Annotated in this window: 97 protein-coding genes, 2 tRNA genes and 4 pseudogenes (2 of these 103 running past the window's edge); 60 read left to right on the top strand and 43 right to left on the bottom strand. The window is 66.0% G+C overall.

Annotated elements, in window-relative coordinates; translation table 11 throughout:
• Positions 1–157: the 5' portion of a hypothetical protein gene (locus ACXAD2_RS15700; RefSeq protein ID WP_475171761.1), read on the bottom strand. Its footprint begins 104 nt before the window's first position; 157 of the gene's 261 nt are visible here — the first part of the coding sequence; it begins with the start codon at positions 155–157; its stop codon lies beyond the left edge, outside the window.
• Positions 154–2,931, bottom strand: coding sequence for a [protein-PII] uridylyltransferase family protein (locus tag ACXAD2_RS15695; RefSeq protein WP_475171759.1), 2,778 nt, complete (start codon positions 2,929–2,931; stop codon positions 154–156). The genes ACXAD2_RS15700 and ACXAD2_RS15695 overlap by 4 nt, the downstream gene beginning before the upstream one ends.
• Positions 2,932–3,043: 112 nt before the next feature.
• Here ACXAD2_RS15695 and ACXAD2_RS15690 point away from each other — a divergent pair, with 112 nt between their 5' ends.
• The 10 genes from ACXAD2_RS15690 (at position 3,044) to ACXAD2_RS15645 (ending at position 13,675) form a co-directional block, all read left to right on the top strand.
• A complete protein-coding gene (locus ACXAD2_RS15690) occupies positions 3,044–3,511 on the top strand; it encodes a YbaK/EbsC family protein (RefSeq protein WP_224899465.1) in 468 nt (155 codons plus the stop codon).
• Positions 3,512–3,519: 8 nt separating this feature from the next.
• Entirely contained in the window at positions 3,520–4,152 is a 633-nt protein-coding gene (locus tag ACXAD2_RS15685) for an alpha/beta family hydrolase (protein ID WP_475171757.1), read from the top strand.
• A 168-nt stretch (positions 4,153–4,320) separates the two neighbouring features.
• Positions 4,321–4,767: a DUF2852 domain-containing protein gene (locus ACXAD2_RS15680; protein WP_066105570.1), complete on the top strand. Its 447-nt coding sequence runs from the start codon at positions 4,321–4,323 to the stop codon at positions 4,765–4,767.
• Positions 4,768–4,922: 155 nt separating this feature from the next.
• Entirely contained in the window at positions 4,923–5,375 is a 453-nt protein-coding gene (locus ACXAD2_RS15675; RefSeq protein ID WP_066105567.1) for an RDD family protein, read from the top strand.
• A 315-nt stretch (positions 5,376–5,690) separates the two neighbouring features.
• Positions 5,691–6,125: a peptidoglycan-binding protein LysM gene (gene lysM, locus ACXAD2_RS15670; RefSeq protein WP_066105563.1), complete on the top strand. Its 435-nt coding sequence runs from the start codon at positions 5,691–5,693 to the stop codon at positions 6,123–6,125.
• Positions 6,126–6,338: 213 nt separating this feature from the next.
• A complete protein-coding gene (locus ACXAD2_RS15665) occupies positions 6,339–7,151 on the top strand; it encodes an arginyltransferase (protein WP_066105560.1) in 813 nt (270 codons plus the stop codon).
• Positions 7,152–7,426: 275 nt separating this feature from the next.
• Positions 7,427–8,029 carry an ImuA family protein gene (locus ACXAD2_RS15660; protein ID WP_066107045.1) on the top strand — a complete coding sequence of 201 codons (603 nt, stop codon included), beginning with the start codon at positions 7,427–7,429 and terminating at the stop codon, positions 8,027–8,029.
• Complete coding sequence (locus ACXAD2_RS15655) at positions 7,956–9,494, top strand: Y-family DNA polymerase (RefSeq protein WP_475171753.1); 1,539 nt, start codon at positions 7,956–7,958, stop codon at positions 9,492–9,494. The genes ACXAD2_RS15660 and ACXAD2_RS15655 overlap by 74 nt, the downstream gene beginning before the upstream one ends.
• Before the next feature lie 10 nt (positions 9,495–9,504).
• Positions 9,505–12,867, top strand: coding sequence for an error-prone DNA polymerase (locus tag ACXAD2_RS15650; protein ID WP_475171751.1), 3,363 nt, complete (start codon positions 9,505–9,507; stop codon positions 12,865–12,867).
• Positions 12,868–13,030: 163 nt separating this feature from the next.
• Positions 13,031–13,675: a PAS domain-containing protein gene (locus ACXAD2_RS15645; RefSeq protein ID WP_475171749.1), complete on the top strand. Its 645-nt coding sequence runs from the start codon at positions 13,031–13,033 to the stop codon at positions 13,673–13,675.
• Between the two features lie 83 nt (positions 13,676–13,758).
• Here ACXAD2_RS15645 and ACXAD2_RS15640 read toward each other — a convergent pair whose 3' ends face one another.
• Both ACXAD2_RS15640 and ACXAD2_RS15635 read right to left on the bottom strand, forming a co-directional pair.
• A complete protein-coding gene (locus ACXAD2_RS15640) occupies positions 13,759–16,323 on the bottom strand; it encodes an HWE histidine kinase domain-containing protein (protein ID WP_475171746.1) in 2,565 nt (854 codons plus the stop codon).
• Positions 16,320–16,889, bottom strand: coding sequence for a heme oxygenase-like domain-containing protein (locus ACXAD2_RS15635; RefSeq protein ID WP_475171743.1), 570 nt, complete (start codon positions 16,887–16,889; stop codon positions 16,320–16,322). The genes ACXAD2_RS15640 and ACXAD2_RS15635 overlap by 4 nt, the downstream gene beginning before the upstream one ends.
• 274 nt (positions 16,890–17,163) lie before the next feature.
• On the opposite strand from ACXAD2_RS15635, the gene ACXAD2_RS15630 reads away from it, so the two are divergent.
• Both ACXAD2_RS15630 and ACXAD2_RS15625 read left to right on the top strand, forming a co-directional pair.
• A complete protein-coding gene (locus ACXAD2_RS15630; RefSeq protein ID WP_475171741.1) occupies positions 17,164–19,554 on the top strand; it encodes a mechanosensitive ion channel domain-containing protein in 2,391 nt (796 codons plus the stop codon).
• A gap of 740 nt (positions 19,555–20,294) precedes the next feature.
• On the top strand, positions 20,295–21,773 hold the full coding sequence (locus ACXAD2_RS15625; RefSeq protein WP_475171740.1) for a hypothetical protein: 1,479 nt from the start codon (positions 20,295–20,297) through the stop codon (positions 21,771–21,773).
• A gap of 89 nt (positions 21,774–21,862) precedes the next feature.
• Here the strand turns inward: ACXAD2_RS15625 and ACXAD2_RS15620 are convergent.
• Positions 21,863–22,021, bottom strand: a pseudogene (locus ACXAD2_RS15620) (IS5/IS1182 family transposase); the annotation flags it as partial.
• A 182-nt stretch (positions 22,022–22,203) separates the two neighbouring features.
• A pseudogene (locus ACXAD2_RS15615) lies at positions 22,204–22,417 on the bottom strand (hypothetical protein); the annotation flags it as partial.
• A gap of 137 nt (positions 22,418–22,554) precedes the next feature.
• Between ACXAD2_RS15615 and ACXAD2_RS15610 the strand changes: the two are divergent.
• The gene (locus ACXAD2_RS15610) at positions 22,555–23,574 is read left to right on the top strand and encodes an acyltransferase family protein (protein WP_475174901.1); all 1,020 of its coding nucleotides are present in this window, start codon (positions 22,555–22,557) and stop codon (positions 23,572–23,574) included.
• Between the two features lie 41 nt (positions 23,575–23,615).
• On the opposite strand, the pseudogene ACXAD2_RS15605 reads toward ACXAD2_RS15610, so the two are convergent.
• A pseudogene (locus tag ACXAD2_RS15605) lies at positions 23,616–23,732 on the bottom strand (integrase core domain-containing protein); the annotation flags it as partial.
• A 64-nt stretch (positions 23,733–23,796) separates the two neighbouring features.
• Between ACXAD2_RS15605 and ACXAD2_RS15600 the strand changes: the two are divergent.
• Positions 23,797–24,590: pseudogene (locus tag ACXAD2_RS15600) on the top strand (IS5 family transposase).
• A 50-nt stretch (positions 24,591–24,640) separates the two neighbouring features.
• Here ACXAD2_RS15600 and ACXAD2_RS15595 read toward each other — a convergent pair.
• The 9 genes from ACXAD2_RS15595 to ACXAD2_RS15555 all read right to left on the bottom strand — a co-directional run bounded on the left by ACXAD2_RS15595 (position 24,641) and on the right by ACXAD2_RS15555 (position 34,319).
• Positions 24,641–24,717, bottom strand: a tRNA-Arg gene (locus ACXAD2_RS15595).
• Positions 24,718–24,971: 254 nt separating this feature from the next.
• Positions 24,972–26,135: a M20 aminoacylase family protein gene (locus ACXAD2_RS15590; protein ID WP_475171738.1), complete on the bottom strand. Its 1,164-nt coding sequence runs from the start codon at positions 26,133–26,135 to the stop codon at positions 24,972–24,974.
• A gap of 156 nt (positions 26,136–26,291) precedes the next feature.
• A complete protein-coding gene (locus ACXAD2_RS15585; protein ID WP_475171735.1) occupies positions 26,292–27,641 on the bottom strand; it encodes an NAD(P)/FAD-dependent oxidoreductase in 1,350 nt (449 codons plus the stop codon).
• Positions 27,638–28,804, bottom strand: a complete 1,167-nt coding sequence (argE, locus tag ACXAD2_RS15580; RefSeq protein ID WP_475171733.1) for an acetylornithine deacetylase — start codon at positions 28,802–28,804, stop codon at positions 27,638–27,640. The genes ACXAD2_RS15585 and argE overlap by 4 nt, the downstream gene beginning before the upstream one ends.
• A gap of 128 nt (positions 28,805–28,932) precedes the next feature.
• Entirely contained in the window at positions 28,933–30,204 is a 1,272-nt protein-coding gene (locus ACXAD2_RS15575; protein WP_475171731.1) for an Hsp70 family protein, read from the bottom strand.
• 193 nt (positions 30,205–30,397) lie between these two features.
• Complete coding sequence (gene minE, locus ACXAD2_RS15570; protein WP_066105526.1) at positions 30,398–30,676, bottom strand: cell division topological specificity factor MinE; 279 nt, start codon at positions 30,674–30,676, stop codon at positions 30,398–30,400.
• Positions 30,673–31,491: a septum site-determining protein MinD gene (gene minD, locus ACXAD2_RS15565; protein ID WP_066105524.1), complete on the bottom strand. Its 819-nt coding sequence runs from the start codon at positions 31,489–31,491 to the stop codon at positions 30,673–30,675. Before minD ends, minE begins: the two co-directional genes overlap by 4 nt.
• 26 nt (positions 31,492–31,517) lie before the next feature.
• On the bottom strand, positions 31,518–32,345 hold the full coding sequence (minC, locus tag ACXAD2_RS15560) for a septum site-determining protein MinC (protein WP_066105521.1): 828 nt from the start codon (positions 32,343–32,345) through the stop codon (positions 31,518–31,520).
• A 153-nt stretch (positions 32,346–32,498) separates the two neighbouring features.
• A complete protein-coding gene (locus tag ACXAD2_RS15555) occupies positions 32,499–34,319 on the bottom strand; it encodes an ABC transporter ATP-binding protein (RefSeq protein ID WP_164182496.1) in 1,821 nt (606 codons plus the stop codon).
• Positions 34,320–34,576: 257 nt separating this feature from the next.
• Here ACXAD2_RS15555 and ACXAD2_RS15550 point away from each other — a divergent pair, with 257 nt between their 5' ends.
• From ACXAD2_RS15550 to ACXAD2_RS15540, 3 genes are all read left to right on the top strand, one after another.
• Complete coding sequence (locus tag ACXAD2_RS15550) at positions 34,577–36,283, top strand: peptide ABC transporter substrate-binding protein (protein ID WP_475171728.1); 1,707 nt, start codon at positions 34,577–34,579, stop codon at positions 36,281–36,283.
• Between the two features lie 279 nt (positions 36,284–36,562).
• Positions 36,563–37,600 (top strand): ABC transporter permease, encoded by a 1,038-nt coding sequence (locus tag ACXAD2_RS15545; RefSeq protein ID WP_066105514.1) that lies wholly within the window; start codon positions 36,563–36,565, stop codon positions 37,598–37,600.
• Entirely contained in the window at positions 37,593–38,573 is a 981-nt protein-coding gene (locus tag ACXAD2_RS15540) for an ABC transporter permease (RefSeq protein ID WP_066105510.1), read from the top strand. Before ACXAD2_RS15545 ends, ACXAD2_RS15540 begins: the two co-directional genes overlap by 8 nt.
• A gap of 311 nt (positions 38,574–38,884) precedes the next feature.
• Here ACXAD2_RS15540 and ACXAD2_RS15535 read toward each other — a convergent pair whose 3' ends face one another.
• The 3 genes from ACXAD2_RS15535 to ACXAD2_RS15525 form a co-directional block, all read right to left on the bottom strand.
• Positions 38,885–41,422: a penicillin-binding protein 1A gene (locus ACXAD2_RS15535; RefSeq protein ID WP_475171725.1), complete on the bottom strand. Its 2,538-nt coding sequence runs from the start codon at positions 41,420–41,422 to the stop codon at positions 38,885–38,887.
• Between the two features lie 158 nt (positions 41,423–41,580).
• The gene (locus tag ACXAD2_RS15530; RefSeq protein WP_475171723.1) at positions 41,581–42,819 is read right to left on the bottom strand and encodes an N-acetylmuramoyl-L-alanine amidase; all 1,239 of its coding nucleotides are present in this window, start codon (positions 42,817–42,819) and stop codon (positions 41,581–41,583) included.
• A gap of 114 nt (positions 42,820–42,933) precedes the next feature.
• The gene (locus ACXAD2_RS15525) at positions 42,934–44,079 is read right to left on the bottom strand and encodes a pyridoxal phosphate-dependent aminotransferase (RefSeq protein WP_475171721.1); all 1,146 of its coding nucleotides are present in this window, start codon (positions 44,077–44,079) and stop codon (positions 42,934–42,936) included.
• Positions 44,080–44,146: 67 nt separating this feature from the next.
• Between ACXAD2_RS15525 and ACXAD2_RS15520 the strand changes: the two genes are divergently transcribed.
• On the top strand, positions 44,147–45,481 hold the full coding sequence (locus ACXAD2_RS15520; protein ID WP_475171719.1) for a M48 family metalloprotease: 1,335 nt from the start codon (positions 44,147–44,149) through the stop codon (positions 45,479–45,481).
• Between the two features lie 39 nt (positions 45,482–45,520).
• Positions 45,521–46,309 carry a DsbA family protein gene (locus ACXAD2_RS15515; protein ID WP_164182506.1) on the top strand — a complete coding sequence of 263 codons (789 nt, stop codon included), beginning with the start codon at positions 45,521–45,523 and terminating at the stop codon, positions 46,307–46,309.
• Positions 46,310–46,312: 3 nt separating this feature from the next.
• Here the strand turns inward: ACXAD2_RS15515 and ACXAD2_RS15510 are convergent, their stop codons facing one another.
• From ACXAD2_RS15510 to hemA, 4 genes are all read right to left on the bottom strand, one after another.
• Positions 46,313–47,689, bottom strand: a complete 1,377-nt coding sequence (locus ACXAD2_RS15510; protein ID WP_475171715.1) for a sensor histidine kinase — start codon at positions 47,687–47,689, stop codon at positions 46,313–46,315.
• Between the two features lie 4 nt (positions 47,690–47,693).
• Positions 47,694–48,827: a flavodoxin-dependent (E)-4-hydroxy-3-methylbut-2-enyl-diphosphate synthase gene (ispG, locus tag ACXAD2_RS15505; protein ID WP_066105492.1), complete on the bottom strand. Its 1,134-nt coding sequence runs from the start codon at positions 48,825–48,827 to the stop codon at positions 47,694–47,696.
• Between the two features lie 139 nt (positions 48,828–48,966).
• Positions 48,967–50,625, bottom strand: a complete 1,659-nt coding sequence (locus ACXAD2_RS15500) for a helix-turn-helix domain-containing protein (RefSeq protein ID WP_475171713.1) — start codon at positions 50,623–50,625, stop codon at positions 48,967–48,969.
• Positions 50,626–50,910: 285 nt separating this feature from the next.
• Positions 50,911–52,134 (bottom strand): 5-aminolevulinate synthase, encoded by a 1,224-nt coding sequence (gene hemA / locus ACXAD2_RS15495; RefSeq protein ID WP_066105487.1) that lies wholly within the window; start codon positions 52,132–52,134, stop codon positions 50,911–50,913.
• Between the two features lie 399 nt (positions 52,135–52,533).
• On the opposite strand from hemA, the gene ACXAD2_RS15490 reads away from it, so the two are divergent.
• Positions 52,534–53,928 (top strand): M20/M25/M40 family metallo-hydrolase, encoded by a 1,395-nt coding sequence (locus ACXAD2_RS15490; protein WP_475171710.1) that lies wholly within the window; start codon positions 52,534–52,536, stop codon positions 53,926–53,928.
• 320 nt (positions 53,929–54,248) lie between these two features.
• Positions 54,249–54,791: a hypothetical protein gene (locus ACXAD2_RS15485; protein ID WP_475171709.1), complete on the top strand. Its 543-nt coding sequence runs from the start codon at positions 54,249–54,251 to the stop codon at positions 54,789–54,791.
• Between the two features lie 103 nt (positions 54,792–54,894).
• Here ACXAD2_RS15485 and ACXAD2_RS15480 read toward each other — a convergent pair whose 3' ends face one another.
• Positions 54,895–55,767, bottom strand: a complete 873-nt coding sequence (locus ACXAD2_RS15480; RefSeq protein WP_164182516.1) for a glycosyltransferase family 2 protein — start codon at positions 55,765–55,767, stop codon at positions 54,895–54,897.
• A gap of 125 nt (positions 55,768–55,892) precedes the next feature.
• On the opposite strand from ACXAD2_RS15480, the gene ACXAD2_RS15475 reads away from it, so the two are divergent.
• From ACXAD2_RS15475 to ACXAD2_RS15385, 19 genes are all read left to right on the top strand, one after another.
• Positions 55,893–56,678 carry a hypothetical protein gene (locus ACXAD2_RS15475; RefSeq protein WP_475171708.1) on the top strand — a complete coding sequence of 262 codons (786 nt, stop codon included), beginning with the start codon at positions 55,893–55,895 and terminating at the stop codon, positions 56,676–56,678.
• A gap of 120 nt (positions 56,679–56,798) precedes the next feature.
• Positions 56,799–57,989, top strand: a complete 1,191-nt coding sequence (locus ACXAD2_RS15470; protein ID WP_475171706.1) for a cytochrome b/b6 domain-containing protein — start codon at positions 56,799–56,801, stop codon at positions 57,987–57,989.
• Between the two features lie 288 nt (positions 57,990–58,277).
• On the top strand, positions 58,278–59,315 hold the full coding sequence (pyrC, locus tag ACXAD2_RS15465) for a dihydroorotase (protein WP_475171705.1): 1,038 nt from the start codon (positions 58,278–58,280) through the stop codon (positions 59,313–59,315).
• Positions 59,316–59,547: 232 nt separating this feature from the next.
• Positions 59,548–60,225: an orotate phosphoribosyltransferase gene (locus ACXAD2_RS15460; RefSeq protein ID WP_475171703.1), complete on the top strand. Its 678-nt coding sequence runs from the start codon at positions 59,548–59,550 to the stop codon at positions 60,223–60,225.
• 274 nt (positions 60,226–60,499) lie between these two features.
• Positions 60,500–61,987, top strand: coding sequence for a replicative DNA helicase (locus ACXAD2_RS15455; protein WP_066107040.1), 1,488 nt, complete (start codon positions 60,500–60,502; stop codon positions 61,985–61,987).
• 233 nt (positions 61,988–62,220) lie between these two features.
• Positions 62,221–63,258 carry an alanine racemase gene (gene alr, locus ACXAD2_RS15450; protein ID WP_475171700.1) on the top strand — a complete coding sequence of 346 codons (1,038 nt, stop codon included), beginning with the start codon at positions 62,221–62,223 and terminating at the stop codon, positions 63,256–63,258.
• The gene (locus tag ACXAD2_RS15445) at positions 63,255–64,061 is read left to right on the top strand and encodes an MlaE family ABC transporter permease (RefSeq protein ID WP_475171698.1); all 807 of its coding nucleotides are present in this window, start codon (positions 63,255–63,257) and stop codon (positions 64,059–64,061) included. Before alr ends, ACXAD2_RS15445 begins: the two co-directional genes overlap by 4 nt.
• A complete protein-coding gene (locus ACXAD2_RS15440) occupies positions 64,058–64,813 on the top strand; it encodes an ABC transporter ATP-binding protein (protein ID WP_475171695.1) in 756 nt (251 codons plus the stop codon). The genes ACXAD2_RS15445 and ACXAD2_RS15440 overlap by 4 nt, the downstream gene beginning before the upstream one ends.
• Positions 64,810–65,199 carry a hypothetical protein gene (locus ACXAD2_RS15435; protein ID WP_475171691.1) on the top strand — a complete coding sequence of 130 codons (390 nt, stop codon included), beginning with the start codon at positions 64,810–64,812 and terminating at the stop codon, positions 65,197–65,199. Before ACXAD2_RS15440 ends, ACXAD2_RS15435 begins: the two co-directional genes overlap by 4 nt.
• A 112-nt stretch (positions 65,200–65,311) precedes the next feature.
• A complete protein-coding gene (locus ACXAD2_RS15430; protein WP_475171688.1) occupies positions 65,312–65,770 on the top strand; it encodes a paraquat-inducible protein A in 459 nt (152 codons plus the stop codon).
• 256 nt (positions 65,771–66,026) lie between these two features.
• Positions 66,027–66,824, top strand: coding sequence for a DNA repair protein (locus ACXAD2_RS15425; RefSeq protein ID WP_475171686.1), 798 nt, complete (start codon positions 66,027–66,029; stop codon positions 66,822–66,824).
• A 212-nt stretch (positions 66,825–67,036) separates the two neighbouring features.
• Positions 67,037–68,404 carry a DNA repair protein RadA gene (gene radA / locus ACXAD2_RS15420; protein ID WP_066107038.1) on the top strand — a complete coding sequence of 456 codons (1,368 nt, stop codon included), beginning with the start codon at positions 67,037–67,039 and terminating at the stop codon, positions 68,402–68,404.
• Positions 68,405–68,449: 45 nt separating this feature from the next.
• The gene (locus ACXAD2_RS15415) at positions 68,450–69,022 is read left to right on the top strand and encodes a CvpA family protein (RefSeq protein WP_475171684.1); all 573 of its coding nucleotides are present in this window, start codon (positions 68,450–68,452) and stop codon (positions 69,020–69,022) included.
• Positions 69,023–69,356: 334 nt separating this feature from the next.
• The gene (gene purF, locus ACXAD2_RS15410) at positions 69,357–70,832 is read left to right on the top strand and encodes an amidophosphoribosyltransferase (RefSeq protein ID WP_475174899.1); all 1,476 of its coding nucleotides are present in this window, start codon (positions 69,357–69,359) and stop codon (positions 70,830–70,832) included.
• A gap of 162 nt (positions 70,833–70,994) precedes the next feature.
• Positions 70,995–71,243: a hypothetical protein gene (locus ACXAD2_RS15405; RefSeq protein ID WP_066105441.1), complete on the top strand. Its 249-nt coding sequence runs from the start codon at positions 70,995–70,997 to the stop codon at positions 71,241–71,243.
• 77 nt (positions 71,244–71,320) lie between these two features.
• Positions 71,321–71,968 carry an SDR family NAD(P)-dependent oxidoreductase gene (locus ACXAD2_RS15400; protein ID WP_475171682.1) on the top strand — a complete coding sequence of 216 codons (648 nt, stop codon included), beginning with the start codon at positions 71,321–71,323 and terminating at the stop codon, positions 71,966–71,968.
• Positions 71,969–72,173: 205 nt separating this feature from the next.
• Positions 72,174–72,959: a 5'/3'-nucleotidase SurE gene (gene surE, locus ACXAD2_RS15395; RefSeq protein ID WP_224899312.1), complete on the top strand. Its 786-nt coding sequence runs from the start codon at positions 72,174–72,176 to the stop codon at positions 72,957–72,959.
• A complete protein-coding gene (locus tag ACXAD2_RS15390; RefSeq protein WP_066105432.1) occupies positions 72,956–73,600 on the top strand; it encodes a protein-L-isoaspartate(D-aspartate) O-methyltransferase in 645 nt (214 codons plus the stop codon). Before surE ends, ACXAD2_RS15390 begins: the two co-directional genes overlap by 4 nt.
• Before the next feature lie 64 nt (positions 73,601–73,664).
• Complete coding sequence (locus ACXAD2_RS15385; RefSeq protein ID WP_224899309.1) at positions 73,665–74,858, top strand: LysM peptidoglycan-binding domain-containing M23 family metallopeptidase; 1,194 nt, start codon at positions 73,665–73,667, stop codon at positions 74,856–74,858.
• A gap of 86 nt (positions 74,859–74,944) precedes the next feature.
• Here the strand turns inward: ACXAD2_RS15385 and ACXAD2_RS15380 are convergent, their stop codons facing one another.
• Positions 74,945–75,688, bottom strand: a complete 744-nt coding sequence (locus ACXAD2_RS15380) for a hydratase (RefSeq protein WP_475171681.1) — start codon at positions 75,686–75,688, stop codon at positions 74,945–74,947.
• Positions 75,689–76,255: 567 nt separating this feature from the next.
• Between ACXAD2_RS15380 and cyoA the strand changes: the two genes are divergently transcribed.
• From cyoA to ACXAD2_RS15355, 5 genes are read left to right on the top strand one after another with little or no spacing between them, the layout of a single operon-like run.
• The gene (gene cyoA / locus ACXAD2_RS15375) at positions 76,256–77,338 is read left to right on the top strand and encodes a ubiquinol oxidase subunit II (protein WP_475171679.1); all 1,083 of its coding nucleotides are present in this window, start codon (positions 76,256–76,258) and stop codon (positions 77,336–77,338) included.
• Positions 77,328–79,325 (top strand): cytochrome o ubiquinol oxidase subunit I, encoded by a 1,998-nt coding sequence (gene cyoB, locus ACXAD2_RS15370; RefSeq protein WP_475171678.1) that lies wholly within the window; start codon positions 77,328–77,330, stop codon positions 79,323–79,325. Before cyoA ends, cyoB begins: the two co-directional genes overlap by 11 nt.
• Positions 79,322–79,951 carry a cytochrome o ubiquinol oxidase subunit III gene (gene cyoC, locus ACXAD2_RS15365; RefSeq protein WP_412094002.1) on the top strand — a complete coding sequence of 210 codons (630 nt, stop codon included), beginning with the start codon at positions 79,322–79,324 and terminating at the stop codon, positions 79,949–79,951. Before cyoB ends, cyoC begins: the two co-directional genes overlap by 4 nt.
• The gene (cyoD, locus tag ACXAD2_RS15360; protein WP_475171676.1) at positions 79,951–80,349 is read left to right on the top strand and encodes a cytochrome o ubiquinol oxidase subunit IV; all 399 of its coding nucleotides are present in this window, start codon (positions 79,951–79,953) and stop codon (positions 80,347–80,349) included. Before cyoC ends, cyoD begins: the two co-directional genes overlap by 1 nt.
• Complete coding sequence (locus tag ACXAD2_RS15355) at positions 80,349–81,098, top strand: SURF1 family protein (RefSeq protein ID WP_475171675.1); 750 nt, start codon at positions 80,349–80,351, stop codon at positions 81,096–81,098. Before cyoD ends, ACXAD2_RS15355 begins: the two co-directional genes overlap by 1 nt.
• An 84-nt stretch (positions 81,099–81,182) precedes the next feature.
• Here the strand turns inward: ACXAD2_RS15355 and ACXAD2_RS15350 are convergent, their stop codons facing one another.
• A complete protein-coding gene (locus ACXAD2_RS15350; RefSeq protein ID WP_475171673.1) occupies positions 81,183–81,872 on the bottom strand; it encodes a fumarylacetoacetate hydrolase family protein in 690 nt (229 codons plus the stop codon).
• A 191-nt stretch (positions 81,873–82,063) separates the two neighbouring features.
• On the opposite strand from ACXAD2_RS15350, the gene ACXAD2_RS15345 reads away from it, so the two are divergent.
• Positions 82,064–83,365, top strand: coding sequence for a replication-associated recombination protein A (locus ACXAD2_RS15345; protein ID WP_164182558.1), 1,302 nt, complete (start codon positions 82,064–82,066; stop codon positions 83,363–83,365).
• A 171-nt stretch (positions 83,366–83,536) separates the two neighbouring features.
• On the opposite strand, the gene ACXAD2_RS15340 is transcribed toward ACXAD2_RS15345, so the two are convergent.
• The 3 genes from ACXAD2_RS15340 to ACXAD2_RS15330 are packed head-to-tail and all read right to left on the bottom strand — an operon-like array spanning position 83,537 to position 87,386.
• Positions 83,537–84,847, bottom strand: a complete 1,311-nt coding sequence (locus ACXAD2_RS15340) for a c-type cytochrome (protein ID WP_475171672.1) — start codon at positions 84,845–84,847, stop codon at positions 83,537–83,539.
• Positions 84,848–84,850: 3 nt separating this feature from the next.
• On the bottom strand, positions 84,851–86,635 hold the full coding sequence (locus tag ACXAD2_RS15335; protein ID WP_224899289.1) for a GMC family oxidoreductase: 1,785 nt from the start codon (positions 86,633–86,635) through the stop codon (positions 84,851–84,853).
• A 19-nt stretch (positions 86,636–86,654) separates the two neighbouring features.
• A complete protein-coding gene (locus ACXAD2_RS15330) occupies positions 86,655–87,386 on the bottom strand; it encodes a gluconate 2-dehydrogenase subunit 3 family protein (protein WP_066105398.1) in 732 nt (243 codons plus the stop codon).
• A 481-nt stretch (positions 87,387–87,867) separates the two neighbouring features.
• Between ACXAD2_RS15330 and ACXAD2_RS15325 the strand changes: the two genes are divergently transcribed.
• Positions 87,868–88,890 carry a LacI family DNA-binding transcriptional regulator gene (locus ACXAD2_RS15325; RefSeq protein ID WP_475171670.1) on the top strand — a complete coding sequence of 341 codons (1,023 nt, stop codon included), beginning with the start codon at positions 87,868–87,870 and terminating at the stop codon, positions 88,888–88,890.
• Positions 88,891–89,029: 139 nt separating this feature from the next.
• Here ACXAD2_RS15325 and ACXAD2_RS15320 read toward each other — a convergent pair whose 3' ends face one another.
• The 4 genes from ACXAD2_RS15320 to ACXAD2_RS15305 are packed head-to-tail and all read right to left on the bottom strand — an operon-like array spanning position 89,030 to position 92,307.
• Entirely contained in the window at positions 89,030–89,977 is a 948-nt protein-coding gene (locus tag ACXAD2_RS15320) for an aldo/keto reductase (RefSeq protein WP_475171669.1), read from the bottom strand.
• Between the two features lie 20 nt (positions 89,978–89,997).
• The gene (locus tag ACXAD2_RS15315) at positions 89,998–90,708 is read right to left on the bottom strand and encodes an SDR family oxidoreductase (protein ID WP_475171666.1); all 711 of its coding nucleotides are present in this window, start codon (positions 90,706–90,708) and stop codon (positions 89,998–90,000) included.
• 1 nt (position 90,709) lies between these two features.
• Positions 90,710–91,261 carry a VOC family protein gene (locus tag ACXAD2_RS15310; protein WP_475171664.1) on the bottom strand — a complete coding sequence of 184 codons (552 nt, stop codon included), beginning with the start codon at positions 91,259–91,261 and terminating at the stop codon, positions 90,710–90,712.
• Positions 91,258–92,307: an SDR family oxidoreductase gene (locus tag ACXAD2_RS15305; protein WP_475171661.1), complete on the bottom strand. Its 1,050-nt coding sequence runs from the start codon at positions 92,305–92,307 to the stop codon at positions 91,258–91,260. Before ACXAD2_RS15305 ends, ACXAD2_RS15310 begins: the two co-directional genes overlap by 4 nt.
• Before the next feature lie 117 nt (positions 92,308–92,424).
• Here ACXAD2_RS15305 and ACXAD2_RS15300 point away from each other — a divergent pair, with 117 nt between their 5' ends.
• Positions 92,425–93,309, top strand: a complete 885-nt coding sequence (locus tag ACXAD2_RS15300) for a LysR family transcriptional regulator (RefSeq protein WP_475171660.1) — start codon at positions 92,425–92,427, stop codon at positions 93,307–93,309.
• A gap of 6 nt (positions 93,310–93,315) precedes the next feature.
• Here ACXAD2_RS15300 and ACXAD2_RS15295 read toward each other — a convergent pair whose 3' ends face one another.
• From ACXAD2_RS15295 to ACXAD2_RS15270, 6 genes are read right to left on the bottom strand one after another with little or no spacing between them, the layout of a single operon-like run.
• Positions 93,316–94,638, bottom strand: coding sequence for an MFS transporter (locus ACXAD2_RS15295; protein ID WP_475171657.1), 1,323 nt, complete (start codon positions 94,636–94,638; stop codon positions 93,316–93,318).
• A gap of 25 nt (positions 94,639–94,663) precedes the next feature.
• The gene (arsH, locus tag ACXAD2_RS15290) at positions 94,664–95,383 is read right to left on the bottom strand and encodes an arsenical resistance protein ArsH (protein ID WP_475171655.1); all 720 of its coding nucleotides are present in this window, start codon (positions 95,381–95,383) and stop codon (positions 94,664–94,666) included.
• Positions 95,384–95,403: 20 nt separating this feature from the next.
• Positions 95,404–96,453 carry an ACR3 family arsenite efflux transporter gene (gene arsB / locus ACXAD2_RS15285; protein ID WP_475171652.1) on the bottom strand — a complete coding sequence of 350 codons (1,050 nt, stop codon included), beginning with the start codon at positions 96,451–96,453 and terminating at the stop codon, positions 95,404–95,406.
• A gap of 3 nt (positions 96,454–96,456) precedes the next feature.
• Positions 96,457–97,644, bottom strand: a complete 1,188-nt coding sequence (locus ACXAD2_RS15280; RefSeq protein WP_475171649.1) for a MalY/PatB family protein — start codon at positions 97,642–97,644, stop codon at positions 96,457–96,459.
• A complete protein-coding gene (locus ACXAD2_RS15275; RefSeq protein ID WP_475171647.1) occupies positions 97,637–98,617 on the bottom strand; it encodes a threonine ammonia-lyase in 981 nt (326 codons plus the stop codon). The genes ACXAD2_RS15280 and ACXAD2_RS15275 overlap by 8 nt, the downstream gene beginning before the upstream one ends.
• Complete coding sequence (locus ACXAD2_RS15270; protein WP_475171646.1) at positions 98,614–99,621, bottom strand: succinylglutamate desuccinylase/aspartoacylase family protein; 1,008 nt, start codon at positions 99,619–99,621, stop codon at positions 98,614–98,616. The genes ACXAD2_RS15275 and ACXAD2_RS15270 overlap by 4 nt, the downstream gene beginning before the upstream one ends.
• A gap of 94 nt (positions 99,622–99,715) precedes the next feature.
• Here ACXAD2_RS15270 and ACXAD2_RS15265 point away from each other — a divergent pair, with 94 nt between their 5' ends.
• The gene (locus ACXAD2_RS15265; protein WP_475171644.1) at positions 99,716–100,051 is read left to right on the top strand and encodes an ArsR/SmtB family transcription factor; all 336 of its coding nucleotides are present in this window, start codon (positions 99,716–99,718) and stop codon (positions 100,049–100,051) included.
• A gap of 90 nt (positions 100,052–100,141) precedes the next feature.
• On the opposite strand, the gene ACXAD2_RS15260 is transcribed toward ACXAD2_RS15265, so the two are convergent.
• Positions 100,142–101,545 carry a tannase/feruloyl esterase family alpha/beta hydrolase gene (locus ACXAD2_RS15260; protein ID WP_475171643.1) on the bottom strand — a complete coding sequence of 468 codons (1,404 nt, stop codon included), beginning with the start codon at positions 101,543–101,545 and terminating at the stop codon, positions 100,142–100,144.
• A gap of 325 nt (positions 101,546–101,870) precedes the next feature.
• Here ACXAD2_RS15260 and ACXAD2_RS15255 point away from each other — a divergent pair, with 325 nt between their 5' ends.
• From ACXAD2_RS15255 to ACXAD2_RS15245, 3 genes are all read left to right on the top strand, one after another.
• The gene (locus tag ACXAD2_RS15255; protein ID WP_475171642.1) at positions 101,871–102,944 is read left to right on the top strand and encodes a YcjF family protein; all 1,074 of its coding nucleotides are present in this window, start codon (positions 101,871–101,873) and stop codon (positions 102,942–102,944) included.
• Positions 102,931–104,505: a GTPase family protein gene (locus tag ACXAD2_RS15250; protein WP_475171641.1), complete on the top strand. Its 1,575-nt coding sequence runs from the start codon at positions 102,931–102,933 to the stop codon at positions 104,503–104,505. The genes ACXAD2_RS15255 and ACXAD2_RS15250 overlap by 14 nt, the downstream gene beginning before the upstream one ends.
• Positions 104,506–104,667: 162 nt before the next feature.
• Positions 104,668–105,630 (top strand): Gfo/Idh/MocA family protein, encoded by a 963-nt coding sequence (locus tag ACXAD2_RS15245; protein WP_475171640.1) that lies wholly within the window; start codon positions 104,668–104,670, stop codon positions 105,628–105,630.
• A gap of 44 nt (positions 105,631–105,674) precedes the next feature.
• On the opposite strand, the gene ACXAD2_RS15240 is transcribed toward ACXAD2_RS15245, so the two are convergent.
• On the bottom strand, positions 105,675–105,797 hold the full coding sequence (locus ACXAD2_RS15240; protein ID WP_475171638.1) for a hypothetical protein: 123 nt from the start codon (positions 105,795–105,797) through the stop codon (positions 105,675–105,677).
• An 80-nt stretch (positions 105,798–105,877) separates the two neighbouring features.
• Positions 105,878–105,967: transfer RNA gene (locus tag ACXAD2_RS15235), tRNA-Ser, on the bottom strand.
• A 444-nt stretch (positions 105,968–106,411) separates the two neighbouring features.
• On the opposite strand from ACXAD2_RS15235, the gene ACXAD2_RS15230 reads away from it, so the two are divergent.
• The 4 genes from ACXAD2_RS15230 to ACXAD2_RS15215 are packed head-to-tail and all read left to right on the top strand — an operon-like array spanning position 106,412 to position 110,308.
• Positions 106,412–107,293, top strand: coding sequence for an SPOR domain-containing protein (locus ACXAD2_RS15230; RefSeq protein WP_475174896.1), 882 nt, complete (start codon positions 106,412–106,414; stop codon positions 107,291–107,293).
• Between the two features lie 47 nt (positions 107,294–107,340).
• A complete protein-coding gene (locus tag ACXAD2_RS15225; RefSeq protein ID WP_066105295.1) occupies positions 107,341–108,540 on the top strand; it encodes a D-alanyl-D-alanine carboxypeptidase family protein in 1,200 nt (399 codons plus the stop codon).
• Complete coding sequence (gene tmk / locus ACXAD2_RS15220; RefSeq protein ID WP_475171636.1) at positions 108,537–109,190, top strand: dTMP kinase; 654 nt, start codon at positions 108,537–108,539, stop codon at positions 109,188–109,190. Before ACXAD2_RS15225 ends, tmk begins: the two co-directional genes overlap by 4 nt.
• Positions 109,187–110,308, top strand: a complete 1,122-nt coding sequence (locus tag ACXAD2_RS15215; protein WP_066105285.1) for a DNA polymerase III subunit delta' — start codon at positions 109,187–109,189, stop codon at positions 110,306–110,308. The genes tmk and ACXAD2_RS15215 overlap by 4 nt, the downstream gene beginning before the upstream one ends.
• 126 nt (positions 110,309–110,434) lie before the next feature.
• Here ACXAD2_RS15215 and ACXAD2_RS15210 read toward each other — a convergent pair whose 3' ends face one another.
• Positions 110,435–111,499, bottom strand: coding sequence for an Mrp/NBP35 family ATP-binding protein (locus tag ACXAD2_RS15210; protein ID WP_475171634.1), 1,065 nt, complete (start codon positions 111,497–111,499; stop codon positions 110,435–110,437).
• Positions 111,500–111,747: 248 nt separating this feature from the next.
• Between ACXAD2_RS15210 and ACXAD2_RS15205 the strand changes: the two genes are divergently transcribed.
• The 4 genes from ACXAD2_RS15205 to ACXAD2_RS15190 form a co-directional block, all read left to right on the top strand.
• Positions 111,748–111,951 (top strand): DUF1127 domain-containing protein, encoded by a 204-nt coding sequence (locus ACXAD2_RS15205; protein WP_066105278.1) that lies wholly within the window; start codon positions 111,748–111,750, stop codon positions 111,949–111,951.
• A 710-nt stretch (positions 111,952–112,661) separates the two neighbouring features.
• Positions 112,662–113,414, top strand: coding sequence for a hypothetical protein (locus tag ACXAD2_RS15200; protein WP_475171632.1), 753 nt, complete (start codon positions 112,662–112,664; stop codon positions 113,412–113,414).
• A 166-nt stretch (positions 113,415–113,580) separates the two neighbouring features.
• Positions 113,581–114,228 carry a hypothetical protein gene (locus ACXAD2_RS15195; RefSeq protein ID WP_475171630.1) on the top strand — a complete coding sequence of 216 codons (648 nt, stop codon included), beginning with the start codon at positions 113,581–113,583 and terminating at the stop codon, positions 114,226–114,228.
• Between the two features lie 147 nt (positions 114,229–114,375).
• Positions 114,376–114,517 carry the beginning of a valine--tRNA ligase gene (locus ACXAD2_RS15190; RefSeq protein ID WP_475171627.1) on the top strand. The gene runs 2,939 nt beyond the window's last position, so the window shows 142 of its 3,081 coding nt (coding positions 1–142); it begins with the start codon at positions 114,376–114,378; the stop codon falls past the right edge of the window.

Raw genomic sequence — 114,517 nt, 5'->3', positions numbered from 1 at the left:
GCGCGATCAGCCCCGACAGCGCCGCCTGCGTGTCCGTGCCTTCGGGCAGCGACAGCGCCCAGTCGAGGAAGATCGAGCGGCATTCCTCAGAGGTGATGCCTTCGATGCGGTAGGCCTCGGCGATCAGCGCTTTGGGGTCGAGCGCGTCGCCCTTCATGCCTCGGGCTCCGGCAGCGCGGCGGTGATGATCTGCGCCGCGCGGCCCGACATCTGCGCCAGTTTCTCGCGCAGCGCCTCCGGTCCCTCGACCCCGGCCAGCCCGGTGAGGAAGGTGCAGCCGCCCACGCCCAGCTCCTCTGGGTCGAGCGCGCCCTCGGTGATCAGCCGCGCGCCGATCTGCAGGCTCCAGCACAGCCGGTAGGTGGCGGCGAGGTGATCGGCCTCCTCGCGGGTCAGCCAGCCCTCTTGCGCCGCTGCGGCAAGACCCCGCGCGGTGCGCCGCGGCGCCTTGCCCGAGAGCAGCGCCCCGGCCTGACCCACTAGTTCGATGTCCTGCATCCGCCCCTGCCCCAGCTTCGGATCCCAAGGATCGCCCCCGCCCTTGGCGGCAGCGATGCGCGCGCGCATCTTCGACAGCTCGCCCAGCACATGCGCCTGCTCTTGCGGGCCGGCCAGCAGTTCGCGCCGCCGCGCCTCGACCTCGCTCGCCAGATCGCCCGGCCCGGCCACCACCCGCGCGCGGGTCAGCGCCAGATGCTCCCAGACCCATGCGTTCTCGCGCTGGTATTCAGTGAAGGCGGTGAGCGAGGTCGCCACCGGCCCCTGATTGCCCGAGGGGCGCAGGCGCATGTCGATCTCGTAGAGCTTGCCCTCGGCCATCGGCGCCGACATGGCGGTGATCAGCGCCTGCGTCAGCCGCGCATAATAGCTGCGCGCGGGCAGCGGGCGCGGCCCGTCGGAGGCCTCTACCCCATCTGCATCATAGATCACGATGAGATCGAGATCCGAGCGCGCGTGCAGCCGCCCCGCGCCGAGGCTGCCCATACCCACCACCACCGCGCCCCGCCCCGGCGCGGGCCCGTGCTTGCGGGCGAACTCCTCCTGCACCACGGGAAAGAGCGCGGCGAGCACCGCCTCGGCCAGTTCCGCGTAGTGCTGGCCCGCCTCCTGCGGCTCCGACAGGCCGCGCAGCAGATGCACGCCGATGCGGAAATGCCCCTCGCGCTGCCAGCGCCGCGCCAGATCAAGGCGGCGCTCGTAGTCGTCTTCGGCCCCCAGCCGCGCAGCGAGATCGGCGGCCATGGCTGAGGCCCCGGGCCATGGCGCGAAGAAATCCCCGCCGATCACCGCGTCGAAGACCTGCGCGTTGCGCGACAGGTGCCGCGCCAGATCGGGCGAGACCGAGACGATATCCACCAGCAGATCGACGAGCTGCGGGTTGGCCTCGAACAGCGAGAACAGCTGCACCCCCGCCGGAAGCCCCGCAAGAAAGCCGTCGAAAGCGGTGAGCGCTTCTTCGGGTTTCGCGGCGCGGCCAAGGCGGCTGAGAATTTCGGGGCGCAGCCGCCCCCAGATCTCCACCGCCCGGCTCGAGCGCAGCGCCGGGTAGCTGGGCCAGCGTGCCACCAGCGGGCTTTGCTCCAGCGCCGAGGGCACCTGCGGCTCGCTGCGGCTTTCGGGGGCGAAGAAGCCTTCGGTCAGTTCGTGCACGTCCTCGAGCCGGGCCCTGAGATCGGCCTTCAGCTCCGCAAGGTCCCGGCCCGCAAGCGCGGCGAGCCGGGCAAAGCCCTCTTCATTGCCGGGCAGCGCGTGGGTCTGGGCGTCCTGCACCATCTGGATGCGGTGTTCGATCTCGCGGTGCGCGCGGTAATGGCCGGTGAGGGTTTCGGCCACCTGCGGCGGCACCCAGCCCTTCTCGGCCAGCACCCGCAGCCCCGGCACCGTGCCGCGCACGCGCAGGTCGGGATCGCGGCCCCCGGCGATGATCTGCCGGGTCTGGGTGAAGAACTCGATCTCGCGGATGCCGCCACGGCCCAGCTTCATATTGTGGCCCGGCAGGGTGATCGGCCCGGTCAGCCCCTTGGTCTCGCGGTAGCGCAGGCGCATGTCATGGGCGTCTTTGATGGCGGCAAAATCGAGGTGCTTGCGCCACACGAAGGGGCGCAGCGCGTCGATGAAGCGCGCGCCCGCCTCGGGATCTCCCGCGCAGGGCCGCGCCTTGATCCATGCAGCACGCTCCCATGCGCGGCCAAGGCTTTCGTAGTAGCGCTCGGCGGCCTCCATCGCCATGCACACCGGGGTGACGGCGGGATCGGGGCGCAGCCGCAGATCGGTGCGGAAGACATAGCCCTCGCCGGTGAGATCGTTGAGCGTGGCGCTCATGCGTTTGGTGGCGCGGATGAAAGAGGCGCGCGCCTCGTGGTAATCGTCGCGCCCGTAGCGGCTTTCGTCAAAGAGGCAGATGAGGTCGATGTCAGAGCTGTAGTTGAGCTCTCCCGCCCCCATCTTGCCCATGGCAAAGACCACCATGCCGCCCGCGGTGGCGATGTCGGCTTCGGTGGCGCCGGGCAGCTTGCCGCGTTTCACCTCCCGCCCGATCGCCTCGCGCAGGGCGACCTGCACCGCCAGATCGGCAAAGTCGGTGAGCGTGCCGGTGACCTGCTCCAGCGGCCAGACCCCACCGAGATCGGCCAACCCCGACAGCAGCGCAACGCGCCGCTTGGCCTGTCGCAGCGGCACGCCGGAATCGCCGTCGAGACCGCGCAGATCCGACCAGAGCGCCGCGAGCGTGTCCTGCGGGTTGTCGAGCGCGCCCTCCAGCCAGCCCGCTTCCTTGCGGATCAGCCCGCCGAGGTAGGGGCTGGAGCCGCCGGTGCCCCGGATCAACTCGGCGATCTGGCCCTTGGCCCAAGGCGCGGCGGCCAGCGCCTCGTCGCCGAGTTCGGGCTCGAAAGGATGCGGCAGGCGGGTGATGGCGGCTTCGAAACTCATGGCGGCAGATGGCCACGAGTGGCGCCATTGTGCAATCCCAAGTGACGATCAGCGGCTTGCCGCGCCGCCGCATGGGGCGTTATCCCTTGGCCGGAAGAGACAGGAGACGGATATGAGCAAGAGCCTCAAACGGGTGCGCGCCGCGCTGGATGACGCCGGGCTGCCGGTGGAGATCGTCGAGGTGGAACAGGCCCGCACCGCGCAGGAGGCCGCCGAGGCCGTGGGCTGCGATCTCGACCAGATCGCCAAGTCGATCATCTTCCGCGCCGAGGACAGCGGCGATGCGGTGCTGTTCCTCACCGCGGGCGGCAACCGTGTCTGTGCGCAGAAAGCCTCGGAGGTGGCGGGCGAGCCGCTGGGCAAGGCCGATGCGGCGCTGATCCGGGGCCAGACCGGCTTTGCCATCGGGGGCGTCTCGCCGGTGGGGCATCTCAATCCGATCCGGGCGTGGATCGACCCGCGCCTGCTGGAGTTCCCGCAGGTCTGGGCCGCCGCAGGCACGCCCCGTCACCTCTTTGCCATCGACGCGCATGTGCTGCCCGGTCTGACCGGAGCGGTGCCCGCGCAGTTCACCGAATGAGCGGCGCCATGGATTTCGTGATGACCGGCGACGCGGCGGCGCGGGTGACGGTGCTGCTGGCCCATGGCGCGGGGGCGGCGATGGACAGCCCCTTCATGGAGCGGATCGCGGCGCTGCTTGCCGCGCAGGGCCTGCGCGTGGCGCGGTTCGAGTTCGCCTATATGGCGCAGCGGCGCGAGGGCGGATCGAAGCGTCCGCCGCCGAAGGTGGAACTGCTGCAGGAAGAATACCGCGCGGCGGTGCAGGCGCTGGCCTGCGCTGGCCCGCTGATCATCGGCGGCAAATCCATGGGCGGGCGGGTCGCCAGCCTGATCGCGGAGGATCTCTTTGCTGACGGACATATCGCCGGGCTGCTCTGCCTCGGCTACCCGTTCCACCCCACCGGCAAGCCCGAGAAACTGCGCACAGAGCATCTGGCCGCGCTTCAGGTGCCGACGCTGATCTGTCAAGGCACGCGCGACCCCTTCGGCACGCGCGAAGAGGTGGCGGGCTATGGGCTGCCCCAGCGGATCGCGCTGCACTGGCTGGAGGACGGCGATCACGATCTCAAACCGCGCAAGCGGGTCTCGGGTCTGGATCACGAGGACAATCTGCAAAGCGCGGCCTCTGCGGTTGCGGAATGGGCGGCGCGGCTCGGCTGATCCAACTGCCGGGCGCCTTGGCCTGAGCGCGACCATCCGACGGCCAGAACCATCTCGCACGAAAAATGTAAAAACCTTTCACATCACCCCTTGAAGGCGGCGGGCGGAATACCGATCTGATGTAATGTGAAAAGCATTCACATCACCCGAACCGAAAGGAAACGACCCATGACCGCCGCCTCGCAGCACTACACTCAGCCCGCCAACCCCGGCTGGCTCAGACGTGCCGAGTTCTGGCTCGACCAGCGGGGCAAACCCGCGTGGATCGTCGCCATGATCCTCGGTTTCATGATTTTCTGGCCCATTGGCCTCGCCCTTCTTGCCTATATGATCTGGAGCAAACGCATGTTCGGAAAGTCCTGCCGCCACCGCCGCTCGGAGCGTCACACCGCCTTCCAGCACGGGTTCAACGCCATGCGTCCCAGCGGCAACGCCGCCTTCGACGCCTATAAGGCCGACACGCTGCGCCGCCTCGAGGACGAACAGAAGAGCTTTGAGGACTTCCTGCAGCGTCTGCGCGAAGCCCGCGACAAGGCCGAGTTCGACCAGTTCATGGACGAACGCTCGCGCATCGCCCGCGAAGAGCGCGAAAAGGGCGAAACCGAAGAGGCCTGATCGCGGGCCGCCCTTCCCCAACCCCTGCACCATGGCCCCGATCCGGGGGCCATGGGCCAAGAATGATAGACTGGACACGGCAGACTGGACATGGCCCGGCGCCATCCCCACCTTTGAGCCGCGCCCGCGACAGCAACCCCGAGCGAGAGAGACAGATGTATTCCGACGCGACCTATTCGCAGCTTCCCGACCCCGTGCACCAGCGCGCATTTTACGAAAGCGTGGCGCTCAAGCGCGGCATGGCCTGGGTCATAGATACGATGATCGTTGCCGTGCTGGTCTTCATCGCGCTGCTGTTCACCGCCTTTCTGGGCGTGTTCATCTTCTTCGCCATCTGGATGGTGATCAGCTTCGGCTATCGCGTCGCGACGCTGGCCAATGGCTCGGCCACCTGGGGCATGCGCCTGATGGCCATCGAATTCCGCGACTGGCAGGGCCAGCGCTTCGGCCTGCCGCAGGCGCTGCTGCACACGCTGGGCTATACGGTCTCGGTCTCGATCGCGCCGCTGCAGATCGTCTCGATCGTCTGCATGCTGGCCACCGAACGCGGTCAGGGCCTCACCGACCTCGCGCTTGGTACCGTGGCGCTGAACCGCCGCGCGATGTGACGGGGGCGCTCAACCGCCGCGCATTGTGGCGCCGGGCACCTCCTGAGCCAGTGACCGCCTTCGCCACCCGTGCGAGGGCGGTTTGCATTGAACGGCCCTCGCTGCGCGGAAATGAGCCGAAGGCATGGGACCGGCCAGCTCACCTACCCTGAGGTTTTTCCATTTATAAACAACGCCTAGCACTTCGCGCCCCGCCCCGCGTCCCAAGCGGCGGCACGGCACACGCCAAAGCTGACATCTTCCGGTAGCCCCACCGCGCAAGCTGCGCCACACTGCGCGCATTCAATGCAAGCCATTCTTCGGGAGATGTCGACCATGGGACTTTTCAGCTTTCTCAAAGGCAAGGGTAAGAAACTCGAGGCCGAGGCCGCCCCCGAAACCCCACCCGCCGAGGCGGCGCTGGCCAAGGAACTCGACGATCTCGGCCTCGACACCAGCGGCACCTCGATCAAGGTCGAGCCGGGCTCGGCGAAGGTGACGATCACCGGCCAGCCGAAGGATCAGGAAACCCGCGAGAAGATGATCCTCGCGGTGGGCAATATCGAGGGCGTGGCCGAGGTAGAGGACGAAGCCGAGGGCCCAGCGCCGAACTTCCACACGGTCGAGAGCGGCGACAGCCTTTGGAAGATCGCCGAGAAGACGCTGGGCGACGGCGCGCGCTACGCCGAGATCTTCGAGGCCAACAAGCCGATGCTCTCGGACCCCGACGAGATCTATCCCGGACAGGTGCTGCGCATCCCCGCCAGCTGACCTCGCGCCGCGCGAATGTCGCGGCATCAGAGCGGCAGCGAGTGACGAGAGGCGCGACGCCCAGCCGCCCATGGTTTCGGCGATGGGCCCGGCGATCTTTCGCGCTTTCCCGATAGCAAGGTCGTGAAACCCGCATGTGCCCGGTTACGCGGGGTTGGCGGCTGGGAAATTCGTTGTTACGTTTTCCTTTCAACCAGCCCGGACGGTCTCGAAATGCGCCATTCGCTGCCCCTCGCGCCGCAATTTTACGTCACGGCGCCGCAACCCTGCCCCTATCTGCCGGGCCGGATGGAGCGCAAGCTCTTCACCGCGCTGCAGGGCGACAGCGCGGAGAAACTCAACGACAGCCTTTCGAAACAGGGCTTCCGCCGCTCGCAGAATGTGCTCTATCGCCCGTCCTGCTCGGAATGCTCGGCCTGCCTCTCGGCGCGGATCGACGTGCGGCGCTTTGCCCCGTCGAAAAGCCAGCGCCGGTCGCTGAAACGCAATGCCTTTTTGCAGCGCCGCGCCTCGAGCCCTTGGGCCACCGAGGACCAGTTCGAGCTGTTCCGCCGTTATCTCGACGCGCGCCACGCCGATGGCGGCATGGCCGACATGGACATCTTCGAGTTCGCCGCGATGATCGAAGAAACTCCGATCCGCAGCCGGGTGGTGGAATACACCGACGGCGATCGGGGCGATCTGGCCGCCGTGTGCCTGACAGACGTGCTCGATGACGGGCTGTCGATGGTCTATTCCTTCTACGATCCCGAACTGCCCAAGGCCGGGCTCGGCACCTGGATGATCCTCGATCACATCGACATCGCGCGCGAGGCCGGGCTGCCCTATGTCTACTTGGGCTACTGGGTGCCCGGCTCGCCGAAGATGGGCTACAAGGCGCAGTTCTCGGCGCTGGAGATCTACCGCCGCGGTCGCTGGGAGCCGATGCGCGGCGATGATGATTACGCCTCCGAGACCCACCCGCTGAGCACCGATCCGATCGCCGAGCAGGTGGCCAATATCTCGCTGCCCGACAGCCGGGGCTGAACCCGCGCGGCGCTGGAGGATCGCGGCGCGATCCTGCCTCCGGCGGGGATATTTTTGCCAAGAGGAAGTGGCGGACATGGCGCTGCCCCCTCGTCGCTGCGCGCCTCACCCCCGGCGTATTTTCAAAGAGAAGAAGGACATGACACGCGCCCGGTCCGCGCCCGGTCCTTCTTCTCTTTGTTAAATACGCACGACGGCGCGCTTCCCATGGCATGAATGTTCTGGCAATGTTCCTGAACATCCCGCACACCGACTCTGCTGCCACAGGTCCAATCATGCGCCCCTTGCCCGCCAGCGCGCCTCTTGCCGAGGCCGATCCGCTCGCCCTTTGCCCCGCCCGGGTGCATGAGGCCGAAGGGCGTGCGCGGCGCGGCTTTGCACTGTTTCAGGCCAGTCGCCACGCCGGGCCGCTGATCTGGATCACCCCGCAGCACGCGCCGCAACTGCCGCTGCTGCGCGGCCTGCCCGAGGGCATTGGCGCGCGGCTGCATCTGGTGCGCACCCACAGCGAGGCCGATCTGCTCTGGGCCGCCGAAGAGGCGCTGCGCTGCACCGCCGTGGGGCTGGTGGTGGCCGAGCCCGGGGAGGTGCTGTCGCTGAAGGCCGGGCGCCGCCTGCAACTGGCCGCCGAGGCCGGGCAGACCACCGGGCTAATGCTGATCCAGAGCGGTCAGGGCAGCAATGCCGCCGAGACACGCTGGGCCTGCGAACAATTGCCCGCGCCCGCAGCGGACTCAACTCTGCACGGCTGGGAACTTATAAAGAACAAAAAGGGAACATTAAGACTCTGGACCGTAGACTGGCATGGCGAAACGGCTGCTTTCCATCTGGTTTCCGCGGCTGGCCAGCGACATCAGCCTGCGCAGACGGCCCGTTGAGGGGCCCTTTGCCCTGACCCTGCGGTCGGGCAATGCCGATCATCTGCATTGCGTCTCGCCGCGCGCGCAGGCGCAGGGGCTGGCGCGCGGCATGGCGCTGGCCGATGCGCGGGCGCTCTGCCCCGATCTGGCCACCCGCCCCGCCGATCTGGCGCGCGAGGCGGCGGCGCTTTCGGGCCTGCTTCGCTGGGCCGGGCGCTATGCGCCGCTGGTGGCGCGGGACGGCAGCGATGGGCTCATCGCCGATGTCACCGGCGTGCCGCATCTCTTCGGCGGCGAGGCGGCGTTGCGCGCCGATCTGCATGGCCGACTGGCGCGCATCGGGCTGGCGGCGCAAAGCGCCATCGCCGGCAGCCGCGGCGGGGCCTTCGCCCTCGCCCGTCACGGCGGCGGCATCCTCCCCGAGGGCGCGCTGGCCGAGGGGCTGGGCAAACTGCCGGTCTCGGCGCTGCGCATCAACCATGACACCGCCGAGACGCTTTCCCGCGTCGGGCTGGGGCGCATCGCCGATCTCATCCCGCTGCCCCGCGCGCCGCTGGCCAAACGCTTTGGCCCGGCGCTGGTGATGCGGCTCGATCAGGCGCTCGGCACCCGCTCCGAGCCGGTGGACGCCGCGCCCGAGCCGCCGCATTTCGGCGTCCGCATGACCCTGCCCGATCCCATCGGCCTGCAGGAGGATGTGATGGCCGGCCTGACCCGCCTGCTCGAACGGCTTTGCGACAAGCTCGGCACGCATCAGCACGGCGCGCGCCGCCTGCTGCTGGAGCTGCACCGGGTCGACCGCGAGACCGCGCAGGTCCGCGTCGGCCTCGCCCGCCCAATGCGCGATCCCGCCCGCATCGCGGCGCTGTTCGAAAGGGGCGTGGGCGAGGTGGAGGCCGGTTTCGGCATCGACGCCATGCGGCTCTGCGCCGAGGTCACCGAGCCGCTGCCGCCCGAACAGCTTGGGTCCGGGAAAATTGGGTCTGGCAAAACTCTGGGCGGCCCGAAGCCGCGCAGCGAGGATGCGCTGGCCGATCTCATCTCGCGGCTTGGCAACCGGCTGGGCTTTGAGCAGGTGCAGCGCCTGCTGCCCGCACAGAGCGACATCCCCGAGCGCAGCTTCCTGCTCGCCCCCGCCGCCTATTCCGAGGCCGAAGCGCCGCCGCCCCGGCGCGGCCCGCCGCGCCCGCTGCTGCTGTTCCCGCCCGAGATGGTCACCGGCGCGCGCGGCGCGCAGCCCGGCCATCCGCCCGCGCAGTTCCGCTGGCGCAACATGCGCTTTTCCACCCTGCGCGCCACCGGGCCCGAGCGGATCGCCCCTGAATGGTGGTTCGACGATCCCGCATGGCGGTCCGGCATCCGCGACTACTGGCGCATCGAGACGCGCGAGGGACCGCGGCTGTGGCTGTTTCACACGCCGCAGGTGGCGGGCTGGGACGCGGGCGGCGCGCAGGACTGGTTCGTGCAGGGGGAATTCGCATGAGGCCCGTGCCATGACCCCCTATGCCGAGCTGTGCGTGACCAGCAATTTCACCTTCCTCACCGGCGCCTCGCACCCCGAGGAGCTGGTGACCCGTGCCGCCGAGCTGGGGCTCGAGGCCATCGCCATCACCGACCGCAATTCGGTGGCCGGGGTGGTGCGCGCCTTCTCGGCGCTGAAGGAGCTGGAGCGGCTGCGCGGCGAGGCGCTGGCGGCGGCGCAGGCCGAAGCGCGCGAGGCTCCGGCGATCCGCTCGCAGTCGCTGACCGACCCGTCGAGCCGCCAGCGCGTGGCGCAGACCGCCCCCGGCCCGGCCCCCATGCTGCCCCCCGAGCGCCCCTTGCCCCGGCTCATCGCGGGCGCGCGGCTGGTGCTGACCGACAGCGCGCTCGACTGGCTCGCCCTGCCTTGCGACGTCGCCGCATGGGCGCGGCTGACGCGGCTGCTGTCCTTAGGCAAGCGCCGTGCCGAAAAGGGCGAATGCCATCTCACCCGCGCCGATCTGCACGCCGCATCCGAGGGGATGATCCTCATCGCCCTGCCGCCCGATCCGCTGGAGCCCGACAGCCGGCAGCTTGACCCTGAGCTGCGCGAGATGCTGCGGCGCTGTCCGGGCCGGGCCTATATCGGCGCCGCCCCGGTCTATGACGGGCGCGACCAGATACGGCTCGACCATCTTGCCCGGCTGTCGCAGCAGACCGGCCTGCCGCTGGTGGCGGTGGGGGATGTGCTGATGCACCGCTCGGCCCGGCGTCCGCTGGCCGATGTGCTGACCTGCCTGCGCGAAGGCTGCACCATCGACAACATCGGCACCCGGCGGCTGACCAATGGCGAACGGCGGCTGAAGTCCGGCGCCGAGATGGCCCGGCTCTTCCACCGCTACCCCGCCGCCCTGCGCCGCACCGCCGAGATCGCCGATCGCTGCGCCTTCCGCCTCGATGAGCTGCGCTATCAATACCCGGACGAGGCGCAGAACGGCGAGCCCGCGCAGGACCGGCTGGAGCGGCTCTCGCGCGAGGGGTTGCACTGGCGCTACCCCGCAGGGCCGCCGCCGAAGATCGTGCACCGGGTGGAAAAGGAACTGCGGCTGATCGGCGAGATGGGCTATGCGCCCTATTTCCTGACCGTGCATGACATCGTCGCCTTTGCCCGTTCGCGCGGCATCCTGTGTCAGGGGCGCGGCTCGGCGGCGAACTCTGTGGTGTGCTACCTGCTTGGCGTCACCGAGGTGCCGCCCGAGAGCATCACGCTGATCTTCGAGCGCTTCATCTCTAAGGAACGCGGCGAGCCGCCCGACATCGACGTGGATTTCGAGCACGAGCGGCGCGAAGAGGTGATCCAGTGGATCTATGACCGCTACGGGCGCGAGCGCGCCGGGCTCACCGCCACGGTGATCCACTTCCGCTCGCGCGCGGCGATCCGCGAGGTGGGCAAGGTGATGGGGCTGAGCCAGGACGTGATCGCGCGGCTTGCCGGGCAAATCTGGGGCTGGTCATCCTCCGCCCCCGACGAGGACCGCATGCGCGACGCCGGGATCGACCCGAGCGACGACCGGGTGCTGATGACCGCCAAGCTGATCGAAGAGATCATCGGCTTTCCGCGGCATCTGTCGCAGCATGTCGGCGGCTTCGTCATCACCCACGGGCGGCTCGACGAGCTGTGCCCGATCGAGAACGCGGCGATGGACGACCGCACGGTGATCGAATGGGACAAGGACGACATCGACGCGCTGGGGCTGTTGAAGGTCGATATCCTTGCGCTGGGGATGCTGACCTGCATCCGCAAGGCCTTTGGCCTGCTGGTGCAGCACCGGGGCCAGCATCTGACGCTGGCCAATGTCCCCACCGAAGACCCAAAAGTCTATGACATGCTCTGCCATGCCGATGCCATCGGGGTGTTTCAGGTGGAAAGCCGGGCGCAGTTGAACTTCCTGCCGCGGATGCTGCCGCGACGGTTCTACGATCTGGTGTGCGAGGTCGCCATCGTGCGCCCCGGCCCCATTCAGGGCGGCATGGTGCATCCCTTCATCAACCGCCGTCAGGGCAAGGAGCCGGTCGAAGACCTTGGCCCGGCGATGATGGAAGTGCTGGGCCGCACCTATGGCGTGCCGCTGTTTCAGGAGCAGGCGATGCAGATCGCCGTGGTCGCCGCCGGCTTCACCCCCGCCGAGGCCGACCGGCTGCGCCGCAGCCTCGCCACCTTCAAGCGCATGGGCACCATCGGCGCCTTCCGCGACCGCTTCGTTTCCGGGATGCTGGCGCGCGGCTATGCCGGGGATTTCGCCGAGCGCTGCTTTGCCCAGATCGAGGGCTTCGGCAGCTATGGTTTTCCCGAAAGCCATGCCGCCAGCTTTGCGCGACTGGTCTATATCTCGGCCTGGCTGAAGAAGCACCATCAGGCGATCTTTACCTGCGCGCTGCTCAACGCCCAGCCCATGGGGTTCTACGCCCCTGCCCAGTTGGTGCGCGACGCGCGCGAGCATGGCGTCGAGGTGCGGCCGGTTTCGGTGAACCATTCGGACTGGGACAACACGCTCGAGCCGCGCCCCGATGGCAGCCTCGCGCTGCGGCTGGGGTTTCGGCAGATCAAGGGGCTGCGCGAGGAAGATGCGGCGTGGATCGTCGCGGCGCGCGGCAACGGTTATCCCGATGTGGAAAGCCTCTGGCGCCGCGCCGGGGTGAAGCCTGCCGCGCTGGAGCGGCTGGCCGAGGGCGACGGCTTTGCCGCCATTGGCCTCACCCGGCGCGATGCACTCTGGGCCGCCAAGGCGCTGCGCGCGCCCAAACCCCTGCCACTCTTTGGCGAGGATGGCGAAGGTGCCGCCGAGCCCGATGTGGTGCTGCCCGCCATGACGCTGGGACAGGAGGTGGTCGAGGATTACCTCTCGCTGCGCCTGAGCTTGCGCGCCCACCCGATGGAGCTTTTGCGCCCGCGCCTGCCGGAAAGCCTGCCGCATGACCGCTTCTGCACCGTGCCGCACCGCCAGCGCATCACCGCCACCGGGCTGGTGATCACCCGCCAGCGCCCCGGCACCGCCTCGGGGGTGATCTTTCTGACGCTGGAGGATGAGACCGGCACCGCCAATGTTGTGGTCTGGACGAAGATCTACGAGACCTTCCGCAAGGCGGTGATCGCAGGCCGCCTGCTGCGCGTCACTGGCCGGCTCGAGCGCGAGGGCGTGGTCACGCATCTGATTGCCGAACACGTCGAGGACCTGTCGCCTTTGCTGTCGGAACTGGGCGGGCCGATCCCTATTGGAGCCACCATAGAAACCAACGACGGGCGCGCCGATGAGACCCGCAGGCCGGTCGGCGGCAGCGCGAGGCACCCGCGGGAGCAGGCGAAAAAACTCTTTCTCAGCAGGGACTTTCACTGATCCCCTCACCCTTTTCTGACCGCATCTGGCAACCCTCGCGCAATATCCCAACTGCTGAAAAAATGCTCATCGACCACATCAGAAGTGTTGCGCGACTGGTATGCCAGCGGCTATGTTTACTACCGGTAAACGACCAACTGCTCCTCCTCTCGGACCTCTCGAAATGATTCTCGCCGACAGCAGCCTCGAAGCCTCTGCCCTGTCCACAGCGATGGGCTATCTCGCGCAGCGCAGCACTGTCTGCGCCAAGATTCTCGACCGTGACGGCAAGGTCATGGCGATCAACAAACGCGGGCTCGAATTGCTGAACGTCGATGCAGAGACGATCTGCGGTCAGGTCTGGACGACCTTCTGGGATGGCGCCGAGCGCGAGAAGGCCGAGGCCACCGTGCGCAGTGCCTTCGAAGGCAAGCCCGCAAGCTTCATCGGCGCGTTCACCGGGCCAACGACCGGCGAAAGCATCTGGGAGGTCGAGATCGTCCCGCTCGACTGGCAGGACGGCGAGGTCAACCGTGTGCTGGCGCTGTCGTCGCTGATGATCGGCCAGGCCCCGGGCGGCAACCGCAGCGAACAGACCTTCGAAGACCGCAAAATGCTGACCTCGCTGAGCGAGCTCTTCCACACGCTGAGCAATCTCACCGCCGTGACCACCAGCGCCGCCAATATCCTGCGCCGCGGCGTCGATCCCGAGCGGGCAGAGACGCTGGCTGATGCGCTGACGGACGCCGGGGAAAAAGCCGCCGCCGCGGTGGACAGCCTGCGCGCGCAGATCGGCAGCGACAAAAAGAATGAGGGCAAGGCGGCCTGACCTTTCTGGCCTGACCAATCCCTGCCCTCGCAGCTTTAACTTACCTTTTTGAGACCAGACCTACCCGCGCCCCGCGGCCACGCTTACTTGGCCAACCGCGCCACCGCCTTGGTCAGCGTCTCGATGGTGAAAGGCTTGCTGGTCATCGGCGCCTTGGGGAAGCGCGACAGCCAGTCCGACTGCCCGGCATAGCCGCTGGCCAGCACGAAGGGCACACCGCGCGCCGCCAGCATCTCGGCCACCGGCAGGCTGGTTTCCGACCCGAGGTTCACATCCAGCACCGCCACCTGCACCGGATGCGCGTCGATGATGCGCATGGCCTCGGCCACCGAAGAGGCGGTGTGCACCGTCTCGGCTCCGAGGTCCGACAGAATGTCGGCGGCGTCCATGGCGATGATCATATTGTCTTCGACCACCAGCGCCACGCCCGAGATGCCGTCTTCGCTGACCGCAGGGGCCTCTGGCGCCGCCGCCGCCTCGATGGGGGCCGGTTCCGGCGCCTCGGTGACATAGCGTTCGGGCAGCAGAAACTCGGCGCGCAGGCCGGTCACCTCGAAATGCACCTCGGCCTTGCCCTTGAGCTCGAACGGAATGGATTTCTCGATGATCGTGGTGCCAAAACCGCGCCGCTCGGGCGCCCGCACGGCAGGGCCGCCGGTCTCGGTCCAAGCGATGCGCTGCAGCCCGTCGGGCAGCCGCTCGAGCGCCACATCCACACGGCCCGCCGGCACCGACAGGGCACCGTATTTGACCGAGTTGGTGACCAGTTCATGCAGCACCAGCGCCATGGTCGAGAACGCCTCGGGTGCCAGCAGCACCGGCTTTCCGGTGATCGTCACGCGGTGCTCTTCGCCCGCGATATAAGCGCCCAGTTCGACCTTCAGCAGCTCGCGCAAAGCCACCGGATGCCATTCGGTCGAGGTCAGCTGATCATGCGCCTGCGCCAGCGCGTGGATGCGCCCGTCGACAGCGGCGGTGAACTCTTCGATGGTCTGCGCCGAACGCCGCGACTGGCCAACCAGCGAGCGGATCAACCCCAGCACGTTGCGCACCCGGTGATTGAGCTCGGCGATCAGCAGTTCCTGTTGGTCCTGCGCGCGCTTGCGCTCGGCGTTGACCTCATCCGACAGCTTCAGCACCACCTCAAGCAGCGTCACGCGGATCGCCTCGGCAGCCTTCAGCGCGGTCTGCGACCAAGTCTCAGACCGGCCCGCCACATCCTGCTTCCACGTCTCGAAGCTCTTGCGCGGGGTCAGCCGCGCGCCCAGCGGGCCGACCTCGACCGGCTTGTTGGGATTGCCCGCCCAGTTTACCTGTCGCACCACCTCGGAGCGGAACAGCACGATGTAATCGCGCGGCGTGCGCGACACCGGAATGGCAAGGATCCCGGCGCAATCGGGCAGCAGGCTGTCCATAGACTTCAGCCGCGCCGACAGGCAGTCGGTCGCATAGACGCGGCTGGCCGCAGCGGTATTGAGGAACCGCGCGATGGTCTGGAACTGCTCTTTCGACGGGGCGGACCCCTGCGTCGAATAATCGCCGTCGGAATAAAGCGCGATGCCGTCGAAAGGGATCACCTTGCCGATCTCGCGGGCGATGTTCGGAAAGCTCTGCGCGAGCCCGTCGCCCGAGCTGACCTGCATCATCAGCCGGTCATGCAGGCGTTGCGCCCGGCCCACCGTGTCGCTGGTCGCCTTGGCTTCCTGCCGCTCCAGCTCATAGGCAAAGAACTGCGCCAGAAGCTCCACCGCCGTGCGGCGCTCATAGTCCACATGCAGCGGCGCGCGGTGATGGCAGGCGAAAAGCCCCCAAAGCTCGCCGCGAATGATGATCGACACCGACATCGAGGCGCGCACATTCATATTGCGCAGGTACTCAAGGTGGATCGGCGACACCGCCCGCGACATCGACAACGACAGATCAAGCGGTCGCCCCTCGGGGCTTTGCTGCGGGACGATAGCCGAGACCTCGTCATCCACGTCGGCGATAAGCCGCAGCAGGCTGCGCTTATAAAGCGCCCGCGCCTGACGCGGGATGTCGGAGGCGGGGAAGTGCAGCCCCATGTAAGTTTCGGCATCCGCGCCGTCCTTGGCCTCGGCGATCACCGTGCCGTCGCCCTCGGGGCCGAACTGATAGACCATCACCCGGTCAAAGCCGGTCAGGGCGCGCAACTGCTGCGCCGCTTCCTCGGAGGCGCTGACCAGATCCTTCTGCGCCGAGACCCGGCGCAGCATCGGCGTGACAAGGGCCAATTCGTCCTCTTTTGCCTCGCGCACCTTCGGCTCGAACTCAAAGATAAAGCTCGGTCCGGATTGATGCGCGCTGACGTCGAACAGCCGCCCGTCTTCGAAAACATCCATAGAAAAGATGCGCGCCACCGCGTTGTCGTGGCTGGTGCCGCCAAGCTTTTCGCGCAGCTTGGTCACCGTGTCGCGCGGAAGCTTCTCGGTAAGGCTGACGCCGGGCAGGCTCTCTGCCTCAAGGCCAAGCAATGCGCCGGTATTGTCCGAAACATGCTGCACGATCCAGTCGGCAGAGATGGCGATCAGCGCGGCGAAGGATTGCACATTGCCCAGAAGGTGGATGGGCTCGCGATCGCAATTGGTCAGATCGACGGGCGTGTCGGTCGAGATGAAGGAATTGTTCATGTTGCTCCGGCGGTGGGCGCGGTCAGCACGGCGCGCGCCTCGTATTCGAAAATGGAAAAGGCGCGGATGGCGTCGCGCAGCACGCGCTGCGCTTCGGGGCATCGAGCGGGCTGGGCCGAGAGCCGTTGGCAGAAGGCCCGCCATGCGCCGCGCGCGGGCGGCAGCGCGAAATAGCCGCGCTCGGGCGGCTCCGGCATCGAGCGGCGGAGCATCGCCGCGCCGAGCTGCGAGCCGAGCAGCAGATAGGCCACCGCGTCGGAATGCAAAGGCAGGTCCCTGCCCGGTCCGGATCGCTCCAGCGGCCGGCCAAGATCCACGTCGAGCGCGCGCAGGGTCGCGATCAGCGCATCGCTGGCTTCGGCGGCGTGCCAGTGGCACGCTTCGCCCAAACGCGAAAAGCCGCGCCTCTGCACCTCGCAGAAGTCACGGCGCGCCTGAGGGTCGGTCAGGTCGAGCCCGGCAAGCTGTCCATCCAGACGGGCGTGCGGGGCGGAGGTCGCACTGCGGAGCGCATCCCTGAGGTTGCTGTCCCGGATCACATCCGGATCGTCGAGAAGGTCTTTCACCCTGTCTGCCTTGTCCCTGCTTGTATCTTTATTGGCGGCCACTGTCCCTAACGCCAGCCGCAGCCGTCTGGTTCCCCGGCGATGACATTTTTTTCAACGGCGTATTTGCAGCATACCCCCGCTGGCCATCGCGCCGCGCCGGGCTAGCTGCCTGCGGGCACAGGCAGCCCTCCTCCTCCCAGCGCTCACGACGGCGTGACCCAGCGGCGGTGTTCATTCCCGCCCGATTGACGCAGGGACGCCGCAGTGAATTTTGGTAATCGAACGTGGTGACATGACAGTACTAAGATCCGGGATCGCAGCCTTGCTGATCCTAGCCGCCTTGGCGTTTAGCGCCTTCTCCCCGACAGTGGCCCAGGCTCAGGACCAAGCGCAGAGTTCTAGCGCCGACGCTTCCGAAACAGCCGCCTCTGACCCCTCCGCCCAGCCCAGCAAGCTCGACCTTCTGCTCGAAGTGATCGAAGACGATCAGAGCCGCGACGCGCTGATCGCCGAGTTGCGCGCGGCGCAGACCGAAAGCGACCAGAGCGCAGGCGACCAGATCGTCGAAACCTTGGCCGGCGACGAGGCCGCCCCTGCCGAAAGCCTGTCTTTCAGCCGCCGCATCGCGCTGATCACCCAAGAGGCCGCCGAAGGCGTCGCCGCGCAGGCCGAAGCGGGCTGGACGCAACTCACCCGCGCGCCGCGCGTCTTCGAAGGGCTCGACGGCAGCGAGGCGGGCGTGCTGCTCGAGGCGCTGAAAGAGCTGGCGCTGATCATCGTCGCCACGGTCGCGGTGTTTCTGGTGCTGCGCCGGATGGGCAAGGCGCTTTACGCGCGTATGGGCGCCTCGGCGCGCGAGTCCGGCGCGCTGCGCACCGCGTTGCTGTTCGTCGCCTCGGCGCTGATCGACGCGGCGATCGTGATCATCGCATGGGCCGTCGGCTATCTGATCGCCACGCTGCTGCTTGGCAACTTCGGGCAGATCGGCATCCGCCAGACGCTCTATCTCAACGCCTTCCTGCTGGTCGAACTGTCGAAAGTCGTGGTCCGCTTGGCGCTCTCGCCCTCGGCCCGCAATCTGCGGCCGCTGCCGGTGTCTGACGTCGCGGCGAAATATCTCGCCAGCCGCCTCAACTTCATGGTCGGGCTTGTCGGCTATGGCCAACTGCTAATCGTGCCGATCATCAACGCCAATGTCTCGGTCTCTGCCGGACGCGCCACTTCGGCGCTGATCGCGCTCATCGTCGTCGGGCTGGCGATCTGGCTGGTGCTGCGCAACCGCCGTGCCGTGGCCGACTGGCTGGAACGTGGCGGGCAATCCGAGGCCGAGCACGCGCAGGAGATGCGCCTTGCTGAAGAGGCCGAGGCCCCGGAAGCCCCAGAGGCCCCGACCTCTGCCGCGCCCGAAGAGTTTCCCATGGCCGACAGCGCCCCGGAGCCGAAAAAGAAGCGCGGCGCCTTCGCGTTTCTTGTGCAGCACTGGCATTGGCCCGCCCTGCTCTACCTGCTGACCATGCTGGTGCTGGTGCTGGTGCAGCCCGGCGACGCGGCCTTCCGCTCACTGCTGAACTCCGGCCAAGTGCTGCTGGTGGCGCTGCTGGGCATGGTGCTTTCGGGCGTGCTGACCCGCGTGATGGTGCGCGGCGTGCAACTGCCCGAGACCGTCACAGCGCGGCTGCCGCTGCTCGAAAAACGCCTGAACACCTTCGTGCCGAAGACGCTCTTCGTGCTGCGGCTGGTGATCTTCGTGTTGGTGGTGGTCTTCGCGCTCAATGCGATCAGCCTCATCGACCTGCGCGGTTGGCTGGCCAGCCAGATCGGCCTGCAGCTGACCTCGACGCTGTTCTCGGTCGCGGCGGTGCTGCTGGTGTCCTTCGCGGTCTGGGTCGCGCTGACGTCTTGGGTCGACTACCGGCTCAACCCCGAGTTCGGCTCGGTCGCCACCGCGCGCGAGCGCACGCTGCTGACCCTGCTGCGCAACGCCGCGACCATCGCGCTGATCGTCATCACCCTGATGTTCGTACTGTCGGAGGTCGGGCTCGATATCGCACCGCTGCTGGCCTCTGCCGGGGTGCTCGGCCTTGCCATCGGTTTTGGCGCACAGAAGATGGTGCAGGACATCATCACCGGCATCTTCATCCAGTTCGAGAACGCGATGAACGTCGGCGATGTGGTCACCGTGGGCGGCACAACCGGCGTGGTCGAGCGTCTGACCATCCGGTCGGTCAGCCTGCGCGACGTCACCGGGGCGTTCCACGTTATCCCCTTCTCTTCGGTCGATATGGTCACCAACTACGTGCGCGAATTCGGCTATTTCGTCTGCGACATGGGCGTTGCCTACCGCGAGAACATCGAAGAGGTGAAACAGGCCATGCTCGACGGGTTCGAGCAGCTGCGCGGCGATCCCGAGCAGGCCAAGTCGATCATGGGCGATCTGGAGTGGTTCGGCATCAACGCCTTCGGCGACAGCGCCGTGGTCGTGCGCGCGCGGATCAAATGCGTGCCGGGCACGCAATGGGGCGTGGGCCGGGCCTACAACGGCGTGCTGAAAGAGGTGTTCGACGCCCGCGGCATCGAGATCCCCTTCCCGCATCAGACCATCTATCTCGGCGAGTTGAAACAGGGCGAGACCCAGCCCTTCCGCGTCCGCATGGAAGACGCGGCAGAGGGCGGCACCGCCTGAGTTTGGCCGCGCCACAAGAGTTGGAAAAGCCGCGCTGGAAGCAGCGCGGCTTTTTCATGTTGGCCCAAGGCGGACACCCCGTCAAAGCGCACGGCCCGGCCCAGGCCAAGCCGCGCAAGCCGCGCTAGTCGCAGAAAGACAAGGCTTTGGGAGAGGAGTGGCGCGCCTGCGACCAGAAAGGTCGAACTCTCTTGGAGGCGACGGGACTGGCTGGCCAGAAAGCATGGCCCCCATCAACGAAGTCCACATTGGCGTCGCATCGATGAACCGCCTCAATGCCCTCGGCACAGCCGAGATCGAACGCGGGCCCCGACCGCAGCTGGGGGAAGGCGCATCAGGTCCTGACGCGACCTCTGCCACCACGCCCCGCCAACACCACCGAGACCAAATTTTGGACGCGAAGCGAGGCGCAGCAGAAGATTTGCCGCTTTTTTAGCCGATAACCGTGAGGAGCTTCGGAGCGCACCAGTTCTGCTAACGGCTTAGCCAAAAGCAGCTTATCCTACCTTTCATCTACAGTAATATTTTTTTAATTCATCAGTACATATATATACCCAAATAAGCCATCACCAGAACGCGTAATTATTACGCCCAGACATTATACAGTGGCTTTTTACGCCCCTCACTTCAGAACAAACAAATCTCCCTTTCGAAAAACCAGTAACTCGGCATCCAATCACACTTCGAATATCGAAGCTGCCGATGATCATATTTAGAATGCAAAATTGTGGATAGCAGATATGAGCAATGGCACAGGACTCCTACGCAGGGCAAGTGCAGACATTCTCTCTCTACCCGACAGCTTCGTGCGCGCGATTTTCTCCATTACCATCGCCCATCAAATGGCGCTCGCAATTGCCGCACTTTACTTCGGAAGCATGAACTTCGCAGACGGGGCGTTCTTTTCCTTCATCATCGCTGCCAACGAGCCATGGTCCTTGCATTGGAGTGATTTTTCCGCGCGACTTACCGCCTATTTGATGACAGCAGCCCCAACAAAGCTGGTCGCCGACGTCTTCGAGCTGTCGGGGCCAATAATTTCGAAATTTTACGGCTTCTTCTTTTACGCGCTCATTTGCGTGCAGCACGTGCTTATCGCGCGCCTCGGTTGGCGGAACAATACGCGGTATCTGATCCTTCCAGTGGCCTCCTATCTTTTTGGCACGGGGCTCAGCTTCGGCTTCCCCTCGGAGTTGCAATTGGGGATAGGGTTCTTCTGGCTGACGGTATTCCTCCTGCTCAGCGGTCACAGACTGCTGATCGCTCTAAGTGTGCCGAGCGCTTTTCTGATGCTCTTCTCGCACGAGGTTGGAGCTTTCGGCCTGCTGATCATATCCGCCCTGACGCTACGCCTGCCAACGTTGCCGCGAGTCGAACGGCTGGCGCTTCTACTTTGCCAGGCGTCGCTTCTGGGGAGCCTCGTTTGGCTTAAGTTCTCCGGATTGAGTTCTGGCGCCAATGGCAACGCGATCTTCATTTTAGACCCCAGGCGCATTGTCAAAAATCCGTCGCTTTGGGCGCTTGCTCTCGCGATGCTGGCAGCGATGGCGGTCTATCGAGTGTCGCCGCTGCGCATGAGCGCCAACCTTCTCATCGCAACATGTATTGGTCTTTTGATCCCTCTTCTCATGGCTCAGCACTTCAACTTCCTGATCGGGCGCTACGGATCAGCCCGGTCATTGATGGCGCTCATGATGCTGATTGCGCCGCTGCCGCTGATGCTCTGGCTGCCTCCCGCTGTCGTGCCGCGCTCCCCGGCTGTCAGCACATCACTCATCGCCACAGTCTTGGCGGCGGCTCTAGGGGCGAGCATTGGGTCCAATCTGTCGCAAATTCGCGAATGGCAGGCAGACTACGCGGTGGCGTCGGCGTATTTCAATTCAGGCCACGCAGAATTTGGCACGCCGGACTTGGTCAATCTCTCGGCTTTGGAAGCGGACGCGCCCGAGGTCCAGCGTGCTCTGACCCGACTTGGCCTCGGCACTTCCTGGACCTGGCCCTTTCTGGCGTTCATGAGCACGCCGGACTACCGGCCGAGCCGAATGGTTGTTAACGATCGCCTAGGCAACTCGATGTGCGATTTCAGCGCGCTCTTGCCACAGGACGCCTCGCCAATTCCAAAGGAGCACCTAGAGAAAATCCGCGCTCACATTTGCGCGCTAGACGAGCCTGCTCGTCATATAGGCCTGATCGAAAGGCTAAAGCGCAGGCTGGGCTAACGGGATGTGCCAGCTGCGCTCATGGGTAGTGTCGCGCTGTTCCGCAAATCAGCTGATAATCGCACTTCGCCTTTCCCCGGACACGCTGATCCTGCGGCTATGGTGATCGGAATACCGAGTGCCGTGAAACGGTTAAGGACCACCTCGCGCATCAGAACCTCTGACATCTTGCGGTGAAAGTCCCGTGGCACCAGCGGCTGGTCGCGCATTTTCACGCAGTTCATTTTCGTTTCGACCCTGCTGCGCCGGAGACAAGCGCCGCGCGCGATCGTCTTGCCATCACGATCGACAACACAGATCGAAATCTCTTTCAGCGAAACGTCCAAACCCGCTTAGTTTGCGATAGATCGTTCTCCTCACAGCATTTATCCATGAGGCCAAAATACCGGACCTCGTTCGCCCGCAAAGAGCGACCGCCGCAATCGCACCATGTCTTGTGCAGACCATAGGCTTCCGGCGCGTCGCGCCAACGTAAGCCATTGTGGTTGATGAATATAATACTACTTAGCACGCGCCGGCCATCCCTCGCGCATTGCTGCGCAATGCCCTGTCGGGCAATGGACGCGCGGACTGCCGTGACTTTTCGGGAAGAAAGGTCGCAGGCGCGCCAACTGCTCTTCGGTAAGCCTGAAAAGGTTGCCCATTTTCAACCGCTCATTAAAGAGGCTGACTCATGACAACTGCACGAAAGCAATGGACCCTCAGCGCAATTGATCTTAATTTCCTCACTGAGCGCATTGAAGGCATTAAGGAAATCTGATACACAATTCTTGCTTGATCAATAAACTGGGTCGCATTTTCGATTCTGGGTGAAGAGCTGGATAATTTACCAAAAAAATCCAATAGACTTGTATGCGTCGACCTCCTGCGCGTCTTAGGCGCATTTCTTGTCATCACTCTGCATTCTGATCCCTTGAAGTCGATCAGCCCAAATGCAAGCATTGTGATAACGCAAGGTATCTTGCGGATAGCTGTTCCACTATTTTTTGTTGTTAGCGGGTATTTTCTCGCGCGAACGATCGAAAAAGGGCGCTTCAGGATCTGGGCGACGCGAATTTTCACAATTTATATTGGTTGGACGATTATATATTCACCCATTTGGCTTAGACCTATGATTGGTAAAGATCACCCGGGCCTCCATTTAGCAAAAGTCATCGCAATCGGGCACTATCATCTCTGGTATTTGATTGCGCTATTGCTCGCTGCATTGCTGCTATTTCTATTGATTGAGTGGAATCAGGAGCTCCTTATTCCAGCAATCATCGTGTTCGGACTTATGTTGGGCTTCGGACTTCAATATTACTACTTTTTTGGCCCTGAGGGCGCTGCATTCGAAGCCATAAATGAGGGCGCACTAAATAGATCATTTTTCACTTTTGCTTTACCTTACCTCGGCATAGGATATTTAATTGCGACCCGTGAAAGGATTTACGGGGCTTTGAGCGAACATGCGGTGCCGCTTCTCTTGTTGGGGGGAGCGATTCTAGCTCTAGAGATCGTAAGCAATTTACTTTTTGCAGTAAGACCCAATAGAGCTGACAACCTGATCTCAATGAGTATTCTTGCCCCGACAGTCTTCATAATCGCGCTTAACATCCAAATATCGCTTGGAAAGGTAGAGCGGTTTCTTGGGCCGCTATCACTCGCTATCTATCTTGTTCATAGCGGCGTTTTGCTGGCGCTGCGCCGCGCTACCGACCTTGGAAGCATTGGGCAATGGGCTTGGGCCTGTGTGATCAGTTTTCTCCTTGGGGTACTCCTTGTTCATCCAAAGCTGCCCTTTCGTCGGCTCATCTCATAACGGATTACGCGCCAAACTCATTGATTTTCAGAGCCAGAAGATGACGGTTGCGGCCTGACCGTGTTGTCGTCGTTGTGCCACAGATCCAGCTTTCGCAGCGCCTCGACCTGCCTGTCGAAGCGCTCCTCGTCCAGCAGTTCGTCCCTGAGGCTGCCGTTAGGGTCGGGACCCATTGATTTGGTTGGGCGCGCGTGATTCACTATTCGAAAACGAGCGGTGAACATGTCTGACCTTTTCAGGTTGAGCGATGCGCAGATGGCGCGTCTGGAGCCTTACTTCCCCAAGTCGCACGGCAAGCCCAGGGTTGATGACCGGCGTGTCCTGAGCGGGATTATCTTCATCAATCGCAATGGCTTGCGGTGGCGAGATGCGCCGAGGGAATACGGCCCGCACAAGACGCTCTACAACCGCTGGAAGCGTTGGAGGTGAGTGGCCAAACGCCAGCGGTTTGAGAGAGGCCACGAACGGGGTGTCTTCGCGCGGATAATGGCAGGTCTGGCCGCTGAGCACGGCGAAAAGAAGACCGTGATGATCGACGCGACATATCTCAAGGCCCATCGAACGGCGACCAGCATGGTCGCCAAAAAGGGGGGCGCGGTCGTCTGATCGGTCGAACCAAAGGCGGCATGAATACCAAGCTGCACGCCATCTGCGACAGTCAGGGCCGACCCATCGACCTGTTCCTGACTGCCAGACCCGTCAGCGACTACATCGGGGCGCGTGCCCTGATCAGTGGGTTGCCCAACGTGAAGTGGCTGCTCGGAGATCGTGGATACGATGCCGATTGGTTCAGAGAAGCCTTGCAGGACAAGAAGATACGTCCTTGCATCCCGGGCCGGAAGAAACGGAAGACGCCCGTCCGGTATGACAAGCGCAGATACAAACGTCGCAACCGGATCGAGATCACGTTCGGCAGGCTCAAGGACGGGAGGAGGGTTGCGACCCGTTTTGACCGCTGCCCGCAAACCTTCTTCTCAGCAATCGCACTCGCTGCGACCGTGATCTTCTGGCTTTGAGAGAGAACGAGTCCTGACCCTAGAGGTGTTTCAGCTGGATAAATGCGAAATGGCGCACCCGATAGGATTCGAACCTATGGCCTCTGCCTTCGGAGGGCAGCGCTCTATCCAGCTGAGCTACGGGTGCCTGCGGCGGGTCTTAGAACAAAGCGGAAGCCTCCGCAATCGCAAATCTGCCAAAGCCGAGATCCGCCAGCGCCGAAATATGCCTGTCGTCTCGCCCCGTTACCCTGCGTGCCAGAGGTCCGCGCCAGCGCCCGCCCGGGCACCCGCACGAAAAATCGCGCTGCCTGCTGCGCCCGGGCTTCTTCTCTTTGAAAATACGCCGGGGGTGAGCCGCGCAGCGGCGAGGGGGCAGCGCCCCCTCCCGTCCCAGTCAGCTCAAGCCGCCGGCATGCGGCGCTCGACGATCTCGGCCCACCACGAGCAGCCCGCCGGGATGGCCTCGTCGTTGAAGTTGTACTGCGGGTGGTGCACCGCCGCCGTGTCGCCATTGCCGACGAGGATATAGGCGCCGGGGCGCTCTTCGAGCATGAAGGCGAAATCCTCACCGCCCATGACCAGCGGCGCATCGGCACAATCGCCGGAGACGACGCGGGCCACATCGGCGGCGAACTCGGTCTGCTCCTCGGAATTGACCATCACCGGGTAGTTGCGCGTGTAGTCCACCTTTGCCGCGCAGCCGAGCGCCGCCGCCATGCCGGTGCAGATGTCGTTAATCCGGGTCTCGGCCAGATCGCGGTTCAGTGGTGCCAGCGTGCGCACGGTGCCGCGCATCGTGACCCGCTGCGGGATCACGTTGAAGGCGGTCGATGAGGTCTCGAAGCTGGTCACCGAGACGACGATCTGGCTCACCGGGTCGGCATTGCGGCTGGCAATCGTCTGCAGCGCGGTGACGATCTGCGCCGAGGCGACGGTGGGGTCGATGGTCTCATGCGGCTTGGCAGCATGGCCGCCCTTGCCTTCCACGGTCACCTCGAAGATGTCAGTGGCGGCGAAGAAGGCGCCGGGACGGATGGCGAACTGGCCCACCGGCACGCCCGGCCAATTGTGCATGCCATAGACTTCCTGAATGCCCCAGCGTGCCATCATGCCGTCGTCGCACATCTCTTTGCCGCCGCCGCCGCCCTCTTCGGCGGGCTGGAAGATCACCACCACGGTGCCGTCGAAATTGCGCGTCTCGGCGAGGTATTTCGCCGCCCCCAGCAGCATGGCGGTGTGCCCGTCATGACCGCAGGCATGCATCGCGCCGGGGGTCTTGGAAGCATAATCGAGCCCGGTGTCCTCGAGGATCGGCAGCGCATCCATATCGGCGCGCAACCCGATGACCTTGCCCGAACCGCTCGCCTTGCCCTTGATCACGCCCACGACGCCGGTGCGCCCGATGCCGGTGACCACCTCGTCGCAGCCGAAGGCCTGCAGCTTTTCGGCCACCAGCGCCGAGGTGCGATGCGTGTCGAACAGCAGCTCGGGGTTCTCATGCAGATCGCGGCGCCATTCGGTAATCTCGGACTGCAGCTCTGCAAAGCGGTTCTTGACGGGCATGGGGATGGGTCCCTGTTGTTTGATCATATTTGCCGCGGAGCCTGCCACCCTGCCATGACAGTGGCAAGCTCCGGCGGCGTATGACCCGAGGGAAGACAAAAGCGCGATGCCCTTGCAGCGCGCGAGACACGCGCCCCGCGCCCCGGACGCCCACCCTCAGAGGTTCGGCCCGGGCACCAGTTTGCTGCCATCGGAAAAGCGCGACAGGCGGAAGCGTGTGAGGTCGTGCCCCGGGTCCCTGCCCTGCGCCATATCCGCGACCACGCGGCCAAAGCCCGGCCCGATGCCGAAGCCATGCCCGCACATGCCGGTCGCCACGATCAGCCCCGGGATCTGCGCCACGTGATCCACCACCGGCACCACATCGGGCATCACGTCGATCATCCCCGCCCAGCTTGCCTGCAACGGCACCTCGCCCATCTCGGGGAAATGCTGCGCGAACTGCGCGCGGGTGGAGGCGACCTTGCTGGCATTGGGCTCGGGCGAGAGGATGCGCATCCGCTCGAATGGGGTCTCTTCGTCGTCGCGCCAGCTCCGCGGCGTGCCCCAGGCGTCGGGATAGCCCGCGGGCGCCTTGGCACGGAAATGCACGTCGAAACTGCCCTGCCGCGCCAGCGTCAGATAGGGCCGCGCGTGACGCACCGCATCGGGGCCGAGAAAGAGCTCGGAGAAGGCCGAAGGCGCCAGCGTGTAGCCCCCATCGGCACGCGGGCGGAAGGCCAGCACATCATCCACCGCCGCCTTGTTGACCAGTTGCGGCAGCGGCGCGGTGGCCATGGCGGTGGAGCGCACCGAAAGCTGCGGGATGGTCACGCCATGCCGCTTGAGGAACAGCCCCGACCACGCCCCGCCCGACAGCACCGCCCGCTCGCAGCGGATCGTTCCGGCTTCGGTGACCACGCCGCTCACCCGGCCTGCACTGCGCTCGATCCCGCGCACGGCGCAGCGCTCGCGCACGATCACCCCTTCGGAGGCCGCAAGCCGCGCCAGTTCTGGCACCGCCTGCCACGGCTCGCCCTTCATGTCGGTGGGCGTGTGCAGCATGCCGACCCACGGGCTGTTGGTCGCGCCAAGCTGCGCTTTGGTGGCCTCGGCATCCAGCAGCTCGGAGCTGACCCCCAAAGGCCTCGCCTCTTCGAGCCAGCTGGCAAAGGCCTCCATCTCGGATGCGCTCTTGGCGAGATAGCCTACCCCCACGGTGCGCGTTCCCAGCCGTCCTTCGCAGAGCGTGTCGAGCTCCTGCCAGAGTTGCTGCGCCTCGAGCGCCACGGGGATCTCGGCCATGTCCCGGCCCTGCACGCGGATCCAGCCCCAGTTGCGCGAGCTTTGCTCGGCGGCAATGCGGCCCTTTTCAAGCAGTACAACCTTCAGCCCGGCGCGGTTGGCAAAGAGCGCCGTGCAGGTGCCGATGACGCCGCCACCGATGACCACCAGATCAGCCGCTTCGGGCAGCGCGCCCTGATGCTCGACCGGACCCTCGTCGCGGAAGGGAAACACCACGCTCATGCCAGTCGCTCCAGAAGTTTCTCCATGAAGGCCTGCCCCGCCTGCAACTGCGAGACGGCGATGGATTCATTGGGCTGATGCGCGATGCCGATGTCGCCCGGCCCGCAGACCACCACATCATAGCCGCCGTTCTGGAAGTGGCTCGCTTCGGTGCCATAGCTGACGTGGCGCTTGGCGTTGTCGCCGGTGATCTGCCGCACCAGTTCCTCGGCGCGGTTGTCGTCGGTCGGCGCAAAGGGCGGCAGGTTGAAGGCGTCCTTGACCTCGATCCACGCCTCGGGCCGCACCGCCTGCATCTGCGCGGTCAGCTCGGCAACCTTGTCCATCATGCGGCCGGTCCAATACTCGGGGTCTTCGCCCGGCACCACGCGGAAGCCAAGCGGGAACCAGCAGTCCTTGGCGGTGATGTTCTGCGCCGTGCCGCCGCGGATTTGCCCCACATGCACATTGGTGTGCGGCGGGGTGAACAGCTGCGCCACCGGGCCCGGCTCGGCGGCGGCACATTCGGCGTTCACCTCGTTGCACCACTCGATCAGCTTGGCACCCCACATGATCGCCGACACGCCGGTCTCGAGGATCGAGCTGTGCACCTCGACCCCATGCACATGGATCTCGAAGCTGCGCCCGCCCTTGTGGCCGGTGACAGGCTTCAGCATGGTTGGCTCGCCGACGATCACCGCAGAGGCCTTGGGCACGACACCCTGCATCGCCGCGACCAGATCGATCGCCCCCTCGCAGCCGATCTCTTCGTCATAGCTGAACGCCAGTTGCAGCGGCCGGCTCACGCCCCGGTGCTTGGCCTCGACCAGCGCCCAGATCGCCAGCGCGTCAAAGGCTTTCATATCGGTGGCGCCGCGCCCGTAGAGCCGCCCCTCGCGCTCGGTCAGCATCCAAGGGTCGCTGTCCCAAGCCTGCCCCTCGACCGGCACCACGTCGGTATGGCCCGACAGCACCACGCCGCCCTCGGTCTCCGGCCCCACATGGGCGAAAAGCGCCGCCTTCAGCTCGGGCTCGGAGGGTTTGGCGTGGCGGTGGCTGTCGATGCCGTGGCTGGCCAGATAGTCTTCGGTCCAGCCGATCAGGTCGAGATTGCTGCCGGTGCTGACGGTGGGAAAGGAGACGAGCTTTTCCAGCAGCTCGCGCGGCGAAAGGCGGGTGGTCATGGGGCGTCCTTGGTCTGTCTTCCGAGCCGACCTAATCCCGCCTGCGCGCCAGCCACAAGGGGGCCGGGGCGCATTCGCAGCCTCGCGCCAGCCAAGCGCTGCGCAAAGCGGCCTATTTCAGCGCAGCCTCAGGCGCGGGCGACGCCCCGGCCCGCCGCGGCCCATGCCAGCCCGTCGACCACCGCAGTGAACGCCTCCGATCGGCGCTGCACCGCGCCCGGGCAGACGCTCCGCGCCTCATCCCCCACCAGCGCCATCAGGCTCGAGCCGCCGACCAGCACCACGCTGTCCACCTGCGCGGGCGAGATCTGCGCCAGCATGAGCGTCTCGTAGATTGCCATGCGCAGCGCCTCGCGCATGTCCGACAGCGCCGCATTGAGCGTGCCGGGCGTGACCCGCGCCGCCAGACCCGGCGCGATCATCCCCATGGCGATCTCTGCCCCCGCGCCGCTGTTGGCGTCGATCTTGCCGCGCTCCACCGCGAAGGCCAGCTCATGGCCCAGCTCGTCCTCGATCACCGTCTTCAGGCGCTGCATCTGCTCGGGCGCTTCGGCATGGCGCAGCAGATCCTCCACCGCCCGCTCGGTGTCGCGGTTGTAGAGAAAGGCGATCTTGGCCCATGTGGAAAGGTCGACGTAAAGCGCATTGGGCACCGGCAGCAACCCGCCGCCGAAGTCACGCCGCAACTGTCCGCCCAGCCCCAGCAGCGGCATGGCATGGCGCATCGAAACCGCGTGGTCGAAATCCGTGCCGCCCAGCCGGATGCCGTGGCTGGCGGTGATCGCGATGCCGGTCCCCTCGCTGCGGAAGACGGTGAAATCCGAGGTGCCGCCGCCGATATCGACAATCAGCCCGGTGCCGGTGGTGCCCTCGGCCACCGCGCTGGCCAGCGCCGCCGCCTCGGGCTCGAACATCATCTCCACGTGCTTGAAGCCCGCCGCCTTGTAGCAGCCGCGCAGGTCTTCCTCGGCGCGCGCGTCGCGCTCGGGATCGGCGGAATGGAAATGCACCGGCCGGCCCGAGAGCGCCCGGTCGAAGCGCCGCCCGGCCTCGGCCTCGGCGCGCGTCTTCACTTCCTTCAAGAAGGCGGTGACGATCTCGGCCAGCGTGCGCCGCTTGCCGCCGATCAACCGTTTTTCGTGGAAAAGCGCCGTGCCCAGCACGCTCTTGAGCGCCCGCATATAGCGCCCTTCGTCGCCAGCGATCAGCGCCTCAGAGGCCGCCGCGCCGATCAGCATGCCGCCCTCTGCGGGAAAGAACACGGCGGTGGGAAGGGTCTCGCTACCCGCCTCGATCTGCAGGCGGCGCACCGCGCCCTGCTCGATGATCGCTGCCGCCGAGTTGGAGGTTCCGAAGTCGATCGCCAGAACGTCGCCCGACGCAAATGCTGCACTGTCCATGACACCCTCCGCGGTGGAAAGGCGCCCGGCTACCGAAAAGCGCGGAGCGGAGCAAGGCCCAAACGTCCGCCGCTTCCTCTTGGCGAAAATATCCCGGGGGAGTCCGCCTTGGCGGACGGGGGCAGCGCCCCCTTAGCCGCGCGGGCCATGTCCCTAAAGACCGGTGCCGCGAGCGTGCCAAACGGCAAAGGGCTCAGCCCTTTGCCGCGACCTTTTTCTTTTCCTGCGCAGGCAGCTCGATGTTGATCTCGAGGCTCGAGACGTCGCCGACGGAATCCATCCGGATCCCGACCGCGTCGTCGCTTACCTCGACATACCGCTTGATCGCCTCGAGGATGTCGCGCTGCAACAGCGGCAGGAATTCGGCCTTCGGACCCGACCCGCGCTCATGCGCGAGAAGGATTTGCAGCCGCTCCTTGGCCTGTGCCGACGACTTGGGCTTGCGGTTGAAGGTAAAGCCGAAAACCTTCATGCGCTCCTCCCAAAGAGCCGCGACATGAAGCTGGGAACCTTCTCCCCTTCGATCTTCATCTCCACCTCTTCTCCGCAGAGGCGCGCGACGGCTTCCTCATAGGCGGTGGCGGCGCGGGACTTTTCGTTCAGCGTCACCGGCACACCGACGTTCGAGGCGCGCAGCACCGCGGGGCTTTCGGGGATCACACCCAGAAGCGGGATCGCGAGGATTTCCAGCACATCCTCCACCGACATCATCTCGCCCTCACCCGAGCGTTTCGGGTCGAAACGGGTAAGCAGCAGGTGGCTCTTGATCTGCTCTTCCTCGCCGCGCTCGGCGCGGGCGGTCTTCGAACTCAGAAGGCCGAGCATCCGGTCACTGTCGCGCACCGAAGAGACCTCGGGGTTGGTCACCACCACCGCCTCGTCGGCGTAGTACATGGCCAGCTGCGCGCCGCGCTCGATGCCCGCCGGGCTGTCGCAGATGATGTAGTCGAACTCTTCGCGAAGCTCGTTCAGCACCTTCTCGACGCCCTCTTGGGTCAGCGCGTCCTTGTCGCGGGTCTGCGAGGTCGGCAGCACGTAGAGATTGTCGAGCCGGCGGTCGCGGATCAGCGCCTGATTCAGCTTGGCGTCGCCCTGGATCACGTTGATGAAGTCGAACACCACGCGGCGTTCGCAGCCCATGATCATGTCGAGGTTGCGCAGACCCACGTCGAAGTCGATCACGACGGTACGGTGCCCGCGCGACGCGAGACCGGCGCTGATGGCAGCCGAGGACGTGGTCTTGCCCACGCCACCCTTGCCCGAGGTCACAACGATTACTTTGCTCACTGGCGGCTCCTGTCTAAATGTCGAGGTCAGGCGAACGGCGAAACGATCAGCCGCTCGTCCTCGAGGTAAATCTGCACCATCTTGTGACGCACGTCGGCGCCAAGGCTGTCGGATGTCCGGTAAAGACCGGCGATCGCCAGCAGCTCGGCATCGAGAGACTGGCAGAAGATGCGGGCATTCTCGTCCCCGTCGATGCCCGCGAAGGCGCGACCGCGCATGCGGCCATAGACGTGGATGTTTCCGGCGGCAAAAAGCTCGGCGCCGGAACTCACCGGCCCCACGACCGTCAGATCGCCCTTGTCGGCGATCACCGTCTGGCCAGAACGCACCGGCATGGTGACGATCTTGTTCTCCGGCGCCATGCGCACCGGCTCCGGCGCGGGCTGCGGCTCGGGGGCCGCTTCCGGTGCCGGTGTCGGCTCGGGGCGCGCGCGCTCGGGGATGACCCGCTGCGGGCGTTTCTGCTCGGAACTGGGCAGCGCCCCGCGCAGCGGCGCATCCCGCCCGCCGGTCACGGTGATCAGCCCCAGCCCTGCGGCCGCCTCTTTAAGGGTCTCGCCGCCGCCCTGAATACCAAAGACCGCGAGGTCACGGCGGCGCAGGTCGGCGACAAGCTCGGTCAGCGCCTCCGCGCTCACCTCAGCCTGCGATTGTTCAAGGTCGATGATCACCGGCGCGTCGGTGAAGAAGTTCGGTGTCTTCTCCAGCCGGTCCGCCAGCATCTCGTAGAACCGGGCGTCCGGCGCCGTGCTCAGGCGCAACGCCAGTGCGGTCAGGAACCGCCCCCGGAACTGGAAGGGTTTCAGTGTCGTTCCGACACCTTCGGTGTTGCCGCTGGCGACGTCTGTCTGCACGCTTGGTCTCTGCCTTCTGCTCTCGGGCCCGGCACAAATTCGTGTCTGTGCTTCGTTCCGATCGTGCATAATCATCACACGCCGACAGATCCACCTCCAAGCCCTAATTTTCTCCTTTTAGGCAGAGAAGCGCCGTATGGGTCGCCACAACCCTTAGTAGCCGCTGGCAGAGGTGAGCACGAAATGATCGTGCCCGACCTGCTGATACACGTTTGTCTCTGGCTCGTATCCAACCGGGTGAATGGGCGAGGGAATGGGCTTGAAATTGAGGTCTTTTTCCGACTTCCGGCGGCGCGGATCCGCGATCGGAACCGCCGACATCAGCGCCTTGGTATAGGGGTGCTGCGGGTTCTCGAAAACCGCCGCGCGGGGGCCGATTTCGACGATCCGGCCAAGGTACATCACCCCGACTTTGTGGCTGACCCGTTCGACCACCGCCATGTCGTGACTGATGAAAAGATAGGACAGTCCAAGCTCGGCCTGCAGTTCCATCATCAGATTGACCACCTGCGCCTGCACCGATACGTCGAGCGCCGACACGGCCTCGTCGGCCACGATCAGCTTGGGGTTGAGCGCCAGCGCACGCGCAATGGCGATCCGCTGTCGTTGACCGCCCGAAAGCTCATGCGGGAAGCGGCGCATGAAGCTGCGCGGCAGTTCCACACGATCAAACAGCATGGCCACGCGGTCCATCATTGCCGAGCCCTTGTGAGAGCCGTAATTGCGCATCGGTTCAGCGACTTGGTCGGCAAGGTTCATCTGGGGGTTCAGCGAGGCGAAGGGATCCTGAAAGATCATCTGCATCTCGCGCCGCGCGTCGCGCAGCATGTTCGGCCCCAGCCCCATCACATCAACGCCGTCGAGCACGATACGGCCCTTGTCGGGCTCCACCAGACGCAGGATCGAGCGGCCGCAGGTTGACTTGCCGCAACCCGATTCCCCCACGAGGCTCAGCGTCTGGCCCTTGTTCACGGTAAAGCTGACGTCCTCGACCGCATGCACATTCGCCACCGTCTGGCGGAAGAAACCGCCCTTCACCGGAAAGCGCGTGGTCAGCCCCTCAACTTCCAGCAGCGGCGTGTCGGTGCCGGGGATCGGTTTGATCTCGCCCTGCTCGCGGCCCAGCAGCTTCATCGGCTCGGGCAGCGCCTTGCCGCGCATCTCGCCCAGCTTCGGCACCGCCGCCAGCAGCGCCTGCGTATAGGGGTGCTGGGGCCGCTCGAAGATCTCCTCGACGGTGCCCTCTTCCACCTTGTTGCCACGGAACATGACCACCACGCGGTCGGCCATCTGCGCCACCACCGCCATGTCGTGGGTGATGAACATCACCGCCGTGCCGGTCTCGCGCTTGAGGCGGTCCATCAGGGCGAGGATCTCGGCCTGAATGGTCACGTCGAGCGCCGTGGTCGGCTCGTCGGCGATCAGCAGGCGCGGCTTGCAGGCCAGCGCCATGGCGATCACCACGCGCTGCCGCATCCCGCCCGACAGCTCGTGCGGGTATTGCTTCAGCCGCCGCTCGGGCTCGGGAATGCGCACCTGCTTGAGCAGCTCCAACGCCCGCGCCTCGGCCTCATCCTTGCTCAGCCCGCGGTGAACGCGCAGCCCCTCGGTCAGCTGACGGCCCACGGTGAACACCGGGTTCAGCGCGGTCATCGGCTCTTGGAAGATCATGCCGATCTCATTGCCGCGAATGTCGCGCATCACATCTTGGCTGGCCTTGGCGAGATCGGTCTCGCCGCCGTCCTTGCGATCAAAAATTAGGCGCCCGTTGGCAATCTCGCCGCCGCCGAACTCGATCAGCCGCATCAGAGACAGCGAACTGACCGACTTACCCGAGCCGGATTCCCCAACGACGCAAACGGTTTCGCCCGCATTGATCTCGAAGCTTACGTCTTCGACACCGGCCACCGGGCCGTCTTTTGTCTCGAATTCAACGCGCAGGCGTTCGATCCGCGCAATGGGGGTGTCCAGCATCAGGGCCTCTCCGTATGGGTCCGTGCAAACGCTAAAGGCACCTTTGTCAAAGTGTCAAACCCAAGGCCCACCTGACCCCAAGGCAATGCTTGCATTTTGCGCGCGTTCTGTTTCGATGAGGCCCAAGCGGGATGAGACGAGTGCAAGCGCCGAGGCCAAGGGTCCGGCGTTTCACGGTTTTCCCGCTGATACAAAGAAGAGACCAAACGGTCGATGAAAGGCCAATATGGTCTTAGGTCGATAACAGGGAGTGACCTATGAAACTCAAGACCCTCCTGCTCGGGGCTGCCGCCAGCTTTGCTCTGGCCCCCGCCGCAATGGCGGAGCGCGGCTCCGACGGGCATGTGAACATCATCTATTGGCAGGCGCCGTCGATCATGACGCCCTACCTGTCGAGCGGCACGAAGGACATCGAAGCCTCGTCGCTCGTGCTCGAGCCGCTGGGCCGCTACACCGAGACCGGCGCGCTGGTCCCGTTCCTGGCTGAAGAGATTCCCACCGTCGAAAACGGCGGCGTGGCGGAAGACCTGAAGTCGATTACCTGGAAGCTGAAAGAGGGCCTGCTGTGGTCCGACGGCTCGCCGGTGACCTCGGCTGACGTGAAATTCACTGCCGACTACTGCATGAACCCCGAAGGCGGCTGCGCGCAGCTGGCAAAGTTCGACCACATCACCGCGATCGACACCCCTGACGATCTGACCGTGGTGGTGAGCTTCGACAAGGCCATGCCGAACCCCTACGGTCCGTTCATGGGCGGCCAGTCCCCGATCCTGCAAAAGGCGCAGTTCGAGAACTGCGTGGGCGCGGCAGCCTCGACCTGCACCGAGGCCAACTTCAACCCGATCGGCACCGGCCCCTTCGTGGTCGACGAGTTCAAGCCGAACGACGTGATCTCGCTGTCCGCAAACCCCAACTACCGTGACCCCGCGAAGCCCGCTTTCGCCACCGTCACGCTGAAGGGCGGCGGCGATGCGGAATTGGCGGCCCGCGCGGTTCTGCAGACCGGCGAGTTCGACTACGCATGGAACCTGCAGCTGGCCCCCGACGTCCTCGCCTCCATGGCTGAAGGCGGCGCTGGCACCCCGGTCTCGGCCTTCGGCACCCTGGTCGAACGTCTCGAGATGAACATGACCGACCCGTCGCCGGACCTGCCCGAGGGCGAGCGCGCCACCGTCGCGCATCCGCACCCGATCCTGTCCGACTTCAAAGTCCGCAAGGCGCTCTCGATGGCCATCGACCGCAACTTGCTGACCGAGATCGGCTATGGTCAGGCTGGCCGCGCCACCTGTAACCTCGTGCCCGCGCCCGAGCTTTACGCCTCGGACAACACCGAATGTCTGACCCAGGACCTCGAAGGCGCCAAGGCGCTGCTCGAAGAAGCGGGCTGGACCGACAGCGATGGCGACGGTGTGCGTGAGAAGGACGGCGAGAAGCTGAGCCTGCTCTACCAGACCTCGACCAATGCCGTGCGTCAGGACTTCCAGGCCCTGATCAAGGATTGGTGGCGCCAGATCGGTGTCGAAACCGAACTGCGCAACGTCGACGCTTCGGTGTTCTTCGGCGGTGACCCGGGCTCGCCCGACACCTTCCAGAAGTTCTATGCCGACGTCGAGATGTACGCGAACAACTTCGACGGCACCGACCCGCAGTCCTATCTGCAGATGTACCGCTGCGGCAACGAGCCGAAGCCGTCCTCGCAGTGGCAGGGTGAGAACATCAACCGCTTCTGCAACGAGGAGTATGATGCTCTGCTCGACGAGCTGGCGCAGACCGGCGAGCTGGACAAGCGCGGCGAACTGGCCAAGAAGCTGAACGACATCATCACCAAAGAGACGATGACCATCGTTCCGCTGGTCGACCGTGGCCGCGTGTCGGCGCATTCCAACACGCTGGGCGGTGTCATCCTGAACACCTGGGACAGCGAGCTCTGGAACGCCGCCGACTGGTATCGCACCGAAGGCTGATCCCCTGACACGCACGTCCCCGCCCGGCGCGGGGACGTGCCCTTTTTCGGAAGGTCTGCCCGTGACCTCACCTCTCCGGAACCCGAACCCCGGCACTCTGCCCCGGTTCACTGACGCGGCCGCTGCCGCCTCACGGCGACAGCCGGTTCCGCCGCACGGGCCCCACAACAAAGACACGGAATTCATGACGCACACAGCCCGCATCCATGACCGGTGCCGGACGCGCGCGCTGCATTCGCAGCAAGGACGCGCCCGCCGCCTCGCCCGCGAGGTCCGCACATGCTGACCTATGCGATCCGACGCCTCGTCCTTTCGGTCCCGACGCTGCTGTTCATCAGCTTCGTGATCTTCATGCTGCTGCAGCTTGCGCCGGGCGACCCCATGGCGCAGGTGCCGCTGACGGTGCCGCCCGAGGTGAAGCAGAAGATGCGCGAGGCGCTTGGCGTCGGCGAGCCGGCGCTGGTGCAATACTGGAAATGGCTGGTGCAGGTGTTCTGGACCGAGCCGAAGATTTTCATCGACTGGCTGACCCGCGACACATGGCTGCTCGGCTGGCTGCCCGACACGCATCTCTATCAGGGTGAGCTGCGGGTGATCTCCTGGCAGACCCGCTCGCCGGTGATGGACATCGTGCTGCAGCGCATCCCGCAGACGCTCTGGGTCGTTGGCCTGAGCTATGTGGTCGGCGTGCTGATCGCCCTGCCGATCGGCATCTACTCGGCCTACCGGCAGTATTCGGTCTTTGACCAGGCCGGGACGTTCATCACCATGGTCGGCTTCTCGATCCCGCCGTTCTTCACCGGGCCGCTGCTGATCGTGATCTTCTCGGTCTACCTTGGCTGGTTCCCGTCGATCTACGACACCACTCACGTTGTGAATGACTGGGAGAGCTTCAAGTTCCAGCTCCTGCAGATGATCATGCCGGTGATGGTGCTGGCGCTGCAGACCACCGCGCAGCTGTCGCGCTACATGCGCGCCTCGATGCTCGACAACCTCAATCAGGACTATGTGCGCACCGCCCGCGCCAAGGGCCTGTCCGAGGCCGTGGTGGTGATGATCCACGTGCTGCGCAACTCGATGATCCCGGTGATCACCGTAATCGCGCTTGGCGTACCGGCGATCTTCGGCGGCGCGATCATCACCGAGAACGTCTTCAAGGTGAACGGCATCGGCCAGCTCCTGATCACCGCGCTCTTCGCCAACGACCTGCCGATGGTGATGACGCTGACCTTCATCTTTGCCGTGCTGATCGTGGCCTTCAACCTGATCGCCGACATCCTCTATGGCCTTCTCGACCCGAGGATCCGCTATGACTGAGCCCGTTCCCGCATCCCCCGCCCCGATCGAGGCCCTGCGCGACAAGGGTCCGGACAAGCCGCCGCGTTCGAAGTGGAAGGACGTCTGGAGCCAGTTCCGCAAGCACAAGGGCGCGATGATCGGGGGATTCTTCCTGATCTTCATCACCCTGGGTGTGCTGATCGGCCCCTATCTGTGGACGCTCGATCCGCAGGCGCTGGACATCCGCGCCAAGGACATGCGCCCGGTCTACACCGCGCTTTGGGACAGCACCGCCAAGACCAGCTGGGCGCATCCGCTGGGCAGCGACCAGCTGGGCCGTGACAACCTCTCGCAGCTGATCGCGGGCGGGCGCGCCTCGATGGCCGTGGGCTGGGCGGCGATGATCCTGTCGCTGGTGATCGGTGCCGGCGTTGGCGTGCTGGCGGGCTACTTCCGCAAGCTCGACGGCCCGTTGATGCGCCTGACGGATCTGTTCCTGTCGCTGCCGATCCTGCCGCTGCTGCTGGTGGCCGTGACGCTGTTCCGCCAGCCGCTGCGCGCCAACTTCGGCCCCGAGGGCGGCATGTTCATCCTCATCGTCACCGTGGTCGGCATCACCTCGTGGATGCCCACGGCGCGCATCGTGCGCGGCGACGTGCTGGCGCTCAAAGAGCGCGAGTTCGTGCTGGCGGCGCGCTCGATCGGCACCAAGCCGTTCCAGATCATCAAGCGCCACCTGCTGCCGAACGTGCTCTCGCCGATCATGGTCTCGGCGACGCTGGGCCTCGCCACGGCGATCATCACCGAGAGCGCCCTGTCGTTCCTCGGTGTGGGCTTTCCGTCGGACTTCCCGACCTGGGGCAAGATGCTGGCCGATGCGGTGGCGCGGATGGAAGACTTCCCCGAGCGGGTGATCCTGCCCGGCATCGCCATCTCGCTGACCGTGCTGGGGGTGAACTACCTCGGCGACGGCCTGCGCGACGCGCTCGACCCGCGCATCCGCGGCCGCTGAGCGGCGCACCAGCAGGGTCCGCTACCGGGGCGGGAGGCATTGGCCTCCCGCCCCTTTTCTTGCGCGCCCCGCGCTCTCCCGGCGCTGCGTAGTCGGCACTGCAGAAGATGCGTATTTTTCAAAGAGAAGAAGACCCTGTCGCCCCAAAGCCGCGCCCAGCCTCTTCTTCTCTTTGAAAATACGCCGGGGTGAATTGGCCGTAGGCCAAGAGGGGCAGCGCCCCTCCACACCCCCGCCCGCAGACCTTTCGCAAAAGAAAAGGCGGAGGGGTTCCCCTCCGCCTTGTCGATCCCGTTAAACCGTAGCGTCGCTCAGTAGAGGCCACCCGAGCTGAGTGTGCCGAAGGAGGCCTTCGGGCCCACCGTCGCCTTGCGCCCTGTGGAGGTGGTGACCTCGCGCGGGCGGGTCGAGCCGTCGGGTTGGATCATGTCGAAATTGCCCGACATCGCCCAGCCGCCATCGAGCTGGATGCCAAAGAGCGGCTCTTCGCCCGAGCGGAAACATTCGGCCACCACGTTCGGCCCCGAAGCATCCGGCCCCAGACGCGCGCCGGTGAAGCGGTCCATGTTGAGGAAGTTACAGGCAGGCGGCACTTTGAACTGACCGCCGCCGTATTTCTCGACCGCCTTGAGCATGAAGCGGTTGAACACCGGCCCGCACATGCCGCCACCCGAAGCGCCCCGGCCCAGCGGGCGCGGCGTGTCGTAACCGATGTAGCAGCCCGCCACGATGTTCGAGGTAAAGCCGAGCATCCACACGTCCTTGGCATCGTTGGTGGTGCCGGTCTTGCCTGCCGTGGGCACCGGCAGGTTGACCGTGCGCGAGGCGGTGCCGCGCTGCACCACGCCCTGCATCATCGAGGTAAGCTGATAGGCGGTGACCGCATCCATGATCCGGTCGCGGTTGTTGCGGATGTCCGGGCCACGGCCCGGCGGCAGGTTCGGGTCGGCGCAATCAAGGCAGCTGCGCTCATTGCCCTTTTGATACTCATGGTTGTAGACCGTGCGGCCATAGCGGTCCTGCACCCGGTCGACCAGCGTCGGCTCGACCCGCTCGCCGCCGTTGGCGAACATCGCATAGGCCGAGATCATCTTGTAGAGCGTGGTCTCATCCGCCCCGAGCGCATTGGCCAGCACCCGGCCCATGTGGTCATAGACCCCGAACTTTTCAGCGTAGCGCCCCACCGTATCCATGCCGATCTCTTGTGCGAGACGGATGGTCATCAGGTTCCGCGACTGCTCGATGCCAGTGCGTAGCGGCGTCGGACCGTAGTAGGTGTTCGACGCGTTCTTCGGCCGCCAGACGCCCTGCGGCGTGTCGATCTCGATCGGGGCGTCGATGATCACCGTGGAGGGCGAGAACCCCGAGTCCAGCGCCGCGGCGTAGACGAAGGGCTTGAAGCTGGAGCCGGGCTGGCGCAGCGCCTGCGTGGCGCGGTTGAACACCGAGTTCTGGTAGCTGAAGCCACCCTGCATGGCGATCACCCGGCCGGTGTTCACGTCCATCGCCATGAAGGCGCCCTGCACGCGCGGCACCTGCCGCAGCGTCCAGCGGATGAACGTGCCATCCTGATCGGTGACCATGGCGCGCACATGCACCACGTCGCCGCGCTTGAAATTATCGGCAAAGCTGCCGCGGATCCACGAGATGTCTTCGCGTGGCACCACCGAGGGGCGTTCCGCCGTGTCCGGCGTGTCCTCGATGCCGAGGCGCATCTGGCTGTCGCCCACCTCCAGCACCACCGCCGGCAGCCACTGGCTTTCGAGGTCGATGTCGCGCGCAATCGGCACCGCCGCCAGCGCCGCCCGCCAGTCCTCTTCCGAGCCGAGGCTCTCTTCGGGGATGGTCTTGCCGGAGCCGCGCCAGCGGCCAAGGCTGCGGTCGTAATCCTCGAGCGCGATGCGCAGCGACTGCGCCGCCTCCACCTGCATCTCGGGGTCGAGCGTCGCGCGCACCGAAAGGCCGCCCGAGAAGAACTCGCCCTCGCCGAATTCGGTGGTCAGCTGGCGGCGGATCTCGTCGGTGAAATAGTCGCGCGGCGGCAGCGACTTCTGATAGGGCTCGAAATCGCCGTTCTGCACCGAGCGCAGCGGCTGGCTGACCTCGGTCTCATAGGTGGCCGTGTCGATATAGCCGTTCTCGCGCATCTCGCGCAGAACGTAGTTGCGGCGGTCGAGCAGGCGCTGCTTGTTGCGCACCGGGTGAAAGTCCGACGGCGCTTTCGGCATCGAGGCGAGCATCGCCGCCTCATGCGGGGCAAGCTCGGACAGGCTCTTGTTGAAATAGGTCTGCGCCGCGGCGGTGACGCCATAGGAGTTCTGGCCGAGGAAAATCTCGTTGAGATAGAGCTCGAGGATCTTGTCCTTGCTCAGCGTTTCTTCGAGGCGCGAGGCGAGGATGATCTCTTTGATCTTGCGCTCGATCTTGCGGTCGCCGGAGAGCAGGAAGTTCTTCATCACCTGCTGGGTGATGGTCGACGCGCCGCGCACATCGCGGCCACGGGTGCGCACCGCGTCGAAGGCAGCGGCGGCGATGCCGCGCACGTCATAGCCGTGGTGCTCGTAGAAGTTCTTGTCCTCGGCGGAGATGAAGGCTTCCTTGACGAGATCGGGGATCTGATCGGCCGGGGTGAACAGCCGCCGCTCCTGCGCAAACTCGTCAATGATCTGACCTTCTTGCGAGTAGATGCGCGAGATCGTCGGCGGCGTGTATTGCGCAAGGCTTTCATGGCTTGGCAGGTCGCGGCCATAGATCCAGAAGACCGCGCCAATAGACAGCGCGACCGCCATCACTCCCAGAGTGATGACGCTGAAGATGGCCCCGAAGAACGAGAGAATGAACCTGGTCACAAGCAATGCCCCTTTGGATTGCAGCCCCATTATACAACGCGCGGGCTCAGGTCAAAACACAAGGCTGCCAGAGGGCAGCCCGGAACGGCGATCTCATGCCGGAGCGCGCCGTTCACCCGCCCATTCGCACCGCCTGATGCCGTCCTAATACCGCCAGCCTATTGCCGCCGCAGCCGCGCCAAGGCTTCGTCCTCGATCGCCCATGCGTCGATGCCGTCGCGGATCCCCGCCGCCATGCCCGCGCGCCATGCCGGATCCTGCAGATGATTTAGGTCTTCGGCGGTCGACAGGAACCCCACTTCGATCAGCACCGAGGGGATATCGGCGGCCTTGAGCACCGAGAAGCCCGCCTGTCGCAGCGGGCGTTTGTGCACCTGCCCCACCGCGTTGCGGATGCCCGACACCAGCTGCCGTGCCAGCGCCTTGCCGCGCGGCGCATTGTCGAGCCGCGCCAGATCCATCAGCACATTGGCGACCCGGTCGTCGGAGCCCGAAAGATCGAGCCCGGCGAGAATGTCGTCGCGGTCGTGGCGCTCGGCCAGCGCGGCGGAAGCCGCATCCGAGGCATCCTCGGCCAGCGTGTAGACCGTGGCGCCATGGGCGATGCCCTGTTCGATGGCGTCAGCGTGCAGCGAGATGAAGAGATCGGCGCGTGCGTCATGCGCCAGCGCCACCCGCCCTTCGAGCGAGACAAAGACATCCGCATCGCGGGTCATTAGCACCTCGTAGCCCGCGCGGCGCAACACGTCGCGCAGATCGCGCGCGAAGGTCAGCATCAGGTCGGCCTCGGCGTGGCCGTCGCGCTGCGCGCCCGGATCAATGCCGCCGTGCCCCGGATCGAGGACGATGCGCAGCGGCGCGCCCGGGTTGCGCAGCGGCGCGGCCTTGGCCTTGGCCGGCGGCAGGTCCCAACGCGGATCGCGCGGCACCCCTGAGTGCGCGGCCATCTCGGCGGCGCTCGCCTTGGCCAGTGTCAGGCGCAGCGTCGCGGCGCCGGTCTCTTCCGAGACCTTCATCCCCGCCTTGTCGATGATCATCGGCTGCGACAGCTCGGCCACCAGCCGCGACCAGCCCGAGCGGAACGGCCCCATCCGCAGCGCGCTTACCGCCTCGGCGCGATCCATCGCCGCCGCATCCGCGCCGGTCCAGTCGACCTCGCGGAAATCCAGCACCAGCCGCGCCGGATCGGTCAGGGTGAAGGCGCGCCACGGCACGCCCTGGCTCAGATCGAGGGTCAGCGCGGCACCGCTGCGGCCATGATCCTCGGCGCCGCCGTCCAGCAGACGCGCCTGCCCGCCAAGCCCGGCGCTCTGCGCCTGCGCGCCGCTTGGGCCGGGCGTGGTGCCAAGCATGGCGCAGAACACGCCCGCCGCGATGATCCGGAAAATACTGCTCATCCGCCTGTCTGTCTTTTTGTGGTTGGGCTAGAGCCTAGCAGTCCCGGCCCGGATTCGCACCTGCTTCGCGGCGGATGCGATGATCACATTGCGGCGCGGCGAGGCTGGTGCGGCTCAGCCCCGGCTTGCCATGAAGGTCTTGAGCCGCGCCAGCCCCTCTTCGATCTCCGCCGTGCCGCGCGCGTAGGAAAAGCGCAGCGTCCCCGCCCCGCGCGCCGGATCGAAATCGAGACCCGGCGTCACGGCGACACCGGCTTTCTCGAGGATCTCGGCGGCAAAGGCGCGGCTGTCATCGGTCAGATGGCTGACGTCGGCATAGACGTAGAAGGCGCCATCGGGCGGCGCGATCCGGTCAAAGCCCGCCTTGGGCAGCCCCTCCATCATCAGCGTGCGGTTCTTGGCGTAGACCGCAAGGTTGGCCTGCAGTTCCTCGGTCGCGTCCATCGCGGCGAGCGCCGCGACCTGCGAGGCGTTGGGTGCGCAGATGAAAAGGTTCTGCGCCAGCCGCTCGAACTGCCGCACCTGCGCCTCGGGGACCACCAGCCAGCCGACCCGCCAGCCGGTCATCGAGAAATACTTCGAGAAGGAGTTGATCACGCAGACATCGTCGGAAACCTGCAGCGCGGTCACCGGCTTCTTGTCGTAATCGATGCCGTGGTAAATCTCGTCTGACAGGAACGACGCGCCCCGCGCCTGCACCGCATCGACCAGCGCCGCCAGTTCGGGCTTGCCCAGCATGGTGCCGGTGGGGTTGCTGGGCGAGGCGACCATGGCGCCCTCATAGCCCACCCCGGCAAGGTCCTGCGGGGTCAGCTGATAGCGGTTCTCGGCGGAGGTCTGCACTTCGACCGGACGCAGGTCCAGCGCCTTGAGGATCTGCCGGTAGGACGGATAGCCCGGCGCCCCCAGCGCCACCCGGTCGCCCGCGTCGAAAAGCGCCGAGAAGGCAAGGATGAACCCGCCCGAAGAGCCCGGCGTGACCACCACCCGCTCGGGGTTCAGATCGACGTCATACCATTCGCCGTATAGCCGCGCGATGCGCGCCCGCAGTTCGGGAATGCCAAGCGCCACGGTGTAGCCGAGCGCATCGCTTTCCATCGCCTCGGCCAGCGCCTTGCGGGCGGCCTCTGGCGCGGGCGAGCTGGGCTGGCCCACTTCCATGTGGATGATGTGGCGGCCCGCCGCCTCGGCGGCGCGGGCCTGCTCCATCACATCCATCACGATGAAGGGATCAACTGCCCCGCGGCTTGAGTTTCGCATGTCTCTCTCCCATGGTGACCCGGCACGACGCCTCCGGGCGGAGTACGAAGCTTCAAAGGGAGGGTCAATGCCGCGCGCCACGCTGCGCTTGGTTGCAACGCTCTGCGCCCTGGCCCTGCTGCTGGTGGCGCCCTCTGCGCGTGCCGCCACGCTTTTGCGCGACGCCGACATCGAACACGCGCTGAGCCAGCTGAGTGCGCCGGTGCTGCGCGCCGCCGGGCTGAGCCCGGGACAGGTGCAGGTGATGGTCGTGCAGGACGACCGGCTGAACGCTTTCGTCGCCGACCCCAGCCATATCTTCGTGAATTCCGGCCTGCTGATGAAACTGCCGAGCGCCAAGGCGCTGCAGGCGGTGCTGGCGCATGAGGCCGCGCATATCACCGGCGGGCATATCACCCGGCGGCTCGGCAATATGCGGGCGGCGCGCAACGCCGCTGGTCTGGGCATGGTGCTGGCCGTCGCCGCCGGTGCCGCCTCGGGCAGTGCCGACGCCGCGGCCGGGCTGCTGATCGGAACGCAAAGCTCGGCGCTGCGCAGTTTTCTCGGCCACACCCGCGCCGAGGAAAGCTCGGCCGATATCGCCTCGGTGCGCACGCTGGTCACCGCCGGGATCGACCCGCGTGGCGCGCTGCAGGCGCAGGAGCTGTTTCTCGGGCAAGAGGCGCTGAACGTCGGGCGGCAGGATCCCTATATGCAAAGCCATCCGCTGACCCGCGACCGTTTCCGCAGCCTCGAGGCGCTGGTGGCGGGCGCGAAGATGGCCGAAGCCGATGATCCCGCCGCGCAATATTGGTTCCTGCGTGCCCGCGGCAAGCTCACCGCCTTCCTGCGCGCGCCGGGCTGGACGCTGGACCGGCTGGACCGCAGCGGCAGCCAAGACATCGCGCTGATGCGCGAGGCGGTCGCCCGCCACCGCCAGTCCGATCTTGGCAGGGCTCTGCGGGCGATCGACGGCGCCATCGCGCTGCGCTCCAATGATCCCTTCTATCGCGACCTGAAGGGCCAGATCCTGCTGGAATCGCGCCGCCCCGAAGAGGCCGCCCGCGTCGGCGAGCAGGCCCGGCGCTTGGCACCGCGCAACGCGCAGGTCCTTGGCGGGCTGGGCCGGGCGCAACTGGCGTCAAAGCAATACGCCCCGGCGCTGCAGACGTTGGAAGCCGCGCGCGGTCGCGACTGGGCCGATCCGCGCATCCTGCGCGACATCTCGGTGGCCTACGCCCGCGCCGGCAACACCGGCATGGCCTCGGAGGCCACGGCACAGCGCTATGCGCTGCAGAACCGGATGGAAGACGCCGCCATTCACGCAAAACGTGCATTGGACTTACTGCCACGCGGCTCGGCCCCGTGGCGCCGGGCGCAGGATGTGCTAGACGCATCCGAGCGCGCCGCAAGGAAACGCTGACACCGCCCCCTGCGGGCGCAATTGACCGACGGAGACAAGATGCAATCCCTTTCGACCCGACGCACCGCCCTTCGCCGCGCCGCCGCCTCGCTGGCCGTGGCCACCGGGCTCATGGCGCAGCCCGTGGCGGCCCAGAGCTTTGACCTCGAGAACCTCACCCCCGAACAGCGCGAGGCCTTCCGCGCCGAGGTGCGGGAGTATCTGCTCGACAACCCCGAAGTGATCATGGAGGCGGTGAGCGCGCTCGAAGCCAAGCAGCAGCAGCAACAGGCCGCCGCCGACGAAGACCTCGTCGCCGCCAACGCTGGCGCGCTCTTCGATGACGGCTACAGCTGGGTGGGAGGCAACCCCGACGGCGACGTGACCATCGTGGAGTTTTCCGATTACCGCTGCGGCTATTGCCGCAAGGCCTTCCCCGAGGTCGAGCAGCTGGTGCAAAGCGATGGCAACATCCGCATCGTCATCAAGGAATTCCCGATCCTCGGGCAGGACAGCGTGACCTCGTCGCGCTTTGCGCTGGCCACCATGCTGGTCGAGGGGCCGGACGCCTACAAGCAGATGCATGACGCGCTGATCTCGCTCAAGCAGGAGCCGAGCGAGCCGGTGCTGTCGAAACTGGCGGACACGCTTGGGCTGGATGGTGAGGCCATTCTCGCCAAGATGAGCGATCCCGAGGTCGACCGCCGCATCAAGGAAACTCATGAGCTGGCGCAGCGCCTGCAGATCAGCGGCACGCCGACCTTCGTGTTTGGCGACCAGATGCTGCGCGGCTATGTGCCGATCGACGGGATGCGCCAGATCGTCGACCAGATCCGCAGCGAGGGCTGAGCCCTACTCTGCCGCGTCGGCGACCCCGGTCGCCGACCGCACCCCACGTCCGGCCTGTGGCGTCCTTTCCACCGCGGCCTCTGCGCCAGCCTCCACGCTCCGCACCGGCAGACAGAGCCTTGCGCAGGTGCCGCGCCCGCCGCGCCCGGACGCGAGCTCGAAGCTGCCGCCCGACTGCTCTGCAAATCCGCGCAGCATCGCCAGCCCCAGCCCCGATCCCTGCCCCACCGGCTTGGTGGTGAAATAGGGCTCGCAGACCAGCGGCATCAGATCGGCGGCAATGCCGGGGCCACTGTCGCTCAGCTCAAAGCAGACAGACCGCCCACGCCGCAGAACCGCCAGTTCAAGCGTGCCACCCGTCGGCATCGCGTCACAGGCGTTCTTGACCAATTCCAGAAGGCAGGCCTGCAGCCGCGGCGCATCCACATGCACATCGGGCAGATCGGGCGCGACGCTCAGCGTCAGCCGGTGGCCCGGCCCCAGCACCGCAAGGGCGCGGCGCTGCACCTCGCGCGCCTGACTGGCCGGAAGCACCGCCAGCGGGCTGAGCGGCGCGCGGCTGGCCGTCGCCAGCAACTGCCCGGTCAGGTCGGCCCCGCGCCGCGCCGCACGCTCGGCCTCGTCCAGCAACTCGTCACGCTCTGCCGCGCTGCCGGTCAGCCGCGCCAGTTCCAGATTGCCCAGAACGGCGGTCAGCAGGTTGTTGAAATCATGCGCAACGCCGCCGGTGAGTTGCTCCAGCGCCCGGCCCCGCGCTTTGGCCAGCGCCTCGCCTGCAGCAATCTCCAGCGCCTCGCGGGTGCGCAGCGCACTCCATGCGACGCGGCAGAAGTAGACATAGCAGATCACCAACGCCGCGCTGATCAGCACCGTATCGGGGGTGCCGGGATCGACGTGCCAAAGCCAACCCGCCCGCGCAAGGATACCCACCGCCATCAGCGACAGATCGAGCACCAGCAAAAGCCGCAGGTGCACGCGGTAAGACAGCGTGTTCAGCAGCGCGACGAAGACGAACATCAGCGACAGGATCGACAGCGCAGGCTCGCCCTGCATCCACAGGATCATGCCCCCGGCGATATAGGTCAGCCCCGAAAGGATCAGCGTCAGCACCGGCAGCAGCAACCGCAGGCGATAGCCGGTGTCGGGAAGCGTGGTCACGGCGAGGAAATGCAGGCCAAAGATCACGATCATGCCCGCCAGCCACGGCAGCATCATCGGCACATCCATGAAAGCCCATATCGCCAGAGAGGCGAGGCTGATCAGCGCGACGCTCAGCAGCCCTTGCGCGCGCCGCAGCCCCTCGAGACTGCGCAACGCGGTGAAATCCAACAGTTGACCGGCGGGCGGGATGACCCCTTCGAGTGCACTCGCCCGCTGCACGAGACTACTCCGCAGCCTGCGCTTTGGCGGCCTCGTCGGCCTCGATCTGGGCGGCCTTCTTCTCGACCTCTTCGACGATGTGGTCGATCATTTGCTCGTTGGACATCTTGTGGCTGGCCTTGCCCGCCAGATAGACCATGCCCGAACCCGCACCGCCGCCGGTAAAGCCGACGTCGGTCATCAGCGCCTCGCCCGGTCCGTTCACCACGCAGCCGATGATCGACAGGCTCATCGGGGTCTTGATGTGCTCCAGCCGCTCTTCGAGCGTTTCCACCGTCTTGATCACGTCAAAGCCCTGACGCGCGCAGGACGGGCAGGAAATGATGTTCACGCCGCGGTGGCGCAGGCCGAGGGATTTGAGGATTTCGTAGCCGACCTTCACCTCTTCGACCGGATCGGCCGAGAGCGAGACACGGACCGTGTCGCCGATGCCCATCCACAGCAGCTGGCCAAGGCCGATGGCGCTTTTGATGGTGCCCGAGGTCAGCCCGCCCGCCTCGGTGATGCCGAGGTGGATGGGTTTGTCGGTGGCTTCCGCCAGCCCCATGTAGGCGGCGGACGACAGGAACACGTCCGAGGCTTTCACGCTGATCTTGAACTCGTGGAAGTCGTTGTCTTCCAGAATGCGGATGTGATCGAGCGCGGATTCGACCATCGCCTCGGGGCACGGCTCGCCGTATTTCTCGAGCAGATGCTTTTCGAGCGATCCGCCGTTCACCCCGATGCGCATAGAGCAGCCGTGGTCGCGCGCGGCGGCGATCACTTCGCGCACGCGCTCGGGGCTGCCGATGTTGCCGGGGTTGATGCGCAGGCAGGCGGCGCCAGCTTCGGCGCTTTCGATGCCGCGCTTGTAGTGGAAATGGATGTCGGCGACGATCGGCACCGGGCTTTCACGCACGATCTCTTTCAGCGCCTTCGAGCTGGCCTCATCGGGCACCGAGACGCGAACGATGTCGGCGCCCGCCTCGGCGGCGCGCTGCACCTGTTCAATGGTCGCCTTGACGTCGGTGGTGACGGTGTTGGTCATGGTCTGCACCGAGATCGGGGCATCCCCGCCCACCGGCACGTTGCCCACCATGATCTGCCGGGATTTGCGGCGCTCGATGCTGCGCCATGGGCGGATCGGGTTGTGGCTCATGCGGAAGGACCCTCCTGAGGGCAGTCATTTGTACTCATGTCCAACATAGCCCCCGTGGCGTCATGAAACCAGAGGGGCCCTGCCTCGTCCGCAAGGGAAAGGATCGCGATGGCGTGAGCGTGTGGCGGGCCGGATGCGCTCAGTCGGCCCGCACGTCGCTGGAAAGCTCGGCCACCACCCGCTCGAGATCGGCGTCGCGGCTGATGTCGGCGACCTTATAGGCGCGGGTGAGGTTATCGACCGAAAGCTGCAGGTTCTTGGTGACCGTACCGCTAGCGCCGACCGGACCGTAGGTCTGGCCGTTGACCGCGAAGTAGACAGCCCCAGACTTGCCGACGCGCAGGCTGGCGGGGTCCTGCGTGGCAGGCGCGGTCCAAGTGTCCCCGGCGCGCATGGTCTTCTCGAAGATCACCGAGCCATCGGCGGCGCGCACGCGCACCCATGCCGGGCGCACGGCGATCATCGTCACACCAGGCGCGCTGTCCTGAAGCACCTTGGGCGCGCCGGGCTGCGTTGCGACCTCGGCACCGGCCTGCGCAAGCTGAACCTGCGGCGCGGCGGCGGGCACGATGCTCTCGTTCAGTTTGGCGAGCACACGCTGCAGATCGCCATCCTGCTGCGGTTCAGCAGGCTGATAGGCGGCGCTCACCACTTCGGGCACCAGTTCCACATCGCGGGTCACCTGCCCCTTCGGCCCGAGCGGGCCGAGGGTCTGACCGTTGGTCGCCAGATAGAGCGCGCCCGACTCGCCAACGGTGAGCTTGGCGCTTTGCTGGCCCTCGGGCACGGTCCATGTGTCGCCGGGCTCCATCACCCGCTCGTAAAGCACGTTGCCGCTGTCGCCGCGCACGCGCACCCACGCGGGACGCACGGCAAGCAGCGTCACGCTCTTGCTGTCCAGCACCGTACGCGGCAGCGCGGTGGCGCCGGGCTGCTGCGCCGCCGGGCCAGCGAGACCGGCCACCTGCAGCGCCGCATCGGCGGGATTGGTATCGACCTGCGGCAACTGGTTGCGCGACGCCTGCGCGAAGGCGCCCACGGTCGACGGATCGAGCGAGGAGATCGGCGCATCGCGGGCCACCAGAACCGGAACGTCCAGCGCCTTGGGCCGGTAGAGCCGGTCCAGCGCCTCGTTCGACGGCGGCGAGAAGGGCCCTGCCCCCTCGGCGCTGGCGACGTCTTCGCCGCCCGCGTCTTCGGTGATTTCCTCGGCACCCTGCACCGGGTCGAGATCGCTCAGCACCAGCGGGGTCTGATCCACCGGCGCAACCTGCACGCGCTGCACTTCGCGCAGCACCGCAAAGCCGCCGTAGCCGATCCCGCCCAGCAGGGCGACCAGCACCAGCAGCGAGCCGATGGCGCCCGGCTCGATCCGCGAGAAGAAGCTGTCACCCGCAGGCACGAAGGGCATGCGCGGCTGTTCAAAGATGTCACGGGCCATCGGCGCGGGCAGATCGCCCTTTCCCTTGCGGATCGTCGAGGCCTTTTCGGACATGCCATGCGCGACGGCAAAACCGCTCTCTTCGCAGAAGAGGCGATAGCATTCGTCCGGGTCCATGTTCAGGTAACGGGCGTAAGAGCGCACATAGCCAGCGATGAAGCCGGGTGTGTCGAACGCCGAGGGATCGCAGTTCTCGATGGCGGCGATGTAACTGGCTTTGATGCGCAATTCCCGCTGCACGTCGAGCAGGGATTTGCCCATCGTCGCGCGTTCGCCGCGCATCACATCACCAAGTTGCAACGTAAAATCATCGAAGCCCCGCGGAGTTGTCTCCGCGTCGAGCTGTTCATCAGACATACGAGGGGAATTACGCCCTATCATGCGTTCCGCCTTGTGCTCCACCGTCCCAGACTGCGCCTGCCAAATCACGGGCTCGCGATTCGGGTCGCGGCCTTTATTGATGGTAGGTTAGCACAGAACAACTAAAATGACAGAATTTCAGGGTTACATCGGCGTTGATCTGCGCAGGCTGCGTGGGTTTTCCACAATCAACTTGTGGCAACGCCAGAACAAAACAAGTCCCCGCGATTTAGGAAACCGCAGGGACCGCATTGGTTGAGTTAGCGCCGGAAGCGATCGCGCTCAGGCGCTGAGTTCCTGACGGTTAAGCGCGCAATGCGACCAAAGCTCGTCCATGGCGCGCACCAGCTTGTCCATCTCGTCAGGGCCATGCACCGGCGACGGGGTGAAGCGCAGACGCTCGGTGCCGCGCGGCACGGTCGGGAAGTTGATCGGCTGCACATAGATGCCGAAACCGTCAAGCAGCATGTCCGACAGCTTCTTGGTGTGCACCGGGTTGCCGACGATCACCGGCACGATGTGCGAGCCGTGATCGATGATCGGCATGCCAAGCCCTTTGAGCCGCAGCTTGAGGATCTTCGCTTGGGTCTGGTGCCGCTCGCGCAACTCCTGATCCTGCTTGAGATGCGCGATGGACGCCGCCGCCCCTGCCGCCACAGCGGGCGGGATCGAGGTGGTGAAGATGAAGCCCGGCGCGTAGGAGCGCACCGCGTCACACATCTTCGCCGAGGCCGCGATGTAGCCGCCGAAGACGCCAAAGGCCTTGCCCAGCGTGCCATTGATGATGTCGAGCCGGTGCAGCAGGTTGTCGCGCTCGGCGACACCGCCGCCGCGCGGGCCGTACATGCCCACCGCGTGCACCTCGTCGAGATAGGTCAGCGCGCCGAACTCGTCGGCGAGATCGCAAAGCGCCTCGATCGGGCCAAAGTCGCCGTCCATCGAGTAGACCGATTCAAAGGCGATCAGCTTCGGCGCGGCGGGATCATCCGCCTCCATCAACTCGCGCAGGTGCTGCACGTCATTGTGGCGGAAGATGCGCTTGGCGCCGCCGTTGCGCTTGATGCCCTCGATCATCGAGGCGTGGTTCAGCTCGTCCGAATAGATGATCAGGCCAGGGAACAGCTTCGGCAGCGTCGAGAGCGTCGCGTCATTGGCGATATAGGCCGAGGAGAAGACCAGCGCGGCCTCTTTCTGGTGCAGGTCGGCCAGTTCAGCCTCGAGCCGCTTGTGATAGACCGTGGTGCCCGAGATGTTGCGCGTGCCGCCAGACCCGGCGCCGGTGGCGTCGATGGCTTCGTGCATCGCGGCCAGCACAACCGGGTGCTGCCCCATCCCAAGGTAATCGTTCCCGCACCACACGGTGATCGGCATCTCGCTGCCGTCCGCTTTGCGCCACGTCGCGTGGGGGAAACGGCCGTTCTTGCGTTCGATGTCGATGAAGGTGCGATAGCGGCCCTCGGCATGCAGGCGGTCAAGGGCTTCGTCGAGCTTCGCGGTGTAGTCCACCGGTATCTCCTTCCTTCATCTATTGTTGGCCGCGTTTGTCGCGGCGCCCATGTGGTCTCAGGGCCACATTCACGGTTTGGATTGGATACCGACCACGGCGCTCCATGTCCACGCTTTAGAACGAGACTAAGCGTCGCGCCCTTGATTTGAATCAAGACTTTCGGAGTAATGTTTCAAGGTCGGGTTTCCCATACTGTTCGCGTGACGCGCATCAGCGCAGCCTGTGACCCGAAAGCAGCCGCGGCGAAACGCCCGCAGCGGCACATGAAATCCCGCCACTGCCCCTTGCTTTCAACGCCCGTTCTGCGCTTGGAGGCGTGAAACGCCCCGGACCTGCGCGCTCTGGACAGTGCCGGGCCGGGTGGTAGGCTCCGCGCAACTCTCAAGAAGGAGCGCCCCATGGCTCAAGAAAACGTGTCTCTCGACACTGTGCTCAGCAAAATCGACGACGACCTTCCGGCCTCGCTCGATCGTCTGCTGGACCTGCTGCGAATCCCCTCGATCTCGACCGACCCCGAATATAAGGACGCCTGCGACAAGGCCGCCGACTGGCTGGTCGCCGATCTCGCCAGCATCGGCATCGAAGCCAGCAAGCGCCCCACCCCCGGCCATCCGATGGTTGTGGGCCATGTGGACGGACCGGGCCCGCACGTGCTGTTCTACGGCCACTATGATGTGCAGCCGGTCGATCCGCTGAACCTTTGGAACCGCGACCCCTTCGATCCGGCCATCGAGGAAACCGCCAAGGGCAAAGTCATCCGCGGCCGCGGCTCGTCGGACGACAAGGGCCAGCTGATGACCTTCATCGAGGCCTGCCGCGCGTGGAAAGCCGTGCATGGCTCCCTGCCCTGCAAGATCACCTTCTTCTTTGAAGGCGAGGAAGAGAGCGGCTCGCCCTCGCTGATCCCCTTCATGAAGGAGAACGCCGAAGAGCTGAAAGCCGAGATCGCGCTGATCTGCGACACCGGGCTGTTCCAGTCCAAGACCCCGGCGATCATCACCCGCCTGCGCGGGCTGCTCGGCGAAGAGCTGACCATCAAGGCCGCCGACAAGGACCTGCACTCGGGCATGTATGGCGGCGTCGCGATGAACCCGATCCGCGTGCTGACCAAGATCCTCGGCGGGCTCTTCGATGAGAACGGCACGATTCAGGTGCCCGAGATCTATGAAGGCGTGCCTGACCTGCCGCCCGAGATCCTCGATCAGTGGAAATCGCTGAACTTCGACGATGCGGCCTTCCTTGGCGGCGTCGGCCTGTCGCAGCCGGCGGGCGAGAAGGATCACCTGCCGATCGAGATGATCTGGTCGCGCCCCACCGCCGAGATCAACGGCATCTGGGGCGGTTACACCGGCGCGGGCTTCAAGACCGTGCTGCCCGCCGAAGCCTCGGCCAAGATCAGCTTCCGCCTCGTTGGCACGCAGGACCCGCAGGCGATCCGCAAGAACTTCCGCGCCTGGGTCGAGGCGCAGGTGCCGTCCGACTGCTCGGTCGAATGGAAGGACCACAGCTGCTCGCCCGCGTCCGAGATGAACACCACCCACCCCGGCTTTGAGGCGGCGCGCAAGGCGCTCGGCGACGAATGGGACGATCCGGCGGCTTATGCGGGCTGCGGCGGCTCGATCCCGATCGCTGGCTACTTCCAGAACATCCTCGACATGGATGCGATGTTGGTGGGCTGGGGCAAGGACGACGACCAGCTGCACTCGCCGAACGAGAAATACGACCTCGAATCCTTCCACAAAGGGATTCGCAGCTGGGCCCGGATCCTCGATGCGATGGCCAATGCTGCTTAAGATTTAGGTAATATTTTCGGCGGGGCGACGAATTTTCGCCCTGCCAACCCCCGTGTTTGCAAGAATTTTAGTGATGCCTTGTCAGACAGGCGACACATCTCAAAGCCCTTATTTTTACGGCTCTCTGACGCACCCATCCGAAGGGATAGGTGAGCGGCGCGAACGGATCGCCAATTTCGCCAAGAAGATATCCAGTCCGAGCCATATTCGCCGCCACATTTCGCCACAATCCATTCCTACCGTCGATTCTAACGGGAGCGTCACGACCGCCCCGGTCGGCAGAAAGCCGGCACGAATTTGGCAGAAGGAGCTGGGAATTGATGAGAGCCTACGCCATCCGCAAGATGACCCACGCCGATTTCGACGCCCGCGTGAAGCGCGTCGATCCGAAATTCGCCCGCTTCGGGCATCAGGCCGGCGCGGCAAGCACCGCGCGCGCCGCCAAGCGCCCGATCCTTTCAGGTCTCGTTGGGTTTGTCTGGGCCGGGATCGTCATCGCCGTCGCCCGCAACCAAGCTCAGATCGCAGACAGCCTCGCGCAGGGCAGCCTGCCGCAGGAATATCACGTCTACGTCTTTGGAATGCTCGCAGCGCTGCTCGCCGTCTCCGGCGTGGTCGCGGTCATGCACCTGCTGCGCTGCGTCGGCCGTCGCGCCGGGGAGCGCGGCAACTCGCTCAGCCTCGTCACCGGGATCGTCGCCGCCGTGGTTCTGACGCAAGTGCCCGCCGAAGTCTATGAAACCGGCCTTGGCCTGCTTGATGAGAACTCCCGCAATGTGATGCTCGCCGCCGGTAACTCGGTGCGCGGCCCGGCGGGCCTCGAGCTCAGCGGCACCACTTTCCTCAGCTCGCTGGGCAACTGATCCACCGCGCCGGGGGACCCCGGCCCGTAGAAGACCACCCGGAATATAGCCCCGGATAAGACCACCGCTCACGACCTATTTAACGAACCCCTCAGAGCGCGGCTCAGAACAGGCCGAAGAACCTGTCGGGCAGACAATACTGCCGCGCATCCTCGGGTCGGTCGAACTGCCAATAGCCCGTCTCGCCGCGCGGCGCCCAACTGCGATGCATGCGCCGCCGAACCTGCGCGAAGTCGAACCCCTCTTGCATCGGCAGCTCGGCAAATCCTTCGAACAGCGCCCGATCCTCGCCCCGCGCCTCGGCAAACCAATGCCGCCCGATCGCCGCCTGTTTCACCCCCACGCCCACAGCCTCTGTCACCGCGTTGCGCCGGTCCATGGCCGCCACATATTGCGCGAAATCGCAGTACTTTAGGTGGAAAAGATAAAGCGGCTCCGGCGTGAACAGTTTCGATGCCTGCGTGTAATGCCCGCCCCGCGCGATCTTCGTGCCCAGCGACAGCACGCAGGGCTTGGAATAATGCGGCGCAAGCCGCACGTGGCGGCGCGGGCCAAGGATGCTGTCTGTCAGTTCGGCCGGTTCGCGGTCGATCCGGTGCACCACCTCCAGCCCCACCGGCGTCAGCACCCGGCGGATGGGCTGCTGCGCGAGGAAATCCAACAGATTGCCCTCTGCCGGGTCCAGCACCACCAACTCGTCCACATCGCCGACGATCACATGCCGGTAGTAGCTGCGCAGCCCGTTCACCAGACCGTTGAGCAGCCGCCAGCGCTTCATGTCGAAGTTCGGATGCGGATCGCCGGGAATGCCGATGAGGTTGCAGCCCTGCGCCAACTCGGCAAGATCAGCGCTGCGTCCGTGGTTGACGATATAGCAGTTCTCACGCCCCAAAAGACGCCCGTAATGGCGCAGCCACGCCTCCAGAAAGAACCTATCGTCGCGCACCATGGTGACGGCGGCGGCCACGGTCTGCATGTCGGTCTCCTCGCTTTGCCGCCCCGGCGGCCCCTGTAAAGCCCGAGCATAGCGCCTTGTGGTAAAAAGAGAATCGCCAATCGACCGCGCCGCCGTTATCGTGCCATGCAAAGCACGAGGCCCAGATGATCACGCAGGAGTTCCGCAGCACCGGCTGGCAGTTCCATCTGCCCGCGCCGCAGACGCCCAGCATCCCCCGCCGTTCTCCCGCGATCACCCGCTATCAGGTGTTTGGCGAGCGCAGTTCCGGCACCAACTTCCTCAAACGGCTGATCGGTCGCAACACGCCTCTTACCCCGACAGAGGATCTGGGCTGGAAGCACGGCTTCCCGCAGATGACCGCCATCCCGCAGGACGTGCTGATCCTGTGCGTGACACGCAATGCCGCCGATTGGGCGCGCTCGATGCATGCGCGCCCGTGGCACTGCCCGGCGCCGATGCAGCGCCTGCCGTTTTCCGAGTTCCTGCGCGCCGAATGGGCCACCATCGCCGACCGGCCGCGTTATTTCCCACAGGTCGCGGCGCTGGGGGGCGTGGGTCAGCCGCTGCAACACGACCGCCACCCGCTTACTGGCGCCCCGTTCCCCGATCTTTTTGCCCTGCGCCGCGCAAAGCTGCAGGGGCTGCTGAGCTTCTTCAACCGCGGCGGCGCGCTGCTCTTTTGCCGTCTGGAGGCGGTGCAGGCCGCGCCAGAAGGTTTCCTGACGGCGCTTCGGGGCAGCCTCGGCCTGCCCGCGCCCGAGGGTCCTTTCCGCCCGGTGCACAAACGCCTCGGCAGCCGCTTCCTGCCCGCCGTGGACGAGCCGCGACCGCAGACCCCGGCGCATCTGTCCGAGGCGGACCTCGCCTTCCTGCGCAGCCGCCTTGATCTGCCGCTGGAGGCGGCGCTCGGCTACAGCTACGAGGCTTGAACCAACGGCGCGCACGGGATCTGTGCATCCGCGCAAATTGCGCGGCGCCGCGGCATGACCGATCTTCCGGAAAACCGCTTCCCGAGCCCCAAACCCGCTTCCCGAGCCCCGGAGACCCTGATGTCCCTCGCCAACACCAAGACCGCCTATGGCGCCGTCACGCGCAGTCTGCACTGGCTGACCGCGCTCGGCATCCTGATCATGATCCCGCTGGGCTGGATCGCCCATTTCGCGCCGTGGGAGACCGAGGCGCAGCTCGCCGTGAAAGCGCAGCTCTTCTCGGCGCATAAGACCATCGGCGTCGCGCTGTTCTTCATCGCGCTGTTCCGCATCCTCTGGGCGCTGACCCAGACCAAACCCGCGCCGCTGCACCCCGAGCGCCGCGCCGAAGTGCTGGCGGCAGAAAGCGTGCACTGGCTGCTTTACTCGGCGCTGGTGATCGTGCCGCTGTCGGGCTGGATCGAACATGCCGCCACCGAGGGCTTTGCGCCGATCCTCTGGCCCTTCGGTCAGGACCTGCCTTTCGTGCCAAATTCCGACAGCGTCGCCGAAACCGCCGCCTCGGTGCACTTTCTGGCGCAATGGCTGCTGGTGGCGGCGCTGGCGCTGCATGTGGCCGGGGCGCTGAAACACGCGGTGATCGACCGTGACGGCACGCTGGCGCGCATGCTGCGCGGCGCCGAGGGCGGCAGTCATGGCGCGTCGCATGTGGTGCTGCGCCCGGTGGCCCTCGCCCTCGCCGCATGGGTGGCGGTGATCGGCGGCGGCGCGGCGGCGGGCATGTTCAGCACCGAAGAGAGCCCCGCCGCGCCGCAACTGGCCGAGGCCCAGTCCGACTGGCAGGTCACCGAGGGCACGCTTGCCATCAGCCTCGTGCAGATGGGCAAGGAGATCGAGGGCAGCTTTGCCGATTGGACCGCACAGATCGCCTTCGAGCCGCGCGAGACCCCGGGCAAGGCAGGCGAGGTCACCGTGCAGATCGCCATCCCGACGCTGACCCTCGGCTCGGTCAGCAAACAGGCCATGGGCGCGGATTTCTTCAACGCCGAAGAGCATCCCACCGCCACGTTCACCGCCGATATCCTGCGCGCTGACAGCGGCTATGAGGCCCAAGGCACGCTGACCCTCAAAGGCGCTGAGGTGCCGGTCACCCTGCCCTTCGATCTGACGCTGGAGAACGGCACGGCCACAATGCAGGGCAGCACCACGCTCGACCGTCGCAACTACGAGATCGGCGGCAGCATGAACGACCCCGACCAGCTGAGCTTTGAGGTCGCTGTCGATGTGGCACTCACCGCCACAAGAAACTGAAGACCCTTGAAGACCCGGCGCGGCGCCCCACCCGATGGCGTCGCGCCCGGCCGCCATGGCGTGCCATGCGTATTTGGAAAGAGAAGAAGCTCCCTTGCCACCTCCCGCTTCTTCTCTTTCAAAATACGCCGGGGGAGTCCGCGTCAGCGGACGGGGGCAGCGCCCCCTCCTGCCGCTCCGCCAGGCGCTCTGCCAGGCACTCCGCCAAGCACTCGGTGTGTCACAAAGCACCGGCAAGGCCGCGCAAGGTATCTGGCCCAGACCGCGGCGCCGTGGTACTCCGCGCGCATGACCCAGATCACGATCCGCCGCCCCGACGACTGGCACCTGCACCTCCGCGATGGCGAGATGCTGGCCGGCATCGCCCCCGAATCCGCCCGCCACTTCGGCCGGGCGATCATCATGCCCAACCTCGTGCCGCCGGTGGTGACCGGAGATGACGCCGCCGCCTACCGCGAGCGCATCCTCAATGCCCTGCCCGAAGGCAGCGATTTCACCCCGCTGATGACGCTTTACCTCACCGAGACCACCGATCCGGCGGATGTGGCGGCGGCGCATGAGAGCGGGTTGATCACCGCGCTGAAACTCTACCCCGCAGGCGCCACCACCAACTCCGCCTCGGGCGTGCGCGATTTCGACAAGGTTCGTCCGGTGCTTGAGCTGATGGCCGAGCGCGGCATCCCGCTCTGCGTGCACGGCGAAGTGGTGGACGGCGACATCGACATCTTTGACCGCGAGGCGGTGTTCATCGACCGCGTGCTCGATCCGATCCGCCGCAGCACCCCCGGTCTGCGCGTGGTCATGGAGCATATCACCACCAAGCAGGGCGTCGATTACGCCCGCGCCGGTGGCGACGATCTGGGCGCAACGATCACCACGCACCACTTGGTGATCAACCGCAACCACATCCTCGTCGGTGGCATCAAGCCGCACTACTACTGCCTGCCCGTTGCCAAACGCGAAGAGCACCGGCTGGCCCTGCGCGAGGCTGCGACGTCGGGGGATGCCAGCTTCTTCCTCGGCACCGACAGCGCGCCCCATGCTGATCCGGCCAAGGAAAGCGCCTGCGGCTGCGCCGGTTGCTTCACCGCCACCAATACGCTGTCGATCCTCGCCGAGGTCTTTGAACAGGACGGCGCGCTGGACAAGCTCGAGGCCTTCGCCTCGCGCAATGGCCCGGCCTTCTACCGTCTGCCGGTGAGCGAAGAGGTTGTGACCCTGACCAAGGGCGCGCCCGTCACCTACCCCGGCAAGATCGAGACCGGCGCCGGACCGGTGACCGTCTTTGATCCCGGTATGCCGCTGCACTGGCGGGTCGAGGACTAAGTCCAGCGGGGGCGACGCCCCCGCATGCGCTTTTGCTTTGTCGTGCTGTGCACGACGGGGGCCCTGCCCCCACAGTCACCTTGGGTTTGTCGTGCTGTGCACGACGGGGGCGCTGCCCCCGTACCCCCGGCGTATTTGCGGAACAATGAAACAGGGGCGCGGCGCGCAATGCGCCCTTCCCGAACGCGCGCTTTCGCGCTAAGGCGGGCGCGGTTTTCAAAGGAGCTGCCCCATGATCCCCTCGTCCTATCCCTCGCAAGAAGAAATGGCCCGGCTGACGGCCCGGATGCTCTGGGAGATTGGCGCGGTGCATTTCATGGGCGACGCGCCCTTCAAGCTGGCCTCGGGCCTGCCCTCGCCCGTCTACATCGATTGCCGGACGCCGATCTCGCACCCGCGCATCCGCTCGACGCTGATGGATTTCCTGACCGTCACCGTCATGCGCAACGCCGGCTTCGAAGCCTTCGACAATATCGCCGGCGGCGAGACCGCGGGCATCCCCTTTGCCGCGCTGGTGGCCGAGCGTATGGCGCTGCCGATGACCTATGTGCGCAAGAAGCCCAAAGGCTATGGCCGCAACGCCCGCATCGAAGGCAAGATGACCGAGGGCCAGCGCGTGCTGCTGGTCGAGGATCTGACCACCGATGGCGGCTCCAAGCTCAGCTTCGTCGATGCGATCCGTGAGACCGGCGCCACCTGCGCCCATACCGCGGTGATCTTCTATTACGGCATCTTCCCCGAGACCACGAAGACGCTCGGCGATCACGGGGTCGAGCTGCATTACCTCTGCACCTGGCACGATGTGCTGGCCGAGGCCAAAGAGCGTGGCGGCTTCGAGCCCGCGACGCTGGCGGCGGTCGAGGCCTTCCTCGAAGACCCGCGCAAATGGCAGGCGGAAAACGGCGCATAAGCGCATTTTCTTCGGGCGAAGAGGCCTCCTCTTCGCCCGGCACATCGCACCAAATGTTGCGAAACCCCGCGATCCTGCTACGATATCTTCACGAGCAGAACCGGGCGCCGGGCCCATTTCCGGTTATCCCGAAATAGTCCACAGAGATTTCCAGATTGGTCCGCGACCCGCGGCGCGCTATGACGCTTGAACCTGCGGGACTCGGGGGAGCCAGCGGGACATCAAAGGGACAAAAAGACGTCGGACCATGGCGACATGGGCCAAGGGGACAGGCATGAACGATCACAGCGTATTCAACGCCACGGGCGTCGAGGTCGAGCAGGCTGACACGATGCCGCATTCGATCGAGGCCGAGCAGCAACTGCTGGGCGCGATCCTGACCAACAACGATGTCTACGACCGGGTCGCGGCCATCCTCGGCCCGCAGCATTTCTACGACCCGGTGCACCGCCGCATCTTCGAGATCGCCGCAGCGCGGATCGCCAAGAACAACCTCGCGTCCCCGGTGACGCTGAAGGCGTTCATGGAAGACGACGAGGGCCTCAAGGAACTGGGCGGTCCGGCCTATCTGGCGCGCCTCGCCGGCGCCGCGGTCTCGAGCTTTGCCGTGCGCGACTACGCGCAGATGATCTACGATCTGGCGGTGCGCCGCGATCTCATCGGATTGGGCCGCGATATCTCGGCCCGCGCCACCAAGGTCGACGTGAAATCCGAGCCGCGCGAACAGATCGTGCAGGCCGAACAGGCGCTCTACAAGCTCGCCGAACAGGGCCAGACCGAGGGCGGCTTCCAGTCGTTCCTGCGCGCCGTGACCGATGCGGTGAACGTGGCCAACGCCGCCTATCAGCGCGAGGGCGGGCTGGCTGGCGTCTCGACCGGCCTTATCGACATGGACAAGAAACTCGGCGGTCTGCACCCGTCGGACCTTCTGATCCTCGCCGGGCGCCCCTCGATGGGTAAGACCTCGCTGGCCACCAACATCGCCTTCAACATCGCCAAGGCCTACAAAAAGGGCACCCGCCCCGACGGCACGGAAGGCGCCATCGAAGGCGGCGTCGTCGGCTTCTACTCGCTCGAAATGAGCGCCGAGCAGCTGGCCGCGCGCATCCTGTCGGAAGCCGCCGAAGTGCCCTCCGAGCAGATCCGCCGCGGCGACATGACCGAAACCGAGTTCCGCCGCTTCGTCGACGCGGCAAAGAGCCTCGAGGCCTGCCCGCTGTTCATCGACGACACGCCCGCCATCCCGATCGCCCAGCTTGCCGCCCGCGCACGGCGCCTGAAGCGGACCCATGGCCTCGACGTGCTGATGGTCGACTACCTGCAGCTGGTGCGCGGCACCGCCGAGAACCGCGTCAACGAGATCGCCGAGATCTCCATGGGCCTCAAGGCCATCGCCAAGGAGCTCAACATCCCGGTGATCGCCCTGTCGCAGCTCTCGCGTCAGGTGGAAAGCCGCGACGACAAACGCCCGCAGCTGTCGGACCTGCGGGAATCGGGCTCGATCGAACAGGACGCCGACGTGGTGATGTTCGTGTTCCGCGAGGAATATTACGTGGAGCGCGAGAAGCCCTCGGATGACCGGCTCGACGAAATGGCCGCCTGGCAGGAACGCATGGAGCGCCTGCACGGCAAGGCCGAGGTGATCATCGGCAAGCAGCGTCACGGCCCCATTGGCACGGTGGAACTCAGCTTCGAGGGCCGCTTTACCCGCTTCGGCAACCTCGTGCGTCCTTGGCAGAACGGCGAAGGCGACAACTTCTAAAGTCCGCCTCTTCCTCTTGGCAATAATATCCCACGGGGGTGCGGGGGTGTGAAACCCCCGCAGGGCCTTGGCTCGCCACGCCCACTCTCCGCGGCCCGCCCCCCTGCCTGCCGCCCGCCTGCTCCGCCTGCCTGCCCGCGCCAGAGGCCCTGCCCGCACAGCAGGACCGCCTCGCGCCCCACTTCGGCGCTTTCCCTCTTGACGCCCCCTGCCCGCGCGGCAATCAACGCGCCATGGCACAGGCACAGCTCACCATCGATCTCGATGCGATCCGCGCCAATTGGCGCACCCTCGACGCCCTCTCCGATTGCGAGACCGGCGCCGTGGTCAAGGCAAACTCCTACGGTCTCGGCGCTGATCGCGTCGCGCCGATGCTGGCGCGCGAAGGCGCGCGGCGGTTCTTCGTCGCCACCTGCGAGGAAGGTGCGGACTTGCGCAAGGCGCTTGGGCAGGGTCCCGAGATCAACGTCTTCGGCGGCCATATGGCGGGCGATGCGGCGCTCATCCGCGACGCGGCGCTGACCCCGATGATCAACTCCATCGAGCAGATGCTGCGCCACGCCGAAAGCCTTCCCGGCCATCCCTTCGGCGTCCAGCTCGACAGCGGCATGAACCGGCTGGGGCTCGAGGCCGACGAGTGGCTGGCCCTGCGCGACACGGCGATGAAGCAGAAGCCGCGACTGATCATGTCGCATCTCGCATGTGCCGACGAGCCGAACCACGGGATGAACGCCCATCAGCTGCGCAACTTCCGCGAAATGACCGAGGGGCTCGACGCGCCGCGCTCGCTGTCGGCCACGGGCGGCATCCTGCTGGGCAAGGACTATCATTTCGACGTCACCCGCCCCGGTATCGGGCTCTATGGCGGGCTGCCCTTCAAAGAGGCGCATCGCGTCGCCGCGCTGCACATCCCGGTGATCCAGACCCGCGAGGTGCAGACCGGCGAGTTGGTGGGCTATGGCAACGCCTTTGTGGCGCGCTCGCCGATGAAGGTCGCGACGATCTCTGCCGGTTATGCCGACGGCCTGATCCGCGCGCTGGCGCCCAAGACCTATCTCTGGGCTGGCGAGACCCGCTGCAAGCTGCTGGGCCGCATCTCTATGGACCTGATCACCGTCGATGTGACCGCCGTCGAGCAGGTGCCCGAAACGCTGGAACTGCTCGGCCCGCATCAGACCGTCGACAATCTGGCGCGCCATATCGACACCATCGGCTACGAGATCCTCACCTCGCTCGGCAACCGCTACGCGCGGGTCTACCGCGGCGGATGAGCCTTGGCGCCGCCATCGCCGCGCCGGTGATCGCAGCGCTCGGCGCGCTTGGCCGCGCGGTGCTGCGCGGCCTGGCCTCTGCCGGGCGGCTGACGCTCTTTGGGCTTTCGGCGCTCAGCCATATTCTGCGCCCGCCGTTCTATGGCCGCGAGGTTCTGCAGGCCCTGCTGCACATCGGCTGGCTGTCGCTGCCCGTGGTGGGCATGACGGCGATCTTCACCGGTGGCGCGCTGGCGCTGCAGATTTACTCCGGTGGCGCGCGCTTCAACGCCGAGGCGGTGGTGCCGCAGATCGTCGCCATCGGCATGGTGCGCGAATTGGGGCCGGTGCTGGTCGGGCTGATGATCGCCGCCCGCGTGACCTCTTCGATCGCCGCCGAGATCGCCACGATGAAAGTCACCGAGCAGATCGACGCGCTGGTCACCCTCTCCACCGATCCGATGAAATACCTCGCCGCGCCGCGCCTGCTGGCGGCGCTGCTGACCGTGCCGCTGCTGGTCGCAGTGGGCGATGTCATCGGCATCGCCGGCGGCTACGCGGTGGCCACAAGCTCGCTCGGCTTCACCCCGGTGGCCTACCTCAAGAACACGCTCGATTTCCTCGAGCCGCTGGATGTGCTTTCCTCGCTGGCCAAGGGCGCGGCCTTCGGTGGCATTGCCGCGCTGCTGGGGTGCTACTACGGCATGCATTCGGGCCGCGGCGCGCAGGGCGTCGGGCGCGCCACCAAATCTTCGGTCGAAGCAGCGGCCATCCTCATCCTTGCGGCGAACTTTTTGCTCACGGGGGTGTTCTTCTCGGCATGATCACCCTTACGAACCTGCACAAGAGCTTTGACGGAACGCCCGTGCTGCGCGGCGTCGACCTGACTGTGCCCAAGGGTAGCTCGATGGTGATCATCGGCGGCTCAGGCACCGGCAAATCCGTGCTGCTCAAATGCATCCTCGGCCTCACCACCCCCGACAGCGGGCGTATCGAGGTGGACGGGCAGGATGTCAGCCAAGGGGCCCGGGGTGCCCGCGACACGCTGATGCCGCGCTTCGGGATGCTGTTTCAGGGCGCCGCGCTCTTCGACTCGCTGCCGGTCTGGCAGAACGTTGCCTTCCGCCTGCTGCGCGGTCCGCAGCGCCGCCCGCGGCGAGAGGCGCGCGAGATCGCCATCGCCAAGCTCGCCCGCGTCGGCCTCGGCCCCGAAGTCACCGACCGCCTGCCCGCCGAACTGTCGGGCGGCATGCAAAAGCGCGTCGGCCTCGCCCGCGCCATCGCCGCCGACCCCGAGATCATCTTTTTCGACGAGCCGACCACTGGTCTCGATCCGATCATGGCCGGGGTGATCAACGCGTTGATCCGCGAGATCGTCACCGAGATGGGCGCCACCGCGCTGACCATCACCCATGACATGAGTTCGGTGCGCGCCATCGCCGATCAGGTCGCCATGCTGCATGCGGGCACGATCCACTGGAGTGGGCCGGTCGGCGAGATGGACGGTGCCACAGACCCTTACCTGCAGCAATTCATCCATGGCCGCGCCGACGGCCCAATTGAGGCCGTGCGATGAGCCTTTTCGAACCCACGCCGCTGCTGCTCTCTTTCATCCTGCTGAAAAGCTTTGGTTATCCCGCGGTTTTGGCGCTTCTGTCGCTGCTGCGCGCGCTGGGGGCCCGCGGCCCGGCGCAGCTTGCGGCCCTGCCCTCGCTGCTGATGGCTGCGCTGATGCTCTACGCCGGGCTCGCGCCGGCGCTGCAAGTCACGCAAAATCCGCTCTACCCCTCCCTGGCGCGCGCGCTGGCCTTCGGTCAGGGGCTGCCCGCCCTGCTGATCGCCTCGGCCCCGCTCGCGCTCAGCGCCTGTCTCGGCGGCCGCCGCTGGCGCTGGATCGATGCTCTGCACCTGCTGCTGGTCATCGCCCTCCTTGGCCTCTGGCTCGCCACCCATTACATCTGAGCCGCGCCTCCTGCCCTTCTTCTCTTTCCAAATACGCCGGGGGAGTCGCGCGACGCGCGACGGGGGCAGCGCCCCCCTGTCTTACCTGTCTTCCCGTAGCCCTCGGTCGCCCATGCTGAAATACGCCAATCTCGCGCTCTTCGTCCTTTACCCCATCGCTTGGACCGCGCCGCTGATGCGGGCCGGGCTGCTGCCGCTCTTCAGCCTGTCGGAAATTAGCGTGCTGTCGGGCATCGCGGCGCTCTGGCGCAGCGACATCTTTCTTGCGCTGGTGGTGGTGGTCTTTGCGCTGGTCGCGCCGATGTTGAAACTGGGCGGCCTGGCGTTGATCCAATTCGGACGCCTGCCCCGCAAGCATCTGCCGCTGATCAACGCTTTGGGCAAGCTGGCGATGGCCGACATCTTTCTGGTGGCGGTCTATGTGACGCTGATCAAGGGCATGGGCGTGGGCCGGATCGAGACCGGCTGGGGCCTCTATCTCTTCACATTCTGCGTGCTTGCGTCGCTGCTGGTCGGGCTCTGCGAGAGCCGCAAAAAGCTCCTCAAAGCGCCCTCACACGCCGCCGAGTGAGAAAATCCGAAAATTTTTCGCATTCAATCCGAGAAAAAAACTCAGGCTAAATTTCTTCGCAAGAACTGCATGAAACATGCCTTTTAGAGGCCTGAACGGCAAAGTTTTTTGGGAACAATTGCAATTCTGCCACTTGGATTGTTCGCCCTGAACCCCGACATCTCATTAAAGTTAACTTTTTTCTCTCCTTTCGGTACACTCGACCTATTCTAATCACAAACGGTTCATTCTTTGGCTTTTTCTTGGGAGTCCCCGCATGGTGTCCCAACTTCGCGACGCAGGTCTTGCCCTGCACTACATCCTGCAAAGGCTGGCATTCATCACTGTGGGTGTTGTCGGTCTTGCTCTACTCATCTGGACAGGTGCCGCTCTGGCCGGGCTCGCGCCCTGGCTTGAGATTGATCTCAGTCTCGGCGGTCAACCGGTTGAGAACGCGGGGCTCTGGGTCCAATGCACTCTTGCTGGCATTGCCCTCGTCCTGATGTCTTTTTTGCCCAATGCGGCGCATGTGATGGCGCTGGAGCGCTCGCACCGGTCGTTCCAGATCGGCATGCGCGACATCGCCCGCGCCTATACGATGTCGCATCGTGCCGACCGGGAGGGGGCGTTCAAGCTTCAGTCCGAATTCGATTCGGTGCGCGAGCGCATAGCCTATCTGCGCGATCATCCCGATCTGGCCGAGCTCGAGCCTTCGGTGCTCGAGGTGGCGGCGCAGATGAGCCATGTCTCACGCGATCTTGCCCGCACCTATTCCGACCGCAACGTCGAGCGCGCAAAGGACTTTCTCATTGCACGGCAGCAGGAGGTCGAGGATTTCAACCAGCGCATCGAGAAGGCCAAGGCCGCTGCCGTCGAGATTCGGCGCTGGCACGAGCGGCTGGAGCTTGACGAGTCGATCGCGCAGGCGCAGCTGGCGCGGCTGGTGGACGAGCTTGAGGACATCCTGCCCGAGATCCTGCCCGAAGCGACGGTCAGCCTTGACGGCCCTGCCCCCGAAGAGGTCGAGGCCCCGCAGCCCGATCGCGTCGTGACCCTGCCGCGCGCAGCGGAATGAGCAGCGGAATGATCTGTGCCGGTGGGGGCGATGCTCCCGCCGGATCATGGGCCCTCACGTCAACGCCGCGAATAAAGTAGGGGGCGCTGCCCCCTCTGCGGCTGCGCCGCATTCACCCCGGCGTATTTTCAAAGAGAAGAAGAGCTTGGCCCAACGTGATCGAGCGCGCGGCAGCGCTTGCGCCGGGCGCGGCAAGCGGGCAGAAACCGCGCATGGCCAAAGCATCCCCGAATTTCGTCTGTCAGTCCTGCGGCAATATCACCTCGAAATGGTCGGGGCGGTGCGATGCCTGCGGAGAATGGAACACCATCACCGAAGAGGTGCCGCTGTCGCAGGGCCCCTCGGGCAAGGCGCTTGGCGCAACGCGGGGCCGCAAGGTGGCGCTCTCGGATCTCGCCACCACCGAGGCCGCGCCGCCGCGCACCGCGTCGAAGATCGACGAGCTTGACCGGGTGCTGGGCGGCGGGCTGGTGCCGGGCTCGGCCATTCTGGTGGGCGGCGATCCAGGCATCGGCAAATCCACCCTGCTGCTGCAGGCCGCTGCAGCCTTCTCGCGCGCCGGTCAAAAGGTGATCTACGCCTCGGGCGAAGAGGCGCGCGCGCAGGTGCGCATGCGCGCCCAGCGTCTGGGGCTGGCCGAAGCGCCGGTGCAACTGGCCGCCGAGACCAACCTGCGCGACATTCTCACCACGCTGGAGGCTGAAAAGCCCGGGCTGGTGATCGTCGACTCGATCCAGACCATGTGGGTGGACAATGTCGCATCGGCGCCCGGATCGGTGGCGCAGGTGCGCGCTGCCGCGCATGAGCTGACCACCTTCGCCAAGCGCCATGGCACTTCGGTGATCATGGTCGGCCATGTCACCAAGGATGGGCAGATCGCCGGGCCGCGGGTGGTGGAGCATATGGTCGACACGGTGCTCTATTTCGAAGGCGAACGTGGCCACCAGTTCCGCATCCTGCGCTCGGTGAAGAACCGTTTCGGCCCGGCCGATGAAATCGGCGTCTTCGAGATGACCGGCGGCGGGCTTGCAGAGGTGCTCAACCCCTCGGCGCTGTTCCTGTCGGAGCGCGGCACCCCGGCCCCCGGCTCGGTGGTGTTTTCCGGCATCGAAGGCACCCGCCCGGTGCTGGTGGAGTTTCAGGCGCTGGTCGCCCCCACCCCGCAATCGCAGCCGCGGCGCTCGGTGGTCGGCTGGGACGGCGGGCGGCTGGCGATGATCCTCGCGGTGCTCGAAGCGCGCTGCGGCATCCCCTTTGCCGGGCTCGACGTCTATCTCAACGTCGCGGGCGGCATGAAGATCAACGAGCCGGCGGCGGATCTTGCCGTTGCGGCCGCGCTGCTTTCCGCTCGCGAGGATATTGCGGTGCCCCCGGAAACCGTTGTTTTCGGGGAAATCAGCCTCTCTGGCGCGCTGCGCCCGGTCGGCCAGACCGAAAACAGGTTGAAAGAGGCGCAAAAACTTGGTTTTTCCAACGCGATCCTGCCAAAAGGCGGAAAGGCCACGGGCAAGAGCGGCATGTCGCTCAGTCAGATGCCCGATCTGGTCACGCTGGTGGGAGAGGTGTTCGGCGCCGGATAAGGCGCGGCACCGATCAGATTTTACAAGACGAGGGGCGCGAGGCGCATGGACGGATTCACTATCATCGACGGGGTGGTCGCGCTCGTCATCGTGCTGTCGGCACTGCTCGCCTACTCGCGCGGGCTGGTGCGTGAGGCACTGGCGATCCTCGGCTGGATCGTCGCGGCGATCCTTGCCTTCATCTTCGCACCGCAGGTGCAGCCGCTGGTCAAGGAAATCCCAGTTCTGGGCGATTTCCTCGCAGACAGTTGCGAGCTTTCGATCATCGCGGCCTTTGCCGCGGTCTTTGCACTGGCGCTGGTGATCGTCTCGCTCTTCACCCCGGTGTTCTCGAGCCTCGTGCAGCGCTCGGCGCTCGGCGGGCTGGATCAGGGGCTTGGTTTTCTCTTCGGCGTGGCGCGCGGCGTGCTCCTCGTGGCGATCGCCTTCTTCGTCTACGACACGGTGATCACCTCGCAGGACATCCCGATGGTCGACAACTCGCGCTCGGCTGCGGTCTTCTCGCAGTTCACCGACCGCATCGAAGAGCAGAACCCCGAGGCGGCGCTTGGCTGGATCACCCTGCAGTATGAGCAGCTGGTGGGCATCTGCGAAGCACCCGCAGGCAGCGACGCCTGAGCCGCGGGCCCTTCGCGGGGCGGCGCTGGGATCAGGGCTACACGACCACATGATCAACATGGCCGCGCTTTCGGGCGCGGCTTTTTCTTGCGCGGCGGCCTGCCCCGACACCCGCCCGGACAGCTGCCCCGACACCTGCTTGACGGCGTGCGTGGCGAAAGGGGCACGCTTGACGCTACGATCACGCAGTCGCGCACAAGTGTTAGCGCAGCCCTTGCCTTGCCGCGGCGCGGCGTGCATATGCGAAGCTTCCGTGACACAGGCCCTTCATGCCAGTATGAGGGGGCTGTCCCCAGCCTAATTGGATTCGGAGCTGCCCTTGTCCGATCGCCAGATGCCCCCCGCTCATCCCTTTGATTTCGACGCCGTCGATGCCGACAAGCTGCACGAAGAGTGCGGCGTGTTCGGGGTCAACGGGGTCACCGACGCGGCGAACTTCGTCGCCCTCGGCCTGCACGCGCTGCAGCACCGGGGACAGGAAGCCGGCGGGATCGTCTCTTACGCCCCCGAACACGGGTTCAACTCGGCCCGCCGCTTCGGCTACGTGCGTGACAACTTCACCCGCGCCTCGCTGATGGAAACGCTGCCAGGTCAGCTTGCCATCGGCCACGTCCGCTACTCGACCGCCGGCTCGAAAGGCGCGGCGATCCGCGACGTGCAGCCGTTCTTTGGTGAGTTTTCCATGGGTGGTGCCGCCATCGCCCACAACGGCAACATCACCAATGCCGACGCGCTGCGCCGCGAGCTGATCGAGCGCGGCTCGATCTTCCAAAGCTCGTCGGACAGCGAATGCATCATCCACCTGATGGCCCGCTCGCTGCAACGCGACATCCCGGCCCGCATGGAAGACGCGCTGCGCCGCGTCGAGGGGGCCTTTTCGGTGGTCGCCATGACCCGCACCAAGCTGATCGGTGTGCGCGACCCGCTGGGCGTGCGTCCGCTGGTGCTCGGCAAGGTCGGCGACGACGGCTATGTGCTCAGCTCAGAGACCTGCGCGCTCGACATCATCGGCGCCGAATACGTGCGCGAGATCGAACCGGGCGAGATGGTCGTGATCTCGGGCGGCAAGGTCGAAAGCCGCCGTCCGTTCCGCCCGCAGCCCTCGAAGTTCTGCATCTTCGAGCATGTGTATTTCTCGCGCCCCGACTCGATCATCGGTGGCCGCTCGGTCTATGAGACCCGCCGCCAGATCGGCGTGGAGCTTGCCCGTGAAGCGCCAGTGGAGGCCGACCTCGTCTGCCCGGTGCCCGACAGCGGCACCCCGGCGGCGATCGGCTTTGCCCATGAGAGCGGCATCCCCTACGGCATGGGGATCATCCGCAACCAGTACATGGGCCGGACCTTCATCGAGCCGACCGAGCAGATCCGCAACATGGGCGTGCGCCTGAAGCTCAACGTCAACCGCGCGCTCATTCAGGGCAAGCGGGTGATCCTCGTCGACAACTCGGTGGTGCGCGGCACCACCTCACGCAAGATCAAGGAGATGATCCTCGATGCGGGCGCCGCCGAGGTGCACTTCCGCATCGCCTCGCCGCCCACCGCGTGGCCCTGCTTCTATGGCGTGGACACGCCGCAGCGTGAAAAGCTGCTGGCCGCTACCATGTCGGAAGAAGAGATGCGCGAGCATCTGGGCGTCGACAGCCTCAAGTTCATCTCGCTCGATGGTCTTTACCGCGCCGTCGGTGCCAGCGAGGAAGGCCGCAACAACAAGTGCCCGCAGTATTGCGACGCGTGCTTCTCGGGCGAATACCCGGTCGAGCCCGCGGACATGATCGAGAAGGGCTTCAAGCTCAAGACCGCGGCGGAATGACGCGCCGGCTGCGAGCCCTTTCGCCGGGGCGCCAGCCGTTTTTCGCATATGACGCGACGTGACAAGCACCCCACGGGGACGTGACCACACGTCCCCCTTTTTATGCCCGCCGAGCTTCTTTAATTGGCTGCATCCCCCGCAGTTCAAAGAGGAGAGAAGGCCATGGCAAATTCCACCCCAGCCAATGTCGCGTCCAACGCGACGACCAAGGCGCCGCTGCCACGTGGCCTTGCCCTTCTCGGCGTGCGCAGCGCCGGACGCGCGCCGCGAGCCTTGGTGCGCCTTGCCAGCGGGCGAGTGGTGATCGTGGGTGTCGGCTCGCGCATCGGCCGCCAGAAAGTGGTCGCCATCGACGCCGACCGCATCGCCCTCTCCAGCGGCGGTGCCGCGCAGTGGCTCGAGATCCCCTGACCGCCATCTGCTTGCGGGCAACCGCATGACCCCGCGCGGCAATTGACATTCCCGCGCCGCGCAGAGAAAGAACGGGCATGAGTGAACAGATCGCCCTTGTCACCGGTGCCTCGCGCGGGCTGGGTTTTGCCCTCGCCGAAGCCCTTGCACCCGCCTACCACGTGGTCGCTGTCGGTCGTACGATCGGCGGGCTCGAAGATCTTGATGACCGGATCAAGGCCCGCGGCGGCTCTGCCACGCTGGCGCCGATGGACATCACCAAGACCGACGCCATGGCGCAGCTGTGCCGCTCGATCTGGGACCGCTGGGGCGGCGCGGCGCTTTGGCTGCACACCGCCGTTCACGCGGCGCCGCTGACCCCGGCCAGCCATCTCGACGCCAAGGATCTCGAAAAATCCATCGCCACCAACCTCACGGCGACCGGCGTGCTGATCCCCTACGTGGCGCCGCTGCTGGGCGAGGCGGGACGCGCGGTGTTCTTCGAAGACGACCACGCGGGCGAGAAGTTCTACGGCTCTTACGGCACCACCAAGGGCGCGCAGATCGCGCTGGCCCGCAGCTGGCAGGCGGAAAGCGCCAAGATCGGCCCGAAGGTGGATATCGTGCAGCCGCTGCCGATGAACACCACCACCCGCATGCGCTTTCACCCCGGCGAGGACAAGGAGGCGCTGGCCTCTCCCTATGCCGAAGCGGCGCGACTGCTGTCGGAACTGGGCATTCTCTAAGCCGTCGAACCTGAGACCAGTGGCCTAAGCGGGCGCTTCCACAGCGCCCCTCGGCCCTGCGCCCATTGCCTTGCCAAGAGGCGCGCGTCGCTACTTCTGAGACACACCTGAGACCGGATCGCATCAGCGCCGCTTTGCGGCTGCGCTGCGCCTTGCCCCGCCGCAGGCCATTCCCTATGCAAGTCCCATAACAGGGACCCAATCCATGCGCATTCTCATCACCAATGACGACGGCATCAACGCTCCGGGCCTCGCCGTTCTGCAGGCCATCGCCGAAGAGGTTGCCGGGCCCGAGGGCGAGGTCTGGACCGTCGCCCCGGCCTTCGAGCAATCCGGCGTCGCCCATTGCATCAGCTACACCCATCCGATGATGATCGCGCAGATGGGTCCGCGCAGCTGGGCCGCCGAGGGCAGCCCCGCCGACTGCGTGCTTGCCGGTCTGCATGACGTGATGAAGGACTGCCCGCCCGATCTGGTGCTTTCGGGGGTCAACCGCGGCAACAACTCGGCAGAGAACGCGCTCTATTCCGGCACGCTTGGTGGCGCCATGGAAGGCGCGCTGCAGGGGCTGCCGTCGATCGCCCTGTCGCAATACCTCGGGCCGCGCACCCGCGAGCTGGAAAACCCCTTTGAAGGCGCTGCCACCCATGGCGCCGAGGTGGTCCGCCGCATCCTTGCCTCGGGCACCAAATCCGATGGCGACTACCGGCTGTTCTGGAACGTCAACTTTCCGCCCTGCCCCGCCGGTGAAGTTCTGGGCACCCGCGTCGTGCCGCAGGGCCGCCGGGCTGGCACCAATTACGCGGTAGAGCCGCATATGTCGCCTTCAGGGCGGCGCTTCCTGTGGATACGGGGCGGCGACCAGCGCCAGCCCGCGCCCGCGGGCACCGATGCCGCCGCCAACCTCGAAAGCTATATCTCGGTCACGCCCATGCGCGCCGACCTCACCGCCCATGACGCACTTGCGGGGCTGGAGGATGCCTTCGCATGAGTTTCGACGCAGAAGCCAAAATGCAGCTCCTCTTTGCCCTGCGCTCGCGCGGGGTCACCGACAGCCTCGTGCTCGAGGCGATGGAAAAGATCGACCGCGGGCTCTTCGTGAAGGGCTACTTCACCGACCGCGCCTATGAGGACATGCCGCTGCCCATTCCCTGCGGGCAGACCATCTCGCAGCCCTCGGTCGTCGGGCTGATGACGCAGGCGCTGAACGTGTCGAACCGCGACAAGGTGCTCGAAGTGGGGACCGGCTCTGGCTATCAGGCCGCGATCCTCAGCCAGCTGGCCCGGCGCGTCTATACCGTGGACCGCCACCGCAGGCTGGTCGTCGAGGCGCGCAAGGTCTTTGACGCGCTCGATCTGTCGAACATCACCGCATTCACCGCCGACGGCAGCTTTGGCCTGCAGGACCAAGCACCCTTTGATCGCATTCTGGTGACCGCCGCCGCCGAGGACCCTCCCGGCCCGCTCTTGGCCCAGCTGCGGATTGGCGGTATCATGGTCTTGCCCGTGGGGCAGTCCGACACCGTGCAACACCTCATCCGGGTGACGCGCACGGAACAGGGCTTTGACTATGACGAGCTGCGCCCCGTGCGCTTCGTGCCGCTGGTGGAAGGTCTGGCCAGAGAGAGCTGACCGCCACCCGAAGCAGATTTACGAGACGCCCCGGGACAAGGGGCGCAGTTGAGGATCGAGACAGATGGACGACAGCCTCCGCAATTCCGCCGCCCGCATCGCCGGGCCGCTGGCCGCAGCCGCCCTGCTGGCGGCCTGCTCGGGTCCGCTCGACTATGACATGCGCGGCCGCATGGGCGGCACGGTGGACACCTCGCAGGCGGCCCTCGCCGCCAGCACCGCCGACCGCCCCGCGCCCGACGCCCGCGGCGTGATCTCCTACCCCAACTATCAGGTGGCCGTGGCCCGCCGCGGCGACAGTGTCGCCGCTGTGGCCAGCCGCGTCGGCCTGCCCGCGGGCGAGCTTGCGCGCTACAACGGCATGCAGGCGGACGACGTGCTGCGCGACGGTGAGGTGCTCGCCCTGCCGCGCCGCGTGGCCGAGCCCACCGGCGGCAACGTCGATATCGCCACTCTGGCCGGAAACGCCATCGACAGCGCCCCCACCACGACGCCGTCGCGCGCCGCCACCGTCACCTCCTCGACGCTGGCCCCCGCGCCCACCGGCAGCACCGCGGCCACAGGCACCGAGCCGATCCGCCACAAGGTGCAGCGCGGCGAGACCGCCTATACCATCGCTCGTCTCTACGGCGTGACGCCGAAGTCGCTGGGCGAATGGAACGGGCTCGACGCCAATTTCACCCTGCGCGAAGGCCAGTATCTGCTGATCCCCGTGGTCGAGGAACAGGGCACCCGCGCCGAGCGCGTGACCGTCTCGCCGGGGAGCGGCTCGCCGACGCCGCAGCCGCCCTCTGCCAGCCAGCCGCTGCCGCAGGACGAGCCGTCGCGCGCGGTGCAGACCGCCAGCGCCGCAAGCACCCCCGCCAAGCCGGTCGCCGACATCGGGCAGGCCGCCGCGACCAATTCCAACGCGGTGATGGCGATGCCAGTGAACGGCTCGATCGTGCGCGAGTATTCGAAGGGCAAGAACGAGGGGATCGACATCTCGGCCCCCGCGGGCAGCGCGGTCAAGGCCGCAGCCAGCGGCACCGTCGCGGCGATCACCCGCAACACCGAGAACGTGCAGATCGTGGTCATTCGTCACGCCGACGAGTTGCTGTCGATCTACACCCATCTCGACGGGCTGCAGGTCAAGAAAGGCGATGCGGTGAGCCGTGGCCAGACCATCGGCTCGGTCCGCGCCGCCGATCCCGCCTTCCTGCACTTCGAGGTTCGCAAAGGGTTCGACAGCGTCGATCCGATGACCTACCTGCGCTGAGCGCAGCCTGAACGCAGACCCCCCCAAAGCAAAAGGCCCGGCAATCGCCGGGCCTTTTTCGGTGTCGCCTTGGGCGCGTGGCCTGCTCAGGCCAGCGTCACGGAAACCTCGCCCAGCCCCTCGATACGGCCCGACACCTCGGTCCCGGCGGGGAAATAGGGCAGCCCACAGAGCGAGCCGGTGATCACCACCTGCCCCGGCTGCAGACCGCCGCAGTGATCGCCCAGTACCTCGCAGAGCAGCCCGAGGTTGGCGAGCGCCGAGCCTCCGGGCACATTCGCCTCGCCGTCCAGCAGGCGCGTCTCGCCCGCATCGCACCACGCCGCCACGGTGCCAAAATCGCTGCCGTCCCAATCCTCGAGTCGCGGACCGAGCACCATGCCCGCGTTGATCTGCATATCCGCCAGCTTCAGCGCCGGATCGGAGGCCGCTTCGCCGTCAAGGCGGGTGTCCACCAGTTCGATCACCACGCGCGGCGCGAAATACTCTTGCACCGGCTCGGGCAGGCCTGCGGCGGGCAGCGGCTTGAGAAGCTCGAAGCCCACTTCCAGCTCGATGCCCAGCTGATCGCGGGTTTTCGCCACACCGCCGGTGGCCACCACATCGGCTGCCGCAATAGGTGCCACGGTAGGCGCAAGCGCGCCCTTCCCGGCCCCGACCTTGAACCCTGCGACCGCGCCGCGCGCCTCGGAGACGGCCTGCTGCACGGCAAGACATTCGGCGCGGTCACGCGGCAGCGCCATGCCGGTCTCGGGCGCGAACCGCTGCCCGGAGGCGTGAGATTGCTGCAGTGCGGCGGCAAAGGCGGTGATCTGGGGGGCTTCGGACAAGGCAGGCGCTCCTGTGGGCATGGATCTGTGTCATGCGGCCCTGCTGCTGCGGTCCGCTTGAGGCTGGCTTAGACCATTCCCAAAGGGCAGCCAAGCGCCGGCAAATCTTTGCCAGTAAGCCCGCGACACTTGCGGGAACCCGCAGCCCATTTGTGCATCTTTCGCCGCCGAAACCATGCAAGTCGCGGCATCTCTTGTTCAATTTTTTGTGTCAGTTTTACCGGCGGAAACTTCGCAAGCTGCAGATGACGGCAAGGAACTGCCGGTTCTGCGATGCTGCAGCGGCGAGAAAATCGTGCGGCTTTCCGCATGTTTTCGCTAGAAAGTACGCACTTTCCCGGTCTATTTCCAGCGCGCGCGGTGAACGAGTCGCCGCGCCGCACGTTCCGTCACGGATAGCTGATCGGCAAATATGTGCGACGGAATGACCTATTCGGTTCGCGCTCGCAGCATTCTACGCGCGTGCCACCTTTACCGGACGCGCCCGTGCTGAGTGCGCCCGAACTCTTCTCCCGGGCTGGCCTCCTCCTCTCACTCCGTCAGCCCGGAAAGACTTGCGAGGCTGACTTGAGACTATCGTTCAAAATTCCGATCCTGTTGGGAGCGGTCGCGAGCCTGTCGGCATGCCAGTACGACGTGCTTGCACCGTCGGGCTGGGTGGCCGCCGAGCAGCGTGATCTGCTGGTCATTTCGACCCTGCTCATGCTGATCGTGATCATCCCGGTCATTTTCATGGCCATCTGGTTCCCGCTGCGCTACCGCGCAGATCGCCCCGATCAATCCGACTACGCCCCCAACTGGGCGCACTCCACCCGTCTGGAGTATGTGCTGTGGGGCGTGCCGATCATCATCGTCGCCATCCTTGGCGTCTACACCTACATCTACACCCACCGTCTCGACCCGTACCGTCCGCTCGAAGCGACGGAAATCGGCACCGAGATCGGCGAGCCGCTCGAAGTTGAGGTCGTGTCCCTCGACTGGAAATGGCTGTTCATCTACCCCGAGCTGGGCGTCGCCTCGGTGAACGAACTGGCGGTTCCCGCCGGTCGTCCGCTGAACCTGCGCCTGACCTCCTCGACCGTGATGACCACCTTCTCGGTCCCCGCGCTCGGCGGCATGATCTACACCATGGCCGGCATGGAGACGAAGCTGCACCTCATCGCAGACGAAGAAGGCACCTTCTTCGGTCAGGCCGCGCACTACAACGGCCCGGGCTTTGCCGAAATGCACTTCGACACCGAGGCGATGAGCGATGCGGACTTCGACCAGTGGGTCGAAAAAGCCCGCGCATCGGATGACGCGCTGACCCGCGACGCCTACCTCGAGCTCGAGAAGCCGACGATGGATGCTGACGTGCAGTACTACAGCGCTGTCGACGACGGCCTCTTCGACCGCATCCGCGGCCTCTGCGTCGAGCAGGGCAAGGTCTGCATGGATCAGATGATGATGCAGGACGAACAGGGTGGCGGCGGCCTCGCTGGCATCGGCGACAAGCACAAGTACGAGTATGACGATCAGCGTGCAGTCGATGGTTTCGGCAACCTGATCGGCACGCCGTCCGAGCCTGCCGCACCGGCGCACGACACTCACGATGACAGCGACAAGCTGTCGATGAACACCCACGAGGGAGAGGCGCAGCATGGCAACTGAAGCGCATGTCCAAGCCCCCGAGACCTGGTCGCCGATTTTCGGCCGGCTGACTCTCGACTGGATTCCGTACCACGAGCCGATCCTTGTCGGCACCTTCTCGGCCATCGTTCTGGGCGGCCTCGTCGCGCTGGTCCTGATGACCTACTTCAAGCTCTGGGGTCCGCTCTGGCGTGACTGGATCACCAGCGTCGACCACAAGAAGATCGGCATCATGTATATGGTGCTTGGCTTCATCATGTTCATCCGCGGCTTTGCCGACGCGCTGATGATGCGCGCTCAGCAGGCCATGGCGGCTGGCGGCGCCGAGGGCTACCTGCCCCCGCACCACTACGATCAGGTCTTCACCGCCCACGGCGTGATCATGATCTTCTTCGTGGCGATGGCCTTCATCACCGGCATCATGAACTACGTCATGCCGACGCAGATCGGTGCCCGCGACGTGGCCTTCCCCTTCCTGAACAACTTCTCGTTCTGGATGACTGTGGCTGGCGCGCTGCTGGTTAACATCTCGCTCTTCATCGGTGAGTTCGCACGTGTCGGCTGGCTGGCCTTCCCGCCGCTGTCGGGATCGGCCTTCTCCACCGGGCCGGGCGTGGACTACTACCTCTGGGCGCTGCAGATCGCCGGTGTGGGCACGACGCTTTCGGGCGTGAACCTGCTGGCAACCATCTTCAAGATGCGCGCCAAGGGCATGAAGCTCTTCGACATGCCGGTCTTCACCTGGACCGCGCTCTGCACCAACGTGCTCATCGTGGCAGCCTTCCCCGTGCTGACCGCCACGCTGACCATGCTGACGCTCGACCGTTACCTCGGCTTCCACTTCTTCACCAACGATCTTGGCGGCAACGCCATGATGTATGTGAACCTGATCTGGATCTGGGGTCACCCCGAGGTTTACATCCTGATCCTGCCGATCTTCGGCGTGTTCTCGGAAATCGTGCAGACCTTCTCGGGCAAGCCGCTCTTTGGCTACAAGACCATGGTCTGGGCGACCGCCTGCATCATGGTGCTGTCCTTCATCGTGTGGCTGCACCACTTCTTCACCATGGGCTCCGGCGCCAATGTGAACACCTTCTTCGGCATCACCACGATGATCATCGCGGTGCCCACCGGGGTTAAGGTCTTCAACTGGCTGTTCACCATGTACAAGGGCCGCGTGCGCTTCGAAGTGCCGATGCTCTGGACCACCGGCTTCATCGTGACCTTCGCCATCGGCGGCATGACCGGTGTTCTGCTGGCGGTTCCGCCGGTCGACTTCCAACTGCACAACACGCTGTTCCTCATCGCCCACTTCCACAACGTCATCATCGGCGGCGTGGTGTTCGGGGTCTATGCCGCCGTCACCTTCTGGTGGCCCAAGGCCTTCGGCTTCAAGCTGGACGACAAATGGGGACGCCGCACCTTCTGGTTCTGGTGCATCGGCTTCTACTTCGCCTTCATGCCGCTCTATGCGCTCGGTCTGATGGGCGTGACCCGCCGTCTGCAGAGCTACATGGATCAGGCGTGGCAGATCTACTTCATCGTCGCCGCCTTCGGCGCGGTGCTGATCGCCATCGGTATCGCCTGCGGCTTCATCAACTTCGCCGTGTCGATCATGCGGCGCAAGGAACTGGCCTGCGGCAACGACCCGTGGGATGCGCGCACCCTCGATTGGGCAACCCAGTCGCCGCCCGCAAACTACAACTTCCCGCAGGACGTGGTGGTCACCGGCCGCGACGCCTTCTGGAAGATGAAGCAGGACGGCTTCAAGTGGTCCACCAGCTACCACGACATCCACATGCCGAATAACACGGCCACCGGCGTCATCGTCGCCGCCATGGCTCTGGTCTTCGGTTTCGCGATGATCTGGTACATCTGGTGGCTCGCCGCGATCTCGTTCATCGGCATGATCGCGACCACCATCGCGCATACCTTCAACTACAATCAGGATCACTGGATCCCGGCGGCAACCGTCGCTGAGAAAGAAGCGAAGGGAGGTGCAGCATGACCATGCTTGACACTCCGCTGACCGGACGAGTGGAGGGGCCTGCGGGCCCCGACCACCACCCCGATCATCACCACGAGAGCCCCACGCCCATCGGGTTCTGGATCTACCTGATGAGCGACTGCATCATCTTCGCATCGCTCTTCGCGACCTATGCGGTGCTGGGCAACAACTTCGCCGGCGGTCCGGGTCCGAAAGACCTGTTCGAGCCGGGCTTCGTGGCCATCGAGACGGCGCTGCTGCTGTTCTCCTCGGTCACCTTCGGCGTTGCCATGCTGAAGGCGGAAAAGCACGACATGGACGCCACCACCCTGTGGCTGGTGATCACCGGCGTGCTGGGCCTCGGCTTCATCGGGATGGAAGTCTACGAATTCCATCACCTGATCCACATCGGCGCGGGCCCTGACCGTTCGGGCTTCCTGTCGGCCTTCTTCCTGCTGGTCGGCACCCACGGTCTGCACGTGACCGCTGGCCTGATCTGGCTCTGCGTGCTGATCGCCCAGATCCGCATGAAGGGCATGATCCCAGCCAACATGCAGCGCCTCTCGACGCTGAGCATGTTCTGGCACTTCCTCGATCTGGTTTGGATCGGGGTGTTCTCCTTCGTCTATCTGGTGAGGTTGATCTGATGAGCGCACATTCCGAAGCATCGCACGGCACCATGCGCACGCTGATGACCGGTTTTGCCCTAGCGGTGATCCTCAGCGTCATCCCCTTCGCGCTGGTCATGATGGAAAGCGACATGTCGCGGACCTGGCTGATCGGCATCATCATGGGCCTGGGCGCGATCCAGATCATCGTTCACCTGGTGTATTTCCTGCACCTCAAGAGCGACAATGAAGGCGGCTGGACCATGGCGGCCACCGTTCTTGCGGTGGTCATCGTCGGCATCGTTCTGGCAGGCTCGCTCTGGGTCATGCACAACATGAACGCCAACATGATGCCGATGAGCGAAGGCAACATGGTGATGGATTCCGAAGCCACCCCGGGCGCAAGCATGTCCGGCGCGCACGAAGGTCACAACTGATGGGCGCGGCGGCGGCGCATAAGCCCGGCGTGCAGCGCCGCCGCTGGCCGCTCATCATTGCGGTCACGCTGGTGGCGCTGGCGGCTCTCGTCGGTTTCACCTCGCTGGCGATCTGGCAGGTTCAGCGCCTGCACTGGAAGGTCGCCCTTATCGAGAGGGTCGAGGCGCGCGTCCATGCTGCGCCCGTCCCCGCCCCCGGCCCGGACGACTGGGCCGGGATCACCGCCGAGAGCGCCGAATACCGGCATGTCTCTCTGAGCGGCACCTTCCTCAACGATGAGGAAGTACAGATTTACACCCCCGCCGACTTCGGCCCCGGATATTGGATCCTGACCCCGCTGCGCCGCGACGACGGCACCGTGGTGATGGTCAACCGCGGGCTGGTGCCGGAGCGGCTGAAAGACCCCGCCACGCGCGACGCGCCCGAGGGCGAACAGACGGTCACCGGCCTGCTGCGCATATCGGAAAGCGAGGGCTGGCTCTTCTCGCGCGACAATGACCCCGAGAACGGCCAATGGTACCGCCGCGACATCGGCTCGATCACCTCGACCAAAGGCTTCGAGAAGGCCGCGCCCTATTTCGTCGATCAGGACATGGGCGATGACGCGCAGGCATGGCCGCGCGGCGGGCAGACGGTCGTCAGCTTCCGCAATGCCCATCTGAGCTACGCGCTCACATGGGCCGGTCTGGCCCTGATGGTGATCGCCGCCTGGGCGCTGTTCATCTGGACGGAATTCCGCAGACGCTGACACGGCCCGCGGGCAGAGAGACCAAAACAAAAGCGCCAGCCCCTCGGGCTGGCGCTTTGCCGTTTCGGGCCTGCGGGGGTCGGCTCAGCCGATGCTGATTTCCAGCGGTGCCAGACCCTCGATCTCGACCACACAGGTATCGCCGCGCTCCAGCGCGCTGACCCCGGCGGGTGTGCCGGTGTAGATGAGGTCCCCCGCCTTCAGTTCGACCAGCCCCGAGAGGTAAGAGATCACCTCGGGCACCGACCAGATCATCTGCGCCATATCGCCGTTCTGCCGCTCTTCGCCGTTCACCGCCAGCCGCAGCGTGCCCTTGTCCAGATGGCCGACCTGCGCCACCGGGTGCACCGGACCGCAAACGGCGGCGTAGTCGAACCCTTTGGCCATGGTCCACGGGCGGCCCTTCTTCTTGGCCTCGGCCTGCACGTCGCGGCGGGTCAGGTCGATGCCCGCGGCATAGCCCCAGACACACTCCAGCGCCTTGTCCTCGGAGATATCGACACCGCCCTGCCCCAGCGCGACGACCAACTCGCCTTCGTGGTGCAGATCGGCGGTCGCGGGCGGATAGGGAATGGCGTCCCCGGCCTCGGCGATCGTGTCGATCGGCTTGTCGAAGAAGAACGGCGGCTCGCGGTCGGGATCATGGCCCATTTCCCGCGCGTGCTCGGCGTAGTTGCGCCCGACGCAGAAGATGCGGCGCAGCGGAAAACGCGCCTCGCTGCCTGCAACGGCAACACTGGGGGTTTCTTGCGGGGCAAAGACATAATCGGTCATCGGGCACTCCTTGGATGGGCGTCGAGAAAGGGCGTACCGTTGCGCGCACGCCAAGTTGCGGAAATGTCTAGCAGGTCGGCGTGCGAAGGACAGAGGCTACAACCAAGATTGATATGCCGATCAGCCCGCATTTGCCCGCCCCCGCTTGATCTGCTAGCGCATCAAGCAATGCCCGCAGATGAGGCCTGAGCATGAGCGATCTTTTCGACACCGGCCCCCGGCTTGGCCGCACCCCGCTGGCCGCTGCGCTGCGCCCCGAGACGCTGGACGACATCATCGGCCAGCCCAAGCTTGTGAAACCGGGCTCTATCCTGCGCCGCCGGATCGCGGCGAACGCGCTCGGCAGCCTGATCCTCTACGGCCCGCCGGGCATCGGCAAGACCACCATCGCCCGCGCGGTGGGCAATATGCTCGGCAAAGAGTTCCGCCCGCTGCACGCCACCCGCGACGGGGTGAAGGAGTTGCGCAAGATCGCCGATGAGGCGCGCATTCGTCCGCTGCTGATCTTCGTCGACGAGGTGCACCGCTTCTCGGCCACGCAGGCGGACGACCTGCTGTCGATCTGCGAGGAAGGCACCGCCGATTTCGTCGGAGCCACCACCGGCAATCCTTACCACGCGCTGCCGCCCGCGCTGGTCTCGCGCTCGACCATCCTCAAGCTCGAACCGCTGAGCATCGAAGAGATGGAAGAGGTCGTGCAGCGCGGCGTCGACCATCTAGCGGCGCAGGGCATCAAGGTCAGCCTGCGGCCCGAGCAGCGGCGGCTCATCGCCGGGCGCTCGGGGGGCGACGCGCGGCGCGCGCTGACCACACTCGAAAGCTTGGCTGTCGGACATGACGGCGCGGTCACCATCAGCGACGAGATGATCGCCGAGGCCTATGAGGCGGCGGCGATCAACCACGACCGCTCGGGCGATCAGCATTACGACGTGGTGTCGGCCTTCGTGAAATCCATGCGTGGCTCGGACCCCGACGCGACGCTCTATTGGCTGGCTCGGCTGATCCATGGCGGCGAAGACCCGCGCTACATCGCCCGGCGGATCATGATCCACGCCTCCGAGGACGTGGGCCTTGCCGACAATACCGCGCTGCAGACCGCCGTGGCCGCCGCGCAGGCGGTCGAGAAGATCGGCTATCCCGAGTGCCAGCTTATCCTCGCCCATGCGGCGCTGCATGTGGCGCGCGCGCCGAAATCGGGTTCGGTGACGCGCGGCATCGGCGCGGCGCTCGGCCATGTCACCAGCGCGCCGCCCGCTGCGGTGCCGCTCTATCTGCGCGACGCGCATTACAAGGGCGCCGAGAGCCTTGGCCATGTGGGCTATAAATTCCCGCATGACGACCCACGCGGCTGGGTCGAACAGGAATACGCTCCGGGCGTGGCGCAGGGCGCCTTCTACCAGAGCGACGCCCGCGACGCCGCCACCTTCGAAAAGCGCGCCGACGCCTTCTGGGAGGCGCTGACCGGGCACCCGCAACCGCGCCGCCGTTTCTGAGACCCCCGGCGATCTGGGCTCATTCGCGCATCTTTGCTGGCCGCGCCAGCGAGGGTGCAGGTCAGTGGCCGCGCGCCACCTCGCCCGGGCCCGAGGGTCCTGGCCTGAGGTCCACAACGAAAAAGGGCCGCCCCATTAGGGCGGCCCTTCGCGTCTCAAGCGATCAACCGATCACGAACCGGGGTTCGACAGCGGCTCGCGCGCGCCAAGCTGCTCGCGCATTTCGCCGACCTTGCCCGCGGAGACCGCTTCGCCGGCGTTGCCCCAGCTGTTGCGCACATAGGTGAGGATCTCGGCGATGTCCTCGTCGTCCATCTTCCATGCGAAAGAGGGCATGCCCGCCGCCGTCTCCGCCGTGTGGCTGTGCGCCGCGCGGGCGCCCTTCAGCATCACGTGGATCATGTTGGTGGGGTCGGTCAGCAGGCCGTGGTTGCCAGCGAAGGCCGGGACCATGCCCTTGATGCCCTCACCCTGCAGACCGTGGCAGGCCGAGCAGTTCACCTCATAGACATCCGCCAGCCGCGCGGTATCAGCATCGCCAAGGCTTGCCGCCGCCGGAGCCGGCGTATCGGAGGCCGGAAGCGCCGTGAGATAAGTGCCCACCGCCAGCGCGTCCTCGTCGGTCAGGTACTGCAGCGAGTGCTCGACGGCCTCGGCCATCGGGCCAGCCGCCACCGCAACGCCGTCCGAGCCGGTCTTGAGATAGGACGCGATGTCCTCGGCCGAGCTGCCGCCCAGACCCACATGCGGGTTCTGGGTCAGGTCGGGCGCATACCAATCGCCGATGTTGCCACCCTGCAGATAGGCGCTGGCCACCTCGGCCCCCAGCGCGTTGCGCGGGCTGTGGCAGGCGGCGCAGTGACCACCGCCGTCGACGATGTATTTGCCGCGGTTCCAATCATCGCTTTCCGACGCGACCGGCTCAAAGCCCTCGTTGTCGAAGAACAGCATGTCCCAGCCCGCCATGGCGAGACGGATGTTGAACGGGAACGGCATGCCGCCGTTTTCGTCGATGTCGTTCGAGATCGGCTCCACCGTCGACATATAGGCCCAAAGGTCATGCATGTCTTCGTCGGTGAACTTGGCGTAGGCGGTGTAGGGCATCGCCGGGTAGAGCATGCCATGCTGGCCGATGCCCTGACGGATCGCGTTGAAGAAGTCCTTCTCGGTCATCCCGCCGATGCCGGTCTCGGCATCGGGCGTGATGTTCGAAGAGACCAGCGTGCCGAAAGGCGTCGCGATCTGATAGCCGCCTGCGAACTCGCCGTCTTCGCGGGTGTGGCAGGCCGCGCAGTCGCCCATCCGCATGACATACTCGCCACGCTCGATAGCCTCGGCATCGTCAGAGGTGAACTCGGCCAGCGTGACGCTGTCGTCGGCCACATTGGAGCGCGAGGTGTTCAGCGAGTTCCAGGCCCAACCACCGGCGCCGATGGCCGCGACGACGACAACGCCGCCTGCGATCTTGATCCATTTTGCCATGGGTTATGCCTCCACCAGCGGGCCGGGGTTGTTGATGTAGGTCTCGTGGATCGCGCGCGCCGCGCGGACCGCGAGCGCACCCACGGTGAGCGTCGGGTTGTAGCCGCCGTTGTTCGGGAAGGCAGAGGCGCCGACCGAGAACACATTGTGGCAATCCCAGCTCTGTAGATACGGGTTCAGCGCCGAGGTGGCGGGGTTCGAGCCCATCACCAGACCGCCGATCGTGTGCGAGCTGTGCTGCTTGTAGGGGTTCCACGAGGCTTCGGCCTGATTGTCGACCATGATGTCCTCGCCGCCCGCCTCGCGCATGATCTCGATGGCTTTCTGCGTCGTGTAGTCGATCATCGACTTGTCGTTGCGGTTCCAGTCGAAGGTCAGGCGCAGCAGCGGCTGGCCGTGGCGGTCCTTGTAGGTCGGATCGAGCGACAGGTAGGCGTCGCGCGTCGGCATCGAGGTGCCCTGACAGAAGATGTTGGCCACCTCCTGATAGTCACGGGCATAGGCCTCTTTCCACTGCGAGCCCCAGCGCTTGTTGCCCGGACGGATGGCGTTCATGTTGGCGATCGGACGACCGTTGGTCGAATAGCCCATGATCCCAGCGCCGCCGATGAAGTCGAGATCGCTGTGGTCGAAGTTGTCGCCGTTGAAATCGTCGATCTGCACGCCAAGCGCGCCGCCGCCGATGAACGGGTTCATCTTGGCGCCCGAGAAGAAGCCGGTGACAGACGAACAGGTCTGATAGCTGTAGTTACGGCCGATGGTGCCGCGCTCGGTGCTCGGATCGTATTGCTGGCCGATGCCCGACAGCAGCATCAGGCGGACGTTGTCCATCTGATAGGCGGTGATGCAGACCACGTCCGCGGGCTGGAAGCCTTCCTCGCCCTCACGGGTGATGAACTTCACGCCCTTCACCGTCTTGCCATCTTCGTGCTTCACCGCGTGCAGCACTTCGGTCTCGGTCAGCACGGTGAAGTTCGGGCGGCGCATCAGAGCGGGCAGGATACAGGCCTGCGGGCTCGACTTGGAGAAGTTGCCGCAGCCGTGGAAGTCGCAGAAGCCGCAGTAGGTGCACGGCCCCATGGTGACGCCCAGCGGGTTCACATAGGCTTGGCTGATGTTGCCCGCCGGGATGGTGAACGGGTTGTAGCCCATGCCCTCGGTGGTGTCGCGGTACATGGACATCCAGTTGGTGTCCTTGAGCTGCGGCGTCGGGTACTCGCGCTCGCGCGGGCCCTCGAAGACGTTGCCGCCCTTGATCTTCTCACCGTTGAGATTGCCCGCCTTGCCCGAGGTGCCGGCGATGCGCTCGAAGCGATCGTAATAGGGCGCCATCTCTTCGTAGGTGACTCCCCAGTCCTGCAGCTGCAGCCCCTCGCCCATCAGCCCGTCGAGGCGCTCTTGGCCGTAGCGTTCGGCGGTCTGCGTCGCGACCTCGAAATCCCAGGGCAGGAAGCGCCAGGACATGCCGGCCCAGTGGGTGCCAGCGCCGCCGACGTTCCAGCCGAACTGGAAGGCGTTCCAGTTGCGCACCGGGGCGGCCTGCTGGCCGGTCTTGTTGCGGAAGGTGGTGGTTTCCACGCTCATCGGCTGCAGCAGCTCGCGGCGGGTGTGCCAGCGCAGCTCGTCGGGGTCGACGGCGGGGGGGAAGTCGGTCGACGTGTCGCGCCATGCGCCGCGCTCGATGGCGACCACGTTGAGGCCCGCGCGGGTCAGCTCTTCGGCCATGACCGATCCGGCCCAGCCGAGACCGACGATCACCACGTCGGCCTTGGGACGTTCATTTGCCATTGTTGGTGTCTCCTTGGCCTTAGTCGTTCGGGATGAGGCTGACGGGCGTCAGGCCCAGGTCCTCGTTGCGCCGATCCACATAGGGCCGGTAGTCGTAGCGCGCGCCCGGGAAGCCGATCATCTTCCAGCCCGCCATGTCGCGGTTGCCGCCATAGAGCGGGTCGGCCAGATAGCCTTCACGCGCGTTCTGCAGCATCAGCTCGAAAAAGGCCTGACCGTCGACATCGTCGCCGAGGCTGATCTCGCCCGCTTCCAGCCCGGTCAGGATCTCGTCGATCCGGTCAGGCGAGAGCGCGTGGAACGCCGCTTGGTCATTCTCCTGCGCGTAGGCTTCGAGCGCCTTGAGGCCGGTCTCGTAGCGCTCGCGCGGGGTGGCGAGGAACTGCGGCGAGCCCATGATCTCTTCTTCGATCTCGGGGCGCAGCGGCGTCTGCAGGTAGAGCGCTTTGCCCGCGCCGTAGTCGCCGGAAAGCTGGTCGTCGAGGAACTCGAGGCACCCCGCTTCGGAGGCGGAGGGACCGAAGTCATCCGCGGGGATCAGACGATCGAAGACGGCCTTGACGGTCTTCTGGTCGGTCTCTTCGGTCAGCACCCGGAAGCCGCCGCCGGTGCGGGCGGGAGTCGGCAGGTGGTCGGCGGACATCTCGGTGGGCTTGGGCACGCCACGCAGTTCGACAGCACCGGCGCGGGAGGCGAGCCCCCCTGCGGCGGCCATCGAGCCGAGCGAGAACAGCGCTTCTCTTCGGTTCATACGGAACACCTCTTGGCTGTGTACCGATGTCCGGGCCGGACGAAGAAGGCCGGAAAGACCCGCCACGCGCAGGCGAGGCAAGGCGGCCCGCTACGACTGGATCGGACGGCGGCAACATATCTGGCTTGGACCGGCCACAAAGGTGGCCGTGGCCCCATGGGAGGTCGCCGGGCGCGCCGGGGCCGGAACGCGCGGGGTGAAGCTCCCGGCGGCGCACATCGGATATGGGAGGAATCCGCCGCCGCCGGGGGCTGCCCCTGCGGTATGTGGTCGCGGCGCGCGCCACAAGGGAGCCGTATGCAAAGGTGTGCCGCGGATCCGGCTTTCCCTCATGGCGCGTCGAAATGAAAGAAAGATCACGTCACGATGAGGGTCTTTCCCTCAGCAGTACGACGGGATTGCAATGCCCACCATGCCTGCCCTAGAAGGTGACGCGAGGGAGGGGATCCTGCTATCGTTTGCGCAAAAGGCCGCCCCGTCCATGCAACTCACCATTTCCGACCTTGCCCGCGAGGCGCATGTCAGCGTCTCTACCATCGACCGCATCCTCAGCGGACGCGGCAAGGTAAAGCCCGCCACCGTCGAACATGTGCTGGCCACCGCAGAGCGCATCGGCTTTCACGCCGTCGGCTCGATCCGCAGCCGCCGTGGCATCGAGGCGCCCGCCCGCAGCTTCGGCTTTCTGCTAAATGACCGCTCGCGGCTGTACTATGAGTTGATGAGCCAGCAGATCAGCCGCGAGATCGCCGGGCTGACCAGCGTGCAGGGCCGCGCGATCTTCTCGCATATCTCGGGCCCCTGCCCCGAACGCACCGCCGAGGCGCTGCTGGCACTTGGCGAGAAATGCGACGCCATCGCCGCCGTCTGCATCGACCATCCACAAGTCAATATGGCGGTCGAGGAGCTCCACGCGCGCGGCATTCCCGTGGTGGCGATGCTGTCGGATATCTCGTCCAAGCACCGCCGCGGCTTTGTCGGCTCCAACGACTGGCAACTCGGACGCTCAGCGGGCTGGTTCGTGCAGCGCTTCTGCCCGCAGGGCGGCAAGGTCGCGCTGATGACCGGCAACCCGCGCTATCTGTGCCAGCAATCCCACGCCGCCAGTTTCCGCGCCTTTATCCAAGGCGCGACCGGCTCGGGCCTGAGCATCCTCGAAGCGCCCAGCACCGACGAAAGCGATACGCGCGCGCAGCAGGTGGTGACGGCGCTGCTGCACGAGCATCCCGATCTTGCCGCCATCATGCTGGCCGGGGGCGGGCTTGAAGGGGCCGCAGAGGCGCTGCGCAGCCATGATCGCCCGCCGCTGCTGATCGGTACGGAACTCACCGAGCGCACCCGCTCGGCGCTGGTTTCGGGACGGATCGACATGATCCTGTCGCACCCCGGCGAGGCCATCGCCCGCGAGGCGGTACACGCCATGGTGCGCCTGCTGGAAGGCGGCAAGTCGGGCGCGGAAGTGCAGACCTCGCTGCCGTTCGAGATTCTCATCGGCGAGAATTGCTGAAACGCCTGTGCCGCGGCCCGCTGAGCGGACCGCGGCGGAAGGCCGTTTGGGGGCGCTGCCCCCGCCCGCCTGTGGCGGGCTCCCCCGGGATATTTTCATCTAGACGAAGGCATCAGGGGGCAGCGCGGGTTTCTGAAGCTCAGGCTGCGGTGAGCCGCGCCATGTCCTCCTCCGACAGCTTCAGCGAGGCCGCCTTGGCGAAGCTTTCGACCTGCGTGACGCTGGTCGCGCTGGCGATCGGCGCGGTGACGCCCTCGCGGTGGATGAGCCACGCCAGCGCCACTTCGGCAGGCTTGGCGCCATGCGCGCTGGCCACATCTTCGAGCACGTCGAGCAGCTTCATGCCGCGCTCAGTGAGGTATTTCTCGACCATTCCGGCGCGCTGGCGGCCCTTGAGGTCGGCCTCCGAGCGGTATTTGCCGCTGAGGAACCCGGCGGCGAGGCTGAAGTAGGTGACCACGCCGATATCGTTCTCGGTGCAGAGCGTCTGCAATGGCCCCTCGAAGGCGCCGCGGTCGAAGAGGTTATATTCGGGCTGGATCACCTGATAGGCGGGAAGCCCCTTGTCCTTCGAGGCCGCCAGCGCATCGCCCAGCAGCTTGGCATCGTAGTTCGAGGCACCGATGGCGCGGATCTTGCCGGACTTCAGCAGCTTGTCATAAGCGCCCAGCGTCACCTCATGCGGCGTTTCCGGGTCGGGCCAATGCGAGAAGTATAAGTCGATCGTCTCGATCTGCATGCGCTCCAGCGAGCGGTCCACGGCCTTGAGAATCCACGCCTCGCCAAGGCCCTTCTCGCCCTCGCCGCCCATGTCGGAGCCGACCTTGGTGAAGATCTTCACCTTGTCGCGCATGCCGGGGCGCGCTGCGAACCATTTGCCCAGCACGGTCTCGGACTCGCCGCCCGTGTGACCATCGACCCAAGCCGAATAGACGTCGGCGGTGTCGATCGTGTCGAAGCCGTGGTCGATGAAAGCGTCGAGCACGCGAAAGCTCTCTGCCTCATCGGTGGTCCAGCCCAGAACGTTGCCGCCGAAGACGATGGGCGAGATATCGAAGCCGGTGCTGCCAAGGGATTTCTTTTGCATGTCGTCTCTCCTTTGATCTGTCAGACCAGCGCGCCGCCGCCTTCGACAAAGACGGTGGAGCCGGTCATATAGGGGTTCTGCATGAAGGCGAGCGCCTGCAGGGCGATATGCTCGGGCAGACCCACCTGCCCCACCGGCAGCTTCTCGGCCGCGCCGTCGAACATCGCCTTGCGCCCGTCGCCTTCGAGCGTGTCGTACATCTCGGTCTTGATCAGGCCGGGCGAGACGCAGTTGACCCGCACCGGCGCCAGTTCCAGCGCCAGCCCGCGCGCAAGCCCTTCGAGCGCGGCGTTGATCGCGCCTTGGATCGCGGCACCGGGTTTGGGCCGGACCGACAGAAAGCCCGAGGTGAAGGTCAGCGAGCCACCGTCACGGATCTTCGCCGCGCGCGCCAGCCGGTAAGCGCCCCAGAACTTCGAGTTGAACGAGGCATAGGCGTCCTCCAGCGGCAGCTCACGCACCGCCGCGACCTTGGTCGAGGAGGCCGAGCAGAAAATGTGGTCATAAGGCCCGTTCTTGCCGAAGAATTGCTCCAGCGCCTCGGCATCGCCGGTGTCGAGCGTCACACCCGCCGCGCCTGCCGCGAGCCGGTCCAGCGCCGCGTCGATCTTTTCTTGGCTGCGCGAGGCGATGGTCACCTTGGCGCCCGCCTCCTGCGCCGCCTTCGCGACGCCGAACCCGATGCCCGACGAGCCGCCGAGCACCAGAACGGTTTTGCCGTTGAGGCTCATCTCAGGCCTCCTCTTTGCTGTGCAGCGGCTCGGGCAGCCAGCGCTTGGCGTCCGGCGAGCCATCGTAGTGCATCGGCGCGGGAAGCTGTTCGAACTCGATCAGCAGACCCCAAGGCGTGAGACCGAAGACGCCGCGATTGCCTGGCCCCTCTTCCTGACCGCCAAGGTCATACGGCCCCTCCAGCATCTGGCCTCCGGCAGCGGCGAAATCACGCGCGGCCTGCTCGACGTCCTCGACGGTGACGCTGAAGTGGCTGATGCCGAGGTCCGAGATGCTGGCCTTGCCCTCGCCGCGCGGGCGGTCGATCTCGAAGATCTCGAGGTTGGGGCCATTGTGGAAGCGCAGCATCGAGACGGCCACGATCGCGGTGCCTTTCAGCAGGCCGTTCTTGGACCCGATCTCTTCGGCGCTGAGCGGATCACCGGCTTTGGTCACCAGCGAGTAGAGCACCTCGGCGCCAAAGACCTTCTCGAAGAAAGCGACGGCGTTCTCATAGGCCGGAACGGTGATGCCAATGTGCTCGACACCGCGGAAATTTTTCTTGTCGGTCATGGGATTACCTTTCGTTCTTTGAATTCGTCAATCAGTCTCAGAACCATCTCCTCACTGTCCACGACGGTTCCGAAACCGGCCTGACGAATGCGTGTGGTGGAGGAGATCACGTCCCACTCGCAGTTGAAGATGAAGTCGCCAAAGCCCCATGCGGCGATCTTTTCGAAGGGCACGTCGAGGAGGCCGTATTTGGCTTTCATCTCCTCCCACAGCGGGCCCTTGTCGGCCATCATCTCGCTGAGCGAGATCGGCATCGGCTCGGCGAGGTCCATATCCAGATGCGCGGCGACGCGCTTCCACAGATGGCTCCAGCGGAAGATGTCGCCGTTGGTGAGATTGTAGGCGGTGCCCGCCGGTGCCTCGGTCGCGGCCCATGCAGAGCCTTCGGCCAATTGCGCCGCATCGGTGAGCTGCGCCAGTTTGCCGTAGCATGTGGCCGAGCCGGGAAAGCGCAGCGGCATCCCCAGTTCCTTGCAGATGGCGGCATAGACCGCGATCACCATGGCAAGGTTCATCGGGTTGCCGATGGCAAAGCCGCAGACCACGTCGGGGCGCATCACCACGTATTCCCAAGGCTTGCCCTCGGCGTAGGCGGTGAGCCAATCCTCCTGATCGTAGTAGAACATCGGCGGCATGACGCGCGGGTCGTCCTCATGCGCCGGGGTGGGAAACGCGCCAAGATGCGCGCCGTAGTATTTCGCCCCCTCAAAGAGCAGCACGCGCTGCAACTCGGGTGAGACCTCCGCCGCCGCGCTGACGCAGTTGCGCAGCATCTCGAGGTTGGCGCTCACCTGCTCGGCGGGGTCGTCATGCTCTTGATAGGCGGCGTAGAAGACGTGGGTGAACGGGCCCGCCTCGGCGAGCGCGGCGCGGGTTGCCTCGGCGTCGCGCAGATCGGTCGAGACATAGCGGGCGGCGGTGTCGAAATCCGGCGTCCGGCGCGAGATCGCGGTGACCTGCCAGCCAAGCTCGTCGGCCAGATGGGTCACGAGATTGCGTCCGATCACGCCAAGTCCGCCGGCGACAAGCGCGTGGTGTTGCGGCATGGAGCCTCCTGAAACTTCTGTGCTTGCGGGTCTGGTCACCCGCTCTGCAAGAGATAGAATTCGACTGAGGGATGAAATGGCCATTTCATCCAAAGCTCTTTTCGAGGAAATCGAACAATGGACACGCTGCGCCAAATGCGGCTCTTCATGGCGATCGCCGAAGCCGGAAACCTCTCTGCCGTAGCGCGCAGCTGGGGGGTCGCGCCGTCGACGGTGACCCATGGGCTCAAGCAGCTCGAGGATATGTTCGGCACCCAGCTGATGCTGCGCACCACGCGGCAGCTTTCGCTCACCCCCGAGGGCGAGCGGTTCTTGGGGGAATGCCGCCGTATCCTGTCGGACGTCGATGATGTGATGACCGGCTTTTCCGACAAGGGGCCGCTCTCGGGCGAGATACGGCTCACCGCCACCAATGACTTCGGCCGGCAGCGGGTGGCGCCGCTGGTCGACCGGTTCATGCGGCTGCATCCGGGGCTGACGATCCAGATGCTGCTCAGCGATCAGGTGGTCGATCTTGTCGAAGGCGGGTTCGACATCGGCATCCGCACCGGCCCGCTGCAGGACTCGGACCTGCGCGCAAGGCTGCTGCTGCGCGGGCGCAAATGCGTCTGCGCCGCGCCCGAGTATTGGCGTCATCACGGCAAACCCAGCCACCCGCGCGAGTTGGCCCAGCACAATTGCCTCGTGCTGGGCGGGCCGAGCGGGCTGCAGGCCTATTGGGGCTTTCGCGAGAATGGCAGCCGGTTCCGTGTTCGGATCATGGGCAACCGGCAGGTGAACGACGGTCAGACCCTGCGCGAATGGGCGGTGGCCGGTGCCGGGGTGGTCAACAAATCCAGCTTTGACATTGCCGACGATCTGGCCGCCGGACGGCTGGAGACCGCATTGGACGCGTTCACCGACGAGGCGACCAACCTCTACGCGGTCTCGCCCCAGCGCGGCAATGGCGCGCGCCGGGTGCAGGAGCTTCTGGAGTTTTTGGGGCGCGAATTGGCGGCCTGACAGGCCTCACCAGCCGCGCCGCAACCGCCGGATCAGGACCAATAGCACCAAAAGCGCCAGCAGCGCCGCCACCAGCGCCACGCCAAGCGCCAGATCGTAGCCGCCAACACGCCACAGCAGCGCCCCCGCCTGCGGTGCCACCGAGGCGACGATCAGGAACGGCACCGCCATGAACCCCGCGATCATGCCGAAGGCGCGGCGGCCCAGCACTTCGGCCATGACCACCGGCTTGAGGATGCTGACAAGGCCAAAGCTGGCGCCGAAGAGCAGCGCGAAGGCAAACCCCGCCAAGGGCGCCGCGGGCACGATGAACAGCAGCACAGCGATGGCACAGAGGATGCCGCCAAAGGAGGTCGCCGCCACCTTCAGCCCCGACGCCCGGTGGCCCGCCAGCATCATCGCCAAGCGCCCGGCAACCTGCATCGGCCCGAACATCGACGCCGCGAGAACCGCCTGTCCAAGGCTCAGCCCGCGGTCTGTGAGGATCGGCATGATATGGGTCAGCACCAGCGCATAGGCGAGCCCGATCAGCGAGAAGGCGATAAGGATCAGCCAGAATTCCGGGCGCGCACGCGCCGCGACAAAGGCCGCGCGGTCTTCGGCCCGGCGCTCGGGGGTGTGGGCGTCCTCGGGGCAGCATTCCAGCATCGTCGCACCCGCGAACATCGCGGGCAGCCCGATCAGAACCACCGCCCCGGCAAAGCACAGCACCGCGCCGCGCCAGCCCAGGGCTTCGGCCAGAAAGGCGCCCGAGGGATAGGCCAGCGTCGAGGCAAAGCCCGCCACCAGCGTGATGCGGGTGATATTGGCCCGCGCGCGCTCATGAGTGGTGCGGGTGACGAAGGAAAAGCATGGCTCGTAAAGGCAGCAGCCCTCGGCGACGCCGAGGCCGAGCCATGCCAGCAGGAACACCCAGTAGCTCTGCGCCGACGCCAGCAGCAGCAGCGACAGCGCCCCCAGCGCCATGCCGCCGCTCAGCAGCCAGCGCCCCCGGCCCCGGTCCACCATCCGCCCGGCAAAGGGCGAGACGGCTGCGCCGGTCAGCGTTGCGCACATGAAGGCGAGCGTGAGCCAGCCCTTGCCGACCTCGGCACCCCACGGCTGCACGCTCTCCCAACTGAGCAGCAGCGCGGCGAAGATGTAATAGAGCGCGCCATAGCCCACGGTGGCGCCGACCCCCAGCAGCCAGATTGCCAGCCGTTCTGCTCGCTCCGGCTGTTGCTGCGCGAAACCGTGGGGGTCGATCCCCACGGCCCGCCACGCCCGGTCAATGCCGCCGCCGACACGGGCCAATCCGCCCGCGAAAGCTCCACCCTGCGGATGTGTCATAGGCTGGAGCGCCCGGCGCGACGGGTCATTCCGAGGCGGCCTTGGATTGGTTCACCCGCGCCGACAGCTCGGCATGACTCTCCACCCGTTCGGAATAGCGGTCGACGAGATGCTCTTTGATGTCGCGGGTCAGCAGGGTGAATTTCACCAGCTCCTCCATCACGTCGACGATGCGGTTGTAATAGGGCGAGGGCTTCATCCGTCCCGCCTCATCGAACTCGTCCCATGCCTTGGCGACCGAGGATTGGTTCGGGATGGTCAGCAGCCGCATCCAGCGCCCGAGGATGCGCAACTGGTTGACGGTGTTGAACGATTGCGAGCCGCCGCAGACCTGCATCACCGCCAGCGTCTTGCCCTGCGTCGGGCGCACCGAGCCCAGCGAGAGCGGAATCCAGTCGATCTGCGCTTTCATGATCGAGGTCATCGACCCGTGCCGCTCGGGCGAGGACCAGACCATGCCCTCGCACCACGTGACCAGATCGCGCAGTTCGGCCACCTTGGGGTGATCGGGCCCGGTGGTGTCGGTCTGTGGCAGATCGCGCGGATCGAAGATGCGCACCTCGGCGCCGAATGTCTCCAGCAGCCGCCCCGCCTCTTCCGCCGTGAAGCGTGAGAAGCTGCGCTCACGCAGCGAGCCGTAGAGGATGAGGATGCGCGGTTTGTGCGTGCTGCGCGTCGCGGGGAACAGCGCCGCCGGCTCGACCGGGCGGAAGCACTCTTGGGAAATATTGGGCGTGTTGGCCATGTCTGAATCCTTGGTCATCGTCATTGCGCGCTCGGGAAACGCGCGCGGGTGCGGTTGGCGAATGCCACCAGCGAGAGCATCACCGGCACTTCGACCAGCACGCCGACCACGGTGGCAAGCGCCGCGCCGGAGTTGAGGCCGAAGAGGCTGATCGCCACGGCCACCGCCAGTTCGAAAAAGTTCGAGGTGCCGATCATCGCGCAGGGCGCGGCGATGCGGTGCGGCACCTTCAGCGCATAGGCCGCGCCATAGGCCAGCGCGAAGATACCGTAGCTCTGGATCAGGATCGGCACGGCGATGAGCGCGATCACCAGCGGCTTGGCGAGGATCACCTCGCCCTGCAGGCCAAACAGGATGGCGACCGTGGCAATGAGGCCGATCATCGACAGCGGCTTGATCTTCGCGGTGAAGGCGTCGATCGCCTCCTGCGAGCCCAACATCCGCCGCGTCGCGAGCCCGGCCAGCAGCGGCAGCACCACATAGAGCACGGTGGCCAGCACCAGCGTGCTCCACGGTACGGCGATCTCGGTCACGCCAAGCAGGAAGGCGACGATGGGCGCAAAGGCCACCACCATGATCAGATCGTTCACCGAGACCTGCACCAGCGTGTAGGTGGCATCGCCGCGCGTCAGCTGCGACCAGACAAAGACCATTGCCGTGCAAGGGGCCGCACCCAGCAGGATCAGCCCGGCGATATATTGCGCGGCGTCCTCGGGGGCGATCCAAGGCGCGAAGACATGCTCGAAGAACAGCACCGCAAGCAGCGCCATGGTGAAGGGTTTGATCAGCCAGTTCACCACCAGCGTCACCAGCAGCCCCTTGGGCTGGCGCGCCACCCCTGCGACAGCGCCGAAGTCCACGCCCACCATCATCGGATAGACCATCGCCCAGATCAGCACCGCGACGACGAGGTTGATCGAGGCGACCTCGGCTGCAGCGATGGCCTGCACCAACCCCGGCGCGAGCAGCCCGATGACGATGCCCGCCACCATAGCCAGCGCCACCCAGAGGGTCAGCAGGCGTTCGAAACGGCCCATCGGTTCATGGGCGGGGGCTGCGGTGTCGGTCATGTCTCAGCTCTCTTTGGTCGATATGTCGCGCTGCGCCAGCGCGCGGCGCAGGTTTTTCAGCGCCCGTGACAGTCTTGGTCTTGGGCAGGCGATGTTCAGGCGGCCAAAGCCCGCGCCCTGCGGCCCGAAGGAGACGCCGCGGGTGATCGCCCAGCCAGCCTCCCGTCGCAGCCACAGGTGCAACGCCTCGGGCGAAAGCCCCAGCGCGCGGAAGTCCAGCCAGAGCAGGAAGGTGCCCTCGGGCTCGATCAGCTTGACCGGGCTGCCCGCGAGTGCGCCGCGCACCAGCGCGAGGTTTCCCGCGATATAATCCAGCGCCGCATCCAACCAGTCATCTCCCTCGCGCCACGCCGCCTCCATGGCGACATTGGCGAAGGCATTGTTCTTGTTCACCGTCAGCGCCGAATTGGCGGCCTGCAGCGCACGGCGCCGCGCCGCGTCGGGCACCACGGTGAAGGCCGAGCAACATGCGGCGAGATTGAAGCTCTTGGCGGGCGACAGGCAGGTGACGCTGTTCGCGGCATCCGCTTCGGACAGGGAGGCGAAAGGTATGTAGCCATGCCCCGGCAAAGTGATGTCGGCATGGATTTCGTCGGAGACGACCAGCACGCCGTGCCTGCGGCATATATCGCCCAGCCGGGTCAGCTCGGCGCGGGTCCAGACACGTCCCACCGGGTTGTGCGGGTTGCACAGAAGCAGCAGCTTCGTGCCCGGATCACGCGCGGCCGCTTCGAGACCATCGAAATCCATCTCGTAGCGCCCGCCTTGCAGCAGCAGCGGGTTCTCGACGATGCGCCTGCCGTTTTCGCGGATGATGTCGGCGAAATCGAAAAAGACCGGCGGTTGGATCAGAATGCCGTCACCGGGATCGGTGAAGGCGTTCACAGCCATCGCCAGCGCATTGAGCACATTCGGTGCCCGCAGAATATGGGCGGGGTCGACATGCCAGCCGCGCCGGCGCGCCAGCCAGCCGGTCAGCGCGGGCATCAACCCCTCGGGGACTGCCTCGTAACCAAAGATGCCATGCGCCGCACGTTCGGCGATGGCTCGCTGCACGCAGGGCGCGGCAGGGAAATCCATGTCGGCGACGCCGCCCGGGAAGAGGTTGGCGCCATCCTCGCCCAGCACGATGCGATGGGTCTTCAGCGCTGGCACGGCGCGGCGGTCGATCTCTGTGTCGAAATCATACATCCAGCGGGTCCTCCCCGAGCAGCGCGGCATAGCGCTGCGCGTCAATGTTGCCGCCGGTGATGACCGTGGCAATAGAGCGCCCCTGGACCGGCACCCGCCCGGCCAGGATCGCCGCAAGACCGACCACAGCGCCCGGCTCCGCGACGATGCGGAAATGGGTGAAGGCAAAGCGCATGGCGGCCCGCACCTCATCGTCGGTAGCGGTGACGCCTCCCGCGAGCAGTTCGCGATTGATGGCAAAGGTCAGCGCGCCCGGGATCGGCGTCATGATCGCGTCGCAGATGGTGCGGCGCCCGACCGGATTGGCCAGACGTTCGCCCGCCTCGAGCGAGCGTTTGGTGTCATCAAAGAGCATCGGTTCGGCGGCATAGACCGCGCAACCCGGGGCCGCCTCGGCCATGACACCGGCGGTGGCCGCTGTCAGCCCGCCGCCACCGCAAGGGATCACCACGGCATCAAGCGGCCCAGCCTGCTCCGACAGCTCCAGCGCCGCGGTCGCAGCCCCCGCCAGCACCTGTGGATGCGCGCTCGGAGGTACCTCGATCCGTCCGCTCTGTTCCACCACGCGCGCGACCACATCGGCGCTGGCTTCGGTGTCGCGGTCGTAGGTCACAATCTCGGCGCCCATGGCCCGCACCGCGTCGATCTTGGCGCGCGGCGCGTCTGAGGGCATGACGATGACCGCCGAAGACTCCAGCAGCTGCGCCGCCTTGGCGAGCCCGAGCGCGTGGTTGCCAGAGGAATAGCTCACCGCGCCGCGCGCCCTTTCTTCGGCTGAGAGGCCCCGCATGCGGGTATAGGCGCCGCGGATTTTGAACGCACCGGTGCGCTGCAGGTTCTCGCATTTGAGCAAGAGCCGCCCGCCCAGCATGGCGTTCACATCCGGGTTCTCGAGCACGGGCGTGCGGAGCGCGACGTCCTTCAGCCCTTCGGCAGCGCGGCGGACATCCTCAAGCGTGAACGGCACTCTCATGCAGACGTGGCCTCCTTGGCGATCTGATAGAGCGCGTCGCCCCGCCGCACCTGCGCCATGGCCCGCAGGCAAAGCACCAGCCCCGTGAAAGGCGAGACCACCTCGGTGGGCATGCGCCCCGGCGTCTCTGGGTGATGAATATGGGCGATTGTCTCGCCTTCGGCGACTGACGCGCCGATGTCTTTCAGCGGCTCGAAGAGGCCCGGCTCATAGGCGTAGACCGAGCCCAGTGCATTGAGCTCGCGCGTGCCCCGCGCCGCATCCTTTGTGTATCCCGGAAGCATGCCAAGGCTGTGCAGGATGCGCCGCAGGCCCCGCCGGGTGAGCGCCAGCACGTCAGGGGTCACCACGCCAGCGCCGCCCAGTTCTGCCATGACGTTGACGACACCCTTTCGGTTCGCGGCGCCCATGGCAGTCCTTGCCGTGCTGTCGCGCCCACCGCCGGAGGTGAAGACCCAGGCATAGGGCAGATCAAAGGCCTCCTGCAGCTGCGCCAGCGCCTCGGCCTCCTCCAGGCTATGCGCCGGCCCGCGCAGCAGGGTTGCCGGATAGAGCAGCGAAGAGCCCCCGGAATGCAGATCGACCGCATAGTCGGCCAGCGGCATCAGCACCTCCTCGTGCCAATGGGCAATGATCTCACTGGGGCTGCCCTTTGGGTCCCCCGGAAACAGCCTGTTGAGATTGCCACCATCGAGCGGCGAGACCCGTGTGCCCGCCTCGGCGGCGGGAAAGTTGAGCATCGGCAGAAGGATCAGACGACCCCGGATGTCCTCGGGCTGCAGGTCGCGCGCCAATTCGGCGACCGCGATCTGACCTTCGTATTCATCGCCATGGACGCCTGCGGTGATCACCAGCGTCGGTCCGTCCCCGTTGCGGAGCACCGTGATCGGAATGGGCAGCCAACCATAGGCCGAGCGATGCACCGAATGCGGGACACGCAGGTAGCCCTGCTGCTTGCCCGGCGCATCGAAATCCACCTCAGTTGCTATCGGCGTCGCTATCATCCCAGCCCTCATTTCGGGAATTTCCGAATTGAGTATCGAGGTACGGACACACCTGCCGCTTGTCAAGCTTCGTCATTTCGGGCATTGACGAAATATGAAACAAGACGCCGCCATCGACGCATTTGCCGCACTTGCCCATGAAACCCGCCTTGCGGTGTTCCGGCTGTTGGTGCGCGACGGGCCAAAGGGCGTGCCTGCGCTGGAGATCGCGCGGCGGCTGGAAGCCAAACCCTCGACCCTCTCGGGGCACCTCTCGATCCTGAAACGGGCGGGGCTGGTCACCGCGACGCGGCGGCAGAAGGAAATCCTCTACGCGCCGAACTTTGGTACGGTGGATGCGCTGGTGCAGTTCCTGCTCGAAGACTGCTGTGGCGGCGACACCAAGGCCTGCGCCCTGCCCGTCGCACCGGCGCAGAGCTGCGCAGACTGACCCCATCCGGCGCCCGATACGATCCTGGCGCCCAAACCGGTAAAAGACCGCCCGCCGAGACCAAAGGGCCACGGCGGGCGGCACAAGCATTTACTCGACTTTCGGCGCCATGATCGTATCGGGCGCGGTGCCGTCGTTTAGCCACGCCTCAAGCGGCGACATCGGGTCGAGCGAGGACCAGTTCAGCCCGTCCGGCCCCGGCAGAATGCCGCAATGGTCGAGCCCCGGCACCATGAAGAGCTTCACGCTCTCGGCCAGCGTCGCCTCGCCGCCCGCCGCGTCCGAGGCCGCCTCATACCATTCGACGGTCTTGTAAGGCGTCACGATGGCGTCGGCCCAGCCGTGATAGACGATCATCTTGCCGCCTGCCTCGCGGAAGGCCGACAGATCGGGGCTGTCGCCATTGTAGACGGCCGCGGCCTCGGTCATGCGCAGCGGGTCTGCCTCGAAATCGAACTCCAGCGGCGAATACTCCGTGCCGGGATCGTCGGCAAAGGCCATATGCCGGGTGAAGCCGCCCGCAAAGCCAGAGACCAGCTTGCCCGCGCCCTCCGCGTTGCCGGTGAGCCAGAGCCACCAGAACGGCTCGGATCCTTCGGGAATGCCGCCGGGATAAAGCTGCTCACCCGCCGCATCGCGCGGCCCCTGCCGCCATTTCGCCAGCGTCTCAAGCTGCGGCTCGGTAAGGCCAAGGCCGGAATAATCCACCTCGCAGGCCCGCGGGTCGGCGATCAGCCCATCCTCGGCACCATCGGTCGAGTCGCATTGCTGCAGCACCGCCTCACCGATCTTCGCGGCCTCGTCGGGCCCGAGGATCTGGCTGCCGTCCGCCGCGGTATTGGCCTGCAGCACCCATGACATCGCCGTGCCCACCAGCCCGGTGTAATCCATCGCCGGAGCGCCCGAGATGATGCCGTCGAACATCTCGGGATAGCGCTGCGCCGCCACATGCGCCATGCGCCCGCCGGTGGAGCAGCCCTGGAAGATCGCCTGCGTCGAGGGGGCGCCATAGAAGGCGTCGATCATCACCTGCGCCACGCGGTTGGTCTCGCCGATCGACCGCCAGCCCCAGTCGCGCTCGGCATTCGGGTTGTCCTGCGCCCATGTGGCCTCGGTGACCGACAGCGCGAAGTGGCCACTGTCGGAGGTGGCGGTGGCATAGCCGCGCTCCAGCCCCGGACGCATGGCGTTGACCCAGGACTCGCCGCCATCGGCGCGGCCCAAGATGCCGCAGAACCCGCCGCAGCCGGCCTGATAGAACTTGCCGTTCCAGCCCGAGAGCGGCAGCCGCACCTCGATCGAGATCGCGGGCAGCGCGGTGGCGCGCACCTCGCAGTATTGCGGCAGCCCCTCCGGGCTTTGCACCCGCGCCGAGGTGACATATCCGCCCGGAAACACCGTGTCGCGCAGGGCGCTGCACTCCTCGGCGGTCTGATCGGCATAGCAATAGGACGCACTGGCCAGCAGCGCCAGCGTCGCGGCTCTGAGTTTCATAGAGTTCCTCCCTCGTTCTCCCATGAGTAGAATTACCCGCGAATCCAATCGTCTCAAGAGTTTCTTGAGGGTCCTGCCCGTGGCTGCCGCAGGGTTACGGGGCTGTCCGCCCCATCTGCCGCGCAGCGGGGCGGAATTTGCCTGCGCGGCGCGCGACCTATCTTGGAGGGAGGGAAAAAGGGCCTTGCCCCGCCAAAGGCATAAGCCGCACGCCCGGTGCGCCGTGCCCAAGGGGCCGCCACCGCAGCGCCATGTTGAACCGCGCGGCGTTTTGGCGGAACCTGCGTTTGCAGGCGGAACGGGTGAGCCGCGGAACGGACGGAAGATGCTGAACAAGATACTCAGGCGCTCGACAGGCCAGACCAAAGACCAGAGCAAGGACCGCGTGCTTCCCGTGGTCTGGCTGCTGGGCAAGACGGCCGCCGGGAAATCCTCGCTGGTGCGCGCCCTGACCGAGCAATCGGACGCCGAGATCGGCAATGGCTTCCAGCCCTGCACGCGCTCTGCGCACAGCTACGACTTCCCGCCCGAAGATCCTCTGGTGCGGTTTCTGGACACCCGCGGTCTTGGCGAGGCGGGCTATGATCCCGCCGACGATCTGGCGGCCTGCCGCAACCGCAGCCACGTGCTGCTGGTGCTGTGCCGGCTCGACGATCCGGTGCAGGGCGTGGTGGCCGATGCTCTGGGCGACATCGCTGCGCACGACAAGGACATGCGCGCCATCCTCGTGCTGACCGGCAAAGACCTTATCCCCGACCCGGAGGCGTGCGAGCGCGCCGAGCGCACCATCGCCGCACAGATGACCCGCGCCGCCCGGCGCGAGTTGCCGCGTGTGAGCCTGTCGCTGGCCCCGAATGAGACCACCGACACCGTCGGGCTCGACGCGCTGCGGCATCATCTGCTCGACGCGCTGCCCGCCGCCGGGCTGCTGCTGGAAAAGACCCGCGCCAGCGATGCCGAGCAGTTGGAGTTCCAGAAGCACAAGCGCTGCGTGCTCTCCTACGCGGGCGTCGCGCTGACCAGCGACATCGCACCGGTTGTGGGCATGGTGGCGGTGCCGGTCACCCAGATGAAGATGCTGCACGAACTGGGCTTGCGCTATGGGGTGAAATGGGACCGCAAGATTGGTGCCGCCTTCCTCAGCACCATGGGGTTGAGCGTCGGCGCGCGCTATGCCGCCAATTTCGGCCTGCGAGAGCTGGCAAAACTGATCCCGGTTTATGGCCAGACCGTCGGTTCTGCCACCGCCGGGGCGATCAGCTTTGCCACCACCTATGCGCTTGGCCGAGCGGCGGCCTATTTCCTTTTCCGCACCGCGCAGGACAGCCCGCCGAGCGAGGAGGAACTGCGCAAGGTCTACCAGCGCGCGTTCAAGAGGTCTTCGGATGAAGCTGACTGAGCGCCTGCGCCCCGCCCTGCTGCGCTGGGACCGGTTCCTCGCCGTCGCGGCGCTGGCCCTGCCCTTTGTCGCCGCGATGATCGCGGGCTTTGCGTGGATGATCGAGCACGGCTGGCTGATCGAGTTTATCGTCGCCTCGATCTCTCTGGGCGGGCTGGTGGCGGCGATCCGACTGATCCGCATCTGGCTGCGCTCCAAGGGTGCCGAGGACACGCCCCGCCCCGATCAGCTGCATGCAAGGATCGACCCGTCGTGGAGCGAGCGCGAGATCACCGCCTTCAAGGCTGCGCAGGGCTTCATCGCCGAAAAGACCTCTGCCGCCCTGCCCTGGGCCGATCTGCAGCCAATCGCGCAGGAGGTGGTCGAGCGCGTCGCCGCCGCCTCGGGCAAGGGCGAGCGCGGCGTGCTCGATTTCACCGTCCCCGAGGCGCTTTTGCTGATCGACCGGGTGGCGGTGCGGCTGCGGTCCGACATCCGCGACAAGGTGCCCTTCTCCGACAGCATCTCGGTCGGCACGCTGCTTTGGCTGTGGGACCGGCGCGATGTGGCGATGAAGGTGAAAAAGCACGGCTGGAACGCGTGGCGGGTGATCCGCGCGGTCAAATCCCTGCCCACCGCCATCCTGCGCGAGATCGAAGGGGTCATCGCTGAGGGCCATTCGTCCTTTGTCACCAGCGAGGGCACCGCGATCCTGCAGGCCTTGCTGCTCGAAGAGGTCGCGGCGGCGGCGGTGGAGCTCTACTCGGGGCGGCTCAAGTTCTCGGATTCCGAACTGCTCGATCTGGGGCTTGCCTCCAGCGAGCTCGACCGCGCCCGCCTCGCCGCCAGCGACATGCCGCTGCGCATCGCCGTCGCCGGGCAGATCAGCGCGGGAAAGTCGAGCCTGATCAACGCGCTCATGGGCAGCGATCTGGCGGAGGTCGATGTGATCCCCACCACCGACGAGGCCCGCACCTACCCCACCGAATTCGACGGGGTCGAGACCATGCTGCTCGACATGCCCGGCCTCGACGGCTCCGCCAAGCTGGCCAGCAAGGTCGCTGCGGAACTGGCGCGCGCCGATCTGATCATCTGGACCGTGCGCGCCAACCGCCCCGCGCGCGAGATCGACCGCGCCACCATCGCCGAGTTGCGTGCCCTTGTCTCCGGCGATCCGCGGCGGCGCATGCCCCCGGTGGTCGTGGCGATCTCCTGCGTTGATGAACTGCTCAGCGTCTGGCCCGTGCCCGAGGGGCATCTGGACGATCAGGCGATGGAGCGCGTGACAGAGGTGGTTATGGCGGTGCAATCCGACATCGCCGACGCCCGCGTCACCGCCAACACCATCCCGGTCGTGCTCACCGAACCCGACTGGAACGTCGACCGGCTGCGCGCCCGCATCGAAAGCCTGCTCGGCCCGGCGCTCGACACCCAGCGCAACCGCCTGCGCATCGAGGGCAAGACCAGCGGCGTCCTCAAGGAAACGTCCCGCGCGGGCCGCGGTCTGCGCGGCGCGCTGACCGCCTTCGGGCGCAAATACACCCATGCAGACGACGCGGCAGAGGACGACGCGCAGCCCTGAAATTTCGTTCCGAGGCGATGACTTGTGCCGCATCGCCAGAGCGGCGGACGCTTGGTCATGCGCCGATCTCCCCTACCCATGGCCGAATCCCCGTGCGAGGTAGAGACGCCGCCGCCCAAGGTGGACCGGCACGGCAGCCACGCACAGAAGAAGGACAGCACCATGGCAGTGAAAACGGCGATCATCGGCCTCGGGATCATGGGGCGGCGCATGCTCGAGCATATGCAGCTGCACGAGGGCTATACCGTCAGCGCCATGTGGGATCCCTCCGCCGAGGCCAGTGACGCGGCGCGGCAAATGGCCCCCGATGTTACCGTCGCGGCCACCGCCGAAGAGGCCATGGCAGGTGCCGATCTGGTCTATCTCGCCTGCCCGCCGGTGCCGCGCATGGCCTATGCGCTCGCCGCCGCCGATGCGGGACAGGCGGTGTTCCTTGAAAAGCCGCTCGGCGTCGATGTGCCCGCGAGCGAGGATCTCGTCACCAAGCTCGAGGCCAGCGGGGTGCCCGCGGCGGTGAACTTCACGCAGGCCGCTGGCGAGGCCCTGGCCAATATCTGCGCCGCCGCGCAAACGGGCAAGATGGGCGATCTGGTGGGCGTCGACATGGTGGTCACCTATGCCGCTTGGCCGCGCGCCTGGCAGACGGCGGCGGACTGGCTGCGGTTCCGCGACGAGGGCGGCATGACCCGCGAAGTGCTGTCGCATTTCCTGTTCTTCAGCCAGCGCATCCTCGGCCCGCTGTCGGTGGTCTGGGCACGCCCCTCCTACCCCGCCGATCCCGCGCTCTGCGAGACCGCGCTGCTTGCGCGTCTGGAAAACGCAGGCGGGCTGCCCGTCTCTATCCTCGCCAGCGTCGGCGGCGCGCAGGAGGACCGGCAGGAATTCACCGTGAAGGGCAGCGCGGCCAGCCATCGCGTCTCGAACTTCTCGGATGAAGCCGTCTCCACCGGCGCGGGTTTCACCCCGGTTGCGCCCGCCCCTGCCGATCCGCGCGCCGTGGCGCTGCGAGCGCAGCTTGACGATCTGCTGCTCTGCGTCGCGGGCAAGCCGCACCGGCTGGCCACCCCACACGAAGCGCTGCAGGTGCAGCGGCTGGTCGAAGAGATGCTGCGCGGCAAGGCCTGACCCCGCCCTACGCGCCGCCGTCCCCCACGGCGGCGCGGCCCTACTCAGGACCTGCCCGGCAGATGGGAGGCGACACCCTCGCTGAAGGGCGCCTTGACGAACTCCGGCACCGCCGCCTCAAACGCCGCGCCATCCAGCCAATGGGGATGCGCGAAGAGATAGCGCATCTCATAAAGCTCCCGCGCAAGCTCCCGGCCCTGACCAATAGGGAGGAAATTGCCGACCGACGCTGCCAAATCTTGTGAAATGGCGGAGGCTCAGGGATTCGAACCCTGGGGACGCTCTCACGCCCAACGGTTTTCAAGACCGCCGCATTCGACCACTCTGCCAAACCTCCGGTTCGACCGACCTAGCGTGCCTTGCGCAATTCTAGAACAGGCTTTCCGGGAAAATCCGCCGATCACGGCTTTGAAGGCTTTTCTTGATCACAGCCACCCGTTACGATCCGGCGAAAACCGGGATGGCCCGGTTCGCCTCCGCTGCGCCCGAGCCGCCCTTTCCGGGCACGAAGGCAGACGCCCTCCGGGCCTTTGCGGCGGTGATCGAACGGCCTCCGGCATATCGAAGGGACATCCGGCGACGGGACACCGGCAAGGCGCGACAGACGCCACCGGCCAGGCGGACGACACAGGCGGGACGACAGGGGGCACCTATGAGTAAGGCCAATGCAGCGCGGCCGATGGCCGCGGGTTGGAACACCGGCAGCATAAATACCGGCATCCTTAATAATGACAGCATGAAACCGGCGAAAGCGGGCGCGACATCGCGTGCAAGCCGGGGCATGGGCTGGGCAAGCCTTGCGGCCCTGCTCGGCACCGTCGCCCTGAGCGCCTGCAGCGACGCGCAGATGCCCGGCTTCCTCAAGTCCGAGGGCAGCGGCGGCGCCGAAGCCTCTGGCACCTCCGCCACCGTCGAGCGTGACATTGAGGCGCCTGAGGTCTTTCAGACCACCGAGGCGGGCCTCTGGGACGGTCGCCCCTCGCTGGGCGGTGTCTGGGTCGCGCATCCCGATGTCACCGAGCCCGAGCGGGTGATCATCCGCAACGAAAAGAACGGCCAGTTCGTGATCGGCGCGCTGTTCCGCCGTGAACGCATGAGCCCCGGCCCGCGCCTGCAGGTGTCGTCCGACGCCGCCGCCGCCATCGGCATGCTGGCGGGCGAGCCGGTGAACCTCAACGTGGTGGCGCTGCGCCGCGAAGAAGGCCCCGCTCAGCCCGAGGAAGGCACCGGCCCCGCCGGCGTCGAAGCGAGCACGCTGTCGGAAACGCCCGAGGTCGAGGAAGCCACGCTTGATCCGGTGACCGCCGGCGCAGCCGCAGCCATCGAGGCCGCGCCCGCAGCCGCGCCAGCCGCCGCCCCTGCCGCAACCGCCGCGCCGACCGAGGCCGCGAGCCCGGCGCCCGCACCCGCGCCCAAGCCCGCCTCCTCGCTGTCGCGCCCCTATGTGCAGATCGGCATCTTCAGCATCGAGCAGAACGCCGAGAACACCGCCACCGCGATGCGTCAGGCGGGCATGGTGCCGACGGTCAAGAAGCAGAGCAGCTCGGGCAAGACCTTCTGGCGCGTGCTGGTTGGCCCGGCGCAGGACAAGGCCGAGCTTGATGCGCTGCTGACCAAGATCAAGGGCACCGGTTTCTCGGATGCCTACGCCGTGAAGAACTGACCAGACGATCCGACGACCAGACCGGAGCCAAAGCACAGGAGCCGCCCATGCGCCGCCCGACGAGCCCCCTTTCGAGCCTTTCCCTGCGTCGCCTGCTGGCCGGGGCCGCCACGGCGGCGCTGCTCGCCACCAGCGCGCAGGCGTTTGACACCAGCGCCCGCACCGCCTTTGTGCTGGATTACACCACCGGCACCGTGCTGATGGCCAAGGATGCGGACAAATCGGTACCCCCGGCGTCGATGTCCAAACTGATGACGCTCTATATGGCCTTCGAGGCGATCCGTGACGGGCGGCTCAAGCTCGACGAGACCCTGCCGGTATCGTCGCATGCCATGTCCTATGGCGGCTCGACCATGTTCCTCGACACCACCGACCGGGTGAAGGTCGAGGACCTGCTGCGCGGCATCATCGTGCTGTCGGGCAATGACGCCTGCGCGGTGATCGCCGAGGCACTCTCGCCGAATGGCACCGAGGCCGGTTTCGCCGATCTGATGACCCGCCGCGCGCAACAGCTGGGCATGACCAGCTCGCATTTCGCCAATGCCTCGGGCTGGCCCGCCGACGGTCACGTCATGTCGATGCGTGATCTGGTACTGCTGGCGCGGCACATCATCGAAGACTTCCCCGAATTCTACCCGATCTTCGCGGAGCGGCGTTTCGAGTTCGATGGCCGCGCGCCGCAGAACGTGCACAACCGCAACCCGCTGCTGCGCCTCGACATCGGCGCCGATGGTCTCAAGACCGGCCACACGCAAGAAGCGGGCTATGGCCTCGTCGGCTCGGCCAAACAGGGCGACCGCCGGGTGATCTTTGCCATTGCCGGGCTCGACAGCGAGCGCGCCCGCGCCGAAGAGAGCGAGTCGATCGTCAACTGGGCCTTTCGCCAGTTCGCCGAACGCAAACTGATCGAGAAGGGCAAGGAAGTGGCCCGCGCCGACGTGTTCCTCGGCGCGCAGGAAAGCGTCGGGCTGGTGGCGCGTGACGACATCGAAATGCTGATCCCCGTGACCCCGGGCACCGAGCTTGGGGCCGAGGTGGTCTATACCGGCCCGCTGCAGGCGCCGATCACCGCGGGCCAGCAGCTCGCCGAGCTGATCATCACGCCCGAAGGTCTGCCCGAGCACCGGGTGCCGCTGTTTGCCGCCGAAGACGTGCCCTCGGGCGGCTTCGTCAAACGCATGATGGTGGTCAGCACCAATCTGATCGGGCGTCTGCAGGCCCCCGCCACCACCGCGGAGGCGATGTGACCGGCAGCAATGGTGCCGAGACCGCAAGGTCCGGCCTCTTCATCAGCTTCGAGGGCATCGACGGCTCGGGCAAATCCACGCAGGCGCGGCTTTTACATGCCGCGCTTCTTGGTGCTGGTCGCGAGGCGGTTCTCACCCGCGAGCCCGGCGGCTCGCCCGGTGCCGAAGAGATCCGCGCGCTGGTGCTGCAGGGCGATCCCGACCGTTGGTCCGCCGAGACCGAGCTGCTGCTTTTCACCGCCGCGCGCCGCGATCATCTGGAGCGTCTGATCCGCCCTGCCCTCGGCGCAGGCAAGCTGGTGATCTGCGACCGTTTCGCCGACAGCAGCCGCATGTATCAGGGCCTGTCGCGCGGCGATCTGCGCAGTAAGGTGGACGCGCTGCACACGCTGATGATCGGCACCGAGCCCGATCTCACTTTCCTGATCGACATGGATCCCGCCGCCGGGCTCGCCCGCGCCAAGGCTCGCGCCACCGAAGAGGAACGCTTCGAGGATTTCGGCGTCGAACTGCAAGAGCGTATGCGCGCAGGTTATCTGGCATTGGCCAAAGAGTTCCCCGAGCGTTTCATCGTCATCGACGGCAACCGGGCGCAGGAGGATGTTGCCGCCGACATCCGCGCGCGACTTGAGCCGTATCTCTCCGCATGAGCGCCGAGGAGGATATCCCCGAGGCGGATCGCGTCGAGGGCGCGCCGCACCCGCGCGAGACCTTCCGCCTGTTCGGGCAGGATCGCGCGCAGGCGGATTTTCTAACCGCATTCACCTCGGGCCGGCTGCACCATGGCTGGCTGATCACCGGGCCGCGCGGGCTTGGCAAGGCGACGCTGGCATGGACAATCGCGCGCTTTCTGCTGGCGACGCCCGAGCAGGAGGAGGACGGGCTCTTCGGCGCGCCGCCACCGCCGCGTGATCTGCTGATCGACCCAGAGCACCCTGTGGCGCACCGCGTCCACGCGCTGTCGGAGCCGCGCCTGCACCTGCTGCGCCGCAGCTGGGACAGCAAGACCAAGAAGCTGCGCAGCATCATCACCGTTGAAGAGGTGCGCGCGCTGAAACGCTTCTTCTCGCTTTCCTCCGCCGATGGCGGGCGCCGGGTGGTGATCATCGACAGCGCCGACGAGATGAACCCCAACGCCGCCAATGCGATCCTCAAGCTGCTGGAAGAGCCGCCGGCCAATACGGTGCTGCTGATGATCAGCCACCAGCCCTCGCGCCTGCTGCCGACGATCCGCTCGCGCTGCCGCGAGCTGCGGCTGGCGCCGCTGGGGCCCGAGGATATGGCCCGCGCGCTCGAACAGGCCGGGGCGCAGGTGGCGCCGCAGGAAGCCGAGGCGCTGGCGGAACTGTCTGCGGGCTCGGTGGGCGAGGCGCTGCGACTGCTGAACCTCGACGGGCTGAAGCTCTATTCCGATCTGGTGTCGCTGGCGGGCACCCTGCCCCGGCTCGACCGCCCGCGCGCCATCGCGCTTGGCGAAAGCACCGCGGGCAAGGGCCGCGAGGCGCGGCTCGATCTGATGCTGACGCTGACCGACCGGCTGATGGCGCGGCTCGCCCGTGTCGGCGTCACCGGGATGCCGCCGCGCGCCGAGGCGGCGCCGAATGAGGCCGAGGTGCTGCGGCGCCTCGCCCCGCACCCGGGCGCCGGGCGGGCCTGGGCGCAGCTGGCGCAGGACGCCGGAGAGCGCGCCCGCCACGCCCGCGCGGTGAACGTCGATCCCGCGGCGCTGGTGCTCGATCTGCTGCTGCAGATGCGCAAGGCAGGCTGAGGGGCCGGGAAGGAGGGGGCGCTGCCCCCGCCGCGGCTGCGCCGCGACTCCCCCGGCGTATTTTCAAAGAGAAGAAGGGGCGGTTTGGGGCCGCCCCGCGCTTGGGACCGCAGCGGGACCGGGGGCTCAGACTTGGCCCGCGTCGATCAGATCCTGCGCCAGTTTTGCATAGGCCTGCGCCATCACGCCCTCGCCCAGTGCCACCGGCGCGCCGCTGTCGCCCGCGAGGCGGGTGTCGAGATCGATGGGCAGCTGCGCCAGCACCGGCAGATTGAGCCGCGCCGCTTCCGCGGCGACGCCGCCCTGGCCGAAGATATGGCTCTCGCGCCCGCAGTCGGGGCAGACGAAGACCGACATATTCTCGATCATCCCAAGCACCGGCACATTGAGCGTGGCGAACGCATCGAGCGCCTTCTTCGCGTCGATCAGCGCCACATCCTGCGGGGTGGAGACGACGATGGCGCCATCCACTTCCGACTTCTGCCCCAGCGAGAGCTGCACATCGCCGGTGCCCGGCGGCAGGTCGATGAGCAGCACATCGAGCGTGCCCCACTCCACCTGCATCAGCATTTGCTGCAGCGCGCCCATCAGCATCGGGCCGCGCCAGACCACCGCCTTGTCCTCGGGCAGCATGACGCCGATCGACATGAGCGTGACGCCATGCGCCTCGAGCGGGATGATCGTCTTGCCATCGGGCGAGGCCGGGCGCTTGCTGACACCGAACATGCGCGGCTGCGACGGGCCGTGGATGTCCGCATCCAGCAGGCCGACCTTCTTGCCCGCGCGCGCCAGCGCCACGGCGAGGTTCGACGAGACGGTGGATTTGCCCACGCCGCCCTTGCCCGAGCCGATGGCGATCAGCTTCTTCACCCCCGGCGGCGCCATGCGCCCCTCTTGCGGTTTGGCGTGGCCCCCCATCTTCAGCGAGGGCGCTTTCGGCGCCTGCGTCGGGGCCGAGAGCACCACCGCCGCCGAGACCGCCCCCGGCAATTGCGCCACCTGCGCCTCGACCACCGCGCGGAAGCCTTCCATCTGGCGGGCGATCTCGGCGCTTGGCGCTTCGATGACAAAGCGCACATGGCCGCCTTCGACGCTGAGCGCTCGAATCATGTCCCGCGATACGAGGTTGCCGCCACCGGGCAGATCGAAGCTTTTCAGCAACGCCATGGTAGCGTCGGACAATTGGGTCATAGTTACTTCCTTTCCCTCAGCGCATGGTGACCTTTCGTCATCTTGCGCTCCGCGCAAGGCGCGTCCATTTCTCGCCTAATTTCTATGCACTCCCCCGCGAAGATGCGCATTCCAAAGTGGTTTTCACCATGCATTTTGCGCATAGCGGCATTGAACCGGGGCGGGATTGTGCAGCCGCAGCAATTGGCACATCTATTGGGGCAAGAAACGACAGACGCAACCATTCAGCCAGACGGGCACAGACGCACATGGCATTCGCAACCGACACCACCCGCATCGAAGGCCGCACCGGCGGTCTCCTCGACACGCTCCGCACCGCCCTCGCTCGCCGCCGCCTGTACAAACAGACCTTCAGCGAGCTGGCTTCGCTGAGCAACCGTGAACTGAGCGATCTCGGGCTGCACCGCTCGATGATCCGCCGGATCGCGTATCAGGCCGCCTACGAGGCGTAAGAATTCGAACACGTCCCGGCTCTCTCCTCCTCCCTGAGCCGGTTCGTTACGGCGGTGACCTCTCTCCTCCTCCCTGAGGTCACCGCCACAAAGACACGGGATACCGGACGATAGCCCGGCCCCAGACATCGACAGCCCCTCTCCTCCTCCCTGGGGCATCGATACAGCGGCGATCTCTCTCCTCCTCCCTGAGATCGCCGCACCAGTTTCCGGGCCCCAGCGCCCACCCTATTCGGAGCCCCTCTCCTCCTCCCTGGGGCAACGATGCAGCGGCGGTCTCTCTCCTCCTCCCTGAGACCGCCGCACCTCATAAAGGGCCGCATGCGGTCCAGAAGCTTCGGAGTCCCTCTCCTCCTCCCTGGGACTTTGATGCAGCGGCGATCTCTCTCCTCCTCCCTGAGATCGTCGCACCCCATAGGACCCTCGCGGGTCCGCTCAGATCGGAAGCCCTTCTTCTCCTCCTCCTCGGGCTTTCGTGACACGGAAACGGCGGTCTCTCTCCTCCTCCCTGAGACCGCCGTTTTTCTTTTCCTCGCTATAAATTTTGCGCTGCATCCGGAACGGCTTGCATGGCGCCCCGAGACCCGTCGCATCAGCTTTCGCTGCTGGCCGGCTCATTGAACGCGCGAGCTCTGCCCGCATCTTGCTCGCGCGCCTTCGGGCGGATCGCCCAAGACCAACCCGACAGGCACTTACCACAGGGCCGCGGAATGGACCGTACTCTCGTGATTGCAGGACAGGGACGCTCGGGCAGCACCCTGTTCTACAACATGCTGCGCAATACGCTGCAGGGCTTCGGGATGTTCGATCGCGAGGTGCCTGCCGCCAGCGTGATCCACCTGCCCGGAAATCAGTGCACCAAGCGCCCCTTCGACATCTTCGATCTACCGAAGCTGTTTCACGCCAATCAGGGCCGCAAGCGGATCGACCTGATCTGCATGCTGCGCGATCCGCGTGACATTCTGACCAGCCGCCACCGCGCGGTCCCGGATGATTACTTCGTCGCTGCGGACAACTGCTGGTTCGTTCCCGAAGGTCGCGTGCCCGCCTTCACCGCGCCCGGCTTTCTGCCGGTGCATGAGGCCACTATGCGCGTCAGCGGATCGGGCCTTTTCCCGCAGGGCATCTTCTTTTTGAAATACGAAGATCTCGTGCGCGACCCCGAGGCCGTGCAGCAGATGCTGGCCGAGGGTTTGGGGCTGACCTTCGACGGGCGCTTCAGCGATTTTCACAAGGCCGAAATTCCCCAGCGCCTGCAGCGCGCGCTCAACGGCGTGCGCGAGGTCGATACCGAACGCCAGCGCAAATGGGCCAAGCCCGAGCATCGCGCCCGTATCATCGACCAGTTCACCCGCTTTCCGGTGCTGCACGATGTGCTAAAGCAGCTTGGGTATGAAGAGAACCAGGGCTGGTTCGAGGACCTGCAGCGCGAGGCGCAGCAGGAGGTGGTGGCCGTTAAGTAAGCCGTGCCTGCAGCCAAGCCCGCTGCCGCCGAAACCGCGACAGAGACACAGCAAAGCGCGCTGCCGGTGACCGGCTCGATCCTTGATCATCCGGCGATCCCCATACTCTACGACGACGCGACGATGAAGTTCAGTGGTATCGAGGGGGAGCGGGCCGCAGTGCCTTGTGACCTTCGTGGGCGTTGGCCATGGGCTTGCCGGCATCGACCAGCAGAGCGAGGAGTTCCGCAAGCTCTCCTCCGGTGGTTGGGGTTCGCAGCTTTTCGTCTTCGACAAGACCCGCAGCTGGGGCAACGCGCTCGACCCCGAGCTTCTGGCCCGGCTCACCGCACCGCATCGCGCAGGACGCAAGGTGTCGACGCTGGGGCTGAGCATGGGCGGCTTTCTGGCCGCGCAGATGTCGCGCCCGCTGGGGGCCGCCCGCTGTATCGCGCTGGCGCCGCAATATTCGGTTCACCCCGAGATCGCGCCGTTCGACACCCGCTGGACCCGCTATTCCGAGCAGATCAGCATGTGGCGCCAACCGTCCTTGATGGGAAGCTTCGACGGCGCTTGCCGCTACGAGCTGATCTTCCCCGACCTGCCGGTCGAACTGGCCCATGCCGAGCGTTTCCCGAAAGCGCCGAACATTCGCCGCTTCACCGTGCCGTCGGACAACCACAACGTCGCCGCGACCCTCAAGGCCCGCGGACAGCTCTACCCGCTCCTCGAGGCGCTGCTGCGCGAGGACGGGGCCGGCGCGCTGCCTGACTTCTGCAGCCCCGGTGCGGGCACGTGGCATGTGGCCCCCGAGGTCGCCGCCGCCGCCAGCTGAGGGCGCACCCGCACACCCTGCGCTTCCCCCGCGAAGGCACGGCCAAGGGCACTCGGGGCCACTCAAAGCCACGGGGCGCTTTCCCTTTCCCAAGGCTTTGGGTAGGAGGGTCGGGACAACAGCACAAGCAGGCATGGGAACGCAGCCATGGCGATGGAAAAGACCTTCAACGCGGCCGAGGCCGAGGCGCGCATCTACGACGCATGGGAAAGCAGCGGAGCCTTCAAGGCCGGGGCCAACGCCTCGCGCGATGAAAGCTTCAGCATCATGATCCCGCCGCCCAATGTGA

The organism is Salipiger sp. ABN3_019 (assembly GCF_056158605.1).
This window is presented reverse-complemented; position numbering and strand designations above follow the sequence as displayed.

Coding starts and splice junctions, on each gene's coding strand:
- ACXAD2_RS15555 (WP_164182496.1), bottom strand. CDS start 34,319: ATGCTGGACACCCCCATTGCGCGGATCGAACGCCTGCGCGTTGAATTC.
- ACXAD2_RS15245 (WP_475171640.1), top strand. CDS start 104,668: ATGGCAGTGAAAACGGCGATCATCGGCCTCGGGATCATGGGGCGGCGC.
- pyrC (WP_475171705.1), top strand. CDS start 58,278: ATGACCCAGATCACGATCCGCCGCCCCGACGACTGGCACCTGCACCTC.
- ACXAD2_RS15265 (WP_475171644.1), top strand. CDS start 99,716: ATGAAACAAGACGCCGCCATCGACGCATTTGCCGCACTTGCCCATGAA.
- ACXAD2_RS15320 (WP_475171669.1), bottom strand. CDS start 89,977: ATGCAAAAGAAATCCCTTGGCAGCACCGGCTTCGATATCTCGCCCATC.
- ACXAD2_RS15435 (WP_475171691.1), top strand. CDS start 64,810: ATGAGCCTTTTCGAACCCACGCCGCTGCTGCTCTCTTTCATCCTGCTG.
- ACXAD2_RS15645 (WP_475171749.1), top strand. CDS start 13,031: ATGATTCTCGCCGACAGCAGCCTCGAAGCCTCTGCCCTGTCCACAGCG.
- ACXAD2_RS15460 (WP_475171703.1), top strand. CDS start 59,548: ATGATCCCCTCGTCCTATCCCTCGCAAGAAGAAATGGCCCGGCTGACG.
- cyoD (WP_475171676.1), top strand. CDS start 79,951: ATGAGCGCACATTCCGAAGCATCGCACGGCACCATGCGCACGCTGATG.
- ACXAD2_RS15530 (WP_475171723.1), bottom strand. CDS start 42,819: ATGAGCAGTATTTTCCGGATCATCGCGGCGGGCGTGTTCTGCGCCATG.
- ACXAD2_RS15545 (WP_066105514.1), top strand. CDS start 36,563: ATGCTGACCTATGCGATCCGACGCCTCGTCCTTTCGGTCCCGACGCTG.
- ACXAD2_RS15470 (WP_475171706.1), top strand. CDS start 56,799: ATGTCCCTCGCCAACACCAAGACCGCCTATGGCGCCGTCACGCGCAGT.
- ACXAD2_RS15490 (WP_475171710.1), top strand. CDS start 52,534: ATGGCTCAAGAAAACGTGTCTCTCGACACTGTGCTCAGCAAAATCGAC.
- ACXAD2_RS15575 (WP_475171731.1), bottom strand. CDS start 30,204: ATGGACAGTGCAGCATTTGCGTCGGGCGACGTTCTGGCGATCGACTTC.
- ACXAD2_RS15655 (WP_475171753.1), top strand. CDS start 7,956: ATGGCGAAACGGCTGCTTTCCATCTGGTTTCCGCGGCTGGCCAGCGAC.
- ACXAD2_RS15525 (WP_475171721.1), bottom strand. CDS start 44,079: ATGCGAAACTCAAGCCGCGGGGCAGTTGATCCCTTCATCGTGATGGAT.
- ACXAD2_RS15400 (WP_475171682.1), top strand. CDS start 71,321: ATGAGTGAACAGATCGCCCTTGTCACCGGTGCCTCGCGCGGGCTGGGT.
- ACXAD2_RS15300 (WP_475171660.1), top strand. CDS start 92,425: ATGGACACGCTGCGCCAAATGCGGCTCTTCATGGCGATCGCCGAAGCC.
- ACXAD2_RS15230 (WP_475174896.1), top strand. CDS start 106,412: ATGGGCTGGGCAAGCCTTGCGGCCCTGCTCGGCACCGTCGCCCTGAGC.
- ACXAD2_RS15485 (WP_475171709.1), top strand. CDS start 54,249: ATGAGAGCCTACGCCATCCGCAAGATGACCCACGCCGATTTCGACGCC.
- ACXAD2_RS15515 (WP_164182506.1), top strand. CDS start 45,521: ATGCAATCCCTTTCGACCCGACGCACCGCCCTTCGCCGCGCCGCCGCC.
- arsB (WP_475171652.1), bottom strand. CDS start 96,453: ATGACCGACACCGCAGCCCCCGCCCATGAACCGATGGGCCGTTTCGAA.
- alr (WP_475171700.1), top strand. CDS start 62,221: ATGGCACAGGCACAGCTCACCATCGATCTCGATGCGATCCGCGCCAAT.
- argE (WP_475171733.1), bottom strand. CDS start 28,804: ATGACCACCCGCCTTTCGCCGCGCGAGCTGCTGGAAAAGCTCGTCTCC.
- ACXAD2_RS15690 (WP_224899465.1), top strand. CDS start 3,044: ATGAGCAAGAGCCTCAAACGGGTGCGCGCCGCGCTGGATGACGCCGGG.
- ACXAD2_RS15695 (WP_475171759.1), bottom strand. CDS start 2,931: ATGAGTTTCGAAGCCGCCATCACCCGCCTGCCGCATCCTTTCGAGCCC.
- ACXAD2_RS15355 (WP_475171675.1), top strand. CDS start 80,349: ATGGGCGCGGCGGCGGCGCATAAGCCCGGCGTGCAGCGCCGCCGCTGG.
- cyoB (WP_475171678.1), top strand. CDS start 77,328: ATGGCAACTGAAGCGCATGTCCAAGCCCCCGAGACCTGGTCGCCGATT.
- ACXAD2_RS15625 (WP_475171740.1), top strand. CDS start 20,295: ATGAGCAATGGCACAGGACTCCTACGCAGGGCAAGTGCAGACATTCTC.
- ACXAD2_RS15500 (WP_475171713.1), bottom strand. CDS start 50,625: ATGTCTGATGAACAGCTCGACGCGGAGACAACTCCGCGGGGCTTCGAT.
- ACXAD2_RS15385 (WP_224899309.1), top strand. CDS start 73,665: ATGGACGACAGCCTCCGCAATTCCGCCGCCCGCATCGCCGGGCCGCTG.
- ACXAD2_RS15335 (WP_224899289.1), bottom strand. CDS start 86,635: ATGGCAAATGAACGTCCCAAGGCCGACGTGGTGATCGTCGGTCTCGGC.
- ACXAD2_RS15590 (WP_475171738.1), bottom strand. CDS start 26,135: ATGCCCGTCAAGAACCGCTTTGCAGAGCTGCAGTCCGAGATTACCGAA.
- lysM (WP_066105563.1), top strand. CDS start 5,691: ATGGGACTTTTCAGCTTTCTCAAAGGCAAGGGTAAGAAACTCGAGGCC.
- ACXAD2_RS15270 (WP_475171646.1), bottom strand. CDS start 99,621: ATGATAGCGACGCCGATAGCAACTGAGGTGGATTTCGATGCGCCGGGC.
- arsH (WP_475171655.1), bottom strand. CDS start 95,383: ATGGCCAACACGCCCAATATTTCCCAAGAGTGCTTCCGCCCGGTCGAG.
- ACXAD2_RS15425 (WP_475171686.1), top strand. CDS start 66,027: ATGGTGTCCCAACTTCGCGACGCAGGTCTTGCCCTGCACTACATCCTG.
- ispG (WP_066105492.1), bottom strand. CDS start 48,827: ATGAGCCACAACCCGATCCGCCCATGGCGCAGCATCGAGCGCCGCAAA.
- ACXAD2_RS15205 (WP_066105278.1), top strand. CDS start 111,748: ATGGCATTCGCAACCGACACCACCCGCATCGAAGGCCGCACCGGCGGT.
- ACXAD2_RS15520 (WP_475171719.1), top strand. CDS start 44,147: ATGCCGCGCGCCACGCTGCGCTTGGTTGCAACGCTCTGCGCCCTGGCC.
- ACXAD2_RS15405 (WP_066105441.1), top strand. CDS start 70,995: ATGGCAAATTCCACCCCAGCCAATGTCGCGTCCAACGCGACGACCAAG.
- ACXAD2_RS15585 (WP_475171735.1), bottom strand. CDS start 27,641: ATGAGCGTGGTGTTTCCCTTCCGCGACGAGGGTCCGGTCGAGCATCAG.
- ACXAD2_RS15225 (WP_066105295.1), top strand. CDS start 107,341: ATGCGCCGCCCGACGAGCCCCCTTTCGAGCCTTTCCCTGCGTCGCCTG.
- ACXAD2_RS15550 (WP_475171728.1), top strand. CDS start 34,577: ATGAAACTCAAGACCCTCCTGCTCGGGGCTGCCGCCAGCTTTGCTCTG.
- purF (WP_475174899.1), top strand. CDS start 69,357: ATGCCCCCCGCTCATCCCTTTGATTTCGACGCCGTCGATGCCGACAAG.
- ACXAD2_RS15310 (WP_475171664.1), bottom strand. CDS start 91,261: ATGACCGACAAGAAAAATTTCCGCGGTGTCGAGCACATTGGCATCACC.
- ACXAD2_RS15340 (WP_475171672.1), bottom strand. CDS start 84,847: ATGGCAAAATGGATCAAGATCGCAGGCGGCGTTGTCGTCGTCGCGGCC.
- ACXAD2_RS15280 (WP_475171649.1), bottom strand. CDS start 97,644: ATGTATGATTTCGACACAGAGATCGACCGCCGCGCCGTGCCAGCGCTG.
- ACXAD2_RS15350 (WP_475171673.1), bottom strand. CDS start 81,872: ATGACCGATTATGTCTTTGCCCCGCAAGAAACCCCCAGTGTTGCCGTT.
- ACXAD2_RS15660 (WP_066107045.1), top strand. CDS start 7,427: ATGCGCCCCTTGCCCGCCAGCGCGCCTCTTGCCGAGGCCGATCCGCTC.
- ACXAD2_RS15455 (WP_066107040.1), top strand. CDS start 60,500: ATGAACGATCACAGCGTATTCAACGCCACGGGCGTCGAGGTCGAGCAG.
- ACXAD2_RS15680 (WP_066105570.1), top strand. CDS start 4,321: ATGACCGCCGCCTCGCAGCACTACACTCAGCCCGCCAACCCCGGCTGG.
- ACXAD2_RS15295 (WP_475171657.1), bottom strand. CDS start 94,638: ATGACACATCCGCAGGGTGGAGCTTTCGCGGGCGGATTGGCCCGTGTC.
- ACXAD2_RS15440 (WP_475171695.1), top strand. CDS start 64,058: ATGATCACCCTTACGAACCTGCACAAGAGCTTTGACGGAACGCCCGTG.
- ACXAD2_RS15210 (WP_475171634.1), bottom strand. CDS start 111,499: ATGACCCAATTGTCCGACGCTACCATGGCGTTGCTGAAAAGCTTCGAT.
- ACXAD2_RS15250 (WP_475171641.1), top strand. CDS start 102,931: ATGAAGCTGACTGAGCGCCTGCGCCCCGCCCTGCTGCGCTGGGACCGG.
- ACXAD2_RS15650 (WP_475171751.1), top strand. CDS start 9,505: ATGACCCCCTATGCCGAGCTGTGCGTGACCAGCAATTTCACCTTCCTC.
- ACXAD2_RS15390 (WP_066105432.1), top strand. CDS start 72,956: ATGAGTTTCGACGCAGAAGCCAAAATGCAGCTCCTCTTTGCCCTGCGC.
- ACXAD2_RS15685 (WP_475171757.1), top strand. CDS start 3,520: ATGGATTTCGTGATGACCGGCGACGCGGCGGCGCGGGTGACGGTGCTG.
- ACXAD2_RS15430 (WP_475171688.1), top strand. CDS start 65,312: ATGCTGAAATACGCCAATCTCGCGCTCTTCGTCCTTTACCCCATCGCT.
- ACXAD2_RS15665 (WP_066105560.1), top strand. CDS start 6,339: ATGCGCCATTCGCTGCCCCTCGCGCCGCAATTTTACGTCACGGCGCCG.
- ACXAD2_RS15315 (WP_475171666.1), bottom strand. CDS start 90,708: ATGAGCCTCAACGGCAAAACCGTTCTGGTGCTCGGCGGCTCGTCGGGC.
- ACXAD2_RS15445 (WP_475171698.1), top strand. CDS start 63,255: ATGAGCCTTGGCGCCGCCATCGCCGCGCCGGTGATCGCAGCGCTCGGC.
- ACXAD2_RS15305 (WP_475171661.1), bottom strand. CDS start 92,307: ATGCCGCAACACCACGCGCTTGTCGCCGGCGGACTTGGCGTGATCGGA.
- minE (WP_066105526.1), bottom strand. CDS start 30,676: ATGAAGGTTTTCGGCTTTACCTTCAACCGCAAGCCCAAGTCGTCGGCA.
- ACXAD2_RS15475 (WP_475171708.1), top strand. CDS start 55,893: ATGATCACGCAGGAGTTCCGCAGCACCGGCTGGCAGTTCCATCTGCCC.
- ACXAD2_RS15260 (WP_475171643.1), bottom strand. CDS start 101,545: ATGAAACTCAGAGCCGCGACGCTGGCGCTGCTGGCCAGTGCGTCCTAT.
- ACXAD2_RS15480 (WP_164182516.1), bottom strand. CDS start 55,767: ATGCAGACCGTGGCCGCCGCCGTCACCATGGTGCGCGACGATAGGTTC.
- surE (WP_224899312.1), top strand. CDS start 72,174: ATGCGCATTCTCATCACCAATGACGACGGCATCAACGCTCCGGGCCTC.
- radA (WP_066107038.1), top strand. CDS start 67,037: ATGGCCAAAGCATCCCCGAATTTCGTCTGTCAGTCCTGCGGCAATATC.
- ACXAD2_RS15255 (WP_475171642.1), top strand. CDS start 101,871: ATGCTGAACAAGATACTCAGGCGCTCGACAGGCCAGACCAAAGACCAG.
- ACXAD2_RS15640 (WP_475171746.1), bottom strand. CDS start 16,323: ATGAACAATTCCTTCATCTCGACCGACACGCCCGTCGATCTGACCAAT.
- ACXAD2_RS15675 (WP_066105567.1), top strand. CDS start 4,923: ATGTATTCCGACGCGACCTATTCGCAGCTTCCCGACCCCGTGCACCAG.
- ACXAD2_RS15275 (WP_475171647.1), bottom strand. CDS start 98,617: ATGAGAGTGCCGTTCACGCTTGAGGATGTCCGCCGCGCTGCCGAAGGG.
- ACXAD2_RS15200 (WP_475171632.1), top strand. CDS start 112,662: ATGGACCGTACTCTCGTGATTGCAGGACAGGGACGCTCGGGCAGCACC.
- ACXAD2_RS15330 (WP_066105398.1), bottom strand. CDS start 87,386: ATGAACCGAAGAGAAGCGCTGTTCTCGCTCGGCTCGATGGCCGCCGCA.
- ACXAD2_RS15325 (WP_475171670.1), top strand. CDS start 87,868: ATGCAACTCACCATTTCCGACCTTGCCCGCGAGGCGCATGTCAGCGTC.
- ACXAD2_RS15415 (WP_475171684.1), top strand. CDS start 68,450: ATGGACGGATTCACTATCATCGACGGGGTGGTCGCGCTCGTCATCGTG.
- cyoC (WP_412094002.1), top strand. CDS start 79,322: ATGACCATGCTTGACACTCCGCTGACCGGACGAGTGGAGGGGCCTGCG.
- ACXAD2_RS15345 (WP_164182558.1), top strand. CDS start 82,064: ATGAGCGATCTTTTCGACACCGGCCCCCGGCTTGGCCGCACCCCGCTG.
- ACXAD2_RS15240 (WP_475171638.1), bottom strand. CDS start 105,797: ATGCGCTATCTCTTCGCGCATCCCCATTGGCTGGATGGCGCGGCGTTT.
- ACXAD2_RS15540 (WP_066105510.1), top strand. CDS start 37,593: ATGACTGAGCCCGTTCCCGCATCCCCCGCCCCGATCGAGGCCCTGCGC.
- ACXAD2_RS15215 (WP_066105285.1), top strand. CDS start 109,187: ATGAGCGCCGAGGAGGATATCCCCGAGGCGGATCGCGTCGAGGGCGCG.
- ACXAD2_RS15630 (WP_475171741.1), top strand. CDS start 17,164: ATGACAGTACTAAGATCCGGGATCGCAGCCTTGCTGATCCTAGCCGCC.